A 115343-nucleotide genomic window follows, 5' to 3' on the forward strand; every position below is an offset into this window, starting at 1 on the left:
CTGGCACACGGCGTCCACTCGATGATCACCGCTCCGCTGCGGGCCCGCGGGGCGATCCTCGGCGTGGTCACCTTCTGGCGGTCGAAGGAGCCGACCCCCTTCACCGAGGAGGACCTCTCCCTCGCGGAGGAGCTGGTCGCCCGCGCCGCGGTGAGCATCGACAACGCGCGCCGCTTCACGCGGGAGCACACCATGGCCGTCACGCTGCAGCGCAGCCTGCTGCCGCACGCCCTGCCGGAGCAGAACGCGGTCGACGTGGCGCACCGCTACCTGCCGGCCGAGGCCGGGCTCGGCGGATTCGGCGTCGGCGGAGACTGGTTCGACGTCATCCCGCTGCCCGGGGCGCGGGTCGCGATCGTCGTCGGCGACGTCGTGGGACACGGGCTGCACGCCGCCGCCACCATGGGGCAGCTGCGCACCGCCGTGCACAACCTCTCCACGCTCGACCTGCCGCCCGACGAGCTCCTCTGGCACCTGGACGAGCTGGTCACCCGCATCGACCAGGACCGGGACGGCGACCCGGAGACCCCCACGCTCACGGGCGCCACCTGCCTGTACGCGATCTACGACCCGGTCTCCGGCCGGTGCACGATGGCCAGCGGGGGCCATCTGGAACCCATCCTCGTGCACCCCGACGGCCGGGCCCGGCTGCCCGGGGTACCGGCCGGACCGCCGCTGGGGCTGGGCGGGCTGCCGTACGAGAAGACCGAGGTGCTCCTGCCCGAGGGCAGCAGCATCGTGGTCTACACCGACGGTCTGGTCGAGGACCGGCACCACGACATCGACGAGCGCATCGAGAGGCTGCGCCGGGCCGTCGAGCCGGCGGGGCGCACCCCGGACCAGATGTGCCAGGCGGCGATGGACGCCATGGTGCCCGGGCCGCCCCGCGACGACGTGGCCCTGGTCGTCGCCCGGACCCGGCTGCTCGACGACAAGCACACCGCGTCCTGGGAGGTGCCGTCCGACCCCGCGGCCGTGGCCGGGGTGCGGGCCGCCGCCGCCGAGCAGCTGCGGGACTGGGGCCTGGAGGAGGAGGCGTTCACCCTGGAGCTGACCCTCAGCGAGCTGGTCACCAACGCCATCCGGCACGCCACCGGCCCCATCGGGGTGCGGCTGATCCACGACCGCAGCCTGATCTGCGAGGTCGCCGACGGCAGCAGCGTCTCCCCGCACCTGCGCCGGGCCACCACCATGGAGGAGGGCGGCCGCGGCCTCTTCCTGGTGGCCCAGTTCGCCGACAGCTGGGGGACCCGCTACACCTCCGCGGGCAAGGTCATCTGGACCGAGCAGCGGCTCGGCCACGCGGCCCCGTAGAGTCGCCGCATGGTGATCGCGACGGTCCGTGCATGGCACGACGAGGAAGGGTGGGGGGTACTCGACTCTCCCGAGACACCCGGCGGCTGCTGGGCCCACTTCTCCGACCTCCCGAGAGGCGTGTCGCTGTCGGCGGGGCAGCGGGTGGACCTCCGGTGGGAGAAACCCCGCTCCGGGCAGGACGGCTACGCCTACCGGGCGGTGGACGTCGTGCCCCGGCCGGCCTGACGCTTCCTCGCGCGCGAGCCGGCCCCGCCGTCCGGCTCACCGCGCGTCACCGCGTGCCGATGCCTACGCTGGACTCATCACCGCGCCGGGCATGACGGGGGCCCCGCGTGAGGCGGGTGGCGGTCCGGCTCCCTGCGGCACCGGAACCGGAAGGCAGTCTCGTCATGGCTACTGCACCTGAGTTCGACACCCCCGTCCTCGACACGATCGCCGCGATGACGATCGACTCCGTCGAGCATTGCCACATGGACGAGCAGACGCTCATCCTCAGCCGGATCGCCGCGCTCGTGGCCATGGACGCCCCGGCGATCTCCTATCTGGCCCACGTCAACCCCGCGATCAAGGCCCAGTTCACCGTCGAGCAGCTGCAGGACCTCCTCGTCGCCATCGCGCCCGTCGTGGGCACGGCACGCGTCATGTCCGCGGCCGGCCACATCGCCCAGGCCTTCGGCGTCGCCCTCGACCTCGCCACCAGCGAGGCCGAGGCCATCGCCCGCGCCGAGGCCGACAGCCGCACCGGCATCTGACACGCCTGGGCGGCCCGGCCGCGCCGTGCGGCCGGGCCGCCCCTACTCGCTTCCTGCTCCCTACTCCCGTTCAGCGCCTACGCGTTGTACGCATGGTCCTCGCCCCGGCCGTCGTCGATGACGAAGAGCGGCTTGGCGCCATGGGCGGGTGCCTCGGCGAACGCGACGGCCTCCGCGAAGCGGTCGAGCGGGAACGGCCGGCCCTCGGGGATGGTCAGCACGCCGTCGGCGACGAGGGTGCGCACCTCGGCCAGCGCGTTCAGCGCGTCCGCGGGTGCGGCGGTGCCGAACCAGCGGTTCAGCCAGAAGCCGCGGACCACCTTGGTCTCGTAGATGAGCGAGCGCGCCGACAGCGGAACCGTCAGCGCCGCCGGGTCGGTCTGCCGGTGGGTGGAGAGCGCGCCGTAGACCACGACCTCTCCTCCCGGAGCCAGGGCCCGGGACACCTGGGCGCCGGTCTCGCCCGCGACGCAGTCGACGGCCTTGCGCACCCCGGCCAGTCCGGCGATCTCGCTCACCCGCCGCACCAGGTCCTCGTCCTCGGTGCAGACGACCTCGTCGCCCCCGAGCGCCTTGATCTCCTCGACGGCGGTGCGCCGCCGCACCACATTGATGGTGGGGACGCCCAGATGCCTGGCCAGCTGGATGACGAGCCGGCCGACGGTGGAGCCCGCCGCCGTCTGCAACAGCCATTCGCCCGGCTGTACGTCGAGTTCCCGGGCCACCAGGAGCAGCGCGGTCAGCGGGTTGACGGCGAGCTGGCAGGCGCTGGAGTCGCTCAGCCGGTCCGGGACCGGCAGCAGCCGGTGCGCGTCGGCGACCAGGTACTCCTGCCAGGTGCCGGACACCCGCGGCCCGGGCACGGCCGGCACGGCGACGGCCACCACCCGCTCGCCGATCCGCAGGCCCCCGGTGTCCGGGCCCAGGGCCTCGATACGGCCCACGCACTCCATGTGCCCGCCGACGGTCGGAAACTCGGGGGCGAAACCGTAGCGGCCACGCAGTACATGCAGATCGCTGGCGTGGATCGGGGTCGCCCGCACCCGGATCAGCGCCTGACCGGCTTCCGGCGCGGGAACGGGCCGGGACTCCAGCCGCAGGACATCGTTCGGCTCACCGACCTCGCCGGCTACGAGCGCGCGCATGGATCGCGGCATGAGTGACCTCTCGTCTCCCCCGCACCCCTCCCAGCGTGCGCTCCTTCGCTGGCACTGTCCTGTCGTGCGCGGCCGGATCCCGCCTCGGCGAACCTATCGACACGCCATTTTCCGGGCGGCACGGCTCTCGATCCAGAGGCCACTCGGATCACGGCCGTCACCGACATCGACCCGGCGCGCGCCGCGGAGGCCGCCGAGCCGGTCGGCGCCCGGGTGCTGCCCGACGGCGCCGCCGTGGTCGCCACCGGCGACGAGCCCACCGGCCCCTCCGCCCGGGACGGCTGCGCAGCCACCGTCATCGCCGACGCCACCGTCGCGGCCCGCGAGTCGGCCGCCGTCATCACCGTGGAAGCCGCGCCCGGCCTTCTGCGGCGGACGCGCCGGACAACCGGCCATGCAGGGCGCCGAGCCGCCGTCACCGTCGGGCTCTCACTCGATGGTGTGAACGGCTTTCGGACGCACCGCAGTTGCCTGCGGAGCGGGGGTTTTGGCCGGGTGTGTCCGGCCTAGACTCCGCGCACATGTCGCTCTGGCTGCTCAACCACTTCAGCACCTTCACGCTGGCCGTCCTCACCGTCGGCGGGACCGTCGTCCTGGCCGTCGGCGGCAGTGTGCTGATGCGCCGCAGGTACCCGTCGCTGGCCCGGGGCGAGCACAACGACATGGTCGGGGTGACGCTCGGGATGTTCGGCGCGATCTACGGCATCATCCTCGCCTTCGTGATCGTCACCCTGTGGACGCAGCTGGAGGACACCCAGACCATCGTCTCCTCCGAGGCCACCGACACGGCGCTCATCACCCGGGACGCCGCCGCGTTCCCGGCGGCGGTGCGGGCCCGGCTCGACTCCACCCTCAGCGGCTACGTCCACGCCGTCGTCGAGGACCAGTGGCCCCGGATGCGCGCGGGCCACCCCAGCTACGGGGCAACCGAGTCCCACCTCCAGGCCGCCTTCCACGTGCTCCAGACGTACGACCCGAAGACCGAGCGGGAGCAGGTCTTCTACGAGCAGGCCGTCGGCCATCTCGACGACGTCGCCTCCCAGCGCCGCGCCCGCATCACCATGGCGCGCCAGGAACTCCCTGTGCTGCTCCAGGTGCTGGCCATCGGCGGCGCCCTCGTGCTCGTCCCGCTCACGTTCCTCTACGGCATGCGCAAACTGCGGGTCCAGATGCTGTTCGTCGCCTCGGTCGCCGGGCTGGTCGGGTTCAGCCTCCTCCTGGTCTTCGTCCTGGACCGCCCCTTCGCCGGTGACCTCAGCGTCAGCCCGGCCCCGTACCGGGAAGGGGCCCTCGCCCAGTTCTGGCCGCGGTGAGCCCCGAGCGGGGTGCCGGGTGATAGTGGGGACATGCGACCCGCCCCCGGTCGGCCCGCCCCCGGTCGGCCCGCCTCCGGTCGGCCCACCCCCGGCCGGACCGCCCCCGCCCCGCGCGTGGTGATCGTGATGGGGGTGTCCGGGTCCGGCAAGTCCACCGTGGGCGCCGGGCTCGCGCGGCTGCTCGGGGTGCCGTTCCTGGAGGGGGACGCCCTCCACTCCGCGGCGAACCGCGCCAAGATGGCGTCCGGGCACCCGCTGGACGACGCCGACCGGCGGCCCTGGCTGGAGGCGGTCACGGAGTGGATCCGGGCCACCGCGTCGGGTGGCTCCGGAGGCGTCGCCGCGTGTTCCGCGCTCAAGCGCGCCTACCGCGACCGGTTCCGCGGCACGGGCGCGGACGTCTGGTTCCTGTACCTGGCCCTCGACCACGACGTGGCCGCGCGGCGCCTGGCCCGGCGCACCGGCCACTTCATGCCGCCGGCGCTGCTCGACTCCCAGTACGCCACCCTGGACCCGCTGCACCCCGACGAACCGGGCGTCACCCTCGACGTCAACGCCGCGGAGAGCCCGGCGCAGGTGCTGGCGGACGCGGTGCGGGCGGTTCGGGCGGCGCCGGGGGGCACGGCGCCGGACCGGTGACCAAGCCTCGCCCGGGCCTCGCCCGACGAGCCGGAGCAGAGGCCCCGGCATACGCTGAGCGAGGGGGTCATTCGGGTGAATCGCACACCGGAAGGGGCGCCCCGATGGACGAATACCCGCTGATCGAGAACCACGGACTGGTCGGCGACCTACAGACCGCGGCACTGGTGACCACCGAGGGGGCGGTCGACTGGTTCTGCTCCCCGAGGTTCGACTCGCCGAGTGTGTTCGGGGCGCTGCTGGACAAGGAGAACGGCGGCCACTGCACGGTCCGGCCGGCCCATCCGACGCACTCGACCAAGCAGTTGTACCTGCCCGACACGGCGATCCTGGTGACCCGGTTCATGACCGAGGCGGGCGCCGGCGAGGTGATCGACTTCATGCCGGTGACCGGTACGACGGTCACCCGCAGGCACCGGCTGGTCCGGCTGGTCCGCTGTGTCCGCGGCACCATGACCTTCGACGTGGAGGTCGCCCCGCGGTTCGACTACGGGCTGATGAAGCACGAGGTGCACGTCACCCCGCACGGCGCGGTCTTCGCCGCGGAGGACGGCACGGAACTCACCGTGCACCCCATCCGGGAGCCGGACGACGAACGCCTCTCGGACGTCCTCACGCGCCGGGACGCCGACCTCCAGGTCTCGCTCACCCTGGAGGCCGGCCAGCAGCGCGGGCTGATCCTGGAGATGGGGGCCGAGGGCCCGCCCCGGGAGATCCGCCGAGCGGAACACGAACGGCTCTTCGAGGAGACGGTGGGGTTCTGGCGCTCCTGGCTCGCCCAGTGCTCGTACACCGGGCGCTGGCGGGAGGTGGTGGAGCGGTCCGCGATCACCCTGAAGCTGATGACCTTCGCCCCCAGCGGCGCCGTGGTGGCCGCCCCGACGGCGGCCCTCCCGGAACAACTGGGCGGCGAACGCAACTGGGACTACCGCTTCACCTGGATCCGGGACGCCTCCTTCTCCGTGTACGCCCTGCTGGGACTGGGCTTCACCGAGGAGGCCAGGGCGTTCATCATCTGGCTGGGCGAGCGGGTCAAGGAACGGGCCGGCAGCGACGGGGGTTCGGGCCCGCTGCACATCATGTACAAGGTCGACGGCTCCTCCGACCTGGACGAGCAGATCCTCGACCACTGGGAGGGCTACGCGGGTTCCGCCCCGGTCCGGATCGGCAACGGCGCCGCCACCCAGCTCCAGCTGGACATCTACGGCGAGGCGCTGGACAGCATCTACTTCGCGCACCAGCACGGCTTCTCCGTCGGGCACGGGGGCTGGACCTCGCTGCGCACGGACCTGGAGTGGCTGGCCGACCACTGGGACCAGGCGGAGGAGGGCATCTGGGAGACCCGCGGCGGCCGGCAGGCCTTCACCTACGGCCGGGTCATGTCGTGGGTGGCGTTCGACCGCGCGCTGCGGCTCGCCGACGCGAACGGATGGCCGTCCGCGGCCGAGCGCTGGAAGGCCGAACGGGACGCCGTCTACGAGCAGGTCATGGAGAAGGGCTGGAGCCACAAGCGGCAGGCCTTCGTCCAGCACTACGGCAGCGAGGTCCTGGACTCCTCGCTGCTGCGGATGGCGACGGTCGGCTTCATCACCCCCGGTGACCCGATGTGGTCGGCGACCCTGGACGCCATGGAGGAGGAGCTGGTCAGCGACAGCCTGGTCTACCGGTACAACCCGGACGCCTCGCCCGACGGCCTGCGCGGCTCGGAGGGCACGTTCTCGCTGTGCACGTTCATGTACGTCGACGCGTTGGCTCGCGCCGGCCGGACCGACCGGGCCCGGCTGGTGTTCGAGAAGATGATGGGGTACGCCAACCATCTGGGCCTGTACTCCGAGGAGATCGACCCGACGGGGCGGCAACTCGGGAACTTCCCGCAGGCGTTCACGCATCTCGCGCTCATCGATTCGGCGATCACCTTGAACGACGCTCTCGACAAGCGGTGAGCGTGCTGCCCCTAACGGGGCGCTGCTGGGCCGCCTCCTTCAGGGCGCCGCAGGTCGGCGTCGGTGAGGCCCTCCAGTTCGCCGTGGGTGTCCAGCCAGTACAGGAAGACGACGGCGGGGACGACGAGGACCAGGGCGACCAGGGTGACGAGGCCCAGCCAGCGCAGCGAGGTGTCGGCGCCCGCGCCGTCGGCGATGGTCAGGGAGGTGGGGACGAGGTAGGGGCGCTGGGCCATGCCCCAGGCGACGACGGCCGAGGCGACCACGCCGACGGCCGTGACCCGGGACCAGGCCGCGGAGGGCCGGGTCAGCAGCCAGGCGGTGGCGGCCGTGGCCAGTACGGCGATGACGACGAAGACGAGGCCGACGCCGTGGGTGAGGCCGTGCCAGACGTGGGGCGCGTCGCCGTGGGTGACGAAGAGGGTGATGACGGCGAGTACGGCGACGGCGGCGAGGGCGGCGAGGGCCCGCCGCCGGAAATAGCGGTCGAGGTCGGGCGCGTCGAAGCGGCGGGCGTCGGCGGCGAGGAAGACGGCGCCGAGGGTGGCGGTGGCCGCGACGGCGAGCAGGCCGAACAGCAGGGAGGTGGGGTTGGCCCAGGCGTCCGTGGACGCCGTCGTCGTGGCGGTGACCCGGCCCGAGGCCACCCCGCCGGCCGCGGCGCCGAGGAAGAACGGCGTCAGCAGGGAGGAGACGGCGAAGACCGCCCCGTACAGGCGCCGCCCGGCCAGCCGCCGGGCGGGCTTGCGCAGGGCGAAGCCGGCGCCGCGCAGCACGATGCCGACGGCGGCCAGCGCCAGGGGCAGCCACATCGTGGTGAACACCTGCTGGAAGAAGACCGGGAAACCCGTCCACATGATCACCAGCACGAAGATCAGCCAGACGTTGTTGACCTCCCAGACCGGCTCCATCGCGTGGTCGATCAGCCATCGGGGGCGCTTGCCGCGCTCGGCGCCGCCCGCGGTCAGGTCCCAGAACCCGGCGCCGTAGTCGGTGCCCCCGCCGCAGGCGTAGGCGGCGATCGCGAGCAGCAGGACGACGGCGATGACCCCGGCGATCACAGTCGGCTCCCGGTGGAGCGCGGGCCGTACGGGGTGTCCGTCTCGGGGGTGTCGGGCTCCGGTGTCTCCCGCGGCGGCCGGGGTCCGTCCGGCCCGCCCCGCTCGTCGGTGAGCCGCCAGCGGGTGCGCATCCTCAGCAGCACCGCGAGGAAGGATCCGAAGACGAACACGTACACGACGACGACCAGCGCGAACATGGTCCACAGGCCGGCGGAGCGGGTCGCGGTCACCGCTTCGGCGACCCGCATGTTCTGGTACACGATCCAGGGCTGGCGGCCCACTTCGGTGGTGATCCAGCCGCACTCGACGGCGGCGACGGAGGCCACGCCCGCGCAGGCCGCGCCCCGGAAGAACCACGGGGAGGCGGGCAGCCGGCGGCGCCACAGCCACAGCACGCCGTACCAGAGGGCGAGCAGGAGCAGCAGGGAGCCGATCCCGACCATGGTGTCGAAGGCGAAGTGGGCGATGGTGGCCTGGGCGGTCGTCGGCCGGTCGGCCGCGGGGACCGAGGTGAGGCCGGTGACCTTGGTGTCCGGGCGGAAGCCGGCCAGGATGGAGTCGAGCTGGGGGATCCGGATGCCGCCGGAGACGGTGCCGTCCGGGTGGATCCGGCCGTACAGGTACTCCGGCTGGTGGGTGGCGGTCTTCCAGACGATCTCCATGGCGGCGAACTTCACCGGCTGCTTCTGGAAGACCTGCCGGGCGATGGAGTCGCCGAGCACGAACTGCACGGGCGTGCAGACGGCGGCGAGCGTGAAGGGGATGGTGAAGCCGAGCCGGTGGTAGCGGTCCCGGCGGCCGCGCAGCCACCCCACGGCGTAGACACCGGCGACGACATAGCCCGCCGTCAGGAACATGGCGAAGACGAAGTGCCAGTACTCCGGGCCGAACATGGGGGTGAAGACCGCCTTCCAGATCTTCACGTCGACCGGGTTGCCGGCGGAGTCGAGGGTGAAGCCGCGCGGGGTGTTCATCCACGAGTTGGCGGCGAGGATGCCGAAGGCGCCGAGCAGCGCCACCAGCGGCAGGGGCAGCCCGAGCAGGAAGTGGGTGCGGGAGGGGAGCCGGCGCCAGCCGTAGAGGTAGATGGCGATGAGGACGGCCTCCAGGAAGAACGCCCATGCCTCGACGCCGAAGCCGATGCCGAAGACATCGCCCCAGCGGCCCATCATGCCCGGCCACAGCAGCCCGAACTCGAAGGACAGCACGGTGCCGGTGACCACGCCGATCGCGAACTGCACCGCCATGACGGCCGACCACCGCCGGGCCAGCAGCAGGGCGGTGGCGTCGCCGCGGCGCAGGCCGTAGCCGTGCATGACGAGCGTGATCAGCGGCAGCGCCACCCCCAGGGGCACCAGGATGATGTGCGAGGCCAAGGTGAAGGCCATCATCGAGCGGGCCGGCAGCGTCTGTGGTGGTACGTCGGTCAGCGACAGAACGGTGTGCACGGGTCAGCCGCCGGTGGCGAAGCCCGGGAAGAGGGTCATCCCGCCGTCGACGTAGAGGGTGGCGCCGACGACGTAGTCCATGAGGTCGGAGGCGAGGCCGACGGCCGCGTAGCCGATGTCCTCGGGGTCGCCGACCCGGTCGTAGGGGATCAGCTTCAGCAGGTCCTGCTCGGCCTGGGGGGTGTCCCAGGCGCTGCGGTTGATGGGGGTCCTGATGGCGCCGGGGGCGATCGCGTTGACGCGGATCTTCTTCGGGGCGAGTTCCTGGGCCAGCGTCTCCATCATCATCTGCACGCCGCCCTTGGAGGAGGCGTAGTTGACGTGCCCGGCCCAGGGGATGATCTGGTGCACCGAGCTCATGCAGATGATCTTCCCGGCCGCGCGGGACACCTCGGGCACGACACCGCGGCGCAGGAACTCCTTGGTCGCCTCCCGGGCGCACAGGAACTGGCCGGTGAGGTTGACGTCCAGGACCTTCTGCCACTGGGCGAGGGTCATGTCGGTGAACGGGGCGTCCCGCTGGAGTCCGGCGTTGGCGACCAGGATGTCGATGGTGCCGAACTCCTCGACCATCCGCTCCGTCATGGCGACGACCTGCTGCTCGTCGGAGACGTCCGCCTCGTAGGCGGCGGCCCGGACGCCGAGGGCGGTGATCTCCTCGACCACCTTCTCGGCCTCCTCGCCGCCGGCCACGTAGTTGACGACCACATCGGCCCCGGCCCGGCCCAGGGCGATGGCCGTCGCCTTGCCGATCCCGGAGTTCGCGCCGGTGACCAGGGCTTTCTGGCCCTTCAGCAGATGCGCCGGGATGACGCCCCGGGATGTCCCCTCGGTGGAACTCACGCTGTCCCGCTCCTCCACTGCCGTGCCCGCCTCCGCCGGGCGCGACGCCCGGAGGTCCGGTCGTCAGACAAACACCGGGGAGGGATGTCGGCACGCCGTGGCGGACCGCGTTGCGCTGCCCGGCGCAGGATCTTCGCCCGGTCGGGGTCAGGGCGGTGACGGCGGCTCAGCCGAGCCGCTCCAGCAGGTGGTCCCCGACCCGCAGGGCGTTCGCGATGGCCGTCAGGGACGGGTTCACCGCGCCGATGCTCGGGAAGAAGCTGGTGTCGACGACGTAGAGGTTGTCCAGGTCGTGCGCCTTGCAGTGCACGTCCAGGGCCGAGGCCGCCGGGTCGGTGCCGAACCGCACCGTGCCGGCCTGGTGCGCGGTGGCGCCGATCGGCATGCCCTTGTGCAGGTAGATGCTGTGGGACAGCAGATGGTGCTCGCGCATGCCCAGATGGCCGAGCAGGTGCTGCAGCTTGTGCCGCAGGCGGTTCAGGCCCTCGATGTTGTTGCCCTCGTCGAGGGTGAGGCGGATCTGCCCGTCGTCCTCCAGGGTCACCCGGTTCTCCGGCCGCGGCAGGTCCTCCCCGCACAGCCAGAAGTCGACGGCGTGATGGGCCAGCACCTCGAACGGCATGTCCGGCAGGACCGCCCCGGCCCAGCGCGGGGCCTCGCCGTGGATCTGCTCGGCGTCCGACTTGCCGAGCATCTGGATGCCGCCCAGCGGGTACTCCCAGTCGTCCGCGCCCAGGTACCAGTCGTGCAGGGCGAGGGTCTTCTGGAACCGGGTGTCGTTGGGTTCCTCGGACACGGCCATCAGCGCCAGGTTGTTGTGACGCATGTAGTGCCGGCCGACCACGTCGGAGCTGTTGGCGAGGCCGTTCGGATGCCGGTCGTTCGCCGAAGCCAGCAGCAGCGCCGCCGAGTTGACGGCCCCGCAGGCGACGACCACGACGTCGGCGGAGAACCGGGCCTCCCGCTCGCCGGGGAGTTCGGCGACGACGGAGGTGACGCTGCGTCCGGTGGGGTCGGTCTCCAGCCGGGTCACCCGGGCGTTGGTGACCAGCTCCACGTTCGGGTGCTCCAAGGCCGGTTCCACGCAGATCACCTGGGCGTCGGACTTGGCGCGCAGCAGGCAGGGGAAGCCGTCCACGCGGTCGCAGCGGACGCAGACGCTGGAGTGGGTGGCCCGGCCGTCCTCGTCCTGGGTGAGGTTGACCCCGATCGGCAGGTGGAAGGGGTGCAGGCCCTGCTTCTCCAGGTCCATGCTCAACCGCTCGATGCGCGGCTCGTGTTCGACCGGAGGGTACGCGTACTGGGCGCTGCACGGCCCTTCCCAGGGGTCCTCGCCGTGCCGGCCGTGCACCAGGTAGAGGTGCTCGGCCTGGGTGTAGTACGGCTCCAGGTCGTCGTAACCGATCGGCCAGGCCGGGGAGACGCCGTCGTGGTGGCGGAGTTCGCCGAAGTCCTCGGGGCGCAGCCGGAACAGGGCCGCGCCGTAGAACTTGGTGTTCCCGCCGACGTAGTAGTTCACCTCGGGCGGGAACTCCTTGCCGTGCCGGTCCAGCCAGAACTCCGGGGCCCGGTACTTGGCCTTGACGAACACGGCGGTGGAGTCCCAGTTGTCGCGTTCGCGGGGCAGGTAGTCGCCGCGTTCGAGGATCAGTACGCGTTTCCCGGACGGGGCGAGGCGGTGGGCCAGCGTGCCGCCGCCGGCACCGGTGCCGATGACGATGACGTCGTACGGGGGCAGGGCGTCCATGGCAACCACCGTCCTTGTTGCGTCCCTCCTTCGAACGTACGCGTCGTACGGGGGCGCGGCACTCGGAGCCGACGCGGCCCGCGCGCCGTCACATGACGGCGATCGGGTTCACCGGGGAGCCGGTCGCCGCCGGCAGGCGCAGCGGGGCGATGACGCACAGGAAGTGCCAGCGTCCCTGCTGCTCGCAGACCGCGGTCAGCTCCTCGAAGTCCAGCCAGTCCAGCAGGTGCAGGCCCAGGGCGTTGACGGCCAGCACATGCACCGGGAACCCGACGCCGGGGACGGCGCTGGGGGCCGCGTCGCTGTTGCCGTCGCAGCCCAGGACCGCCACGCCCCGCTCGGCGGGGAAGTCCATCGCCGTCGGATGCAGGCCCGCCCGGGCCGACGTCACGTCCCAGGGGCCGAGGGTGCGGCGCCGCAGGCGGTGCCCCAGCCGCACGAACAGCAGGTCGCCCGGCCCGACCTCGGTCCCCTGGGCGGCCTCGGCCGCCGCCAGGTCATCGGCGGTCACCTGGTCGCCGGGCTCCAGCCACCGCACCCCGCGCAGCCGCGGGACGTCCAGCAGGACACCGCGGCCGACGATGCCGTCCCGCACCAGGTCGAGCGTGAGCGCCCCGGCACCGTCCGGTGTCACGGTGCTCGCCGGGACACCGCCGTACAGCTCGCCGTCGAAGATCACATGGCACAGCGCGTCGAGGTGGCTGTCGACGTCGCCGTGCACGTTCATGGCGAACCGGTCGCGGGCGAACACCAGCCCGGGCGCGGCGCTCTCGCCGGGCGCGGGCGCCGTCATCCGGTGGGTCGCGGGCTCCGGGCAGTCCGTCGCGGGCCGGGTCTCCACGGTCGCGGCCAGCGACACATGGCGCCCGTACCGGACCCCGGCGGCGGCCGCCACGACCCGTTCCGGCGTCAGCCGGTCCAGCGCCCCACGCGGCGCCCGGCCGCGCAGCCGCCGGTATAGCTCGCGGAAGGCGGTCTCCGTGAGGGGCTGGTCCGAGGCCATGGGGAACCTCCTGCTGCGGTCGGCCCCCCTGTCGGCACATGGTCTCCCGGGGTGCGGGCGGTGTGCGCGCGGAATAGGCTGAACTGCAGGAATGCCAGGATCTGTGGGCGGTTCCGCACCGCCGCCGATCGCCTCGGGCCGGCCAGGAGCCGGCCCGGACGCCATGCCCCATTCTCTCTGCGGAGACCCGCGGCGTGCCCCCTTCTCCCGGCGGGCGCCGGCTTCGAGGTCCGCAGCCTGTGATCCCTGTGGAGGCCGGGATGCGAGTCGTCGTTGATCTTTCCCGATGTGAAGGGTACGCACAGTGCGCGTTCCTGGCCCCGGACGCGTTCCGGATGCACGGCGAGGAAGCGCTGATGTACGACCCGAACCCCGACGACGCCCAGCGCGACCGGGTGCTGCGGGCCGCGGCGGCCTGCCCGGTCCAGGCGATCCTGGTCGACCGGCTGGAAGGGCGGTCCGAGAGGCGGGACGTACCGGTGGAGGCGTCGAGGTCATGACCAGCGCCGACAACCTGCGAGCGTTCAAGCGCGACGGCCGGATCGTGATCGTCGGGGCGTCCCTGGCGGGACTGCGGGCCGCGGAAGCGCTCCGCGACGAGGGCTTCACCGGCTCGCTGACGCTGATCGGCGACGAGCTGGGCGAGCCCTACGACCGTCCCCCCTTGTCCAAGCAGGTGCTGACGGGGTGGGTGCCCGCCGACGGCACCCTGCTGCCGCGGCGCCGTGAGATCGACGCCGAGTGGCTGCTGGGGGTGCCCGCCAGCGGCCTGGACCTGGCCACCAACCAGGTGCGGCTCGCCGACGGACGCGAGATCCCCTTCGACCGGCTGCTGATCTGCACCGGCGTGCGGGCCAGGCCCTGGTTCGTGGAGAGCGAGGCGGCGCTGGACGGCGTGTTCGTCGTGCGCACCCGCGAGCACGCCGAGGGTCTCCAGCGGGCCCTGGCCGCCGGACCCTCCCGGGTGCTGGTCATCGGCGCGGGGTTCACCGGCTCCGAGATCGCGTCCATCTGCCGCGAGCGGGACATCCCGGTGACCGTCGCCGAACTCGCGCCGGCCCCGCTGGTCGGAGCGCTCGGCGCCATGATCGGCGACGTGGCCTCGGACCTGCAGCGCGCCCACGGCGTCGACCTGCGCTGCCGGGTCAAGGTCACCCGGCTGGAGGGCGACGCCCAGGGGCGGCTGCGCCGGGCCCACTTCGACGACGGCAGCACCCTCGACACCGACGTGGCCGTGGTCGCGCTCGGCGGCATCCGCAACACCGAGTGGCTGCGCGGCTCGGGCCTCGCGGCGGGCGTCTGGGGCATCGCCTGCGACACGGGCTGCCGCGCGATGGACCTCAACGGCACCATCACCGACGACATCTTCGTCGCCGGGGACGTGGCACGCTGCCCCAACCCGGTCTACGAGTACCGGCTCATCTCGCTGGAGCACTGGGCCAACGCCGTGGAGCAGGCCGAGGTCGCGGCCCACAACATGGTCCACGGCCAGGCGGACCGCTGGCCGCACCTGTCCGTCCCGCTGTTCTGGTCGATCCAGTTCGGCGTCAACATCAAGTCCGTGGGCGTGCCGACCTTCGCCGACGAGGTGGTCGTCACCCAGGGCTCGGTGCCCGACCACCGCTTCGTCGCCGCGTACGGCTACCGGGGCCGGGTCACCGCGGCGGTGAGCTTCAACAACGCCAAGTGGCTGGACCACTACCGGCGTCTCATCGAGACGGCCGCGCCCTTCCCGCCGCCCTGCCCCGCACCCGACCAGCCCCTCGACATGAAACCGGTCCCCGTCGACTTCCCCGGCCCCACCCTGCTCGCGCAGGGCGCCACGGTGGTCGTCACCGGACACGACCCGAGCGAGCGACGCGTCACGGCCGCGTACCAGCACCACCGGTAGGAGGGAGCGCGAGATGACCACGACCGAGACACCCGACACGCTGCACCGGATCCTCGACTACTCCGCCCGCCCCGACCCGTACCCGCTCTACGCCGAGCTGCGCCGGACCCCGGTGGCCCGGCAGGACGACGGCAGTTACGTCATCAGCACGTACCGCGAACTCGCCGACATCCTGCACAACCCGCATCTCAGCTCCGACGTCCGCAACCTGGCGCACCCGATGCCCGCGGCCCCGGGCGGGGCCACCCCGGCGTTCATCAACATGGACCCGCCCGAGCACGACCGGCTGCGGCGGATGGCGATGCGCCACTTCGGGCCCCCGCACACCCCGGGGCTGGTGGCCGGCCTGGAACCCGACCTGGCGGCCACGGTCGGCGGCCTGATCGACGGCTTCGCGGGCAAGGACCGCGTCGACATCGTCGACGACCTCGCCTACCCGTTCCCCGTCACGGTGATCTGCCACCTGCTCGGCGTGCCCCGCGAGGACGAACCCCGGTTCCGGGTGTGGGTCAACGACATCATCAACTCGATCGACTACGACCCGAGGACCGACCCGAAGGAGAAACTCGACGCCGGCGTACGGGCCCGCCAGGACCTGCGCGAGTACCTCGGCGGGCTGGTGGAACAGCGCCACGGCCACCCGAGCGACGACCTGCTGTCCCGGCTGGCCAACGACGACGGGCCGGACGGTCGGATGACCGACGAGGAGATCATCAGCACCGCCAACCTGCTGCTGATCGCCGGTCACGAGACCACCGTCAACCTGATCACCAACGGCATGCTGACGCTGCTGCGCCACCCGGACGTGCTGCGCCGGCTGCGCGACGAACCGGACCTGGTCGTCCCGCTGGTCGAGGAACTGCTGCGCTACGAACCGCCGGTCCACATCATTCCCTGGCGGGCCGCGTACAGCGACATCACCGTCGGCGACACCGTCATCCCCAAGGGCTCCCAGATCATGCTGATGCTGGCCTCCGGCAGCCGCGACCCGGACCGCTTCCGCGACCCGGACCGCTTCGACCCCGACCGGACCGACAACCAGCACCTCGGCTTCGGCAGCGGCATCCACCTGTGCTTCGGCGGCCCGCTGGCTCGCCGGGAGGCCCAGATCGCGCTGACCGAGCTGGCCCGCCGCCTCGACCACCCCGGCCTGGTCGCCGACCCGCCGCCGTACCGGCGCAGCCCCGTCCTGCGCGGGCCGATCCATCTACAGGTCGACGTCGAGGGGAACGGCGGGTAGTTCCCCGGCGGGAACGGCGGGCAGCACCTCAGCCGGCGAGGATGCTGATGCCGTCGCCGAGGAGCTTGAGGCCGAGCACGAAGAACAGGACGGCGAGGACGGCGACGTTGTGCCGGGCGGCCCACTCCCGCCAGTTGGCGAGGATGCCCTGGGCGCGGTCTCCCATGACCAGGTAGACGGCGAGCGGGGCGAGCACGCCGAGGGACGCGATGACCACGAAGACCGCGAGGGTGCCGATCTGCTGGGGCACGGGGATTCCGGCGGAGCTGATCGACGCGGCCGCGGCGATGGTCAGGGGCGCGTTCTTGAGGTTGCCCGCCGACAGCAGCAGCCCCAGGCCGAGGATCTTGCCCGGGGTGAAGTGGTCGATCGCCGCCATCCACTTGGGGAGCTGCGCCTGGGAGGGGTCCCGGGGGCGGCGCCGCCACTGGACGGCACCGAAGAGCGCGAGGAGTGCGCCGAGGGCGAGTTTGAGGACGCCGACCCAGGTGGCGGGGTGCTTGTGGTCCGAGGCGCCGCCCGAGCCGCCCACGGCCAGCATGATCGCGCCGAGCGCGGCGAGCCCCAGCAGCCAGCCGAGGGCGAACAGCGTGCCGTTGAGGCGCCCGCGCGGGGTGGCGAGAATGAGGATGATCGCCACGATCGGCAGGGGGCTGACCGCGACACCCGCGGCCAGGCCCAGCACGTCACCGACAGCGTGTCCCACGGCGGCCTCCCGTCCTCTCCGTCATCGTGGGGGTCTCCGGGGCCGCCGGCCATCGGCCGTCGCCGAACGGGTGACCGGCCACGGTGTCCCTGACCAGGAGGACGTATGCCGGACCAGAGCGTGGACCACCCGGGTCTTGTCGTCCCGGCCGGGCATGTCGAACCGGTGCCGCGGCGGATCCGCGCGCAGGTCGGCGGCCGGTGGGTGTTCGACACCCGGCGGGCCTGGTACGTGTGGGAGTGGCCCGGCTATCCGCAGTACGCCGTTCCGCTGCGGGACCTCGCCGAGGGCGTCCTGCTCACCGACGACGGCCGCACCGGCCGGCTCGCCCCCGGCCCCGCCCGGCGGCACTCGCTGCGGATCGGCGCCGAGGTCCGTGCCGGAGCGGCCTGGGTCTGGGCCGAGGGGGCCCCGGAGCGGCTCGTCGGCACCGCCCGGTTCCGGTGGGACGCGCTCGACGCGTGGTACGAGGAGGAGGAACAGGTCTTCGTGCACCCCCGGAGCCCGTACACCCGGGTGGACGCGCTGCGCTCGTCCAGCAGCGTGCGGGTCGAGGTGGACGGCGTGGTCCTGGCGGACGCGCCGTCCTCGGTGAAGCTCTTCGAGACCGGCCTGCCCACCCGCTACTACCTGGAGCGGACCTGCGTCGACTGGACCCTGCTGCGCCCCTCGGACACCGTGACGCAGTGCCCGTACAAGGGCCGCACCAGCGGGTACTGGTCGTTCGCGCACGGCACGGCCGTCCACGCCGACCTGGCCTGGGCGTACGACTTCCCGACGGCGGCGTGCTCCGCCGTCGCCGGGATGGTCGCCTTCTACAACGAGCGCGTCGACCTGTCCGTGGACGGTGTCGCGCTGCCGCCGCCCACCGCCCTGACCAGGGAGCGGTGGGACCGGCTCAACGCGTGAACGTCAGGTACTTCCAGGCGCCGTACGTCGTCGTGTTCACGCTGTCGCCCGAGCCGCTGATGTACGAGTTGCGGACCCGGAAGCGGTAGTCGGTGGGCGGGGTGCCGGTGAGCGTGACGGCGGACTTCCCGTTGGAGCCGAGCTTGAAGTACTCCTTGTCCGTGGTCTGCCAGACGCCTTCGGCGTAGATCTGGATCTGCAGCAGCTGCTTGCGGCCCGGGTACGGCGTCATGGTGGCCGTGACGACGGGGTCCTTGGACTGCTTGAAGTAGTAGTACGTGTGGTTCCACGTGTACTTCGTCCTGTAGTAGCCGCTGAGCGCGGTGGAGACCTTCACCCGCGCGCCGGCCGTGCTCGTCGTCGTCCTCGGCGCGTAGCGCGCGTCGCCCGCGAACTTCGCCGTGAGTTTGGTCTTCCGCTTCAGGGTGAGGGTGACCGAGAGGTTGCCGGCGGAGCTGACCGTGCCGGACTTCACCAGGGTGCTGGGCTTGTCGGAGCCGTACGGGTCGGCCCAGATCTCGACCTTGCGGTTCTTGTAGGTGGTGCCGAGGTGCGCGGTGAACGTGACGGACTTGCCGTAGTCGTAGACCTTGCCGTTGTTGTTCAGCGTCAGCGCGGGGGTGGCGCGCGAGACGGTGACGGAGTCCGAGGCGGTCGCCGCGGTGTGCGTGGCGTCACCGGCGTACGTCACCTTGTAGGTCACCTTGCCGCCGGCCGGCGGGGTGTCCGTGAAGGAGTACGCGCCGCCCGTGCCGAGGTATCTGGTGCCGAGGGACTTGCCGGTCGGCGAGTCGAGGTCGGTGCGGGTGACCTGGAGCGGGGTGCCCGCGGGCAGCGCCAGGTTCGCGGTCAGCTTTCCCTTGACGGTGAGGGACTTGGCGCGGGTGGCGGTCGCCGGGGCGTCGGCGGTCAGGGTGGGCGCGTACAGGCGGGGCGCGTCGACTACCTGGAACCGCATGGAGTCGCTGGACCCGGTCAGCACGTACAGCCGCGAGCCGTCGGCCGACCAGCTGGTGGAGTGCCCGCCCCACGGCATCCAGTCGCGCGACAGGTCGCGGACGCTGGCCGGCCGGGCCGGGTCGGTGGCGAAGACGTAGGTGTCGCCGGTGTTGTCGGTGTCGAGGACGGTGGCCGCGACCGTGCCGTCCGGGGCGACGCTGACCGTCTCCGGTTCCGAGGGGACCGGGAAGGTGCGCACCTCGGACAGGTCGGAGAGGCGGTACTCGGTGAGCGCCCGGGTGCCGGGGCCGGCGACGACGACGTTCTGGCCGTCCGGGGTGAGGGCCGCGTCGTGGAAGAAGCCGTTCTTCTCGGCGGAGACACGGATCACCGGGGTGCCGGAGGAGATGTCGTAGACGACGACCGGGCCGGAGCTGATGTGCGCGTCGAGCGCGAGCAGCGTGCCCGGGTTGTCGGGGTCGGCGTACAGCTCGGGCGGGCTGGAGAAGTCGTGGCCGGCCGCGAGGTCGAGGGTCACCGTGGGCGTTTCGGCACTCAGGTCGACCTCGCCGAGCCCGGAGTCCCACTGGTCGCCGTAGCCGAACCAGAGCCTGCCGTCGGCGTAGGCGAGCCGGGAGGGGTCCGTCTTGTCGCCCGTCGGGTACTCGGCGCTCTGCGTGAGCTGCGCGGTGTCGACGGCGACGATCTTGTCCGCGCCGCCGACCGCGGCCCACAGCGTGCCGGAGTCCGGGCTCAGCTCCAGGTCGCCGACCTGGGGCAGGCCGGTGAGCTGGGTGACGACCTTGCCGGTGAGGTCGGTGACGACGATCTGGCTGTGGTAGCTGTCGCTGATGAAGACCCGCTGGTGGAGGCCGTCCACCACGGTGTCGTCCACGCCCCAGACCGGTACGGACGTGCTGGAGTCGGCGGACGCCGGTGCGGCGAGCACCACCGAGCCGAACAGGGCCGCCAGCGCGGTGGCGGCGGGAAGGGTGCGCAGGCGCACGGTGTCGAACCCCCGGAACGAAGATGAGCGCAAGTGGGTGCCACTCGTCCCGTCGGGTGCGGGTGGACGTGCACCGTGCACCGTGGGTCGTAGGTGGCGAGTGAGCGAAGAGTAAGTGATGCTGCGGCAAACGACGGCAGGGGGGTGCCCGCTGCCGCGGCCCGCTCGGCCCTCGGCTGCGCGCACCTCGGTTCTACGCGCCGTCGCAGAGGTCGAGGATCCTGGTGAACGGCCGGCGGAGCATCACGGCCGCCGGTGCCGTGTCGTCCTTGGCGTACCGGGCCAGTGCGGCGCGGGCGGCATCCGTGTCCGTCCCCGGATCCCGCCCCGCGAGCAGCGCCTCCAGGGCGCGCCCGGTGGCCTCGGCGACCGGGATCAGGCAGGTCCGGGCGCGGGTGAGCGTCGGGGTGGGCCCGTGCCGCGCGGTGGCGAGTTCGACCTCGGCGGCCAGGGTCAGCAGATGCGGTGCCGCCCGGACGGCGTGGTCGATCCGGTCGCCCAGTTCGGCCACCTCGGCCCGGTGGCGCCGTCGCACCGGATTGAACCGCAGGGCCTTCTCCGCCTCCCGCGCCTCGGCCCCGTAACCACGCAGCCGGTCCGCGTCCGTCTGCACCGCCGCCCGGTTCGCGGACGCCTCGTCGGCCGACCCGATCACCCGCACACTGCGCACCAGGCCGTCCGCCAGCCCGACCGCGCACTCCCGCGCCAGCGCGGCCGTCTCCCGGCGGGGGTCGCGCGGCCACAGCAGCGGGGCGAGGACGGCGGTGACCGCGCCGCCCAGCGCGTTCTCCCACAACCGGGCGAAGCCGTACGACTCCGGGGACGGGTTGGCGAAGACCAGCAGCGAGGTCACCGCGACCTGCACGTTCAGTGTCGTCCCGGAACTGACGACGGCCCCGCACAGCAGCGCCATCCCCAGCACGACGGCGAGGACGGCCGTGCTCGGCCGGAAGAGGCTGACCACGGTGACGCCCAGCGCCACCCCGGCCATCACCCCGAGGATCCTCAGCAGCAGCGCGGCCAGGGAGGAGGCGGAGTCCCCGCGCAGGCACAGCAGCGGAACGATGGCGGCGAACACCGGCGGCTGATCGGCACCGGCCCACAGCGCCACCTGCCAGCAGGACACCGCCACCACCAGGATCCGTGCCGCCGCCGGCCCCTGCACCCGGAGCCTGCGCCACACCCGCGGCCACGGGGAAACGCCCGTCACCCGCCCACCATAGGCACACACGGTCGCCGACCGCTCACGGAGCGGTGCGTACGGAGGCGGGTGCCAGGGGTGGGGCCGGGTGTCCTGGCCGTGCGGGGCCGGGGCGTCCATGGGGACAGGGCAGGCAGCCGTGGTGAGGGGGCGGGCGGGGCGGTCAATCGGTGGCGGCCCGCAGCCGGGCGCCTTTGACGGAGAGGTGGGCGCCGAACTGGGCGGCCTGGGTGGCGGTCGCCGTGGTGAGGGTGATCGTGCGGGTGGTGGCGGTGGGCCGTGAGAGCCAGTCGGGTACGGCGTCGGGGGTGACGGTGACGGTACGGTCCGCGGGGAGCGGGCGGCCGCCGAGGCCCGTGACCGTGCCGGACAGCCTGCGCAGATAGAGGGTCACCACGCCCCGAGTGCCCGCGCCTTTGAAGGTGGACGTCGTCGAACCGGTCCGCAGGCGGATCGCCGCCCGGCCCCGGCCCGCGGTCAGATCCAGGTCGACGGCCTCCAGCGAGCGCACGGTGAGTTTCACCGCCCGGACCGTTCCGCCCGCGGTGCGCACGGTGACCACCCCGCGGAACCGTGCACCGCGCAGCCGTAGCCGGTCGGCGCGCAGCACCCAGGAACCCTTCGCCGCGCGGGCCGGGGGCCGGTCGCCCGGTGCGTCGTCGGCGGGCGCCGGGGAGACCCCCGTGCTCGCCCGTCCGCCCCGCTCCACGGCCGGCCACGGCGCGGCGGAGTACACGGCGGGCGGCACGCAGACCACGGCCAGCGCACAGACGAGAGGACGGGGGACCCGGCCGCCGACCCGCCCGCCGGCGCGACGGTCAGCTGCCATGGGGCCCTTCTTCCGCCGGACCTGTGGTGACGGCCGAGGTCGCCGTGACCGCAGGGTCGTCGTGCGGCTCCGTGGCCGGTGGTGGTGGCAGCCAGGCGCAGGCCAGGGCGCCGCCGACCAGGCCGCAGACGACGCCGAGGAAGAGGCCGCCGAAGTTGGCGACGGGGAGGGAGACGAGGGCGAGGAGGAGGGTGGCGATGCCGGCGAACACCCGGAGGTGGGGGCGGCAGCAGAGGGTGACGCCGAGGGTCGGCAGCAGGATTCCGATCACCAGGGAACCGGCGCCGGACGTGGTGGACAGGGCGAGCGGGATCCCGCCCAGATCCAGGTGGGCGTAGGGCCAGTAGAGGATGGGCGGACCGGCGGCGAAGGTGAACAGCCCGGCCCAGAAGGGGCGTTCACCGCGCCAGCACCGGAACCTGCGCCGGAACTCCGCTGCCGTGGCGACCGGTTGGTGTCGTCTGCCGAAGGGGTTGGTGATCACGCGTCCTGTCCTGGTCCTCGGTGCCCGGGTCAGGGGCATGCCTGGTCGCCGCGCACGAGCCGCAGGGCCAGGCCCGGAATGTTGAACGTGCCGGCGGAGACCGCGACCGCGTTCACCCGTACGTCGGTCAGCGTGGCCGACGTGGCCTGCTGTGCGACGGCGTCGGGATCGAAGAACCGCGAGTTCCGGTCCGTGGACCTGACCGGGCCCTTGGTGAGGGCGCCCTGGGCGACACCGATGTCCAGGTTGCCGAAGGTCGCGTCGGCGACCGTCTCGGTCGTCGCGTCGATGAACAGGTTCGACGCCTCGGCCGGCCGGCCGTCACCGCCGGTGAGCCGCAGGGTCCGGGTGCCCACCACCGGGATGTCGACGACCACGGACTGGCAGAGCCCGCGGACCGTCGCGTGCCGGAAGCCGCTGACCACGACGGGGACGAGTTCGTGCTTCCTGGTCGCGTCGATGGTGCCGTACAGGCTGAACCCGCGGGCGGTCAACGAGTCGGCGGTGACCTGGAACTTCTGGCCGGAGATGAAGAAGGACGCGGCGAGCGCGCCCTGCGCCATGGCGATGCCGACGCTCGCGCAGGCCGCCACGCAGGGCACCAGGACCACCGCGAAACGCCTCCAGCGCGTTCTCCCGGCGCGGTGCGCCATCCCGTCTCCTTCGGTGGTGAGGTGAACCCCGCCCGTGCCGGACAGCGGAAATATGCCCCGTTTATCCCGTAATGGATCCTAGGGTTCCGGGCCCGCCGGCCGGCTGCACTCCCGGCCCGCCGTTCGAGTGACACACGTTCCGCCGGCCACCGCGCTTCGGCCGGTGGTGATCGTGCGACCGTACGACCCGTTCTTCGGCTGTTCGGGGTGTTCCGTTGTGCCGGGTGGGTGACCTGGTCGTGGCAGCTCGGTCCTCTGTTCGTCAGGCGCGCATTGACTGCCCCGTGCCGCACCACGGGGATCCCTGGGATGCAGTCCCTTCCGCGGCGACCACACACGCCCGCGTATCCGGTGCCGGCCGGCACCGGAGGAGAAGGGAATCGGATGCGCGCCCTGCGACGTCTCCTCTGGAGCGCACTTGCGTCTTCGCTCCTTCTGATCGGAGCAGCACCAGTCCCCGCCCAGGCACTTGAGGCCTCTGCCCGAGCCGGGGCCCACGACTGTCCGATCAGCCACCGGACGGCCAGCACGACCTCGGCGCCGCCGACCGGGCTGCAGGACTACTACCACGACGACTGGCGGCTCGGCCCCAGCTACCTCACGACGACCGGTGCCGTCGGGCGGATGCTGCGGGGCTACCACCCGCAGGACAGCACCTCGCAGTACTGGTTCCTGGGCTGCTACTGGCAGACCGACCAGAAGAACCAGTCGGGGTGGTGGTACCCGGACAACAACGGCTTCGTCCTCCGTGGCGGCCGCCCGGTGCAGGCCCCGAGGACCCTTCCGGTGGGGGCCAGGGTCGACCTCTTCGGCAGCGGCAACGGCTTCTTCCTCGCGCCCGAGGGCACGCCGTACGTGAAGCGCGCCCTCCCGCCGACCAACCTGGACACGTACGCCCGCGGCAACCCGGCCTTCAACTACCACCTGTACCGGGTCGTCAAGCCGCTCACCGTCGAGGCCGGGCCCATCAGGCCCTGGTTCGGTCAGAAGGGGCTCGGCGAGCAGTACCTGACGAAGTCGCGGGTCTCCGAACTGGCCGCCCCGGGCGGGTCCCTGAAGGAGATCACCCCGGCGCCGTGACACCGCCGGAACGTCAGGGCAGGGTCAGGACGCGGGGGCCCCGGTCGGTGATGGCGACGGTGTGTTCGATGTGGGCGGCGCGGCTGCCGTCGGTGGTGCGGAGGGTCCAGCCGTCGGGGTCGGTGCGGTAGGTGTCGCGGCCGCCGGCCATGAACATGGGCTCGATGGCGAGGACCAGGCCGTGGCGGAGCGGGAAGCCGCGCCCGGGGCGGCCCCGGTTGGGCACGTGGGGGTCCTCGTGCATCCGGCGGCCGATGCCGTGGCCGCCGAAGTCGGCGGGCATGCCGCAGCGCGCCTCGCGGGCGACGGTGCCGACGGCGTGGGCGATGTCGCCGACGCGGCCGCCCACCCGGGCGGCGGCGATGCCGGCGTCGAGGGCCCGCTGGGTGGCGTCGATCAGGTCGAGGTCGCCGGGGCGCGGGGTTCCGACGGGGAAGGTGACGGCCGCGTCGCCGGTCCAGCCGTCGAGTTCGGCGCCGCAGTCGACGCTCAGCAGGTCGCCGTCGCGCAGCCGGTAGCCGGTGGGGATGCCGTGCGACACGGCGTCGTTGACGGACGTGCAGATCACGGCCGGGAACGGGACCGGGGCGAAGGACGGCCGGTACCCGAGGAACGGGGAGCCGGCGCCGGCCTCGGTCAGCACCGTCCGGGCCGCCTCGTCCAGCTCCCGCAGGGACACCCCCACGCCGGCCGCCGCCCGGACCGCGGCCAGGGCGCGGGCCACCACGCGCCCGGCCTCCCGCATCGCGTCCACCGCGGTATCGGTCTTGATCTCCACCATGCGTGTGACTCCCCACGGCACGTCGAACCAATTCTTATACCGGTATTAGTATCACGGTTCGTCCGGGGGTGTTCCGGGTGCGGTGCGCAGGACCTCGCGGGCCTGTTCGGCGGCCCGGACGATGCTTTCGCTGATGAAGTCGAGGAAGCGGGCGATGTTCTCCATGCGGGCGGCGGCGGGGGTGTGGGCGCCGAGGACGGCGACACCCTGGCGGGCGGTCTCGACGAGCCGGTCGTTGGCCCGGGCGCTGGCGATCGTCGCCTGGTAGAAGAGTTCGTCGTCGACGATGTAGCGGTCCCGGCGGCGTTCGTCGCGCTCCCGGCGGACCAGGCTCTGGCTCTCCAGGAACGCGATCGCCTTGGAGACCGACGCCGGGCTGACCTGGAGACGCTCGGCGAGCCGGGCCGCGGTGAGGCTGCCCGCGTCGGTGGTGAACAGGCAGGTCAGCACCCGGGCCCCCATCTTCGGGAGACCGGAGGCCATGAGGACCGCGGTGAGCGACTCCTCGTACTCGATCAGGGCCTCGGCGTCCCGCCCGTGCGGCTGGGGGGCCGGCCGTGTGCCCCGGGGGGCGGCGGGTCCGCGCCGGTGGGCGCGGCGTTCGGTGGCGCGGTGGGCCAGGTCGGCGCGGTAGGCGGTGGGGCCGCCGTTGCGCATCACCTCGCGCGTGACCGTCGAGGTCGGCCGGTCCAGACGGCGGGCGATCTCGGCGTACGGGAGGCTGTCGGCCAGCCCCAGTGCGATCTGCTGGCGCTCCTGCTGGGTGAGCCTGCCTCCCGGCATCGCGATCTCCTCGGGGTTCCCTCGGGGTCGGCCGTCCCGGCCGGTTGTTTCGGAATACGGAAAGCAACGTAGCGTCTCCTCCCCGCTCCGATCGCCGCCGTCCCGGACCGTCCCCGCCGGCGGTCTCACCGCGGTCGACGGCGGAGGGGTACTGGTGGCCGCGGCGGGGGCGGTGGAGCATGCGGGCAGGGGACGACGCGGGAGGTGCCGGTATGCGGTGGGCGGCCGGAGGACGGATCGTCGCGGGCGTGTTCGTGCTGGCGGCGTGCGGTGGTCCGGCGGGCGCACCGGCCGCCGGCCGGTCGGCGACGCCCTCGGGCGGTACGGCACCCCGAACCGCCGGTACCCCTTCGCGAACCAGCGGTACGTCCCCGGGGCCGTCGGCGGCTCCCTCCTCGGCCGGGCCCGGGCCGTCCGCCTCCGACGGCTGCCTCGGCGGGCGGGTGGAGGTCGTGGTGCGGCCCGGGGACGGGACCGGACGGCGGCTGTGCGTGCGGCCCGGGGCCGTGGTGTCGCTGGTCCTCGGGGCCCGGAGCGACGACAGGCGGTGGACGGCGGTACGGAGTTCGGCCCCGGTCTTCGTCGTGGTGTCCGGGTGGATGGTGGGCGGGGACGGCACCGGGTACGCCACGCTGCGCTGTGCGGGGGCCCGGGGCGGGGCCGCGCGGGTCACCGTGTCGGCGAAGGCGCCGGATGTGGCGGGGGCGGCGGGCGTGGCCTTCACGCTGGACGTGCGTGTGGTGCCGTACGCGCGGGAGGGGTGACCCCGCGGCCCGGAGCGGACCGGGGGACACCCCTCGCGGTGTGCGTCAGCGGCAGTCGCGCACCTTGATCGTGTAGATGCCGCGGCCGTGGGTCGCCGCGTACAGGGTGCTGCCGTCGGGGCCCAGCTTCAGCTGGAGCACGGCGACCGCCGGGAGCGAGCCGACGCGCTCCCACCGGGTGCGGCCCGGGGCGCGGTAGACGACGCCGAGGTCGGTGGCGACGGCGAGGCCGCCGTTCGGGGTGACCACCGCGGAGTCGGCGGGCACGTCGGGGAGGTTCGCGGAGATGTCCTTCCAGGTGGTGCCGCCGTCCGTCGACTCGAAGACATGGCCGACGCCCGCGCCGGGGCCCTCCGTCCAGTGCCGGGAGAAGCCGTTGACGGCGAGGAAGACGTGGTCGGCGTTCTTCGGGTCGACGGCGAAACCGCTGAGGTAGCGGTTGGGTACGGTCCCGTCCGCGCCCGTCGTGGGCAGGGTGATGTCGTGCCAGCCGGTGCCGTCCGCGTTGCCCACCGAGATGCCGCGGGCGAAGCCCTGGTTGTTGCAGGGGCCGCACCAGGCCGCGTAGACCTTGCCGCCCGAGGCCGCCACGGCGGTCGCGGTGCGGCCGGCGCCGAGGTCGTACACGCTCTTCCACTCGTCGCCGCTGCGGATGGCGTAGCCGTGGGTCTGCACCCAGACGTGCCGGCCGCCCGCGATCCATGTCGAGCTGTCCTTCAGGTCGGCCGCGAGCGGCGCGATGAAGCGGGCCTCGCCGGTGGCGTTGTCGGCCGGGGCGACGTTGTAGGAGGTCGCCTTGGCCGGATCGGTGATCCAACCGCCGTCGTTCACCGCGCAGTTCTGGGTCACCTGGATGGCCAGGTAGACGTACTCCTCGGCCAGGTCGCAGCCGTCGGCGGGGTCGGTGAGGGTGTCGCCGCCGTCGCCGCCGAAGTCGGAGCCCATCACCGTGTCGTCGCCGCGCAGGATCGACTGGCCGTTGTCCTGGAGGCCGCCGGTGACGGAGACACCGCCGTGCGCCAGGTCCTTGCCGATGCCCACCGAGTAGTACTGGAGGGTGTCGATGGTGCCGTCGTTGAGCGAGGTCCAGTCGGTGGCGTGGCCGGAGGCGTCCTGGGAGCCGTCGACCGGACGCTTGTAGGCGCCGCCGTCGTTGCCGACGTAGACGAAGCTCTTGCCGTGGTAGCGGCCGACGGCCACGCCGTGCTGGTCGGAGTGGGTGGTCTGGCCGCAGTCGCCGGTCTGCTTCGCCGGGTCGATGCTCCAGCAGGGGAAGGAGAAGTTCCAGTACGGTCCCACGGTCGACCAGGTGCCGCCGCCGTCCTTGGTCTCGTAGACCTCCTCCAGGCCCGCGTACACGTGGTCCGGGTCGCTCGGGTCGACGGTGAGGAACTGGTTGTACCAGGCCTGGACGCCCGGCATGTACCCGCTGGTGGTCAACGCCGAGCCGTCGGCGGCCAGTTGGGTGTAGTCGGCGATCTTCGTCCAGGGTCCGGACGGGGAGGCGGCGCGGTAGATGCCCTCCAGGCCGCTGTCCGGGTTGGTGTTCAGCTGCTCCGGCGACTGGTCGATCGCGTAGTAGCGGGAGCCGTCGGCGGAGCGGGCGAAGGTGACGTTGCCGACGTCGTCCGGGTCGGTCGGCAGGTCGCCGAAGCCGCTGCTGATCCGGGTCCAGGTGCCGGCGGAGTCCTTGGCGTAGAAGCCGTTGTAGTCGTCGCCGCTGCGCCAGCCGACCGCCAGGATCACCCGGCTCGGGTCCTTGGGGTCGATCGCGATGTCGTTGGCGATGTTCTTGTACGCGGCGGACGGGTCGCTCGCGAGGGAACCGCCGGGCAGGTAGGCGGGGTTGGGCGCGAACTCCAGTTTCCAGGCGCCTTTGAGGGTCCTCGTGGAGTGGCTCCACACGCCCTCGCTGGTCGCCGCCCACACCTTGCCGCCGCCGAAGCGCAGTTCGTGGATGGTGGTGGACTCCAGTTCGTCGCCGCCGACCCGGCCGCGGGCGGCGAAGGTGCCGTGGTGCGGGTCGGACAGGACGTAGACGCCGCTGCCGAGGTAGGCGTCCGCGTTGGTGGTGGCCTCGCCGGTGCCCAGCCACAGCCGGCCGGTGCCGTCGAGTGCGAGCGCGCCGGTGGACTGGGAGGAGAGCCCGTCGCTGATCGGCTGCCAGTGCCCGCCGCCGGTCCGCGAGCGCCAGACGCCGCCGCCCGCGCTGCCCGCGTACACGTATCCGTCGTCGTCGGCGGCCATCGCCGCCATCCGGCCGGTCACGTTGCCCGAGCCGCCGCTGGAGTTGGAGTCGATGTCGCGGTAGCGGGGGTCGTCGGAGTCGTACGGCAGGTCGGTGATGTTGCGCCAACCGCCGCCGGTGGAGGGAAGGTTGCTCAGGTCGTCCCAGGCGGCGCCGTACGCGCCCGGGGCGACGATGCCGGGCGAGGTGCGGGCCTCGGCGTACTGGTCCGCGCCCTCGGCGATCTCGTCCGCCTCGTTGCCGTCGTCATCGTCCTCGGCGGTCACCTTGGGGGAGACGGCCCCCACCGACTGCGTGCGGTCGGCGGCGAGCCGGGCGAGGGCGCGGGCCCCGAACGGAGCCGGGGGGGGGGGGGGGGGGGGGGGGGGGGGGGGCCGGGGGGCCCGGGGGGCGGGGGGGGGGGGGGGGGGGGGGGGGGGGGGGCCCCCCGCCGGGGGGGGGGGGGGCGGCCCCCCCGGGGGCCCCCCCCCCCCCCCCGGCCGCCGCGGCGATGGCGCAGATCGTGAGCCATCGTCTTCTGTTTCCGAGAGTGTTTCTGAGGGTCGATCTCCTGCGGGGTGATGCTGACACCGGATCCTCCCGAACGGGCCTTGATTCAGCCGTCGGGGGAGACCCGACCACGCGCCCGTGAGGATGTCCGACGTTTGGGACGCCTTTGACCAGAACCTGTCACAACTGCTAGCCCGCTATGGCCTCCACGCGCGGGGCCACCAGCGTGCGGTAGCACTCCGTGCGCAGCGCCACCGACTCGTCGAGGCGGCCCGTGTTGAAGAAGATCTCCTCGTGGGCGAAGAGGTCGGGGTCGGCGATCACGTCCAGGTCCGGGTCGAAGCTGAGCGGCATGATGGAACCGCTGACGCAGCCCGTCAGCCGCTCGGCGACGTCCCGGGCCGCGAAGGACGCCTCCCGGCCGGCGTACAGCGCGTTGACCGCGGGCAGGTCGACCCTGCGGTCCCCGGGGACCACCGCGATCACGTACCGGCGCCGCTTGCTGCTCAGCGCCACCCTGATGACCAGGCTCTTCGCGGCCTGGTCCAGGCTGTGGCCGCGCAGGGTGCTGGCGAGATCGGTGCGGCCCTGCGGCGCGTGGTGCAGGAGGCGGTAGCGGGCGCCACCCCGGGCGAGCAGGTCGAGCAGGCGGTTACGGCTGTCCGCAGTCGCGAGCGCGGAGGACATGGTGATCCTTTCCCTGAGGAGGACTTCCTTGAGGGGCTTCCCCGAGGAGGACTCGGGTGGGTCAGCGGTCGCGCAGCTCCAAGGTGCAGCACTTGACGCTGCCGCCCGCCTTGAGCAGTTCGCTGAGCTCGACCCCGATCGGCTCGAAGCCGCGGGCCCGCAACTGGGCCTGCAGTCCCCGGGCCGCGGTCGGCAGCAGCACATGGCGGCCGTCGGAGAAGGCGTTGAGCCCGAAGACGGCGGCGTCCTCGGCGGTGGCGATCACGGCGTGCGGGAACAGCGCCCGCAGCACGGCCCGGCTGCCCGGGGTGAACGCCTCGGGGTAGTACATGATCTCGTCGTCGGAGAGCACCGCGAGGGCGGTGTCCAGGTGGTAGTGGCGCGGGTTGACCAGCGACAGCGAGGTGACCGGCAGCCCGAAGAACTCCTGGGCCTCGGTGTGCGCGCGGATGTCGGTACGGAAGCCGGTCCCGGCCAGGATCCGCCGGCCGACGGTGAGCAGGTCGCCCTCGCCCTCGTTGATGTGCTCGGGCCACAGCACGTCCCGGTAGCCCTGCTCCTCGAACCAGCGCAGGTAGGCGGGCCCCTCGGCGGTGCGTTCGGCGTGCCGGAAGCGCGCGCCGAAGACCTTGCCGTCCACGACGGTGGCGCCGTTGGCCGCGAACACCATGTCGGGCAGCCCCTCGACCGGCTTGATCTCCTCGACGCTGTGGCCGAGTTCGCGGTAGAGGTCGCGCAACTGCTCCCACTGGCGCACCGCGAGCAGGTTGTCGGTGCCGCGCTCGGGGTTCATCCACGGGTTGATCGAGTACGTCACGTCGTAGTGCCGGGGCCGGCACATCAGCAGCCGCCGACGGGTGGCGGTCCGGGTGGGCTGGTCCGCCGGGTGCGTCGAGACGCTGGGCGCGATGGTGTCGGTGACCGGCACGGGTGCTCCTTCTGCTGGGCTCATGGGTGATGAGGTGATGAGGAAGAGGCGGGACTCAGGGGTGGTGAGGGGTGCCCGGCCCGCGCGCGGTGGTGGTGGGCGGGCCGGGGTGGGGAGTTGCTCAGGAGGTGCTCAGGCTCCGCTGGGGACGGCGCTCCCGGCCGTGGCGGTGGTCTCCTCGGCCGTGACCGTGGCCTCCTCGGCCGTGGCGGTGGTCTCTTCCGCCTGCGCCGTCCGCTCGGCCTTCGTGTCCGGCTGTTCGTCCGAGGGGCGCAGGCCGAAGAAGGCCAGGGCCGCCGCCAGGGTGCCGAGGACCGCGCAGGTGGCCCAGACGCCGTCGCCGTAGTGGGTCCACAGCAGCATGCCGAGGGCCGGGCCGACCGCCGAGCCGAGACCGAACACGGTCTGGGAGGCGGCGATGTAGCGGCCGCGGACCTTCTCGCCGGCCTTCGCGGGGTGCGCCCACAGGGTCGGGCCGCTGACCATCAGGCCGCCCACGCTGACGGCGGTGGTGAGCAGCACCAGCGCGGGCACGCTTCCGGGCAGGCCGAACCCGGCGATGCCGAGGCAGTAGACGAAGGTGCCCACCGTCGCGGCCGTACTGGCCCGCCAGCGGCGGATGCGGGCCGTCACCGCCAGTTCGAAGCTGATCAGCAGCGCCGAGGACAGGGTCAGCACCCCGCTGTACAGGGCGGTGGAGTGCCCCGCCTCGTCCAGGTCGACCGGCAGCACCGCGAAGAACTGGGCGTACACCAGGGCGCTGAGCAGCATCGAGGTCAGGTAGAGCAGGAAGCGGCCGTCGCGGGCCATCGCCCCGTACGCCGAACGCTGGGCCGCGGCGGCGGTGCCGGGCTCCGGCTCGTCGGCGGCCGGTGCCGGGCGGGGCAGCAGGAACGCGGCGAGCAGGGCGTACGCCAGCGCGCTGGAACCGTCCACCCAGAACAGCAGGTTCCAGTCGATCTGGATGAGCCCCGCGGCGAGCAGCGGACCGGCGGCGGCGCCGACGTTCATGGCGATGCGCAGCATGGAGAAGCCCATGACCCGGAACTCGTCCGGCATCAGATCGCTCAGCAGCGCGGAGGCGGCCGGACGGTAGGACTGGGTCATCATGCCGAGGACGACGACGATGCCGAGCAGGACCGGGTAGTGGCCGGGGCCGGCCAGCCAGGGAATGACGAAGACCAGCACCGCCGAGCAGCTCATCGCCGTGGTGATGGTGTTGCGGCTGCCGAGCCGCGAGGTCAGTTCGCCGCCCAGCAGGGTGCCCGCGACGGCGCCCACGCCGTAGGCGCCGAGCAGGAAGCTCGCCTTGTCGACGCCGTAGCCGCGGTGGGTCAGATACAGCACCAGGAAGGTCTGTACGAAGGCGCCGAGCTGGTTGAGCAGCACACCGCCGAGGAGGTAGCGGACCGAGCGGGGCGTGGCCCGCAGGGCGTCGAGGACGCCGGGTGCGGCGTTCTCCTTGGACTTGTTCTCCTTGGGCTTGGACACACTCATCGCTTCACCTTCGTAGAGAGGGGGTGTCAGGAACCGATGGCCTGGTCGAAGGAGAAGACCCCCTCGGGGTCGTACTTCTGCTTCACCTGGACCAGGCGCGCGTAGTTGGCGCCGTAGTAGGCCTCGCGCCAGTCGGTCAGTTCCGGGTCGACGAAGTTCTGGTAGGCGGACCCGGTGACGTGCGGGGCCATGGCGGCGTGCAGGCCGCCCAGCCAGTCGAGGCCGGCGGCGACCCGGCCGGGCTCGTCCTCGTCCGACCAGGAGGTGTCCATGGAGACCAGGAACAGGGTGTCCCGGTGGACGAAGGCGGTGGCGTCCGGGGCGACCCGGTTGATGGCGCCGCCCCAGGAGAACAGGCCGACCCCGCCGCCGTCGGCGTTGTGGCTGCCGGGCCAGCGCTCGACCCAGGACAGCATGGTCTCGACGCCGTCGGCGGCCAGCGGCTCGCGGATGTAGTTGGAGCGGAGCGCGAACTGGTCCCCCGAAGTGGCGTGCACCATGTACTTGTTGGCCTCCCAGAAGGTCCGCTCGGTGACCTCCCGGGACACCGGGTCGGCCACCGCCAGGACCGGGTCCAGGATCTCCAGGCACGCGTGGGCCGGACCGAAGTACTGCCCCTGCAGGGTGACTTCGGCGTTGTCCCGGACCGCGCCGGGCCCGCTGCCGTGGGTCCACACCCCGAGCCGGGCCGCGAAGTCGTCCGGTGCCTGCCGCACCATGCGCTGGCCGGCCTCCAGGACGGCGGCGGCGTCCGCCCACTTGAAGGTGAGGAGGAAGGTGGTGACGTCGGGGACCGGCCGGGCCTGGAAGGTGAGGGAGACGTTGATGCCGAAGTTGCCGCCGCCGCCGCCCTTGCAGGCCCAGAACAGGTCGGGGTTCTCCCGCTCGTTGGCCACCGCCAGGGAGCCGTCGGCGAGCACCACGGTGGTCTCCACCAGGGCGTCGGCGGTCAGGCCGTAGCGGCGGGCGGCGAACGCGGCGCCGCCGCCGAGCGCCAGGCCGGCCACGCCGACGGTCGGGCTGGTGCCGGTGGAGAAGACCATCTCGTACGGCTGCATCGCGTCGTAGACATGGCTGATCCTGGCCCCGCCGCCCGCCACGACCAGGCCGGTGGAGCCGTCCGCGCGGGTCTCGGTGAGCCGGCTGAGGTCGATGACCAGGCCGTCGTTGACGGAGTAGCCGGCGAAGCTGTGGCCGCCGGAGCGGGCGACGACCGGGACGCCCTGCTCGCGCGCCCAGACCAGGGCCCGCTGTACGTCCGACGCGTGGGCCGCGGTGAGCACGGCCGCCGGGGCGCGGTGCTTGTAGCGGGTGTTGAAGAGGTGGGAGCCGACGCGGAAGCCCGCGCTGCCCGGCAGGAAGACCCGCCCCGCCACCTCGCCGGCCAGCCGGGAGTAGTCGACGCCGGCCATGTCAGCGCACCTCCTCGATGGCCGACAGGCCGCTCGCCGCGTGGGCGCCGTAGCGCTCCCACCGCTCGTGCAGCCGTATCCGGCCGTCGGCCAGCAGCTCGGGGGTGTTGACGCTGTGGCCGGAGATCACCCGGCCGTCGTCGAGGACCATGCTGTACGAGAAGCTGATCACACCGTCGGTGTCGCGGGTCCCCGCCAGGGAACCGCGCCGTACGTCACCGCCGGTGAACTCGGCCCAGACCAGATCGCCCCGCTGCCGGTACAGCGCGATGGGCGCGTCGTCGGCCGGGTCGGCCAGGACCTTCCGGAATCGCTTGCCGTCGTAATTGATCACGTCAGCCATGGAACCGGTCAGCGGAATTGCCTGGAAGAGTCCGGGCCCATGGCCAATCAACCGGACGTCACCCTCTCGGCCGTGACCGGCCGAGCTTGTGTACTCGGTCGTTCACACCTCGTCGCGCTCCCGACTGTCCCCTACGACAGGACGGTCACAGGTCGCATCCACCCAGCCCCCAGCGGATGTCAGGGAGAGAGTGCGGGTGCGGTGACGAACACCCACGCCGAGCGTGCGCGATCGCGCACGTTGACCCCGGCGACGACATCGGCGGGGCCAGCGAGCCCGCACCGACGGCAGCAAAATCGGTCCCGGCCGGGCCGGTTGGCCCGCTCGGTATGTCCGCAGCGCGGACAGCGCTGCGAGGTGTAGGCCGCATCCACCTCAAGGAAGGGCACACCGGCCTTCTTGGCCTTGTAGGCGAGGTGCTGTCCGAGCTGATGGAAGGGCCAGGAGGAGAGGATGCCCCGCTGGTCGCGGCGAAGCCGTACCCGCTCGCGGATCCCGACGAGTTTCTCGACAGCGATCCCACGACCGGTGCTCCCCCACTGCCTTAAGGGCGTGGGAGGTGCCCCCAGCGACGGACACGATCTCCTTGCTGATGCGATGGTTCATCTGCGTGGCATGACGCTTTTCCTTCTGTGCGCGGCGTGCGAGGCGGCGGGTGGCCGAGCGGGTCTGCCTGGCCTGGAGTTCGGCCCGCTTACGGGCCTGCCAGCGCCGGTAACGGCCCAGCCGACGCCCCTGGTAATTGGTGCCGTCGCTGGTGGTTGCCAGGTTCACGATGCCCCGGTCCACCCCGATCCAGTCGACCGGCTCATACACCTCGGGATCCGGGATGTCGCAGGTGGCGATCAGGAACCACTTCCCGTCCCGCCGCACCAGATCGCTCTCGCCCTTACGGTGGGCGACAAGCGACTTCATCTGGTCGGCGGAGCAGGCGAACCGGACGTTTTTCATCCGCCCGTCCACGGTCCAGATCGACACCGTCCTGGCGTCGTACTGCCAGGACAGGCAGCGGTCGTCGAACGGCTGGGCCGCCTCTGGACGGAAGCTGATGGGAGTGGCGATGGCCGTTCGGTACCGCTTGGACGCGGGCGGGCCCAGGTTCCCGGCCCGCAGGTTGGCCTTCAGCGTCGTGTAGGCGTCGACGACCTTCTTCACCGCCCGCACCGCCGGCTGGGCCGACAGCCCGAACGTCGCCCTCAGGTCCGCATACACCTCTTTGTGCAGGCTGTTGCGGTCCGTCAGCTGCTTGGTGAAGGCAACCTGTGAGGCGTGAGTGGCGGCCCGGTTACAGGCGCGCAGGGTCGCCTCAAGCGCCGACGCCTGCTCCGGCGACGGCAGCAGCTTCACCTGCACCACCAACTTCATGGCATCGGACCGTAGTGCGACCGCCGCACACCTGGCCGACACTTCCTCGACCTTCACCAGTTCGGGTGACGGTAGGGACGGGTGTTCGCAATCCTCGGCTCCACTGGCGACCGTGCGGGGACTCCGCACCCGGGGGAGAGCGGAGACGGCGACACTCTGCGTCGCTGGGAGGAGGAGGCGATTCTCCCCAGCAAGCGGGAGGTACCTCCACCTCGGAGTGAACACCGGGGCGTCCTCGCCGGAACAGCGTGAGCCCCGGTCCGCGTCCAGGTTGATTGTCCCTTCCGGACATGGCTTCCGGGCAACCCGCGCACCCCGTGGAATCGCTCTGTCACTCGGATTCAGGAGGCGATCAGCGCGTGGACGACAACGGTGCCGACAAGGGCGTGGAGGGCGTGATCCTGCTCATCGGGTGCGGGATGCGCAAGTACCGCGAGTACCTGCTGGCCGGAGCGGCGGCGACGCACCCGGTCTGGCTGTTCACAGGTGAGGAGCCCGACTGGCAGACCCCCTACCTCACCGGTCACACGGTCGTGGACGTCACCGACCGGGACGCCGTGCTCGCGGCGGCCCGGGAGCTGGCGGCGCGGATCCCGGTGCGGGGCGTGCTCAGCTGGGACGAGACCCTGATCGTGACGACCGCGCGGGTGGCCGACGAACTGGGCCTGCCCGGCGCGGGCGTGGACGGCGTGGAGGGCTGCCGGGACAAGTACCGCAGCCGCCGGCTGCTCACCGCCGCCGGTCTCGACCAGCCCGGATACGCCTGGGTGGACACCGCCGAGGAGGCGCTCGCGGCGGCGGAGCGGATCGGCTACCCGGTCGTCGTCAAGCCGCGCGGGATGGGCGCCAGCATCGGGGTGGTGCTCGCCGCGGACGCCGGCGAGGTCGTCGAGGCGTTCCGGACCGCCGACGAGGCGAGCCGGATCGGCGCGGTCTCCTACCGCGGCGGCGCGCTGGTCGAGGAGTACCTCGAAGGACCCGAGATCAGCATCGACGCGGCCGTCGTCGACGGCGAGTACCACCCGATGTTCGTGGCCCGCAAACAGGTCGGCCTCTTCCCCTACTTCGAGGAGACCGGCCACCACGTCGCCGCCGACGACCCGCTGCGCACCGACCCCGCGCTGCTGGCCATGCTGCGGGCCGCGCACCGCGCCATCGGCTACGGCTTCGGCATCACCCACACCGAGGTCAAGCTGACCGCCCGCGGCCCGGTCATCGTCGAGATCAACGGGCGGCTCGGCGGCGACCTCATCCCGCGTCTCGGCCAGCTCGCCACCGGCATCGACCCGGCCCGCGCCGCCGTGCGCGCCGCGCTCGGGCAGCGCCCCGACTTCACCGACACCGAGCACCGCACGGTCGGCATCCGCTTCGGCTACCCGCCCGAGGACTGCGTGGTCCGCTCCGTCACCCTGCCCACCGCCGCCGAGGGCCTGCTCGCCGCCGAGGCGATGGCCGGCCCCGGCACCGAACTCCGGCTGCCCCCGAACGGCTACATCGCCCGCCACTCCTACGTCATCGTCACCGGCGCGGACCCCGCCCTGACCACCGCCCGCCTGGACACGGCGGCGGCCCTGGTCACCCTCGACCACGAGCCGCTGCACGTGCCCGTCCCGGCGTGACCCGGGCCACCGGCCGACAACCGTCCGGCCCGTCCGGGCCCACCGGCCCCGGCGTCGCCGGGTTGCCGGCGGGCCCACCCGCCCCGAGCCGCCCGGCAGCGTCCCGGCCCCGCCGGCCCACCCGCGGCCGGCCGCCGGGCACGGTCGGACCCACCGGCCCCGGCGCCGCCCGGACGCCGGCCGGCCCACCCGCAGAGAGCCGCGCGGTACCCACCCGGGCCGACCGGCCCGGCTCGTCGGGGTCCGACCGGCCCACCCGTCCCCGGAACCAGACCGCCGACCCCATCTGAGGAGATCCACATGGCACACCGCACAGTCGAACTGCTCGCCGTCGGCGCCGGCCCGGCGAACCTCGCGCTCGCGGTCGCGCTCGAGGAAATGGCCCCCGACCTCGCGGACCGCGCCCTCGTCGTCGAACGCGAGGAGAACGTCGTATGGCAGCGGGGCATGCTGCTCCCGGACGCCCTGAGCCAGGTCTCCTTCCTCAAGGACCTGGTCACGATGCGCAATCCGCGCAGTGAGTTCTCGTTCCTCAGCTTCCTGCACGACCGCGGCCGGCTCGACGCGTTCGTCAACCTCGGCAGCTTCGTGCCGTACCGCAGCGAGATATCCGAGTACCTCCAGTGGGTGGCGGACTCGCTGGAGCAGGTGCGGGTGGAGTACGGCCGGGGCGTCACCTCGGTCACCCCCGTGCACGGCACGGACGGCGAGGTCACCGGCTGGACCGTGGCGATGTCGGACGGCGACACCATCGGCTGCCGCTACCTGGTGATCGGCGCCGGACGCGACGCGCATGTGCCCGCCGTGTTCGAGGGGCTGCCGGCCGAGCGGGTCATCCACTCCACCCAGTACAGCCAGCGGATCGCCGAGGTGCCGGCGGACCGGCCGCTCAGGGTCGCCGTGGTCGGCGGGGCGCAGAGCGCGGCCGAGCTGTTCGGCGCGGCCCTGCGGGACCTGCCCGGCTGCCGGCCGACGATGATCATGCGCTCGATCGGTCTGAACGGCTACGAGAGCAGCAAGTTCACCAACGAGCTGTTCTACTCCTCGTTCGTCGACGAGTTCCACGCCGCCGACGCCGAGGCCCGCCGCCAGCTGCTGTCCGAGATGCACCGCTCCAACTACGGCGGTCTGGCCCCGGCCACCCTGGACTCGCTGTACCGGCAGTTCTACCAGGACCGGCGTACCGGCACGGACCGCCTGGGCATGGTCACCATGACCGACATCACCGGCGCCGGGACGGACGGCGACGACGTCGTCCTGACGCTCACCGACCGCCGTACCGCCGAGGTCCGCGAGCTCCGCTGCGACCTGCTGCTGCTCGGCACCGGGTTCGTCCGCGAGATGCCCCGCATGGTGCGCTCGCTCGGCGACGCGCTGGGCCTCGGCCGGATCGACGTCACCCGCAACTACCGCCTGGACACCGGCCGCCGGGACAGCGCCGCCTGCTACCTGCAGGGCGTCAACGAGGCCACCCACGGCATCGCCGACTCGCTGCTCAGCGTCCTCGCCGCACGGTCCGCGGAGATCACCGAGGACATCCTCGCGCACCGCGCCGGCCGCCTGGCCGCCGGAGACCGCGAGCCCGCCCTCGCCGCGGCCTGACCACCGCCGTTCCCGACCGGCCACCCACCCCGGTCCCCGCCGAACCCCGCAGAGAGACGACATGCTGATCAAGCACCTCGACCGCGCCGGCCTCACCCACGAGAACGGCCTCGACGCCCAGCGTCTGCTCCCCTGGCCCCAGTTGAACGCCCCCTTCGAGGGCTCCTGGTGCGTCATCCGGCCCGGCACCGCGTCCACCGCGCACGCCCACCACGAGTACGAGATCTTCGTCGCCCTGCGCGGCGAGGCGTTCCTGGAGTCCGACGGCGAGCGGGTCCCGTTCACCGCCGGCGACATCGTCCACTTCCCGCCGCACCACGAGCACCGGGTCGTCAACGACTCCGACGCCGACTTCGAGATGTACAGCGTCTGGTGGGACGCCGAGATGGCCGGCCGCTTCGCCGCCCGGCACACCGAGGAGGCCTGAGCCATGGACCAGCAGCAGTCGGAGCAGCGGCGCACCGTCATCATCGGCCCGCCGCCCACCCCCAACGGCGACCTGCACGTGGGCCACATCGCGGGCCCCTACATGGCGGCCGACGTGCACGCCCGCTATCTGCGGGCCACCGGGCAGCCGGTGCTCTACACGACGGGAACGGACGACAGCCAGACCTACGTCGTCTCCAGCGCCGCCAAGCTGGGCACCACCCCCGAGGCGCTGGCCCAGAAGAGCTGGCGGGACATCCGGGAGACGCTGGAGCTGATGGGCATCGCCGTCGACGGGTTCGCGCCCTTCGACGACGGCTACCGGGCGATGACGCTGGACTTCCTCACCCGGCTGCACGAGGCCGGCAAGTTCCGGCTGCGCACGGTGCGGCTGCCGTATGTCGAGGCGACCGGCGAGTTCCTGATGGAGGGCCTGGTCAGCGGCGGCTGCCCGGTCTGCCTGGCGGTCAGCCGGGGCGGGCTGTGCGAGAGCTGCGGGCACCCCAACAACTTCGCCGAGCTGACCGACCCGCGCTCCACCGTCGACCCCACGGCGGAGGTGACCCACCGCGAGGCCGAGATCCTGGTGCTGCCGCTGGAGGAGTACCGGGAGCAGCTGACCGCCTACCACCGGGAGAAGCAGTCCACCTGGCGCCCGCACATCGTGCAGCTGATGCGCGAGCTGCTGGCCCGCCCGCTGCCGGACTTCCCGATCACCTACCCCACCGGCTGGGGGATCCCCGCGCCGTTCCCGGAGACCCCGGGCCAGGTCCTCAACGCCTGGGCCGAGGGCATGCCGGCCTCGATGTACTGCACGGCCGTCGCCCAGCGCGCGCACGGCGAACAGCCCACGGCCGACGACGAGTTGTGGCGCGCGGAGAACGGCATCCGGCTGGTCTACTTCCTCGGCTTCGACAACGCCTACTTCTGGGGCCTGACCCACCTGTCGCTGCTGCTCGCCCACGAGGGCCGCTACGTCGTCCCGGACGCGATCGTCAGCAACGAGTTCTACGAGCTGGAGAACGAGAAGTTCTCCACCAGCAAGGGCCATGTGGTGTGGACCCGCGACCTGGTGCGCGAGGTCCCCCGCGACCTGGTCCGCTTCCATCTCGCGCTCACCGCCCCCGAGCACGCCCGCACCAACTTCTCCCGGGCCGCCCTGGAGAAGATCGCCGGCGAGCGGCTGGTCGAGCCGTGGAACCGGCTGGGCGCGCTGCTCGGCAAGGCGGTCGCCGAACTCGGCCTGGAGGGGCAGGAACTGCCGGTGTCGGCGGCGGCGAACGCCCGCCGGGCGGCTACGGCCGAACGGTTCGCGTCCGGCTACCGGCTCACCGGCTACAGCCTCAGCCGCACCGCCGACCTGATCCCGCTGCACACCGAGCGGCTCCTGGGCCGGGCCGAGGCCCTGCTCGACGGATCGGCCGCCGCCACCGACCGGGCCGCGGGCGTCGCCGAACTGGGCGACCTCTTCGCGGAGTTGCGCACCCTGATCGCCGCGGCCTCCCCGATCCTCATCGACCTCGCCGAACTGGCCCGGGCCGAGGGCGGATTCGACGGCACCTTCGCCCTCGCGCCCGCCGAGCGGACGACCACGGCCTTCACCGTCCCGGCGCTCGGCTCCACCGCCTGCCCGAGCTGAACCGACGACCTGGGCCCCATGAGAAGGCCCCAAGAGAAGTCCCGAGAGAAGTCCCGCGAGAAGTCCCGAGAGAAGGAAGGGAGGTGCCCGATGCGTGTCACCGTGGTGGGCGGCGGGGTGATCGCCCTGCTGACCGCTGTGGAATTCACCCTGGACGGACACCGGGTCACGGTCGTCGACCAGGGGCCCATTCCGTACAGCCGGGCCACCTCTTTCGACCAGCACCGGATCATCCGGGCCCTGCACCCGGACGATCCGCCCGCCACCGCGGCCGCGCTGCGCGCCCACCGCCGCTGGCTCGAACTGGAGGACCTGTTCGCCACCCGCTTCTACGAGCGGGTCGGCGCGCTCACCGTGCTGCCGCCCGCGGCGGCCGAGGCGGGCGTCCTGCTCCTGACCGGCGCCGGGGGCCGGGCCCGGACGCTCACCGCGGCAGAACTCGCCGACCGCTACCCGCATCTCGCCCTGGACAGCGGATTCGACGCGGTCCTGGAGGACGACGCCGGTGTCCTGCTCGCCGAGCGGGTGCTCGCCGCCTGCGCCGGCTGGCTGCGCTGGCAGCCGGACGTCAGCCTGATCGAGCACCGGCCGGTGGTCGCGGTGGACGGGGAGCGCGGGCGGGTCAGCCTCGCCGACGGGCAGGTGCTGGACGGCGACGGCGTGGTGGTCGCCGTAGGACCCTGGGCCCGGCGGCTGCTGCCCGAGCGGATCGCCAAGTCGCTGGTCCTGCACCGGCAGTCGCTGCTGTACTGCCGGGTCCCCGCGGCGGCGGCCGAGGCGTGGGCCGCCACCCCGGCCGTCCCCGCCCTCGGCACCCGGCGCGGCGCCTGGCTGATCCCGCCGGTGGCCGGTACGGCGCTCAAGCTCACCTCGGCCGCCGTCTGCCACCGGACCGACGACCTCACCGACCATGTCACGCCCGAGTACCGGCAGCGGGAGCTGGCGGCCGAGTTCGGCGACCTGCTGCCGGGCTTCGGACCGGCCTGGGTGCTCGGCAGCAAGGACTGCTACTACCTGTCGTACGCCGAGACCGGCGGCCCCCTGGTGGTCTCCCTCGGCGGCCCGGCCCACGCGTACGCGGCCTGCGGCGGCTCGTCGTTCAAGTTCGCGCCGCTGATCGCCCGCACCCTCGCCGACCGGGTCCTCGGCCGGGTCCCCGATCCCACGGGTCTGGCGGCGCTGGACGCCGTACCCCTCGACGCCACGCCCTGACCCCTTCCACCCGCGTTCCACCCGAGAGGAACCGCCATGAAACTCCTGGCTCTCGAAGCCCGGCAGAACGCCACCTACTACATCTCCCGCTACGAGCAGGTCGTCGCCCTCGGCGCGGACGTGTACGTCCTCAACGGCGAGGGCACCGAGGACTTCTGGCGCGCCGACCGCTACCGCGTCGCCGGTTCGCGGTCCGTCGACGAGCTGATCGCCGCGGCCAAGGAGTGGCACGCGGAGGAGCGGTTCGAGGGCGTGTTCACCTTCTCCGAGTCCGGGGTGCTGGCGGTCGCCGCGGTCGCCGAGGCCCTCGGCCTGCCCGGGATCGGCGTGGAGGCGGCCCGGGCCAGCCGGAACAAGCTGCTGATGCGCCAGGCCCACGAGCGCGAGGGGGCCGCCCACCCGTCCTTCCGCTTCGTCACCAGCGAGGCCGAGGCGTTGGGCGCCGCCGCGGACTTCGGCTACCCGGTGATCGTCAAGCCGACCCTGGGGGCCGCCTCCAACTACGTCTTCCGCGCCGACGACGCCGCCGAACTGCGCGAGCGCTACGCCCAGGCCGCCCAGGGCCTGACCGAGCTGTCCTGGTACGCGATGGAGGCCGACGGCCTGGACCTGGGCCCGCACGGGCTTCTCGTGGAGTCGTTCCTGGACGGCGACGAGTTCCTGGTCGAGGCGCTCGCCTGGGACGACGAGGTGTACCTCGGGTCGATCGTGGACCGGGTCACCGCCGAGGGCGGCACCTTCGACGACGACGTCCACCACGCCCCGACCGCCCTCACCCCCGCCCAGGTCGAGGCCGTCCACGAGGTCGTCACGGCCGGCGCCCGCGCCCAGGGCCTGCGGCGCAGCGTGATGCACGCCGAGGTCCGCTTCCACGAGGGCCGCCCGCACCTGGTGGAGATCGCCGTCCGCCCGGGCGGCGGCGGCCTGGACCACATGGCCCGGATCTCCGCCGGCTACGACCCGATCGCCGCCGTCGCCGCCGTGGCCCGCGGCGTCCGCCCCGAGGTCGGCCACTACGCGCCGACCGGCGTCCACACGGCGGCCCTGTGCCTGCTGCCCCCGGCCTCCGGCCGTATCGAGCGGGTCCACGTCCCCGACGGCGTCGGCGACCGGGCGGACGTGTTCTTCCTGAAGCTCACCGCGAAGACCGGCGACCTGGTCCGCCGGCCGCCCGCGGGCAACAGCATCCTCGGCTTCCTCGGGGTGACGGGCACCTCGTTCGAGGACGCCATGGCCACCGCCGGAGAACTCGCCGCCCAGGTCCGCGCCGACCTGACCGACCCGGACGCCTGACCCGACCCCCACAAGGCCCCACAAGGCCCGACAAGGCCCCACAAGGAGCAAGGACATGACTGAACGCCCTGTCGTCATGGTGGGCTTCGTGCCCGTGGCGGTGACCTCCCTCGCCCAGTTCCAGCCCGAGGGCTCGGTGATCGTCGTCGACGAACCCGATGTGATCCGCAAGCGCGAGCTGGCGCCGAAGGCGGAGGAGGCGCCCGTGGTACGGGAGCTGATCGCCTGGGAGTACCAGCTCGACGGCGCCGCCGACGCCTTCTACAACGCCCACCCCGACCTCGACCCGGCCGCGATCGCCCCGCTCCAGGAGTACGCCACCCCCTTCGCGGCCCGCCTCGCCGAGCGCTACGGCCTGCCCACCGGCGGCCACGGGGCGCTGCGGATCCTGCGGGACAAGGCCGTGCTGCGCCGGGTCAGCCGGGCCGCCGGCATCCTCAACCCGGAGTCCGTCGAGGTCACCGGCCCGGACGAGGTCCGCGCGTTCATGGCGGAGCACCCCGGCCCGGCCGTCCTGAAGCCCGCCAACCGCCAGGCCGCCCTCGGCACCCGCATCCTCGGCTCCGCCGACGAGATCGACGAGGCCTGGGCGGAGACCACCGCCATGGACGAGGGCGTGATGGTCCCCGACCGGGGCATCGAGCTGCGCATGCTCGTCGAGCGGTGCGTGCAGGGCCGCGAGTACAGCGTGGAGCTGCTCGTCGAGCGGGGCCGCCCGGTGTTCGCCAACGTCACCGGCAAGGACCTCTACCCGGGCGGACGTCCGGTCGAGCTGGGCCATGTGGTGCCCGCCGACATCCCGGCCGACCTGGACGCGCTGCTGCGCGCGGAGACCGAACGGCTGCTGCGGGCCGTCGGGTTCGGCACCGGGATCGCGCACTGCGAGTGGATCGTCGAGGACGGCCGCCCCTTCCTGGTGGAGTGCGCCGGCCGGTTCCCGGGCGACGGCATCGTGGACCTGATGGACCGCGCGTACCGTGTCGACCTGGTGCGTGCCTTCTGGACACTGATGAAGGGCGAACCGCTGCCCGCCCCGCTGCCCGAGCGGGCGCCCGGGGCCGCCGCGATCCGCTTCCTGCACACCGGGGCCGGGGTCGTGGAGTCCGTCTCGGGTGTCGAGGAGGCGCGTGCGCTGCCCGGCGTCGAGGCGTGCGCGGTGAGCGTGGAGCCGGGGGCCGAGGTGCGGGAGCTGCGCAGTTCCTGGGACCGGATCGGCTCGGTCGTCACCGAGGCGGCCACCGGGGCCGAGGCGGCGGCCGTCGCCGGCCGGGCCCTGGACACGATCCAGGTGAAGGTCCGCCCCGTGCCGGGCCGGCCGGAGTAGGTTCGCGCACCGTTCACGGACCGCAGTTCGCGGACCACCGTTCGCGGACCGCCGTTCGCGCACCACCGTTCGCGGACCACAGGAGGGAAGACATGGCCACCGTCGAGGACGTGCGGCGCCTTGCGGTCGCGCTGCCGCGCACCGAGGAGCACCTGATCCGGGACCGGGTGAAGTTCCGGATCGGCCGGATCGTGTACCTCGCGCTGTCCCGTGACGAGACCACGCTGGGCTTCGCGTTCCCCAAGGAGGAGCGCGCGGCCCTGGTGGCCTCGGAACCGGCGAAGTTCTCCATGCCCCCGACCTCCGACCTGCGCTACAACTGGGCCCAGGCGACCCTCGCCGCGCTGGGCCCGGCCGAACTCGCCGAACTGGTCACCGAGGCGTGGCGGATGTGCGTGCCCGCCAAGGTGGCCCGCGCACACCTCGGCCCCGACCCGGACCCCGGGACGCCCCTGCCCCCGGCCCCGCCGCTCGCCCGGCTGCGGCTCTCCGCCGAGGTGTTCGCCGGCTACCGGGGCGTCGACCGCAGCTGGCTGGAGCTGCGCCGGCTGACCGCCCCCGCCCTCGACCTGACCGACCCCGCCCACCGCCTCGCCCTGCACCGCTGGCTCAACTCCTGGGGCTGCAGGCTCCCTTATCCGGCCGAGGGCGAGCCGTACCCGCTGGCGGAGGCCCTGGCCGCCTGGACGGCCGGGCACCCGCTGCCCGGCACCCCGCTCGCCGACCTCACCGACGCCGCCATCGACGCGCTGGCCGCCGCGTACGAGGACCTCGCCGGGCTCCCGGCCGGGTCCCCGGCCCGCCCCCGTTCCCTCGGCCCGACGGCCGCCGCGAAGGCGCTGTACGCGCTGCGCCCCAACACCGTCATGCCGTGGGACGCGGCCATCGCCACCGAGCTGTACGGCGCCCGGGACGGGGCCGCGTTCGCCCGCCATCTGCGCAGCGGGCGGGCCTGGGCGCGGGCCGCCCTCGCCGAGAGCGGGCTGGACGCCGACGCGCTCGCCGCCGACCTCGGCCGGCCCGCCGTCACCCTTCCGAAGGTCCTCGACGAACACCTGTACGTGACCATCACCCGCCGTGCGGCCCCGTGACCGTACGGCAGGTTCGTCCGAATATCACCCCCGCCCAGAACCCGCGTGTGACGATCCCTCGCGATCGTCGTCCGTACCGCAGCAGCGAGCTGTGACTCCAGTGAAAGGCACCGAGAAACCATGACAGTTGACCAGAGCACCAGGGACAAGGCCGAGCGGCTGCGGGCGCTCGGCAGCGACTCCGTCCTCGTGCTGCCCAACGCCTGGGACGCGGGCAGCGCCGCCGTGATCGCCGCGGCGGGCGCCCTCGCGATCGGCACCACCAGCGGCGGTGTCGCCTGGTCGCTCGGCCGGGGCGACGGCGAGCAGGCCGACCGGGACGAGATGATCGCCGCCGCCGCGCGGATCGCCGCCGCCGTCGACGTCCCGGTGACCGTGGACATCGAGGCCGGCTACGGCGCGGCCCCCGAGGAGGTGGCGAAGACGGTCACCGCGGTGGTCGCCGCCGGCGCGGTGGGCGCCAACCTGGAGGACTCCGAGGCCCCCGGCGGCCCGCTGTTCACGCCCGAGGAGCAGGCGGCGCGGATCGCGGCGGCGCGCACCGCCGCGGCCGCCGCCGGCCTGCCCGAGCTGCTGCTCAACGTCCGCACCGACGTGTACCTGTTCGGCATCGGCGAGGAGTCCGGCCGGCTCGACGACGTGCTGGCCCGTACCGCCGTGTACGCGGACGCCGGCGCGGACGGCATCTTCGTGCCGGGCCTGCTCGACCTGGCGGTCCTCGGCGAACTCGCCGCCCGCTCCCCGCTGCCGGTGAACGTCATGGCCGGTCCCGGCGGCCCCAGCGTGGCCGAGCTGGTCAAGGCCGGGGTGCGCAGGATCAGCGTCGGCACCGCGATCACCCAGGCCGCGTACACGGCGGCCCGCCGCGCCACGCTGGAACTCCTCGGCTCCGGCACCTACGAGGAGCTGGCCGGATCGCTGGACTTCTTCCAGGTGGACGGCCTCTTCCACGGCTGAGCACGGCGGCGGGGGCCGGTGGCAGCCCCACCGGCCCCCGCCCCCGCGCGGCCGTTCAGCCCGTCTTCGCCGTCCAGCGCTCGACCACCTGGTCCAGGACGTCCAGCGGCAGCGCGCCGCTGCCCAGCACCAGGTCGTGGAAGGCCCGGATGTCGAAGGCCGGGCCCAGCCGCCGGGCCGCGCGGGTGCGCAGCCGCTGGATCTCCAGCCGGCCCGTCATGTACGACAGCGCCTGGCCGGGCCACTCGATGTAGCGGTCGGTCTCGTTCTGCACCTCGGCCTCGGCCAGCACGGTGTGCTCGCGCAGATAGGCCACCGCCTGGTCCCGGCTCCAGCCGAAGTGGTGCAGCCCGGTGTCGACGACCAGCCGGGCGGCCCGCAGCGAGTCCATCGCCAGCATGCCGAGGCGGGCCACCGGACCCGAGTACAGCCCCATCTCGTCGGCGAGGCGCTCCGCGTACAGCCCCCAGCCCTCGATGTAGGCGTTGATCCAGGCGACCCGGCGCAGCCGGGGCAGCCCGGTCAGCTCCTGGGCCAGGGAGAGCTGGACATGGTGGCCGGGCACCGCCTCGTGGAAGGCGGTGGCCTCGGCCAGCACCCGTGAACGCTCCGTCGCCCGCGCGGTGTTGGCGTGGTAGGTCCCCGGCCGGGAACCGTCCGGCGCGGCCGGCATGTACCAGGCCAGGGGCGCGCCCGGTGCCTCGGTGCCGTCCAGCGCGCAGGGTACGGCGGGCAGCCGTCCGAACCGCCGGTGCGCGGCCAGCTCGGCCCGGCCGATCGCGGTCCGGGCGGCGGCGAGCAGCTCCGGGGCACCGCTCCACCGCAACCGGGCGTCGGTGCGCAGCCGTTCCCGTATCTCGCCCGCGCTCGGCGTCCCGCCGAAGGCCTGGGCCCCGGCCGGCCCGTACTCCGCCTCCAGATGGGCGAGCAGCTCCACCCCGGTGTCGTGGAGTTCCTTGGGGGAGCGGTCGGTGGTGGTGTGGACGCGGGCCAGGGTGGCGTAGTGCTCCTCGCCGTCGGGCAGATGGCACAGCCCCGGGCGCTCCGGGGGCCGTCCGTGGGGGGCGAGGTCCGTGTGCAGCGCCTCCCGGTAGGCGGCGAACGCCGGGCGCACCCGCTCGTCGATCAGCCGGTCCCGCTCGGCGTGGTGACGTGCGCTCAGCGGTACGGCGCGCAGCGGGTCCCCGGCCGGGTCGGCGAGGTAGGCGTCCAGCCGGTCCGTCGCGGTACGGACCCGTCCGGCGACGGGCAGGCGTCCCGCCCGCAGCCCCTCGCGGTGTCGTTCGGCCGCCTTCGCCAGGTAGCCGGGGACCGCCGCCAGCCGCTCCAGATGGCCGCGTTCCTGCTCCTCGCCCACCGGGCGCACGGCGGGCAGGGAGCCGAGCAGCCGGCCGAGCGGGGAGGTCTGGTAGTCGGCGACGGTGTGCTCGACCAGCCGGGTCCCCAGACGGTCGGCGACGGCCCGGGCCTGCTGCGCCACCACCGCCCGGGTCACCTCCTCGACGGCGTCCGCGACCGGCGCGGCGGCGGCCCGGTCGGCGAGCGTCGCCGCCCGCGCGGCCAGCTCCGACTGCGCCTGCCAGGAGGGGTCGGCCAGCCGCCCGACCGTCTCCGGGCAGCCTTCGAGGGCGTCCTCCAGCGGGTCCTCGGCGGCGAGCACGCCGACGGCCTCCTCGGCGAGGGCGTCGAGGGGGGTGGGAGCGGTCATGCTGAGGTCTCCTGTCTCAGGGCGGGGAACGGTCGGTCGTGCCGGGGAAGTCCGGGGCGCTCGTCGGGCACGCGGTGCCGCTGGGCGGCCGGAACATCCGGCGGGCGGTGCCGTCCCGGGGCCGGGGCGTCCGTCGCGGGGACCGGCCGGGTGCGTGCGAACTGCCCCACCAACGGCGGCAGTCCGTACAGGCCGGGCACATCGGTCCGCTCCAGCAGCCCACTGTCGACGACGGCTTCGAGAAGGTCCTCCACCGGCTCCTCCACCAGCTCCGCCACCAGTTCCCCCGCCGGTCCGTACGCCGGTCCGACTGCCGGTCCGTGCGCAGGCCCCAGCGCCGGTCCGTGCGCAGGCCCCAGCGCCGGTCCGTGCGCAGGTCCCAGCGCCGGTCCGTGCGCAGGTCCCAGTACTGATCCGAGCGCCGGTCCGTGGGGCGATCCCGGCACCGGTCCGTGCGTCGGCTCCTGCGCCGATCCCCCGTGCACCGGTTCGATCGCCCGCGCGAGCGCCGTGGCCGAGGCGTGGGTCACGCCGTCCACGGAAGGTGTCGTACCGGCCGTCGCGAACCGGTGCAGGATCAGCCGGGCCCGGGGGGTGAGGCGGCGGTAGGCGTCCTCGTACCGCTCGACGAGACTCTCGTCGCCCACCCGCAGCCGTGCGGACAGGCCGTCCGCGCGGACGAGTTCGGCGACCGCCTCGGGGAGCAGGGCCTCAGGGCGCGCGGCCAGCCGGCGGCCCGCGAGGGTGAGGGCGAGCGGCAGGTCGCCGCAGGCCTCCGCGAGCAGCAGCCCGGCACGCGGGGCGCCCCGGAGCCGCTCGGCGCCCAGCACCCCCGCGAGCAGTTCCATCGACTCGTCCCGGTCCAGGACGGGCAGCGCGAGGCGCCGTACCCCGTCCAGGCCGAGCAGCCGGGACCGCGCGGTGACCAGGATCCTGCTGTGCTCCCCGGCCACCAGCAGGTCGCGCACCTGGCGCTCCTGGAGGGTGCCGTCGAAGACGATCAGCAGGCGCCGTTCGGCCAGTACCGAGCGGTACAGGCCGATGCGCTGGGCGGGGTCGTTCGGGATGTGCTCGGCCGGGATGCCGAGGGACTGAAGCAGCCCGCCCGCGATGCCCGCCGCGTCCTTGCGGCCGTCGTCGGCCGTGCCCAGGCCGACGTACAGCTGCCCGTCCGGCAGGTCCGCGGCCAGCTCGTGGGCCAGCCGCAGGGCGAGCGCGGACTTGCCGGCCCCGGTCTGGCCGTGGATGAGCAGCGGCGGCACCGGGCCGTCGGCCGGTGCCGTCAGCGCGCGGGCCGCGGCCAGCTCGCGGGACCGGCCCGCCAGCGGCCGCGGTTCCGTCGGCAGCTGCGCCGGCACGGGCAGCAGGGCCCGTACGGCGGCGGCCCGCAGCCGCGGTTCCGGTGCCTGGTGTGCCGTCTTGGCGGCGGCCGGTGCCGGTTCGTCGCCCACGCTGCCCGCCGCCGCCCGCCAGCGCCGCTCCCAGGCCGCCCGGTCCCCGCCGCAGGCCTCGGCGAACGCGAGGGCCACCTGCAGGGTGGGCAGCCGGTAGCCGGCCGCCGCGTCCGAGAGCACCGAGGCCGAGAACAGCGCCCGCCTCGCCAGCTCCCGGTAACTGGGGGAGCCCGCCGCGGCCCGGAGCCGGCGCAGCTCCAGGGCGAAGGCGGTGGCCGGTCCGGCGTCCTGCGCCAGTGGTTTCTCCGGTCTGCCCACGCTCATGCTCCTTGGGATGGTCGGGGGCGGCGCGCCTCGGGTTCGCCGGGCACCTGCGCCCTCTCCTGCCTGCCTCCGCAGGGTCCGACCAGCCGTTCCCGATCCCTTCCCCGTGCGGTACCGGCCGGTCCCGCGGCCGTGCGGACGGCCCGCACCGGGCCCGGGCACAGGGTTTTTCGGCGCGCCGGGACAGGGGGTCTTCGCCGCGCCAGGCGTTATGCTTCCGTGGATTTGTGCTCCGCAGGGTGACCAGGCGGGCACGGGGGTGGGGGGAGCCGATGGCGGCCATGGACATGCGGTACGGCGTGCTCGACGCCGTGTGCGGTGTGGTGGCGGCCGACCCCTGCCGGTTCGTCGCGCCCACGCGGGCGCAGGGCGCGGACGATGCCGTCGGGCATCCGGCGCGGGGGGCGCACGAGCCGTACCGCGTGCCGCGCGGTCCGTCGGAGAGCCGGCCGGACGGCCACCGCCTGTGCCTCGGCGCGGTCCGGGAGGACGAAAACAGGGGGAAGAGGCTTGCTGGGACAACACGCCGAAAACCGGCTGCGTTTCAACGTGCTCGGACCGCTGGAGGTGTGGTCGGGAGACACTCGACTCCGGCTCGGCGGGATGGTCCAGGAACGGGTGCTCGCCACCCTGCTGCTTGAGCCGGGCAGGCTCGTTCCCGTCTCCCGGCTGGTCGAGGCGGCCTGGGAGGAGGAGCCGCCGGCCACCGCCTCGCACCAGGTCCGCAAGGCGGTCGCCGACCTGCGCCGCCGCATACCCGACGGCAGCCAGGTGGTCCTCACCGACGGCCCCGGCTACCGCGTCGCCCTCGCCGACGACCAGCTCGACCTGACCGAGTTCACCGATCTGGTCCTGCGGGCCAGGGGCGCGGCCGACCAGGGCGATCCGGCGGCGGCGATCGAGGCGCTGCGCGCGGCCCTGGAGCTGTGGCGCGGACCCGTCCTGCCCGATGTCGCGGGACCGGTGATCTCCGCGGCCGCCGCCGCCCTGGACGAGCGGCGGGTCGGCGCCGCCGAGCGGCTCTTCGAGCTGTGCCTCGGCCTCGGCCAGGCCGCCGAACTCGTCGCCGACCTGCGCGACCTGACGGCGAGGTACCCGCTGCGGGAGAACCTCCGCCGCCAGCTGATGCTCGCGCTGTATCGTTCCGGCAGGCAGGCCGAGGCACTGGAGGAGTACGCCCGGGTCCGGGACCTGCTGGTGGAGGAGCTGGGCATCGATCCCGGCCGGCAACTCACCCAGGTCTACGAGGGGATCCTCCGCGAGAGCCCCGAACTGGCCGCCCCCGTACCGCCGGAGGCCCCGGCGCCGACGCCCGTCCCGGTGTCCGCGCAGGCGCCCTGCACCCTCCCCTACGACCTGGCCGACTTCTCCGGGCGCGACCGGGAACAGCGCGAACTGCTCGACTGCGCCCAGCGCTCCGGCGGCCGGGCGCCCGGGATCGTCGCCATCGACGGCATGGGCGGCTGCGGCAAGACGGCGCTCGCCGTCCGCGTCGCCCACCGGCTGGCCGACGCCTACCCCGACGGGCAGCTGTACATCAACCTGCGCGGCTACACCCCGGGCGAGCAGCCGGTCACCTCGGCGACCGCGCTCGCCACCCTGCTGCGGGCGCTCGGTGTCCCCGGCGACCAGATCCCCGACGACCTTGAGGGCCGCACCGCCGCCTGGCGGGCCGCGCTGCTGGGCCGCCGGCTGCTCCTGCTGCTCGACAACGCGGCCGACACGGCCGAGGTCCGTCTCCTGATGCCCCCGGCCCCGGGCTGTCTGGTCCTGGTGACCAGCCGCAGCCGGCTGCTGGACCTCGACGGGGCGGACTGGACCTCGCTCGGCGTGATGTCCAGCGACGACAGCGTGGGTCTGGTGTCGACGACGCTCGGCGCGGAACGGGTCGCGGCGGAGCCCGAGGCGTCGGCCGAACTGGCCACGCTCTGCGGCCATCTGCCGCTCGCCCTGCGGCTGGCCACCGCCCGGCTGCGCAACCGGCCGCGCTGGACGGTCGGTTACCTCGTGGACCGATTGCGCGACGAGACCCGGCGGCTCGACGAACTGAGCCTGGGCGAACGGAGCGTGGCGGCCACCCTGCGTCTGTCGTACCAGACGATGGCGGCCGATGCCCGCAGCGCCTTCCGGCTGCTGGCGCTGCACCCCGGCTCCGACATCGACCTCCACTCGGCCGCGGCGCTCCTCGGCACGGACACCCGGGACGCCGAGGACATCCTGGAGCACCTGCTCGACGTGCACCTGGTCCAGCAGCCGGACGTGGGTGTGTACGCCTTCCACGACCTGGTGCGCAGCTTCGCGCTCAGCCTGCGCGGACCGGCCACCGAAGAGGAGGACCAGGACGCCGTCGGGCGGCTGCTCGACTACTACCTGACCGCCGCCGAGCAGGCCTGCGAGCTTCTCTTCCCCGGCCGTCGGCGACGGGCCACCGGTCTGCCGGCCACCCGGGCCGAGCTGCCGGACCTGGGCGACGCCCGGCTGGCCCTCACCTGGTTCACCCGGGAGCACACCGCGCTGAGCGGCGCGGTCGCGCTGGCCCGGGCACAGGGCTACGACCGGCACGCGGTGTGGCTCACCCGCAACGTGGTCTTCTACCTCAACGCCCGTGGCCACATCAGCGAGTTCCGCGACCTGAGCCGCAGCGCGGTCGACGCGGCCCGCCGCCTCGGCGACCTGGTGCTGCTCGCCGTGAGCCTGTCGAACCTGGGGGTGGCCTGCTGGAAGCTGGGCCGCTTCGAGGAGGGCGTCGAAGTGGCCCGGGAGGCGCTGGCGGTGGCGACCGAGCTGAGCGACCGGGACACCGAGGCGCACTCGGAGTCCACCCTCGGCCTGCTCAACAGCGTGCTCGGCCGCTTCGACGAGGCCCTGCCGCACCTGGTGCGGGCGGTGGATCTCGGCCGGGAGCTGCAGAACGTGCGCTCGGAGTCCGAGAGTCTGACCATCCTCAGCACCCTGTACGAGCAGTGGGGCCGGTACCCGGAGGCGGTGGAGGCGGCCCGGCGGGCCGTGGAACTCGACCGGCAGCTCGGCAGCCGCGAGAACGAGATCGTCTCCGTGACCGACCTCGCCCTCGCCCTGCTGGGCCTGGAGAAGTACACCGAGGCCCAGCAGTGCCTGGAGCGGGCCCGGCGCATCAGCGACCAGACCCACGATCCCGGCAACGTCGGCGTCCTGCTCGCGCTGTCCGCCGATGTCCAGCACCGGCTGGGCAACCCGGCGGACGCCGCGCGTCTCGCGGAGAACGCCCTGGAACTGGTCCGGTCGAGCGTGGTGCCGATCCGGCAGGTGAAGACCGAGAACATCCTCGGCCGGCTGTGCACCCGGCAGGGCGATCCGGCCAGGGCGCTGGAGCTGCACGGGAGTGCCCTGAAGACCGCCGCCGGCATCGGCTACCGGATCGAGGAGGCGCACGCCCTGGTCGGCCTGGCCCGGGCCTGCGAGGCCCTCGGCGACACCGCGGCGGCCGAGCAGCACGCCGGTGCGGCGGCCGGACTCTTCGACGCGATGGGCGTGCCCGAGATCGGCCGGAGCCGCTGAGCGGTCAGCTGCCGGAGGTCGCGGTGACGACGGTCGGGCCCTGGTTCTCGGCGATCACCTGGTGCCCGGCGGGGCGGTCGTTCGCCGGGTGCTGCCCGGCCGCCACGCCCAGTCCGAGCGCCAGCGTCATCGCGACCATCCCGAACAGTCCGGCCAGCTTGGTACGCATCGTTTTGTTCCCCCTTGTGATGTCCTGCTCTCGACATCACCGATGCTGCTGGCGGCCGTTCCCGGACCGTTCCCCCGCCGATACCGGGGCGGGTGACCTGCGCGGGAACGGCTCATCCGGCCGTTCGTCCGCCGCTCGGCGGGGTGGGGACGAGCCCGCTGCACGCCACCACCCGCGGGCCCTCCGCGAGCAGCACCACCGAGGTGCGCACCGGCCCCGCGCTGTGTCCGGCCAGGTCGAGCAGGGCCCGTACCACCGACCGGAGTTCCACCTGTTCGTCCGGGGTCGCCTCGGACGGCTCCGAGCTGCCGAGCCGCCGGGCGGCCACGTCGACGACCTGGTGCATACCGCTCTCGGTGACCGTGGTGATCAGGAACTCGGTGCCCTCCGACGGCTCCCGCGTTCCCCGGGGCTCCCCGCCGCCGACTCGGGTGAGTTCCTGGTTGATGCGGTTCAGGACCGACTCGTCGGCCGGGCTGTCCTCCGGGTGCCTCACGGCATCCTCCTTCTGCAGACGTGTGTCGCGGCCAGGTTTTCGGCCCCCGACCCCGTTCACCTCCCGTCGCGTTCCCGTCCGGATCCCGCCGCACCGGCGACATCCCACCCGTGAACTCGCGCAACCGACACGGTACTTGGCGGACAGAGCGGTCCCCGTGCGCTCCCGCCGCATGCCCCGCCGGGATACTTGCCGCCTGCCCGGAAGCCCGAACGGATCAGGAGCACGCCCAGTGACCAGCGACCACCGCACAGGACCGCCCCATTTCGGCAGCGAACGCGACATGCTGCGGGCCTTCCTGGACTACCACCGCGACACCCTCGCCATGAAGTGCGCCGGGCTCACCGACGAGGAGCTGCGGCAGCGGTCCATGCCGCCGTCCACGCTGTCGCTGCTCGGACTGGTGCGGCACCTGGCCGAGGTGGAACGCACCTGGTTCCGCCGGGTGTTCGAGGACCACGACATCCCCCTGGTGTGGTCCGACGAGATGGACTTCCAGGCGGCGTACGACGCGAGCGCGTCCACCCGGGCGGAGGCGTTCGCCGCCTGGGAGGCCGAGGTGGCCGAGTCCCGTCGTATCGAACGCGAGGCCGCCTCCCTGGACCGGGCCGGATACCAGCCGAGGTGGGAGGAGGAGGTGTCGCTGCGGATGGTGATGCTGCACGTGCTCCTGGAGTACGGCCGCCACAACGGCCACGCCGACCTGCTGCGCGAGGGCGTCGACGGGACGGTGGGCGCCTGAGCCCCGGCGCGGCGTCGCCCGGACGTCTCAACGGGCTTCCTGTCCATACGTCTTGACGTAACGAGCCCGTTGCGCGTTTGCTTCCCTCACATCATCGGTCGCGTACCACGCTCCCCCCACCCGGAAGGCGCCTGATGTGAGCACTCCTGCCCGCTGCGGGGCCCACGTGCCCCGTTTCGCCCTAGCCCTGGCCGCTTCCGCGTCGGCCCTCACGCTCACCGCGTGCGGTGCCATCGACGGCATCACCGGAAGCGACAGCTCCACGTCCCCGAACAACCGGGACGACATCACCGTGGGACTGCTGCTGCCCGACAAGGACACGGCCCGCTTCGAGGCGTTCGACTACCCCATCTTCAAGAAGGAGGTCGCCACCCTCACCCACGGCAAGGGCACGGTCGACTACGCCAACGCCGAGGCGGACCAGGCCACCCAGAGCAGGCAGTTCCAGCAGATGGTGGCCAAGAAGGTCGACATCATCGTGGTGGACGCGCTGGACTCCGCGGCCATCGCACCGGACGTGCGCAAGGCGAAGGACGCCGGCATCCCCGTCATCGCCTACGACCGGCTCGCCCAGGGCCCGATCGACGCCTATGTCTCCCACGACAACGAACTCGTCGGCGAGGTCCAGGGCCGCGCCATCGTCGAGGCCCTCGGCAGCAGGGCGGCCTCCAGCGAGATCGTCATGATGAACGGCGACCCCGCGGACCCCAACACCGCGCGGTTCAAGGAGGGCGCCCTCGGCGAACTCGAGAACAAGGTGCGCATCGCCGAGCAGTACGACACCGACAAATGGTCCCCGGCCGTCGCGGAAGCGAACATGAAGAAGGCCATCCGGGCCGTCGGCCTCGGCAAGATCGCCGCCGTCTACTCCGCCAACGACGGCATGGCCGGCGCCGTCATCGACGCGATGAAGAAGGCGGGCGCCACCACGATCCCGCCGGTGACCGGACAGGACGCCAACCTGGACGCGGTGCAGCGGGTGGTCTCGGGCGAGCAGTACATGACCGTGTACAAGTCCTTCCTGGACGAGGCCACCGACGCCGCGCAGATGGCGGTGTACAAGGTGCAGAGCCGCGACATCCAGTACGACGCGCTCGCCCAGGACAAGGTCGACAGCCCGACCGAGAAGGACATCCCCGCGACGCTCGTGCCGGTGGTCGCCCTCACCAAGGACAACATCAAGGACACGGTGATCGCCGACGGCGTCTACACGGTCGCCGACATCTGCACCCCGAAGTACGCGTCGGCCTGCGCGGCGATCGGTCTGAAGTAGCGCCGGCCGGTTCCGGCCGGTGCACATTCTTCCAAGACCGCGCGGCCGCGGGGCCGGTAGCGTCCCCGCTCGTACGGCCGGCGGCCGGTCGGGCGGCACGGGGGACCGTCCGACCGCCGTGGGACAGCGGAACGCCCCCCGGCCCTGTGCGGGCCGGGGGGCGTTCCGTGTCCGAACGGGGACCGGGTTACTTCACCGGCTCCGGCTCCGGCGCGCTCTCCTGCTCCGTCTCGCCCGCCGGGTCGACCGGCGTCCTGACGGAGTCGAGGAGCAGCTGGGCCACGTCCACGACGGTGATGGACTCCTTGGCCTTGCCGTCGTTCTTCTTGCCGTTCACCGAGTCGGTCAGCATGACCAGGCAGAACGGGCAGGCCGTGGAGACGATGTCCGGGTTGACGGAGAGAGCCTCGTCGACACGCTCGTTGTTGATGCGCTTGCCGATCCGCTCCTCCATCCACATCCGCGCACCGCCGGCGCCGCAGCAGAAGCCGCGCTCCTTGTGGCGGTGCATCTCCTCGTTGCGCAGGCCCGGGACGCTGGCGATGATCTCGCGCGGCGGCGTGTAGATCTTGTTGTGGCGGCCCAGGTAGCAGGGGTCGTGGTAGGTGATGATGCCCTCGACCGGGGTGACCGGGACCAGCTTGCCCTCGTCCACCAGGTGCTGGAGCAGCTGGGTGTGGTGGATGACCTCGTAGTCGCCGCCGAGCTGCGGGTACTCGTTGCCGATGGTGTTGAGGCAGTGCGGGCAGGTCGCGACGATCTTCTTGGCCGACTTCGGCTTCTTCGTCGCCGGGTCCTCGTCATCCTCGCCGAACGCCATGTTCAGCGCGGCGACGTTCTCCATGCCCAGCTCCTGGAACAGCGGCTCGTTGCCGAGCCTCCGCGCCGAGTCGCCGGTGCACTTCTCGTCGCCGCCCATGATCGCGAACTTGACGCCTGCGATGTGGAGCAGTTCGGCGAAGGCCTTGGTGGTCTTCTTGGCGCGGTCTTCGAGGGAGCCGGCGCAGCCGACCCAGTACAGGTACTCGACCTCGGTGAGGTCCTCGATGTCCTTGCCGACGACCGGGACCTCGAAGTCGACCTCCTTGAGCCACTCCAGGCGCTGCTTCTTCGCCAGGCCCCAGGGGTTGCCCTTCTTCTCCAGGTTCTTGAGCATCGTGCCCGCCTCGGACGGGAACGCGGACTCGATCATCACCTGGTAGCGGCGCATGTCGACGATGTGGTCGACGTGCTCGATGTCGACGGGGCACTGCTCGACACAGGCGCCGCAGGTGGTGCAGGACCACAGCACGTCCGGGTCGATGACGCCGTTCTCCTCGGCGGTGCCGATCAGCGGCCGCTCGGCCTCCGCGAGAGCGGCGGCGGGCACCCCGGCCAGCTGCTCCTCGGAGCCCTTCTCCTCGCCCTCGGCACTCTTGCCGCCGCCCGCGAGCAGGTAGGGCGCCTTGGCGTGCGCGTTGTCCCGCAGGGACATGATCAGCAGCTTGGGGGAGAGCGGCTTGCCGGTGTTCCAGGCGGGGCACTGCGACTGGCAGCGGCCGCACTCGGTGCAGGTGGAGAAGTCGAGGAGGCCCTTCCAGGAGAACTGCTCGACCTGGGAGACACCGAAGACGTCGTCCTCACCGGGGTCGGTGAAGTCGATCGGCTTGCCGCCGGAGGTCATCGGGAGCAGCGCGCCGAGGGCGGTCTCGCCCTTCGCGTTGCGCTTGAACCAGATGTTCGGGAAGGCCAGGAAGCGGTGCCAGGCGACGCCCATGTCGGTCTTCAGGGCGACCACGATCATCCAGATGAACGAGGTGGCGATCTTCAGGCCGGCGAAGAAGTAGGTGAGGTTCTGGAGCGTGGAGACGTCCATGCCCCGGAACCAGGAGACCACCGGGTACGAGATGAAGAACGACGCCTCGTAGGAGTCCACGTGGTGCTGGGCGCCCTCCAGGGCGTGCAGCGTGAAGATGCAGACACCGACGATCAGGATGACCGTCTCGACGAAGTACGCCTGGCCGAAGTTGGAGCCGGCGAAGCGGGACTTGCGGCCCGGCCGGTTCGGCTTGCTCAGCTGGCGGATGACGATCAGCACCAGGATGCCGAGGACCGTCATGGTGCCGATGAACTCGACGAACATGTTGTACGGCGCCCACTCGCCGATGATCGGCAGGATCCAGTCGGCCTGGAACAGCTGGCCGACGGCGTTGACGATCGTCAGCAGCAGGGAGAAGAAGCCGACCGCGACGAACCAGTGCGCGACGCCGACGATGCCCCAGCGGTTCATCCGGGTGTGTCCGAGGAACTCCCGGACCACCGTGACCGTCCGCTGGACGGGCTCGTCGGTGCGGGTCCCGGCGGGCACGTTCTGGCCGAGCCGCAGGAAGTTGTAGATCTGCAGGACGGCGCGGGCGAACAACGCCACGCCGACCACGATCAGAACCAGCGACACGATGATCGCGGCGAGTTGCATGGGGGCTCCTCGGGCCTGCGAGGTCTCTCGAAATTACTAAGCGAAATTACTAAGCGGTAACTTATGCAGTCCGTCTGAGACTACCCGCATCTTTACTCGCACTGTAGCCAGGTGCGGAGTGATCTGGATCGCTGAGGCTTGCCTCTGCATCGGCCCCACAACCCGATCGTGTTATTCGTACAGAATTGTTACATTCAGGTCTAATTTGGACCTGTGCTCTACGGGATCGCCGCCGCCACCACCGCCCTGCTGCTCGCCGCCGTCCTCGCCGCGTCGATCCGGCCGGCCGCGCTGCGGCTGGGCCTGGTCGACCGCAGGCGGGCGCGGCCCGTGCCGGCGCTGGGCGGGCTCGCCGTCGTCGGGGCGACCTGTCTGGTCGCGGGGGCCGGGGAGTGGACCGGGGTCGCCCCGCTCGGTACCGGGGTCGGGCGGCTGCTGATCGCCGGGGGAGTCGTGGCGCTGCTCGGCCTGGTCGCCGACGTCTGGCGGCTGAAGACCCGGTTCCTGCTGTTCGGTACGGCGGTGGCGGCCGCCTGTGTGGTGCCCTACGGGGAGTTCGGGATCGCCGGCGGGGTGCTCGGGGTCGGCTGGATCGCCTTCGTCGCCGTCGCCTTCAAGGGGCTCGACCACGCGGACGGGCTGGCCGGGACCGTGGGAGTGGTGACCGCCTTCGGGGCCGGGGCCTGCGCCACCGTGGAGATGATGGACGGGCTCGCCGTGCTGCTGAGCGTGCTCGCCGCCGCCCTCACCGGCTTCCTGATGCACAACTGGCACCCCGCGCGGATCGCCCTCGGCGCCACCGGCTCGCTGTTCGCCGGGTTCGTGCTGGCCGCCGCCGCCCTGCTGACCAGAACCGGGTACGACCCCCTCGCCAGCGCGGGCGTGCTGTTCGCGCTCACCGCCGTCGCGGGCGCCGACGTCCTCCTCGTCCTGCTGTCGCGGCTGCTCGCCGGGCGGCCGGTGCTGCGGCGCGGGCCCGACCATCTCGCGCACCGGCTGCGCCGGCTGGGGCTCGCCTCGCCGGGCGCGACGATCGTCCTCGGGGGCGCGTCCTTCGCCGGGGTGCTCGTCGCGGTGCTCGTGCACGGCGGCTGGATCGGGCGGACCGCCGCCACCTGCGTCGCCTGCGTCACCTTCAGTCTCGTGCTCCTCCTCCTTCGGGTGCCGGTGTACGGGCCCCGAAGGAGGGGGAGCACGGAATCATCGCAGGTCAGCGGCCACTTGCGTGTAAGGAACGGATAAGACTTGAGTCTGCTCCGCTCAGGTCTGTTGACCCAGCGCGAGGCTTGATGCACACTTGAGTCCGTTCCACTCAAGTCAGCTGGAGGAAATCACCATGGCACGTGCGGTCGGCATCGACCTGGGCACGACTAACTCCGTCGTCAGCGTTCTTGAAGGCGGCGAGCCCACCGTCATCACCAACGCCGAGGGTGCCCGGACCACGCCGTCCGTCGTCGCCTTCGCGAAGAACGGCGAAGTCCTCGTCGGCGAGGTCGCCAAGCGTCAGGCGGTCACCAACGTCGACCGGACCATCCGGTCCGTGAAGCGGCACATGGGCACCGACTGGAAGATCCAGCTGGACGGGAAGGACTTCAACCCCCAGCAGATCTCCGCGTTCATCCTGCAGAAGCTCAAGCGGGACGCCGAGGCCTACCTGGGCGAGAAGGTGACCGACGCGGTCATCACCGTCCCGGCCTACTTCAACGACTCCGAGCGCCAGGCGACGAAGGAGGCCGGCGAGATCGCGGGCCTGAACGTCCTGCGCATCGTCAACGAGCCGACCGCCGCCGCGCTGGCGTACGGCCTCGACAAGGACGACCAGACGATTCTCGTCTTCGACCTCGGTGGCGGCACCTTCGACGTGTCCCTCCTGGAGATCGGCGACGGCGTCGTCGAGGTGAAGGCCACCAACGGCGACAACCACCTCGGTGGTGACGACTGGGACCAGCGCGTCGTCGACTACCTGGTCAAGCAGTTCGCGGCCGGCCACGGCGTGGACCTCGGCAAGGACAAGATGGCCCTCCAGCGCCTCCGCGAGGCCGCCGAGAAGGCCAAGATCGAGCTGTCCTCCTCCACGGAGACCTCGATCAACCTGCCGTACATCACCGCCTCCGCCGAGGGCCCCCTGCACCTCGACGAGAAGCTCACCCGCGCCCAGTTCCAGCAGCTGACCGCGGACCTGCTGGAGCGCTGCAAGACGCCGTTCCACAACGTCATCAAGGACGCCGGCATCAACCTCGGCGAGATCGACCACGTCGTCCTCGTCGGCGGCTCCACCCGTATGCCCGCCGTCGCCGAGCTCGTCAAGGAGCTGACCGGCGGCAAGGACGCCAACAAGGGCGTCAACCCGGACGAGGTCGTCGCCATCGGCGCCGCGCTCCAGGCCGGTGTCCTCAAGGGCGAGGTCAAGGACGTCCTGCTCCTCGACGTCACCCCGCTGTCCCTCGGTATCGAGACCAAGGGCGGCATCATGACCAAGCTCATCGAGCGGAACACGACGATCCCGACCAAGCGGTCCGAGATCTTCACCACCGCCGAGGACAACCAGCCCTCCGTCCAGATCCAGGTCTACCAGGGCGAGCGCGAGATCGCGGCGTACAACAAGAAGCTCGGCATGTTCGAGCTGACCGGTCTGCCGCCGGCCCCGCGCGGTGTCCCGCAGATCGAGGTCGCCTTCGACATCGACGCCAACGGCATCATGCACGTGACCGCGAAGGACCTGGGCACGGGCAAGGAGCAGAAGATGACCGTCACCGGCGGCTCCTCGCTGCCGAAGGACGAGGTCGACCGGATGCGCCAGGAGGCCGAGCAGTACGCGGAGGAGGACCACCGCCGCCGCGAGGCCGCCGAGACCCGCAACCAGGGCGAGCAGCTCGTCTACCAGACGGAGAAGTTCCTCAAGGACAACGAGGACAAGGTCCCCGGCGAGATCAAGACCGAGGTCGAGGCCTCCCTGGAGGAGCTCAAGGAGACCCTCAAGGGCGAGGACACCGCCGAGATCCGCACCGCTACCGAGAAGGTCGCGGCCGTCTCCCAGAAGCTGGGCCAGGCCATGTACGCCGACGCCCAGGCCTCCGGTGCCGCGGCCGGCGGTGCCCCCGCCGGTGACGCCGCCGACGACGTGGTGGACGCCGAGATCGTGGACGACGAGCGCAAGGACGGTGCCGCGTGACGGAGGAGACCCCGGGCTTCGAGGAGAAGCCCGACGTCCCCTCCGGCGCCACCCCCGACGACGCCGGGCCGAAGGCCGCTCCCTCCCAGGGGGCGGCCCCGGCCGGGGACTCAAGCGCACAGCTGGCCGGTCTGACCGCGCAGCTGGACCAGGTCCGCACCGCGCTCGGTGAGCGCACCACGGACCTCCAGCGCCTCCAGGCCGAGTACCAGAACTACCGCCGACGCGTGGAGCGCGACCGGATCACGGTCCGGGAGATCGCCATCGCGAACCTCCTGACCGAACTCCTGCCCGTGCTCGACGACATCGGCCGCGCCCGGGAACACGGCGAACTGGTCGGCGGTTTCAAGTCGGTGGCCGAGTCGCTCGAAACGGTCGCGGCGAAGATGGGCCTGCAACAGTTCGGCAAGGAGGGCGAGCCCTTCGACCCGACGATCCACGAGGCGCTGATGCACAGCTACGCGCCGGACGTCACCGAGACGACGTGCGTGGCCATCCTTCAGCCCGGGTATCGCATCGGCGAGCGCACCATCCGCCCCGCGCGGGTGGCCGTCGCCGAACCGCAGCCGGGCGCGACGGCGGTGAAGGCCGAGGGGACCGAAGAGGCCCCCGCGGCGGCGGACGAGAAGGACAACGGCCCTGAGGAGGGCTGACGTAATAAGTACCGAGCGGAAGGAGGGGCGTCGGGGATGAGCACCAAGGACTTCATCGAGAAGGACTACTACAAGGTCCTCGGCGTCCCCAAGGACGCCACCGAGGCTGAGATCAAGAAGGCGTACCGGAAGCTCGCCCGCGAGTTCCACCCGGACGCCAACAAGGGCAACGCCAAGGCCGAGGAGCGCTTCAAGGAGATCTCCGAGGCGAACGACATACTCGGCGACCCCAAGAAGCGCAAGGAGTACGACGAGGCCCGCGCCCTCTTCGGCAACGGCGGCTTCCGCCCGGGGCCGGGCGCGGGCGGCGGCAACTTCAACTTCGACCTGGGCGACCTCTTCGGGGGCAACGCCCAGGGCGGGGGCGGCTTCGGCGGGGGCGGCGGCGGCTTCAGCGACGTCCTGGGGGGCCTGTTCAACCGGGGCGGCGGCGCGGGCTCCCGCACCCAGCCCCGGCGCGGCCAGGACATCGAGTCCGAGGTCACGCTCAGCTTCACGGAGGCCATCGAGGGCGCCACGGTCCCGCTCCGGATGTCCTCGCAGGCCCCCTGCAAGGCCTGTTCGGGCACCGGCGACAAGAACGGCACGCCCCGCGTGTGCCCGACCTGCGTCGGCACCGGCCAGGTGGCGCGAGGATCCGGAGGCGGCTTCTCGCTCACCGACCCCTGCCCGGACTGCAAGGGCCGCGGCCTGATCGCCGAGCACCCCTGCCTGGACTGCAAGGGCAGCGGCCGCGCCAAGTCGTCCCGGACCATGCAGGTCCGCATCCCCGCCGGGGTGACGGACGGCCAGCGCATCCGGCTGCGCGGCAAGGGCGCACCGGGCGAACGCGGCGGCCCCGCGGGCGACCTGTACGTCATGGTGCACGTGGACACCCACCCGGTGTTCGGCCGCAAGGAGGACAACCTCACGGTGACCGTCCCGGTGACCTTCACCGAGGCGGCGCTCGGCGGCGAGGTCAGGGTCCCGACCCTGGGCGGACCGCCGGTCACCCTGAAGCTGCCCCCGGGCACCCCCAACGGCCGCACCATGCGCGCCCGCGGCAAGGGCGCGGTCCGCAAGGACGGCACCCGCGGCGACCTGTTGGTCACCGTCGAGGTGAGTGTCCCGAAGGACCTGTCGGGGAATGCTCGTGACGCGCTGGAGGCGTATCGCGAGGCGACCGCGGGTGAGGACCCGCGGGCCGAGCTGTTCGAGGCCGCGAAGGGAGCATGACAGAGATGGACGGCCGTCGACGTAATCCGTATGAACTGACCGAGGAGACCCCGGTCTACGTCATCTCGGTGGCGGCCCAGCTCTCCGGACTGCACCCGCAGACGCTGCGCCAGTACGACCGCCTCGGCCTGGTCTCTCCCGACCGCACGGCCGGGCGGGGCCGGCGCTACTCGGCCCGCGACATCGAACTGCTCCGCCAGGTGCAGGCGTTGTCGCAGGACGAGGGCATCAACCTGGCCGGCATCAAGCGCATCATCGAACTGGAGAACCAGGTCATAGCGCTCCAGCAGCGCGTCGCCGAACTCCAGGCCGCGGTCGACGGCGCGGCGGCCGCGATGCAGCAGCGCGAGGCCGCCGTCCACGCCTCCTACCGCCGCGACCTGGTCCCGTACCAGGAGGTCCAGCAGACCAGCGCACTGGTGGTGTGGCGACCGAAGAAGGCGAAGGACTAGCAGTACGCACGTGGAAGGGCCCCGGCAGCACGCCGGGGCCCTTCTCGTGGCTACGGCTCCAGGATCGCCCGGTCCGCCCCGGGCGCCGACTCGGTGCCGTCGGCGTACAGCGCGGTCACCCAGTAGTAGTGGGTGGTGCCACGGGTGGCCGTGGTGTCGTCGTAGGAGCGGTCGGTCGTGGCCGCCAGCTTCTCGTACGTCTTCGTCGCCGGGTCCCAGCGGTAGACCTGGTAGCCGGTCGCCGAGTCCACCGCGCTCCACCCGAGGTGGACACCGCCCGAGTCCGGAGTGTCCGCGGTCAGGGTCAGCGGGGAGCCCTCCGGGGTCGCCACCGACGGGGTCAGGTCCAGCTCGTCGACGGCGACCGCGCTCACCGGCCCCAGCCAGCGGCTGGAGTTGCCCGCGGTGTCGATCGCGTCCACCCAGTAGCAGGCGTGGTCGCCGTCGGGCGTGCGCACGTCCCGGTAGTGGGAGGTGCCGGCGTTCAGCCACGCCCACTCACCGCCGGAGCAGACCTGCTCCGCGTCGTCCTCGCCGATGACCGTGCCCCGGTAGACCACGTACCGCTTCAGGTCGGCCTCGGTGTTGTCGTCCCAGTCCAGCTCGATGCCGTACTCGGTGGCCGTCGCGGTCAGGCCGGTCACCTGGGCGGGCGGCTTGTCCGACTCCAGCGTGGTGACGGTGACCGTGTCCGAGGGGAGCGACACGGTGGAGATCTGGTCCTCCGTCGTCACCACGTAGTGGTAGGTGGTCCCCTCCTCCGCCGAGTAGTCGCCGCAGCTGTACCGCCGTGAGCCGTCGGCGGATTCGGTGTAGGTGGTGGTGCAGGTGACCTCCGTGGCGGTGGCCGTGTCCACGGGCAGGGTCGTCGAGCGGTAGACGTGGAAGCCCAGGACACGGCCGTCCTCGGGCTTGACCGTCCACGACAGCAGCGCGGCGCCGATGTCCGCCGTCGCCGTGAGGCCGCGCGGAGCGGCGGGTGCCCGGTGCACGTACGTGGTGACGCTGTACGGCGAGAGGTGACCGGAGCTGTCCAGCGCGGCCACCTTGTACTGGTAGCCGGCGCTGCGGGCGAGCGTGTCGTCGCCGAGGGAGGTCCCGACGACGTCGGTGACGCGTTCGACGTTGCTCGGATCCGTGCGCACCACCCGGTACTTGACGGCGCCGGGCACGGCCTTCCAGAACACCGTCGCCGTCGTGTCCGTGATCGACGAGGAGAGGCCGCTCGGCGCGGCCAGCGTGATGCTGGTGACCAACTGGTCGGCGGTGCCGCCCGACTCGTTGCCTGCCTTGTCGTAGGCGCGGATCTCGTAGTAGTAGAGGGCGCCGGTCGCGGGCGGGGCGTCGGTCAGGGACGTCGCCGTCGTCGTCCCCACCTTCGTCCAGCTGGTGCTGCCCCGCAGGCGCCGGTAGACCCGGTAGCCGGCGAGATCCATCTCCCGGTTCTTCGTCCAGCTCAGCTTGGTCGTGTTGGCGCTGCCGTCGTAGGAGACCAGCGGATCCAGCGGGGCGAGGGGCTTGACCTTGTCGACGGTGGCCGAAGTGCGGGGCGTGTAGCCGAACTTGACCTTCGCGGCGCCGGTGAAGTTGGCGTAGTCGACGCGCAGGGTGTGCTTGCCCTTGGGGACGGTCACGTTGACGGTCTTGCTGACCGTCTTGGTGGTGTTCTTCCACAGGTCGACCTTGCGGGTGCCGTCGACGTAGACGCGGATGCCGTCGAGTCCGGAGGCGGCGAGGGCGAAGGGCCCGCCGGAGCCGAAGTCACGGGTCACGCTCCAGCGCACCCCGAAGCCGTCCTTCGGCAGGCCGGACGCGGGGGCGCCGCTCCAGGACTCGCTGATCGCGGAGTCGCAGTCGGTCTTCTTCGGGGTGCCCTTGAAGGTGGTGTTGGCGAAGAACTGCCGCTTGAAGACGGGCGAGGCACAGCTGGTCGCGGCCGAGGCGCCGGGCGCGGCGACGACGGTGAGGAGGCCGGCCGTGGTGGCCAGCACCACGGACGTCGCCTGCAGGGTGGTCTTCATCGGGGGCTCAGGCTCCGCTCGGCAGGGACGCGCAGGCGTCCACGTTGCTGAAGGTCTCCGAGCCGTCGGGAGCGACGACCGAGAGCACGTAGAAGACGGTCGTGCCGTGGGGCACGGTCGGGTCGGTGTAGTGGGTGGCGGTGGGGGCCAGCGGTACGTCCGTCACCCGGACGTAGGTGGCCGTCGCGGGGTCCCAGCGGTACACGTTGATGCCGGCGGCGCCCGTGGCCACCGAGTCCGCGCAGTCGATGTACATGCCGCCCTCGTCGCCGAGGGTCGAGTACGTGGTCAGCGAGCAGTCGGCGGTGTCCTCGGGGACCACCGCCGGGGTGAGGTCCCGCTCGGTGACGGTGACCCGGGAGTAGGGCCCGCCCCACTCCGGGATGTCCTTGCTGTCCTCGTACGAACCGGAGTTCCCGTAGATGTCGACCGGGACGACGATGTAGCTCTTCGTCTCGCCGTTCGCCACCTCCGGGCCGACGACGTACTCGGAGCTGCCGGCGGGGACGGACTCGATGTACGAGGGCTCGTAGCCCTCCAGGTCCTCGTACACCTCGTAGTGGTCGATGTCCGCCGCCGGGCTGTCGTCCCAGTCCAGCTTGACGCCGTACTCCAGGGGCTCGGCCGTCAGGTGGGTCACGGGCGGCGGCGGGACCTCGTCGCCGGGCCGGGTGACGGTCAGGTCGGCGGAGCCGGTGGACCAGCGGCCGGCGGTGTTCTGCCGGATCATCACGTAGTGGTAGGTGGTGCCCTGGTCGCCGTCGTAGTCGACGCAGGAACGGACCGTGCCGCCGGCCGCGTCCGTGCTCTTCTTGCGGCTGCGGCAGTCGGTGAGGTTGGCGTAGGTGAGCGCCACCGGGGAGGTCGTCGAGCGGTAGACCTCGTAGTCGGCGGTGTCGCCGCCCGCCGCCTCGGTCCAGGTGAACACCGCGCCGTAGCTCGGCACGGTCGCCGTCACGTTCTGCGGCGGCAGGATGGTCCGGGTACTGCGCACGACGTTGGAGGAGCGGGCGTTGCCCGCCGCGTCCAGGGCGCTGACCTTGTAGTCGTAGGCGTAGCGGTAGGACGCCTTGGTGTCCGAGTAGCCGGTGGCGGTGGTCTCGGCGATCTCGGTGTACGTGCTCGACGAGTCCGACTTGCGGTAGACCTTGTAGGACACGGCGCCCGCCGGGGCGGTCCAGGAGAGGTCGTTGGAGGCCTCGACGGCGGTGGCGGTGAGCACCGGGGCGTCGGGGGCGGTCCAGTCGTAGGAGATGACCAGCTGGTCGGCGGAACCGGCCGACTCGTTGCCCGCCTTGTCGTAGGCGCGCACCTCGTAGTAGTACGACTGCCCGGTGGGCGGCGGCTGGTCGCCGGCGGTGCGCTGGGCGGCCGTGGTGGTGGCCACCCGGGTCCAGCTGCCGGACCCCGCGAGCCTCCGGTAGACGCGGTAGCCGGCGAGGTCCATCTCCTTGTTGGCGGACCAGGACAGCTCGGCGTACGCCCACTCGCCGTCCGGAACGTAGTCGGCCGAGACCCCGGCCGGCGTGAGCGGCTTGACCTTGTCGACGGTGGCCGAAGTCCTCGGCGTGTAGCTGAACTTGACCTTGGCGGCGCCGGTGAAGTTGGCGTAGTCGATCCGGAGGGTGTGCTTGCCCTTGGGGACGGTCACGTTGACGGTCTTGCTGACCGTCTTGGTGGTGTTCTTCCACAGGTCGACCTTGCGGGTGCCGTCGACGTAGACGCGGATGCCGTCGAGGCCGGAGGCGGCGAGGGCGAAGGGCCCGCCGGAGCCGAAGTCACGCGTCACGCTCCAGCGCACCCCGAAGCCGTCCTTCGGCAGTCCGGACGCGGGGGCGCCGCTCCAGCTCTCGCTGATCGCGGAGTCGCAGTCGGTCTTCTTGGGGCTGCCCTTGAAGGTGGTGTTCGCGAAGAACTGCCGCTTGAAGACCGGAGAGGCGCAGGTCGTGGCCGCCGAGGCGGTGGCGGCCGTACCGCCGAGGAGGGTGCCGGCGGTGGCGAGCACCACGGCGGCGGCCGAGGCGCTTCTGGCTGGGTTCATTCGTTCCTCTGATCGGATCGACACGGCAGGGACGGCCGTTGCCGATGTCGACTCCTGAGGAAACGACTTGGTTGTACTGATCTTTGCCTTCTCATGAACTCCCTTTGGATGGAGGGTCCGTAAAGAGTGTTTGCAGACGATTCCGCTCTACCTTCACAGGTGCAGCGGAGCGTGGTGTTGCGCACTCGTTAAGTAGTTCCGCTTGACGCCGGGTGCGGCGTACGCGTTGGCTTTTCAGACATCTGGGTCGCAAAGCAGCCCCACGTCCGGAACGCACCTGAAGTGAGCCCCCGTATGCGTCGTATAGCCATGTTCGTGGCCGCGTCCACGATGACCCTCTCGCTCGCCGGATGCGGTGTGCTCAACGCGACGGGTTCGTCGACCTCCGCGAGCCCGACCAAGGGCAACGACATCACCGTGGGCGTGCTGATGCCGGACAAGATCAACACCCGGTACACCAACTTCGACTACCCGATCATGAAGTCGAAGATCGCCGAGCTCACCAACGACCAGGGCAAGGTCGACTACCAGAACGCCGCGTCCTCCGCCTCCACCCAGGCGGACCAGATGCAGAAGATGATCGACGACAAGGTCGACGTGATCATCCTGGACTCCGTCGACGCGCACGCCATCGCCGGCAAGGTGAAGAAGGCGAAGGACGCGGGCATCCCCGTCATCGCTTACGACCGCCTCGCCGAGGGCCCCATCGACTCCTACGTCTCCTTCGACAACGAGCTCGTCGGAGAGGTCCAGGCCCGCACGCTCCTCGAAGGCCTCGGCTCGAACGTCGACACCTCCGACAAGGTCGTCATGATCAACGGCTCGCCGACCGACCCGAACGCCAAGCAGTTCAAGACGGGCGCCATGTCCGAGCTGGCCGGCAAGGTGACGACCGACGGCTACTCGTACGACACCAAGGACTGGGACCCGGGCATCGCCGAGAAGGAGGTCACCAAGGCGATCGGCCTGATCGGCAAGGACAACATCGCCGCCGTCTACTCCGCCAACGACGCCATGGCCGGCGGTGTCGTCAAGGCCCTCAAGGCGGCCGGCGTGACCACCATGCCGCCCATCACCGGCCAGGACGCGGACCTCGACGCCATCCAGCGGATCCTCACCGGCGAGCAGTACATGACCGTCTACAAGCCCTACCCGGACGAGGCCGAGGCCGCCGCCCAGATGGCCGTCTACAAGGTCCAGGGCAAGGACATCCAGTTCGACGCGCTCACCCAGGACCAGGTCGACAGCCCCACCAACAAGGACATCCCGGCCCAGCTGGTGCAGGTCAGCGCCGTGACCAAGAGCAAGATCAAGGACACCGTCGTCGCCGACGGCATCTACAAGATCTCGCAGATCTGCACCGCCGCCTACAAGACGGCGTGCGCCGAGGCCGGCCTCAAGTAAGCCCCTCCGGGGTCGGCGCTACCACCCCGTCAGCGGCTTCATCGCGATCAGCACCCCGTTCCGCGCGTACGGAACGGGGCTGCTGTTCATGAACCCGACCCGGTCCCGGTCCCCGGACACCCGGACCCCGCCGACCCGCGCGCCCCGCGGCACGTCGTACCAGAGCTCGACCTCGATCAGATCGTGCCCGCCGATGTCGACACTGTCGTGCTGCCGCCGCACGGCCATCGCGAAGGAGTCCGGCAGCCCCCGCCGCCCGCTCACCCCGGCCAGCCGCTGCCGCCCCACCACATACGTGTGGAACTCCGGGTCCTTGTTCTCCACCCGCAGCCGCGCCCAGCAGAACTGCCCCTCCGGCTCCGCCTCACTGTGCGACCCGGACACCGCCGTCAACCCACACCGCAACGACAGCAGCGTGAAGGTGAGATGCCCGTCCTTGTGGGGGCGGGAGGGGGCCTGCGCGGAGGGCGAGGGGGAAGCGCTGCTCCCAGAACCCCCGCACCCCGCGAGAAGCAGCAGAGCACCCACACAGACCGACGCCCACCTCTTGGCCATACGCCGATTGTGGCGCCCCCTTAGGGGCGCGGGACAGTGTCAATTTGCGGCTCCGCCGCGTGGGCGCGACCAGCCCCCACTCACTCGCACCCGACTACGCAACCCTCGTGAACACCACACTCACCTCCGGAGCCCCTCCAGGAACCCCCCGATAGATCCCCTTGTGCGGAGTGACGTCGTCATAGTCCCGACCCCGGGCCACCACCACATGCGACTCGTCCACCCGCACCCGGTTCGTGGGGTCGTACCCGCACCACTCCCCGGCCCAGTACTCGATCCACGCGTGGCTCTGCCCGGCGACCGGCCGGTGCAGCTCCGCGTCCCGCTCCGGATGCAGGTACCCCGAGACATACCGGGTCGGCAGCCCCACCCCCCGCAGCAGCGCGATCGTCAGATGCGTGATGTCCTGGCAGACCCCCGCCCCCTGGGCCCAGGCCTCCGCAGGGGACGTGTTCACACTGGTCGCCCCCGGAAGATACGACACCCGGTCGGCGACCAGCCCGGAGACGGCCACCGCAGCCTCATGCGGCTCCAGTCCGGCGGCAGCGCCCCGCGCCTTCTTCACCAGCTTCCTCGGCACCGTCGTCCGGGGCGTCCCGCACACGAACTCCCACAGCCGTGACGCCGCGGCCCGTTCGGCCACCTCCTCCCACTTCGGCGCCTCCGGCAACGGCTCCGGTGCCGACGTCTCCACCAGGCTCGACGCCGTGATGGTCAGATCCCCGTGCGGGTCCGGCAGGTCGAAGCCGGTGACCTGGGTGCCCCAGTAGTCCCAGTACGACCAGACGGTGGTCGCCGGCTGCACCGTGACCCGGGCGTCCAGCGTCGTCTGCCCCGGCAGGGTCAGCGGGGTCATCCGGACCTCGTTGTGCGAGGAGGCCGCGGGCTGCGCGTAGGAGACCCGGGTGGTGTGCCGGATGCGGAGGCGACGAGCCATCTCAGGCTCCTTCCTGGGCCCACTCGACGGGCCCCTGGTACGGGAAGAACCGCTCCGCCACCGCGTCGGCGGACGTCATGCAGGCCTGCTGCAACTCCCGCAGCAGCGCGGGGAGCTGTGCCTCCAGGGCGGCGGTGTCCAGGTATTCGAGGCGGGTGCGGGCCCGGCCGATCGGGGAGCGGGCCGGGTCCTGGCGGGGCCGCCCGAGCGCGGCCAGGCACTCCTCCGCCGTGGTCAGCGCGTGCAGCGCCGAGCGCGGGAAGTCCCGGTCCAGGAGCAGGTACTCGGCCACCCGCGGGGTGTCCCCGAACCCGCTGTGCACCCGGGCGTACGCCTCGTCGGCGCCGCTCGCGCTGAGCAGCGTGGTCCAGTCCGGCGCGTGCGCCGCGTCCAGCACCCGTACCGAAAGCAGTCGTACGGTCATGTCCACCCGCTCCAGGCTCCGGCCGAGGACGACGAACCGCCAGCTGTCGTCCCGGCTCATGGTGGAGTCGGCGAGGCCGAAGAAGAGGGCGGCCCGGCTGCGGACCAGCTCCAGGTAGGCGTAGGGGCCGGTGCGGCGGGCCGCGCGGCGCTGGTCGCCGAGCGCGTGCCAGGTCGAGTTGAGGCACTCCCACATCTCGGAGGAGACGGCCTCCCGGGCGCTGCGGGCGTTGAGCCGGGCCGCGCCGAGCGCGCCCTCGATCGATCCCGTCGAGCGGGCGTCGAAGGCCAGCTGGTCCAGGACCTGCTGCATGTCCACCCGCTCCGGGCCGGCGTCCACGCCGAGGATCGCGTACAGCGAGCGGCAGGCGACGTCCTCGTCGCGCCAGGGGTCCTCCAGCATCCGGTGCAGATAGGCGTCGAGGATGCGGCCGGTGGCATCGGCCCGCTCGACATACCGTCCGGTCCAGGTCAGCGACTCGGCGATACGGGAGAGGATCACGTCGTTCACTGCTGCTGCGCTCCTTCCGCTACGACGGCACGGGTGCCGTCGGGCCCGAGGCGGCGCGGGGCGACGGCGGGGATCGGGCCCGCCGTGCCGACCGGCGCGGGGCGCTCCGCCGGGCCCTCGGCGAGGACCCAGGTGTCCTTGGAGCCGCCGCCCTGGCTGGAGTTGACGATCAGGTTGCCCTCCTGGAGGGCGACCCGGGTGAGGCCGCCGGGCAGCACCCAGATGTCGGTGCCGTCGTTCACGGCGAACGGACGCAGGTCAATGTGGCGGGGGGCCATGCGGTCACCCGTGAGGGTGGGAGAGGTGGAGAGGGCGACGGGACGCTGGGCGATGAAGCCGCGCGGGTCGGCGACGACGGCTTTGCGAGTGCGTTCCAGGGTCTCCCGGTCGGCCTTCGGCCCGATCACGATGCCCTGGCCGCCGGCCCCGTCGACGGGCTTCACCACCAGCTGGTCGAGCTGGTCCAGGACCGCCTCCAACTGGCCGGGTTCGTCCGGCCGGTAGGACTCCACATTGGGGAGAATCGGTTCCTCACCGAGGTAGTAGCGGATCAGGTCCGGGACGTAGGTGTAGAGGAGTTTGTCGTCGGCGATGCCGTTGCCCACGGCGTTCGCGAGTGTGACGTTCCCCGCGACGGCGGCGCTCAGGATGCCGGGGCAGCCGATCACCGAGTCGGGGCGGAAGTGCAGCGGGTCGAGGAAGTCGTCGTCGAGGCGCCGGTACACCACGTGCACGGGCACCTCGCCGCGGGTCGTCCGCATCCACACCCGGTTGCTGCGGCACACCAGGTCGTGGCCCTCCACCAGCTGCACGCCCATCAGCCGGGCCAGCAGGGCGTGTTCGAAGTAGGCCGCGTTGCTGGGACCGGGGGTGAGCACCACCACCCGGGGGTCGCCCGCGGCCCCGCCGGGCGCGGCGGCCCGCAGGGCGGCCAGCAGCCGCGCCGGGTACCCGTCCACCGGGAGGACGTGCTGCTCGGCGAAGAGCGAGGGGAAGATCCGGGTCATCGCCCTGCGGTTCTCGATGACGTACGACACCCCGCTCGGCACCCGTACGTTGTCCTCCAGGACCCGGAAGGCACCGGCCTCGTCCCGGACCAGGTCGATTCCGGCCACATGGACGCGCACCCCGCCGGCCGGCTCGACCGCGTGCGCGGCCCGGTGGAAGTGCGGCGAGGAGAGCAGCAGCCGCCAGGGGACCACCCCGTCCTCGAAGGCGCGGGCGTGCCCGTAGGCATCGGCGAGATAGGCCTCCAGGGCTCTGACCCGTTGGCTCACGCCTCTCTGTACGAGATCCCATTCCAGGGCGTCGAGGATCCTGGGCACCAGGTCCAGCGGCCACGGCCGCTCCTCGCCCGCGAAGGCGTAGGTCACCCCCCGGTCGGTGAAGGCACGGGCCATCTGGTCGGCCCGGAAGCGCAGTTCACTCGGCTCGATCGGCTGGAGCGCCGCCAGTACCGGCTCATAGGCGGTCCTGACCTCACCCGGCCGCACAAACATCTCGTCCCACGCGTCGGCCAACGCGTACGCGTCAAATATGTCCGCCATGGAGGGACGTTAGAGCGGGCACGTAACACGGCGATCACTGGCGGATTTCGGGGATTCGCCGGGTCCGCCGGGTCACGTGCCCGCGAGCGACCCTCCCTGCAACGCACCTCCCCCGTAGGTGCGTTGCACGGGGCCCCGGGCCAATCGGGGGAGGACGGCCCGGGGCTCCGCCGGGTGTCCGGCGACGCCCGTGGGAAGCGACGTCAACGATGCCGCGCACACCGTGCGGCCACCACCGTCAGCTTGTTGCAACGCGGGCTGCGGAGGCGGGTCGATATCCAGCCGTATCCGGTTATGGGGACGCCCCGTGCGGGGGGAGCCGTGTTGCGGAGCCGGTCCGGACCGCTCATAGTTGCGCTGCGGAAGAGGCAGCAAACCGGGGGTGGAATGGGCGATGGCCGGGCACGGGACGGAGGAGCATCCACACGGAGCCGACCGACTGTGCGCCGCCGGGGACCGCGTGTACTCCCGGGCCGTGCGCCGGGGCCGGGTGCCGCGCACGGACGCCGACGCGGTGCCCTGCCTGCTGGAGCTGGCGCTGCTGCACCCCGACCCCGACGACATGGACTGGCTGGTGCCGACCTCCCCGCAGGAGGTCATGACCCGGCTGCTGCGCGGGGTCTACGACGAGGTCACCGACAGCCAGCGGCGGGTGGGTTCGGCGGTGGCCGCGTTCGACTGGTACGCCGGTCTGGGACGGCAGTTGCGGGCCGTGCCGGCCTCCGCCGAGGGGACGTCGGCGATCCGCGTGCTGGACGGGCTGTCCCGGATCCAGGCGGCCATGGACGAGGCGACCCAGGCGTGCACCGCCGAGGTGCTGACCGTGCAGCCGGGCGGCATCCGGCGTGAGTCCGAGCTGACCGAGGGCCTGCACCGGGCGGTGGCCCTGCGCGGCCGGGGCGTGCGGATGCGCGACCTGTACACCCATGTCGCCCGGCACGGCCAGGGCCTGCTCAACTACCTGGAGCTGATGGGCGACGCGGTGGAGGCCCGCACCCTGGACGAGGTCATCGACCGGCTGATCCTCTTCGACCGCACGGTGGCCTTCATCCCCGCCAACGCGGACCGCACGATGGCCCTGGAGCTGCGCCACCCCGCCCTGGTGGAGTACCTGGTCACGGTCTTCGAACGGCTCTGGCGGCTGGCGATCCCGCTCACCACCCCGCTCCCCGACACCGGCATCGAGGGCATCTCGCACCGCGAGCAGTCCATCGCGGCGCTCCTCGCGGAGGGCCACCAGGACGCGGTGATCGCCGAGCGCCTCGGTATCAGCGTCCGCACCTGCCGGGCCCATATCGCCCGTCTCTCGGAGACGCTGGGCGCGGCCAGCCGTACCCAGCTGGGCGTGCGGATAGCGCAGGTGGGTCTTGACCGGCCGCCGGGCGGGACGAGCGGGGGGCCGGCCGTGGTCAGCCTGCCTGATCAAGGATCCCGGACCGGCCGATGAGGTAGCCGAGCTGGGCGCGGCTGTCGCTGCCGAGGGTGGTGGCGAGGCGGGCGATGTGGTCGCGTGCGGTGCGGATGTTCATGCCGAGGCGTTCGGCGATGACGGCGTCGGTGTGGCCCTCGACGAGGAGGGCGGCGATGGCCTGCTGGCGGGGGGTGACGCCGTTGACGGACGGGCGGTGCTCGCGGTGCGGGTAGACGGGGGTGGCCAGCCGCCAGAGCCGGTCGAAGACCGTGCTCAGGTAGCTGATCAGGGCGGGGTGGCGGACTTCCAGGGCGAGGCTGCCGTCGGCGTCGGCGGGCAGGAACGCGGCCCCGTCGTCCACGACGATCAGCCGGTCGGGCAGCTCGTCGAGGCCGCGCACCTCGTGGTCGCCGGTGAGCAGCTCGTTGTAGGCCAGGACACCCGGCAGGTGGACCATCGAGTGCTGGATGAGCACCCGGATACGGCCGCCGCGGTCGAGGAAGGCCTGGTCGCGGCCGTAGGAGGCGGAGTGGGCGATCTCGCCGCGTTCGCCGGCCATACCGGTGTGCGGCTGGACGCAGAGGAGTTCGCGGCGGGCCTGCGGCACGGCCTCCTCGATGGCCTGGTTGATCCGCCGGGTGCCGCTCAGCAGCCGGAGCGCGGGGGAGTCCGCCGTCGTCGCGAGCCGCGGAGCGATCCGCATCAGCGGGGCGAAGAACTCGACCAGCCGCTCCTCCCGCCGCCATTCGTCGGCGATCCGGGCCCGGGCACCGCGCAGCCGCCGGTTCAGGGCGACGGCCGGGGCCACCGGTTCCAGCCGGCCCGGGTCGTCCAGGGCCGGGTGCAGCAGACCGAGATCGACGAGACAGGGGGCCTCGACGGCGTCCCCGGCGGCGAGGTCTCCGCCGTCCAGGGCGCGTTCGTACAGTGTCGTCCCCGCGGCGCACAGGTCCTCGATGCCGTGCTCGGCGTGCGGGACGGGGGTCAACGGGTGCCGCCCTCCTCCGGGAGCCGCTGGTCCAGGATCCCGGACTGGGCGATGAGGTAGCCGAGCTGGGCGCGGCTGCCGCTGCCGAGCGCCAGGGCCAGCTTGGCGATGTGGGCGCGGCAGGTCCGCACGTTCATGCCCAGGCGGCGGGCGATGGCCTCGTCGACATGGCCCTCGATCAGGAGCTTGGCGATGGAGTGCTGGATCTCGGTGATGCCGTCCGGGGCGGTCTCGTAGGGGGCGCCTGCGTTCAGCGGAGTCGCCCGGTTCCACATGAACTCGAAGACCTTGATGAGGTACCGCACCAGTCCCGGGTGGCGCAGTTCCAGAGCGACCTGCTGGTCGTCCCGGGTGGGGATGAAGGCCACGGTCTCGTCGCAGATGATGAGGCGCTCCACCAGCTCGTCTATGGTGCGGTACTCCACCTTGCCGTCCACGAAGTGCTCCACGTAGGAGAGCTTCTCGGGGTTGTACCGGGCCGTGTGCTGGTAGAGGGTGCGGATCCGCACCCCGCGTTCGATCAGCGGCCGGTCGCGCTCCAGTCCCTGCAGGAAGGTGCGCTCGGAGAACCGGTTGGTCGGCTGGACCGTGAGCACCTCGCTCTGGCACTGGTTCGTGGCCAGGTCGAGCGCCGCGTTGATCCGGTCGCTGCCCTCCAGGACGGAGATCGAGTCGGTGGGCGCCGCCGTCTGCATGCCCAGGGCGATGAACGGCTCGAAAGCTTCGGACAATTCGATTGACCGTTGCCGGCGCTCGGCTATCTCCTGTTCCAGGGGGTTGAGCCGCTGAGCCAGCGCGACCGCCGGGGAGACCGGGCGCAGCCACTCCGGGTCGTCGAGGTCGGGGCGCAGCAGAGCCAGCTCCATCAGGCAGGGAGCCGGTTCCGCGTCCGCGCGGGAGATGCGTCCCGTACGCAGGGCGGTCGCATAAAGTCGGCCACCTTCCTCGCACAGTTCGGTCACCGCGTGGGGATGTGCCGCTTTGGTCTGTTTCGTTGTCAAATCTCCACCCCCCAGGGTCCTGAACATGCAGGAACATGATGCACCGATCGTGTGGCCATGACGTGCCCGAATGAGCCATCGTCTTATTCGTACGGGGGAAGAGGGGACCTTCAAGTGAGGACGAAGCCGAAGATGAACAAGAGATCGCTTCGCTCGGTACTTGTCGCCGCCTTCTTCGCCGTGGCGGCCGCCGGGATAGTCGGCGGTCTCTCCGGTACGGGGGGCGACGTCCGGGCGGACACGAGGTGGCCGTCGGTCGCCGAATCGACCACGCTTGCCGACGGCACCGCATCCACGGTCGACACAAACGACAGCGCCGGGAGCTGAGGACGTGACCACCCCGCCGGACGACCGATCCTTCCGCCGTGAAATGGCCACCGCGTACCGATCCGGCTGGCACTTCATCGACCTGGTCACCGCCATCCCCCACAGCGGTGACTCCCTGATGGTGACCGTCTTCGGTGAACCGGTGGTCGTCACGCGGGACGACGAAGAGGACGTCCGGGCGTACCGGTGTCTGCGCAAGCCCCGAGGGGCGCCGCAGCCCGTCCGCTGTGCCGTCCGGTACGGAATGATCTTTGTGAACCTGGACCAACGGGACCACCGGCTGGCTGAGCCGGACGTTCCGGACGTGAGGACCATCTCGGCCACCCCCCGCAGTGCCTGACGCGATTCCCCCGTCGTAAAAAGATCGCTCAGGTGCTTCCCCCCGCAGCGGCGTCACCGTGACCTGAACACGGTGACGCCGCTGCAGTTTTCTGGGGACATTTCCGGGTATCGGCAGGTTTCGGTCAGGCCGCACGGTGGCTGAAAAGAGCCGCCGGAACGGGTCGGTCGCCCCGCCCCGCCTCCGCCCCTCATCCCCGTCCCAGTGCCCGCTCCACCTCGATCTCGATGACCACCCGGGACGGGTTCTCCGCCGGAACCCTCTCGTACCGCTCGGCGTACCGCCGCTCCGCCTCCGCCACCCGCTCCGGTTCGGTCCGCACGCGGGCCCGGCCCTCCAGCGTCGCCCACCGCCGTCCGGCCACCTGGCACACCGCCACCCGGGCCCCGTCCGGCCCCGCGGCCCGTACGTGCGACACCTTGGTGCTCGCCTTGTTCGTGATCACCCGGGCCAGCCCCGCCTCCGGGTCGTAGGTCACCCCGACCGGCACCACGTGCGGGCTGCCGTCCGGGCGCAGGGTGGTGAGGGTGCACAGGTGGCGTTCCCGCCAGAAGGCCACGTAGGCCTCATCCGGTGCGGCAGGGTTCACGCGATACGTACTCATGGTCCGGAAGGTAGTCGCCGGAAGGACTCCCGGCCGCACCTTGAGTGGAATAGACTCAACTTTATGTACGTTGGCTGAAGCAGTCGTACGACGCCGAGGAGGAGAGCCCGAACGTGGACGCCGAGCTGACCAACAGGAGCCGGGACGCGATCAACGCGGCCAGCAACCGTGCCGTGACCATGGGGCACGCGGACCTCACGCCTGCCCACCTGCTGCTGGCGCTGCTCGCGGGGCAGGACAACGAGAACATCACCGACCTGCTCGCCGCCGTCGACGCCGACCAGGCCGCCGTACGCCAGGGCGCCGAGCGCGCGCTGGCCGCGCTGCCCAGCGTGACCGGGTCCACGGTCGCGCCCCCGCAGCCCAACCGCGAGCTGCTCGCGGTCCTCGCCGACGCGGGCGAACGCGCCAAGGAGCTCGGCGACGACTTCCTCTCCACCGAGCACCTGCTCATCGGCATCGCCGCGAAGGGCGGCGCGGCCGGCGAGGTCCTCGACCGGCAGGGCGCCACCGCGAAGAAGCTGGTGGAGGCGTTCCAGAAGGCGCGCGGCGGGCGCCGGGTGACCACCGCCGACCCCGAGGGCCAGTACAAGGCCCTGGAGAAGTTCGGCACCGACTTCACGGCCGCCGCCCGGGACGGCAAGCTCGACCCGGTCATCGGCCGCGACCAGGAGATCCGCCGGGTCGTGCAGGTGCTGTCCCGCCGCACCAAGAACAACCCCGTGCTCATCGGCGAGCCCGGCGTCGGCAAGACCGCCGTCGTCGAGGGGCTCGCCCAGCGGATCGTGAAGGGGGACGTGCCCGAGTCGCTGAAGAACAAGCGGCTGGTGTCGCTGGACCTCGGCGCGATGGTCGCGGGCGCGAAGTACCGGGGCGAGTTCGAGGAGCGGCTCAAGACCGTCCTCGCCGAGATCAAGGACTCCGACGGGCAGATCATCACCTTCATCGACGAGCTGCACACGGTCGTCGGCGCGGGCGCGGGCGGCGACTCCGCCATGGACGCCGGCAACATGCTGAAGCCGATGCTGGCGCGCGGCGAACTGCGCATGGTCGGCGCCACCACGCTCGACGAGTACCGCGAACGCATCGAGAAGGACCCGGCGCTGGAGCGCCGCTTCCAGCAGGTGCTGGTCGCCGAGCCGACGGTCGAGGACACGATCGCCATCCTCCGTGGCCTCAAGGGCCGTTACGAGGCCCACCACAAGGTGCAGATCGCGGACAGCGCGCTGGTCGCCTCCGCCACCCTCTCCGACCGCTACATCACCTCCCGCTTCCTCCCGGACAAGGCGATCGACCTCGTGGACGAGGCCGCCTCCCGCCTGCGCATGGAGATCGACTCCTCCCCGGTCGAGATCGACGAACTCCAGCGTTCCGTCGACCGGTTGAAGATGGAGGAGTTGGCGCTGGAGAAGGAGACCGACCCGGCCTCCCGGGAGCGCCTGGAGAAGCTGCGCCGCGACCTCGCCGACAGGGAGGAGGACCTGCGCGGCCTCAACGCCCGCTGGGAGCGCGAGAAGCAGTCCCTGAACCGGGTCGGCGAGCTGAAGGAGAAGCTCGACGCCCTGCGCGGCACCGCCGAACGCGCCCAGCGCGACGGCGACTTCGACACCGCCTCCAAGCTGCTGTACGGCGAGATCCCGCAGCTGGAGAAGGAACTGGAGGCCGCGTCCGAGGCCGAGGAGGAGACCTCCCGGGACACCATGGTCAAGGACGAGGTCGGCTCCGACGACATCGCCGACGTGGTGGCGGCCTGGACCGGGATCCCCGCCGGGCGCCTGATGGAGGGCGAGACCCAGAAGCTGCTCCGCATGGAGGACGAGCTGGGCCGCCGGCTGATCGGCCAGACCGAGGCCGTACGAGCGGTGTCGGACGCCGTACGACGGTCCCGCGCCGGGATCGCCGACCCGGACCGCCCCACCGGCTCCTTCCTCTTCCTCGGCCCGACCGGTGTCGGCAAGACGGAACTGGCCAAGGCCCTCGCCGACTTCCTCTTCGACGACGAGCGGGCGATGGTCCGTATCGACATGTCGGAGTACAGCGAGAAGCACAGCGTGGCCCGGCTGGTCGGCGCCCCGCCCGGATACGTCGGCTACGAGGAGGGCGGCCAGCTCACGGAGGCGGTCCGCCGCAGGCCCTACACGGTCGTACTCCTCGACGAGGTGGAGAAGGCGCACCCCGAGGTCTTCGACATCCTCCTCCAGGTGCTGGACGACGGCCGGCTCACCGACGGGCAGGGCCGCACGGTCGACTTCCGCAACACCATCCTGGTGCTGACGTCGAACCTGGGCAGCCAGTACCTGGTCGACCCGGTCCTCGGCGAGGAGGAGAAGAAGCGGCAGGTGCTGGAGGTGGTCCGGCAGTCCTTCAAGCCGGAGTTCCTCAACCGGCTGGACGACCTGGTGGTCTTCTCGGCCCTGGCCAAGGACGAACTGGCCCGGATCGCCCGGCTCCAGATCGACCGGCTGGCGGGGCGCCTCGCCGAGCGCCGGCTCGCCCTGGAGGTGACCCCGGAGGCCCTGGCCTGGCTGGCCGAGGAGGGCAACGACCCGGCCTACGGTGCCCGCCCGCTGCGCCGCCTCGTCCAGACCGCCATCGGCGACCGCCTGGCCAAGGAGATCCTCTCCGGCGAGGTCAAGGACGGCGACACCATCCGGGTGGACGCGTTCGGGGAGGGGCTGATCGTGGGACCGGCGACGCCGGAGGAGCAGCCCGCGAAGACGCTCTGACGTCCGAGGTCCGCGGCGGACCGACATGACGGCCGGGGTGGCCGTGAACCGGTGGGTTCACGGCCACCCCGGCCGTCGTCGTGTTCGCCGTGCCGCCGTCCGCTAGCCGGCGCTCTCCCGCAGCAGGTCGCGGGTGGCCGCGAGGTACCCCGCCTGGAAGCGGCTCTCGGCGTTCAGCTCCTGGAAGAGGTCCGCTATGTGCTTGCGGCAGGTGCGCAGCGAGATGCCCAGGCGGCGGGCGATCACCTCGTCCTTCAGGCCCCTGCTCAGCAGCCGCAGGATGGCCTGGCGCACGTCGTCCACGGCGACCCGGGTGCGCTCGGACCCGCAGAACGGGGTGGCGTGGTCCCAGGCCCGGTCGAACGCGTCGCACAGGAACGCCACCGCGGCCGGGGAGCGCAGCACCACCGCACCGCCCCGGCGCTGCGGGTGCGGGACGAAGGCGACCCTGCGGTCGAAGGCGATCAGCCGCCCGAACAGGTCGGTCATCGTCCGCACCTCGGCGCCCGCCGGGGAGACCCGGTCCACATAGGCCTGGGTGGGCGCGTGCCGCCGGGCGGAGTGCTGGTAGAGCGTGCGCATCCGCACGCCCCGGGCCAGCAGCGCGGTGTCCCGGGCCACCGCCTGCTCCAGCTCCGACGGGGGACGGCCGCCGCCGGGCTGACAGGTGACCATCTCCTGCTCGCACTCCGCGCTGGCCTGCTCGATCAGCGTGATCACGTCGTCGAGGGAGTCCACCACCTCGATCGCCTCGGGTGCCTCCGCACCCCGGTGCGGGCGGGCCGGGTAGGCGGAGGCGAGGGCGGTCAGCGAGTCGCGCCGCGCGGTCAGCTCGTAGAGGCGCCGGCGCAGCCGTGACTCCGTGCTCGCCATCCGGGCGGCGGCCAGGTGCGGATGGACGGCGCGCCACCAGGGACTGGGATTGCACAGGTCGTCCAGGATTTCCGAGCCGTTCACGGGGGCGACCAGATGGAATTCCGCCAGTGCCTCGATCGCCTCGACCGTATGGGTTTCGCCCATACCCAGGGCCAGCGCGGCTTCTTCCGTCGTGAAAAAGGCCTGCGCCGCTCCCCAGTGATAAAGCCGAATATGGTCCGGCGCGAGTCCCTGAAGGAGCAGTGAAGGGTCGGTTTCCAGGATTTTGTCCACTTCTTCCCCCCTGCAGTTTCCTGTTCGCACCATCATGCGGGGCGATCTCCCTGGACGGCTATGCAGGCGGGATTACAACATCGTGAAAGGGCTGACCGCGCGGTCGGCCGGTCACATAGCGTCTCGAATACGGGGGATTTTTCCATGACTAAGTACGGGTTTGTCGTGTTTGCTCTGGTGGCCGCGGCCGGGCTGGCCGGTGGCGCGCACACGGCCGCCGCACGGGGTGCGGACGGTCTTCCGACGGCCACGGTGGCCGAAAAGGCCCATTCGGAGAGCGCCCTCGCCGGGCCGCTCGACGACAGCGGCTGGAGCTAGGAATCCGATCGCGCCCCGGCCAGCCGAGCAGTGGAGAAAACGATATGACTCAACTCGACGCGTCCCAAGGAATCACCAAGAAAAGCGTCCGGCTGCTTCTCGCCGACATCCTGGGGACCGAAATCCTCGACGACCTGACTTTCCTGGCGCAGGGCGGCGACTCCTACCACGCGGTGCTGGTGGTCGAGCGCGTCTCGGAACTCTGGGGAATCGAGGCCGACTTCACCACCGTACTGCGGTCGACCCCCGTCGAATTGGCGGCGGCGCTCGGCGCGGCGCCTCGCCCGTCATGACGGGCCCGCGCCCTTCGGTCGCCGTCGGCCCGGGGCGTCCCGTCCCGGCCGGCGCCACCGCCCACGAGGCGGTACTGCGGCAGGCCGCCCGGTCCCCGCACGCCACAGCGCTGCGCGGACCGGGCGGTGCCCGGCTGACCTACGCCGGCCTGGTCACCCGCGCCCGCGCGGTCCGCGATCTGCTCGTCGAGGCGGGCGTCCCGGCCCGCGGCTTCGTGCCCGTGGCCGCCCGGGCCGGCGCGGACTCCGCCGTGGCGGCGCTCGGCGTGCTGCTGGCCGGCGCCGCCTACGCCGCCGTGGACCCGGACTGGCCCGCCCGGCGGCTGCGCGGAGTGATCGAGGACCTCGGCGCCCGCGTGGTCCTCGACGCGGCCGGCGCCTCGGCCACCCTCCCGGCCGCGCTCCCGCCCGGGGTCAGGACCGTCCCCCTGCCGGGCCCCGGCGCCGTCCGCCCCGCGGCGGCGGAGACCGGCCGCCCCGCCGTCGGCGCCGACGACCCCGCCTGCGTCTTCTTCACCTCCGGCTCGACCGGCCGCCCCAAGGGCGTCGTCCTGCCGCACCGGGCCTTCGTCCGCACCTTCGTCGACGGCGGGTACGCCGCGTTCGGGCCCGGCACCGTCATGCCCCTGCTCGCCGCGCCGTACTGGGACGCCGGCGCGCTGGAGGTCTTCGGGCCCCTGATGAACGGCGGCACCTGCGTCACCCCCGACGAAACGCCGATCACCCCGGACGGGCTGCGGTCCCTCGTCACCGGACAGGGCGTCGACACGCTCTGGCTCACCAGCTCCCTGCTCAACCTGATCGTCGACGAGGACCCCGGGGCGTTCACCGGGATACGGCACCTGCTGTGCGGTGGCGAACGGCTGTCCCCGCCGCACCTCGCGGCCCTCCTGGACCACCACCCCGGGCTGCGCGTCACCAACGGCTACGGGCCCGTCGAGTCCATGGTCTTCGTCTCCACGCACGACGTCCGCCGCGCCGACACCGCCGACCCGGACGGCATCCCCGTCGGCCGCCCGGTGCGCGGCACCGTCCTCGCCGTCCTCGACCCCGAGACCCTGCGGCCCGCGGCCCGCGGCACCGAGGGCGAGCTGTGGGTGGCGGGCGACGGGCTGGCCCTCGGCTACCTCCACCGGCCCGAGGAGAACGCCCGCCGGTTCGCCGACGTCGCCCTCCCGGGCCACGGCACCCTGCGCGCGTACGCCACCGGTGACCGCGTCCGCATGGACGCCGGGGACCGGCTGTCCTACGTCGGCCGCGCCGACCGCCAGTTCAAGATCCGCGGCTACCGGGTCGAGCCCGGCGAGGTCGAACGCCGCATCGCCGCACTCCCCGGCATCCGGCACGCCTTCCTCGTCCCACTGCGCGACCCCCACGCCACCGTCACCGGCACGGTCTGCGCCTACACCACCGACAACACCGCCCCCCTCCCGGAACCCGCCCTCCGCGACACGGCCACCGCCACCCTCCCCTCCTACCTCCGCCCCGACCACTACCTGCACCTCCCCTCGGTACCGCTCGGCCCAACGGGCAAGGCGGACCTGCGCGCGGTGGAGGCGTGGGTGAGGGAGCGGCGGGGTGCGGCGGGTGCAGGGGGTGCAGGGGGCGAGGCCCTCAGGGCCGGGGTGCCGACAGGGGCCGCCAAGGCCGCCACGGCCGGAGTCGCCCTCGGTGCCGGAGACGGCAACGGGGACCGTGTCGGGTCCGTCGGCGTTTCCGCCGTACCGGCTTCCGCCGTACCGGCTGCCGTCGCACCGGACACCCCGGACGCGGCCCCCGCTCTGCGCCACGCGCGGGACATCCTCGCGGCTCCCGGGCTGCGTGCCGACTCCGATCTGTTGACGTCCGGGGCGAGTTCGCTGCATGTGCTGCGGATCGCCGCGCGGTTCTCCCGGCTGCTCGGGGTGCGGTTGTCGGCGCGGGACGTGTACGAGAACCCGAGCGTGGCCGCGTTGGAGAGGCTCGCGGCGGCCCGGGGGACCGAGGAACCGGCCGGTGACAGTGGCCCCGGTGATCCGGACGGGCTGTCGCCGGGGGAGCGGCGCTTCTGGCTGGCCTCGCGGCTGGCGCCCGACGCGCCCGGCCATGTGGCGGTCAGCCGGATCGAGGCCGACGGCCCGCTGGACCCGGAGCGGCTGCGGCAGGCGCTGGCCGCGGTTGCCGCCGTGCACCCGGCACTGCGCACCACGTTCCCCCGCGAGGGCGGCCGGCCGCGCCGGAGGGTCGTCGAGGCCCCGGCCCCGCCCCCGCTGCTGATCCGCACGGCCGCGCCGGGAGACCGCCGGCCGCGCCCCGCCGCCGACGCGAACCGTCACCCCCGGTCCACCCCCGACGGCGAGCACGCTCCCGCCGTCGGCCCCGTGGAGCAGGCGCTCACCCGGGAACTGGCCGCCCGGGTCCGGGACCTGGAGGGCGGTCCGCTGTTCGCCGCCGGTGTCGTCGAGGCGGCGGACGGGCGCCGGGTGCTGCTGCTCGCGGTGCATCACATCGTCTACGACGGGCGGTCCGAGGAGATCCTGGTGGCCGACCTCGCCGCCGCCTACGCGGGCCGGTCCCCGGCACCGGCGCCCGCGCCGCCCACGGCCGTGCCGCGGGCCGGTGCCGGGGCGGCGCGGGAGTTCTGGCGGGGCCGGCTGGCCGGGCTGGCCGCGCCGAGGTGGCCCGGCGGGGCGGCGCCCGGGATACGGGAGGTGTGGACGCGGCCCGTCGTCGCGCACCCCGTCGACCTCGGCCCGCGGGACACCGCACGGCTGCGGGAGTTCGCCGTACGGGAGCGCTACCCGGTGCTGGTGCCGCTGCTCGCCGCCTGGTGGCGGGCGCTCGCCAAGGTCACCGGGCAGGACGACCTCGCCGTCGGCACGGTCGTCGAGGACCGCCCCGACGGCCACGACCGCACCGTCGGCTACTTCGCCAACGGCCTGCCCGTACGGATCGCCGCCGACCCGAGCCTGGACGGCCCGGCCCTGCTGGGGCTGGTCCGCGAGCGGCTCCTGGAGGTCTTCGCGCACACGGCCCTCGGCACCGACGAGGTCGCCGCGTGCGCGCCCCGCCCGGCGCCGGGTCGCGCCCCGCTCTACCAGAACCTGCTGGCGTTGCAGCGGGTGGCCGCCCCGGCCGAGGCGGACGGCGTGCGGTTCACCCCGCTGCCCGCGCCCGCCCTCGGCTGCCAGACCGAGCTGACCTGCGAACTCTGGGACGACGGCCGGTCCTTCGCCGGTGCCGTCACCGCACCCGAGGGGCTGCTGGGCCCCGCCGCGCTCGCCGAGACCGCGGCCCTGTTCACCACCGGCCTCGCCGACCTCACCGGCCGCACCGAACTCCTGGGGGACCCCTCATGACCGACCACCCGCCCGCCCCGCTGTCCTGGACCCAGGAGCGGATCTGGTTCGAGGAGCAGCTGAGCCCGGGCGGCACCGCGTACCACATGCCGGTGGTCCTGCGGGTGCGCGGACCCCTCGACCCCACCGCGCTGCGGACCGCCGTGGACGCCCTGGTGGCCCGCCACGACGCCCTGCGCACCGTCTTCTCCACCGAGGACGGGGAGCCCCGGCAGCGGGTGTCGGCGGCGGTGACCGTACCCGTCCGCACCGAGGACGTACGCGGGTTCGCCGACCCGGAGGCGGCGGCGCACACGGCGCTGCGCCGGGCCGTGCGCGAGCCGTTCGACCTGGCCCACGGGCCGCTGCTGCGCGTCCTGGCCGTCCGGTACGCCGACGACGCGCGGCTGCTCCTGCTGTCGGCCCATCACCTGGTCGCGGACGGCCAGTCGTTCGCGGTCCTCCTCGACGAGCTGTCCCGGCTGTACGCCGATCCCGGCACCGCCCTCAGGCCGCCCCGGAGCGGTTTCGCCGAGGCGGTGCGGGCCGAGCGGGAGCGGGTCGGCGAGGCGGGGGCCGACGAGCTGGTGGCGTGGTGGCGCGGCCTCCTCGACGGCGTTCCCCGGGTGCTGGAGCTGCCCGCCGACCGCCCGCGTCCCGCCGTACGCGGTCACCGTGGCGCCCGGGTCCGGCGGGAGCTGGACGCGGTGGCCGGGGCGGCGGTGCGGGAGCTGGCCCGGACCCATGAGGCGACGCCGTTCATGACCCTGCTCGCCGCGTTCGGTGTCGTACTCGCCCGGCAGAGCGGGCAGCAGCGGATGATCGTCGGCACCCCGGCGTCCACCCGTGGCCCGGGCAGCCGCGACCTGGTCGGCTGCTTCCTCAACACGCTGCCGCTGAAGGTGGACGCGGCGGGCGATCCGGCGTTCGGCGAACTGCTCGGCCGGGTCCGCGACGACGCGCTGGAGGCCTTCGCCCGGCAGCGGGTGCCGTTCGGCCGGCTGGTCGCCGGTCTCGCTCCGGAGCGCGACCTGTCCCGGGGCCGGCTGGTGCAGGTCTTCTTCAACATGCTGCCGCCGGTCGCCGCCCCCGGCCTGGCCGGCTGCGCGGTGGAGCAGCTGCCCTACGGCGACATCGACAACAAGTTCGACCTCACCCTGTACGCCGGTGCCCGCCCCGACGGCGGCTACACCCTGGAGGCGGTGTACGACGCCGGGCTGTTCGACGCCGGACGGATCGAGGAGCTGCTGCGCCAGCTGCGCTCCGTCCTCGCCCAGGCGGCCGCCGAACCCGCGCGTGCCGTACGGGACTTCGACCTGGCGACCCGGCACTCCGCGGCCCTGCTGCCCGACCCCGCGGCGGAGCTGGTGCCCGTCGCCCCCGAGCCGCTCGCCGAGCGGCTCGCCCGGCACGCCGCGGCCACCCCGGACGCCCCCGCCCTGATCGCGGGCGACCGCGTGTGGTCGTACGCGGAGGTCGAACGCACCAGCGGCCGGCTGGCCCGGCTGCTGCACGAGCGCGGTGTCCGGCCCGGTGACGTCGTCGCCCTGCACGCGTCCCGGCACCCCGCCGTCGTCCTCGGTGTCCTGGCCGCCGTCAAGGCGGGCGCGGTCTTCGCCGTGCTGGACGCGGACCATCCCGAGGACGCCCTGCGGGTCCGCGCCGAGGCCCTCGCGCCCCGGGCCTGGATCGGCTGCGCCCCCGGCCTGCCGCTGCCCGGCTTCGTATCCGGACCGGTGCTGCGCGCCGAACCCGGCGAGGAGCCGGAACACGCCCCGGCCGGACCGCCCTACGACGGCCCCCACGACGCCCCGGCCGCCCCGGCCGGACCGCCCGCCGACGGTCCTCACGACGTCCCGGTCGCCACGCCCGGACCCGACGCCGACGCCTATGTCGCGTTCACCTCGGGCACGACCGGCCGTCCCCGCCGGGTCGTCGGCACCCACCGGCCGCTCGTCCACTTCCTGGACTGGTACACCCGCGCCTTCGGCCTCGGCCCGGACGACCGGTTCGCGGTGCTGTCCGGGCTCGGCCACGACCCGTTCCTGCGGGACGTCCTCACCCCGCTGTGGGCGGGCGGCGCCGCCGTCTTCCCCGCCCCGGACGTCCGGGACACCGCCGCCCTCACCGGCTGGCTCGCCGAGGCCGCGCCGACCGTCGCCCACCTCACCCCGGCGCTCGGCCGCGCCCTCGCCGACCAGGCGGACGGCACGGCGGGCTGGCCCGCGCTGCGGCTGGCCGGGTTCGGCGGCGACACCCTCACCGGCCGCACCCTGCGCGCCTGGGCCCGGCTGGCGCCCGGCGCCGACCTGCTGAACCTGTACGGCGCCACCGAGACCCCGCAGGCGGTCTCCGTCCACCTCGCGCACCGCGCGGGCACGCCCGCCGACGCCCTCCCGGCCGGGCCGGTGCCGCTCGGCCCCGGCATCGAGGGCGTCCAGCTGCTGGTCCTCGCCGGCGACCGCCCCGCCGGACTCGGGGAGATCGGCGAACTCGTCGTACGGACCCCGTACCTGGCCCGGTACGGCGACGGGGACGGGGACGGCGGGGACGCCTCCGGGTTCGTGCCCGATCCGTTCTCCGGTCGGGCCGGGGACCGGGGCGACCGGATCTACCGGACCGGCGACCTCGCCCGGCTGCGCCCCGACGGGCTGCTGGACCACCTCGGGCGGGCCGACCGGCAGGCCAAGGTGCGCGGTCACCGGGTGGAGCCCGCCGAGACGGAGGCCGCGCTCGACGCGCTGCCGGAGGTACGGCAGAGCGCCGTGCTCGCGGAGCCGGACGGCGCCGGCGACCACCGGCTCGTGGCCTTCCTCGCCACCGGCGGCCCGGCCCCCGACCTCGCCGGGGTGCGGGACGCGCTGGCCCGGCGGCTGCCCGGCCATCTGGTGCCGTCCGCGTACGTGGTCCTCGACGCCCTGCCGCTCACCGCCAACCGGAAGGTCGACCGGGCCGCCCTGCGCGCCCTGGAGCACCGCGCCGAGGCCGCCACCGGGACCTTCGTCGCCCCCGTGGGCCCGGTGCAGGAGCGGCTGGCCGCGCAGTGGCGGACGCTGCTGCACCGCGAACGCGTGGGCGCCACCGACGACTTCTTCGCGCTCGGCGGGCACTCGCTGCTGCTGACCCGGCTGCTGGCCCGGATCCGGCGCGAGTTCCCCGGACCCGCCGCCGAACGGCTCACCCTCCAGGACCTGTTCGCCCACCCGACCGTCGCCGCACTGGCCGCCCTCCTCGTGGAGGGGGAGGCGGAGGCGGGCCCGGCGGCGTACGCGGACATCCCGCGCACCGACCCCGCCGAGCCCGCGCCGCTGTCCTGGACCCAGGAACGCCTGTGGCTGGAGGAGCAGCTGCGTCCCGGTGACGCGGCCTACAACATGCCCGTCGTGCTGCGGCTGCGCGGCCCGCTGGAGGCGGCGGCGCTGCAACGGGCCGTGGACACGGTGGTGGACCGGCACGCCGTCCTGCGGACCGTCTTCGAGACCGGACCGGACGGCGGCCCGCGCCAGCGGGCCGTCCCCGGCGCCCGGGTCGTCGTCCGTGTCACGGACCTGTCGGACCGGCCGGACCCGGAGGCGGCGGCCGTGGCCGCGGCGATGGACAGCGTCCGGGAGCCCTTCGACCCGGCGCGCGGCCCGCTGCTGCGGGTGGCGCTGCTGCGGATCGGCGACGGGGACCACGTCCTCGCGCTGACGGTGCATCACATCGTGTTCGACGGCTGGTCGTTCGGGGTGCTGCTGCGCGAGCTGTCGGCGGCCTACGCGGCCCGCGCACTGCCCGGGCCCGCGCTCCAGTTCGCCGACGTGGCCCGCTGGGAGCGCGCCGACCTGGACGGGCCGGTGCTCGACGGGCTGGTGGACTGGTGGCGCGGCCACCTGGACGGCGTGCCCCGGGTGCTGGAGCTGCCCACCGACCGGCCGCGCCCGGCCGTGCGCGCCCACCGCGGCGCCCGCCGCCGGGTCACCGTGGACGCGGCCACCTCGGCGGCGCTGCGCGAGCTGTCCCGGGCCCACGGCGCGACCCTGTTCATGACCCTGCTGTCCGCCTACGCCGTCGTGCTGTCCCGCTGGAGCGGCCAGGAACGGCTGCTGGTCGGCACGCCCGTCGCCAACCGGCCGCGCGCCGAGTTCGAGGACCTGCCCGGCTGCTTCCTCAACACCGTGCCGCTCCGGGCCGACCTGGACGGCGACCCCGGCTTCGGCGCGCTGCTCGGCCGGGTCCGGGACAGCGCCCTGGCGGCCTTCGCCCACCAGCGGGTGCCCTTCGGGCGGCTGGTCGGCGAGCTGGCCCCGGAGCGCGACCTGTCCCGGGGGCCGCTGGTCCAGGCGCTGTTCGCGCTGCAGAACGTCGAGCTCGGCACCCTCGAACTGCCGGGTGTGAAGAGTGAGTTGGTGGAGGTGTCCGCCGCCAACAGCCAGTTCGACCTCAACCTGCGGATGATCGACACCGGCCGGGAGCTGATCGGCTGGCTCGACCACGACGTGGAGCTGTTCGACCCGGCCACCGCGGAACGGTTCGCGGAGCACTTCACCCGTGTGCTCACCGCCGTCGCCGCCGACCCGACGGCCGCGCTCTCCCGGATCGACTTGCTCGGGTCCGCCGAGCGCGCCCGGCTCCTGGACACCTGGAACGACACCGCCGTGGACTGGCCGGACGGCGACACCCTGACCGGGCTGCTCGCCGAGGCCGCCGGCCGGCACCGGGACGCGGTCGCCGTCCGGTTCGCGGACCGCGAGCTGACCTACGGCGAACTGCACGGCCGGGCCAACGCGCTCGCGCACCGGCTGCGCGGCCTCGGCGTCGGCCCGGACACGGTGGTCGGCGTCCACCTGGACCGCTCACCGGAGCTGATGGTGGCTCTGCTCGCGGTCCTCAAGGCGGGCGGCGCCTATCTGCCGCTGGACACCGGATACCCGCACGAGCGGCTGGCGTTCATGCTCGCCGACGCCCGGGTGCCGGTGCTGCTCGCCCACCCGGGCGGGGGCGAGGCGCTCGCCGCCGACGGGATCACCGTCGTACCCGTGGACGAGCGGGCCGGGGACGGGTACCCCGCGTCCGAGCCCGAACCGGCCGCCGGTCCCGGCCACCTGGCGTACGTGATCTACACCTCCGGCTCCACCGGCCGGCCCAAGGGCGTGCAGGTGCCGCACCGGGGCATCGTCAACCGGCTGCGCTGGATGCAGGACGCGTACCGGCTGACCGGCGCGGACACCGTGCTGCAGAAGACGCCCGTCAGCTTCGACGTGTCGGTGTGGGAGCTGTTCTGGCCGCTGCTGACCGGCGCCCGGCTGGTGCTGGCGGCGCCCGGCGGGCACCGCGACCCCGCGCACCTGGCCGCGCTGGTGCGGGACGAGCGGGTCACCGTCTGCCACTTCGTGCCGCCCATGCTGGACACGTTCCTCGCGGCGGGAGGGGCCGCCGACTGCGGGTCGCTGCGGCTGGTGGTGTGCAGCGGCGAGGCCCTCCCGGCGGAGCTGGCCCGCCGCTTCCACCGGGAGCTGCCGGGGGCCGCCCTGGAGAACCTGTACGGCCCCACCGAGGCGTCCGTCGACGTCACCCGCTGGACGTCCCGCCCCGACCGCAACGGCACCGCCGTCCCCATCGGCACCCCCATCGCCAACACCCGCGCCTATGTCCTGGACGCCCTTCTGCGGCCCGCCCCCGTCGGGGTGCCCGGCGAGCTGTACCTGGGCGGGGTGCAGCTGGCCCGCGGCTACGGCGGCCGCCCCGACCTGACCGCCGACCGCTTCGTGCCCGACCCGTACGGCGGCACCCCGGGCGCCCGCCTCTACCGCACCGGGGACCTGGCCCGCTGGCACGCCGACGGCCACCTCGAGTACCTGGGCCGCACCGACCACCAGGTGAAGGTGCGCGGCTTCCGCATCGAACTCGGCGAGATCGAGGCCGCGTTGCTGGACCTGGACGCCGTCGGGCAGGCGGTGGCCGTGGTCCGCGAGGACCGGCCGGGGGACCGGCGGATCGTCGCCTACCTGACGGCGTCCCACGAGCCGCCGGTGGGCGAACTGCGCTCCGCCCTCGCCGAGCGGCTGCCCGAGCACATGGTGCCCAGCGCCTTCGTCGTGCTCGACGCGCTGCCGCTCAGCCCCAACGGCAAGGTCGACCGCAAGGCCCTGCCCGCCCCGCGCCCCGCCGCCGGCGCGGCGGGCGGGCACAGCGCCCCGGCCACCCCGGAGGAGGAGCTGCTGGCCGGGCTCTGGCAGCGCGTCCTCGGCCTGGACCGGGTCGGCACCCGGGACAACTTCTTCGAGATCGGCGGCGACTCCATGCACGCCGTCCGGATCGTCGGCCTGGCCCGCGAGGCCGGTCACGAGATCCCCCTCCAGCAGCTGTTCGCCGCGCAGACCGTCGAGGCCCTGGCCCGCCGGCTGGCCGCGAACGGCGGCGCCGGGCCCGCCCGGCAGGAGGTCGCCGCCTTCGGCCTGCTCTCCCCGGAGGACCTCGCCCGCCTCAGGCCCTGACCCCGCCGCCCCGGCCACCCGCCCCCCCCGCTCCGGAAGGAACCCCGTGCCGTCCCACGACGACAACGCCGCCGCCACCGCCGAGATCATCGACGCCTATCCGCTGACCCTGCTCCAGTCCGGCATGCTGTTCCACAGCCACGCCGACGGCGCCACCCCCACTTACCACGACATCTCCGCGATCCGGCTGTCCGGGCCGTTCGACGAGACCGCCCTGCGCGCCGCGCTCGCCGCGGTGATCGAACGCTCCGACATCCTGCGCAGCTCCTTCGACCTGACCCGGTTCAGCAGACCGATGCAGCTGGTGCACGCCGCCGTCGAGACCCCGTTGACCGTGACCGACCTGCGCGGTCTCGACCCGGCGGAGCAGGAACGCCGGGTGGCGGCCTGGACCGAGCAGGAGAAGGCGACGCCCTTCACGCTGACCCGGGCCCCGCTGCTCACCCTCCAGGTGCACGTCCTCGCCGACGACGACTTCCGGCTCGCCCTCAGCTTCCACCACGCGGTGCTGGACGGCTGGAGCCTGTCCCTGGTCACCTCCCAGCTGATCACCGGCTACGACGCCCGGCTGGCCGGCCGCCCCGACCCGGCGACCGCCCCGGCCACCCGGTTCCGTGACTTCCTCGCCCTGGAACAGGAAGCGCTGGCCAGTGAGGAGTCCCGCGCCTACTGGGCCGACGTCCTGGAGGACACCGACTTCACCGGCCTGCCCCGGCGGGCGGACCCGGGACTCGCGGCCGTACGCACCGCCCGGGTGCACGAGGTGCCGCTGCCCGAGGGGCTCGGCGAGCGGCTGCGCGCGGTGGCCGCCGAGGCCCGGGTGCCGGTGAAGTCGGTGATGTTCGCGGCCCACGCCCGGGTGCTGTCCCTGCTGTCCGGGCAGAGCCGGGTCGTCACCGGCCTGGTCGGCAACGGCCGCCCGGAGACCGCCGACGGCGACCAGGTCGTCGGCCTGTTCCTGAACACCCTGCCGCTCGTCGTCGACGTCACCGCCACCACCTGGATCGAGCTGGCCCGGCGCGTGCACGGCGCGGAGAGCGGCGCGCTCCCGCACCGCCGCTACCCGCTGGCCCAGATGCTCCAGGACCAGCGCCGGCCGCGGTTCTTCGAGACGGTCGTCGACCACCGCAGCTTCCGCAGCTACGACATGGAGCTGGAGCACCTGGCCGTCACCGGCGGCGAGTTCTTCGAGCAGACCAACTTCCCGTTCACCGCCAACTTCGGCACCGACCCGGTCACCGGCGCGGTCCGGCTGCGCGTCAACTACGACGCCGCCGAGTTCACCGCCGCCTGGATCGACACCGTCGGCGGCTACTACGCCGAGGCGCTCGCCGCGCTGGTCGCCGACCCGCACGCCGCCGTGCACGCCACCCCGCTGCTCGGCGCCGCCGACCTGGACCGACTGTTCACCGAGTGGAACGACACCGCGGCCGGCTGGGACCTCGACCGCACCCTGCCCGAACTCCTCGCCGAGCGCGCCGCCAAGCACCCCGACCGCACCGCCGTGCGCTTCGGCGAGACCGTCCTGACCTACGGCGAGTTCAACGCCTGGGCCAACCGGCTCGCCCACGAGCTGCGCGGTCTCGGCGTCGGCCCGGACACGCTGGTCGGCGTCCACCTGGAACGCTCGGCCGAGCTGATCGTGGCGCTGGTCGCGGTGCTGAAGGCGGGCGGCGCGTACGTTCCACTGGACCCGGGATATCCGCGCGAGCGCCTGGAGTACATGCTCGACGACGCCCGGGTGCCCGTCCTGCTGACCGGCGCCGGGCTCGCCCCGCCCGCCGTGCCCGAGGGGACGGCCGTGGTCGAGGTGGACCGCGCGGTCGCCGCGGACCGCCCGGAGACCGACCCGCTGCCGCAGGCCGGGCCCGGGCACCTGGCGTACACGATCTACACCTCGGGCTCCACCGGCCGCCCCAAGGGCGTGCAGATCCCGCACCGGGCGCTGCTCAACCTGCTGTTCTCCTTCGGCCGCGACCTCGGACTGACCGAGGAGGACCGGCTGCTTGCGGTCACCTCGCTCTCCTTCGACATCGCCGCCCTGGAGGTGTACCTGCCGCTGCTGGCCGGGGCCGAGCTGATCGTCGCCCCCGACATCGCGGTGGACGGGCCCCGGCTGCGCGAGGCGGTGGAGCGCTCCGGCGCGACCGTCGTCCAGGCCACCCCGTCCAGCTGGCGGCTGCTGGTGGAGGCCGGACTCGGCGGCGACGAGCGGCTGCGGGTGGTCTCCGGCGGCGAGGCGCTGCCCGAGGACCTCGCCCAGGAGCTGACCGCCCGCTTCCCGGTGGTGTGGAACGCCTACGGGCCCACCGAGACCACCATCTGGTCCGCCCTGGACCGGGTGCGCCCCGGCGAGCCGGTCACCCTGGGCCGGCCGATCGCGAACACCCGCCTGCACGTCCTCGACGCCTCCTTCGCCCCGGTCCCCGCGGGCGTCCCCGGCGACCTCTACATCGCCGGCGACGGGCTGGCCCGCGGCTACTCCCGGCGCGGCGACCTGACCGCCGACCGCTTCGTGCCCGACCCGTACGGCGACGCGGCGGGCGCCCGGATGTACCGCACCGGCGACGTGGCCAGGTGGCTGCCGGACGGTCGGCTGGAGTTCCTCGGCCGCTCCGACCACCAGGTGAAGGTGCGCGGCTTCCGCATCGAACTCGGCGAGATAGAGACCGTGCTGGCCCGGCATCCGGGCGTCGGCCGGGTCGTCGTCATGGCCCGCCGCGACCAGCCCGGGGACGCCCGCCTGGCCGCCTACCTCACCGCCGAGGGCGGCACCGCCCCGGGCGCGGCCGAACTGCGCGAGCTGGCCGCGTCCGCGCTGCCCGAGTACATGGTGCCCAGCGCCTTCGTCGTCCTGGACGCCTTCCCGCTCACCCCCAACGGCAAGGTCGACCGCCTCGCCCTGCCCGCCCCCGGCCGCGAGGAGACCACCGCGGGTGCCTTCGTCGCACCCCGCACCCCCACCGAGGAGGCCGTCGCCGCGATCTGGCGGGACGTCCTCGGCGTGGCGGAGGTCGGGGTCACCGACGCCTTCCTCGACCTCGGCGGCAACTCCATCTCCGCGCTCCGGGTGATCATGCGGCTGCCCGAGATCACCGACGTCGAGGTGCCGGTGGCCGCGCTGTTCGAGGGCGGCACCGTCGAGCGGCTCGCCGAGATCGTCAGCGGCGAACGGCAGCAGGCCGCGTCCACCCTGGTGCCGCTGCGCTCGACCGGCACCGAGTCCCCGTTCTTCCTGGTCCACCCGCTGGGCGGCAGCGTCTTCTGCTACTCCGAACTCGTCGACGTCCTCGACCCGGACCGCCCGCTGTACGCCTTCCAGGCACCGGAGTACGCGGGCCCCGACGTGCCGCGCCCGGAGAGCGTCGAGGAGATCGCCGCGCTGTACCTCTCCGAGGTGCGGGCCGTGCAGCCCGAGGGCCCGTACTTCCTGGGCGGCTGGTGCATGGGCGGCATGGTCTCCTACGAGATGGCCCGCCAGCTGGAGGCCGCCGGCGAGGAGGTCGGCATGCTGACGATCATCAGCGCCAGCATCGACGACCCGGTCCCGCCGCGCTACGCCACCAGCGAGTCCGCCGCCATCCTCGGTGCCTTCGCCGGCCGGCTCGACGTCACCGAGGCCGAACTGGAGGCCCTCGACCCCGAGGCCCGGCTCGCCAGGGTCGTCCGGCTCACCCAGGGCACCAGCGACGAACGGGCCGACGCGCGCTCGGTGGAGGACCTGCGCCGGCTCGTCCAGCTGTACACCCGGCACGCCCGCGCCCTGCTCGCCTACCGCGACACCCCGCGCGAGGCGCTGCGCGGCGACGCGGTGCTGATCCGCGCCGAGACCGAGCTGTTCGAGGGCTGGCACATGGGATGGCAGCCCCGGGTCGGCGGCACCCTGCTGATCGACGAGTCGCCCGGCAACCACTTCAGCATGCTCGAACAGCCCAACGTCCCCCAGGTCGCGCGCCGCCTGGAGGACGCGGCCGCCGGCCGGCCGCGCGGCGTCACCCCCTAGTTCCCCCTGTAAAACCGACCCCCTGTGTAGGAGCACCTCATGAGCGACGCCGCGACCGTCGGGGAAGCCGCCGCCCCGCCCGCCCCCAGCGTCTGGCGCAACGCCGACTTCACCCGGCTGTGGACCGGGCAGACCGCCTCCCTGTTCGCCGCCCAGATCAGCGAACTCGCGCTGCCCCTGGTCGCGGTGCTGGCCCTGGCCGCCACCTCGGCCCAGGTCGGCCTGCTCACCTCGGTGGTCAAACTGCCGTACCTGCTCGTCTCGTTGTTCGCGGGCGTGCTCGTGGACCGGGTCCGGCGCAAGAACATCCTCATCGCCACCGACCTCGGCCGCGCCCTCGTGCTGTCCGTGGTGCCCGTCCTGTACTGGACCGACCGGCTCGGCATCAGCTGGCTGTACGTGCTCGGCTTCCTCGCCGGCTGCGGCAGCGTCCTCTTCGACGTGGCCGGACAGGCCTACCTGCCCCGGCTGGTGGAGCGCGACCAGCTCACCGCGGGCAACTCGGCGCTCGGCGCCAGCCAGTCCGCCGCCACCATCGGCGGGCCCGCGCTCGGCGGAGTGCTGGTGCAGTGGCTGACCGCGCCCGTCGCGGTGCTGGCCGCCTCGGTCTCGTACCTGGTGTCCGCGCTGACCGTCGCCACCATCCGGCACCGGGAGGAGCGCGCCGAACACGCCGGGGACGCCTCCCCGGCCGGCACGCTGCGCGAGGTGTGGGCGGGCCTGCGGTTCGTCTTCGGCAACGAACCGCTGCGCGCCATGACCGTCATGGCCTCGATCTTCAACCTGTCCTTCACCGCGCTGGAGGTCGCCTTCGTCCAGTTCATGCCCCGCACCCTGGGGCTGTCCGCGGGCGAGATCGGCCTGGTGATGGCCGCGCTGGGGCCCGGCTTCCTGGTCGGCGCGGCCTTCGCGGGCCGGCTGCCGCGGCGCTTCGGCTACGGCCGCACCATGCTGGTCACCGCCGCCATCGCCAACCTCGTGATGCTCGGCCTCTCCGCCGTGCACGGCTCCGGGGTCCTCGCCGTCGGCACCCTGATGCTGATCAACTTCCTGTTCGCGTCCTTCGGCGTCGCCAACAACGTCACCGTCCTCAGCATCCGGCAGACCCTCACCCCCGACTCCCTGCAGGGCCGGGTGGCCGCCACCAACCGGTTCGTGGCCATGGGCATCGCCCCCGTCGGCGCCCTGCTCGGCGGATTCCTCGGCGGCGCCGTCGGCCTGCGCACCACGGTCCTGATCACCGCGATCGGCCTCTCCTCGGCCCTGCTCCCGCTGGGCCTGTCCTCGCTCGCCCGGATCAGGTACGACCTGCCGGCCCCGCTCACGGACCCCGCCCCCCACTCCACGCCCGACACCAAGGAAGCCCTCTGATGACCCAGCAGAACACCGGCACCGCCGGGCAGCCCCGCCATCTCGTGGTCGTCAACCACGAGGAGCAGTACTCGGTGTGGCCCGCCCCGCTGCCCCTGCCCGCCGGCTGGCGCGCCACCGGCTTCGAAGGCACCCGCGAGGAGGCCCTCGCGCACATCGCCACGGTCTGGACCGACCTGCGCCCGCTCAGCGTGCGCTGACCCGGCCGTCACCGATCACCTGTCCCGAGAGGGCCCCGCAATGGACTTCAGCCTCTTCTACTTCGCCGACGGCGCCGACGGGGGTGGCGGCGGCGGTCGCTACGACCTGCTGCTCGAAGGCGCCAAGTACGCCGACACCCACGGCTTCTCGGCCGTATGGACCCCCGAGCGCCACTTCCACCCCTTCGGCGGGCTCTACCCGAACCCGTCGGTGACCGGCGCCGCCGTCGCCGCCGTCACCGAGCGGGTCGCGATCCGGGCCGGCAGCGTGGTCGCCCCGCTGCACCACCCGCTGCGCATCGCCGAGGAGTGGTCGGTCGTCGACAACCTCTCCGGCGGCCGGGCCGGCCTCTCCCTGGCCTCCGGCTGGAACGCCGTCGACTTCGCGCTGCGCCCCGAGGGCTACGCGGGCCGCAAGACCGCCGTCATCGACGCCGTGGAGCAGGTGCGCGCCCTGTGGCGGGGCGAGCCGCTCGCCGTCACCGACGGCGCCGGCCACCCCGCCGAGGTGCGGGTCTTCCCGCCGCCCGTCCAGCCCGAGCTGCCGGTCTGGGTGACCAGCGCGGGCGGCCCCGAGACCTTCCGCGCGGCCGGCGCGGCGGGCGCCGGCGTCCTCACCCACCTCCTCGGCCAGGACTTCGACCAGCTCGCCGAGAAGATCGCCCTGTACCGCAAGGCGCTCGCCGAACGCCCCGGCCACGACGGATGGCCCGGCCAGGTGGCGCTGATGCTGCACACCTATCTCGGGGAGGACCCGGAGGAGGTGAAGGCGACGGTCCGCGAGCCGTTCACCGCGTACCTGAAGAGCTCCTTCGGGCTCATCGCCCGCTCGGCGGGCAGCATCCTGTCCGGCTTCGACCCCGACAAGCTCCGCGAGTCCGACATCGACTTCCTGGTCCGGCGCTCCTTCGACACCTACTACACCACCAGCGGCCTGTTCGGGACGGTGGCGCAGGCGGCGGCCGTGGTGGAGCGGGCGCGCGCCGCCGGGGTCGACGAACTGGCCTGCCTGATCGACTTCGGAGTGGCCAAGGACGCCGTGCTGGCCGGCCTGGAGCACCTCGACACCCTGCGCGAGGCGACCGAGTGACCCCGCCTCCCGCCCCCGTCCCCGCCCGTTCCGTCGTCCCCGCCCCTTCCCCCGTCCCCCGCGCCGCACGCATCGGAGCACGCACATGAGCAAGGCATCCATCGCCCGGGACCCGCGCGACTCGCGGGGGCCGGCCCGGCCGGTGCCGGGCGCCGTGCGCGGCGGCACCCTGCGCGTGCTGCGCGACGGCGACCACGACCACCTGGACCCGCAGCGCGTCCAGACCCTCCAGGCCACCGCGCTCGGCCACCTCCTCTTCCGCACGCTGACGATGTTCGCCGAGGACGGCACGGGCGGCTGGCGGCTGGTCGGCGACCTCGCCGACGACCCCGGCCGGGACGTCGACGGCGACGGCCGCACCTGGGAGTTCACCCTCAAGGCGGGCCTGCGCTACGAGGACGGCCGGGAGATCACCGCCGCCGACGTGGCCCACGGCATCGCCCGCTCCTTCGAGGAGAGCCTGGCCGGCGGCCCCCACCACCTCCAGGACTGGCTGGCCGCGAACGGCCCCTACGCGGGCCCCTTCACCGACGGCACCGGCGAGGTCCCGGGCCTGGAGGTGCGCGGCGCCCGCACCCTGGTGTTCCGCTTCCCCGAGCCGCGCCCCGACCTGCCGTTCGCCGCCGCCCTGGTGACCACCGTGCCGGTCCCGCGCGACGCCGACACCGGCGAGACGTACGGCAAGGCACCGCTCGCCTCCGGGCCGTACCGCATCACCGAGAACGTCCCCGGGGAGCGGCTGGTCCTGGAGCGCAACCCGCACTGGGACCCGGCCACCGACGCCGTACGCCACGACCACCCGGACCGGATCGAGTTCGAGCTCGGTGTCGACGCCGCCGACCAGAACCGGCGCGCCCACTCCGGACTGGGCCCGGACGCCTTCGCCGTCGCCGAGAACCAGGCCCCCGAGGAGGTCGCCGCCCTGCTGCTGGCCGACCCGGACCTGGGCCCCCGGCTGCACCGCGACCGCACCCCGCTGGTCTGGTACCTGGCGATCAACACGGCCCGGGTGACGGACGTCGAGGTCCGCCGGGAGATCGCCCGCGCCCTCGACAAGGAGGCGGTCCGCGACGCGATGGCGGGCGCCACCCAGGGCGAGATCACCCACACCATCCTGTCCCCGGCCACCATCGGCCACCGCCCCTACCCCGACCCGCACACGGGCGGCCCGCGCGGTCTGCCGGACGGCTGGGACGGCCGTCCGCTGCGGCTGCTCAGCCGCGACGGGGCCTACTTCACGGCCGGGGCCCGGGAGGTGGCCCGCTCCCTGACGGCGGCCGGCTTCACCGTCGAGGTGGTGGAGACCGAACGCCCCCGGCACAACACCGCGGTCCTCACCCGCGGCCACGACTTCGACCTCTACCTGATGTGCCAGGCCGCCGACTGGCCCGGCGCCTCCACCCTGCTCACCGGCTTCGACGGCCGCACCCTGCGGGCCACCGGCAACGCCGACTACACCTACCTCGACGAGCCGGACGTCAACGCCGAGATCGCCCGGATCTCCGCCCTGTCCGCCGACCGCGCGGCCACCGAATGGGCGGCCCTGGACGAGACCCTGACGACCCGGCACGTTCCGCTGGTGCCGGTCTTCGCCTACGTCTACCTGGCGGCGCGCGGCCCCCGGGTGGGCGGGGTGTTCACCTCGTCGTTCCTCGGCACCCCGGTGTACTACGACGCGTACGTGACGCCCGCACCGGAGGAGGACGACGGCCGTGGCTGACCGACGCACCCTCCACGAACGGTTCGCCGCGTCCGCCGCCGCCCACCCCGGGCGGACCGCGCTGGAGACCGAGGGCCGGGTCCTCTCCTACGCGGACCTGCGCCGCCTCGCCGAGCACACCGCGGCCCGGGTCCTCGACGCCCTCGGCGGGCGGCGCCCGGAGCGGGTCGGCGTCCTCGCCAACCGCAGCGTCGCCGCGTACGCCTCCTACCTGGCCGCCCAGCGGCTGGGCGCGGCCGCAGTGCCGCTCGGCCCGGAGGTCGCGCCGGCCCGGCTGACCGCGATCGCCGGGGCGGCCGCACTGGACGTGGTCCTCGCCGGACCCGAGGCGGCGGACCCCACCGGCTTCCCCTGCCCGGTCCTGCCGTTCGACGAGACCTTCGACGAGACCTTCAACGAGACCTTCGACGAGACCTTCGACGAGACCGGCGAGCCGCCCGCGGACCTCCCGCCGTACGAGCCGCGCCCGGACGCCGTCGCGTACATCGTCTTCACCTCCGGCTCCACCGGCACCCCCAAGGGCGTCCCGGTGCTCCAGCGCAACGCGGCGGCCGTGCTGGACTACGCGACGGACCGCTACGGCATCGGCCCCGGCAGCCGGGTCTCGCAGACCTTCGACCTCACCTTCGACCCGACGGCCTGGGACATGTTCACCGCCTGGAGCACCGGCGCGACCCTGGTGGTCCCCGCCCGCTCCGACCTGGTCCGGCCCGCCCGCTTCGTCCGCGAGCACCGGATCACCCACTGGTTCTCGGTCCCCTCGGTGATCACCTACGCCCAGCGGCTGCGCGACCTCGCCCCCGACTCCCTGCCCGAGCTGCGCTGGACGCTGTTCGGCGGTGAGCCGCTCACCCTGGAACAGGCCGCCGCCTGGCACCGGGCCGCGCCGGGCAGCGTGCTGGAGAACCTCTACGGCCCCACCGAGGTCACCGTCTCCTGCACCCAGTACCGGCTGCCCGCCGACCCCGCCGACTGGCCGGTCACCGCCAACGGCACGGTCCCGATCGGCACGCCCTACCCGCACCTGGACGCCCTCGTCCTGGACCACGAGGGCCGCCCGTCGGACGAGGGCGAGCTGTGCCTGCGCGGCCCGCAGCGCTTCCCCGGCTACCTCGACCCCGCCGAGAACCCCGGCCGGTTCGTGTCCTTCGACGGGGACCGGGCCACGGTGTACGACGACCGGGCGGCACCCGGCGCCGAGCTGTACTACCGCACCGGCGACCGGGTACGGCGCGGCGCGGACGGCGCGCTGCTGCACCTCGGCCGGCTCGACCAGCAGGTGAAGATCCGCGGCCACCGCGTCGAGCTCGGCGACATCGAGGCCGCCCTGCGTACGGCCGACGGGGTGACCGAGGCGGTCGTGGTCGTGGTGCCGGCAGCGGGGGAGCCGTCCCTGGCGGCCGCCTACACCGGCACCCCCCGGTCCCCCCTCGCCCTGCGCGCCCACCTCACCGACCGCCTGCCCGTCTACATGCTCCCGCGCGGCTTCACGCACCTCGACGCGTTCCCCCTGAACGCCAACCGGAAGACGGACCGGCGCGCACTCGCCCGGATCCTGTCAGCTCACGGCTGAAGGGCGGGCCGGGGTTGCCACCCCCCTCCCCGTATGAGGGAGGATGGCGGGGTCCAGACGAAGGGAAATCAAGGTGTCCATCGACCCGTCCTCGATCCCGAACTTCGGGGGCCAGCCCGAGCCGCAGCCCCAAGGACCGGCGGGCCCCGTCGTCCCGGATCAGGATCTTGTGAAGCAGCTCCTCGACCAGATGGAGCTCAAGTACGTCGTCGACGACGAGGGCGACCTCGCGGCGCCGTGGGAGCAGTTCCGCACGTACTTCATGTTCCGCGGAGAGGACGAGCAGGCGGTCTTCTCGGTGCGGACGTTCTACGACCGCCCCCACAAGATCGACGAGAAGCCGCAGCTGCTCGAGTCGATCGACGACTGGAACCGGCGGACCCTGTGGCCCAAGGTCTACACCCACACCCACGACGACGGCACCGTCCGTCTCATCGGTGAGGCCCAGATGCTGGTCGGCACGGGCGTCGACATCAACCACTTCGTGTCGTCCACGGTCAGCTGGGTGCGGGCCGCGATCGAGTTCGACAAGTGGCTGGTCGAGCAGCTCGGCCTGGAGGAGGACGTCAACGAGGCGGACAAGCCCGAGGACGACGAAGAGTAGTCCGCCTCTACAGCGGGGTGCGCGCGTACACGACGAGATACGCGCCGTAGCAGAACGAGAGCCCGGCCAGGGCCGCGACCACCACCGTCGCGTGCCAGGGCCGGGCTCTCGCCGTCCGGACCAGTGCCCGCGCCAGCGGCAGCAGCAGCGGGAAGGCCGGGAGCAGGAAGCGGGGCTTGGACTCGAAGAAGCCCGAGCCGCCGAGCGCGATCAGCAGCAGGACACCGGTGTAGGCGAGGAGCGGGAGCGGGGCCCGGTCCAGGACCAGCAGCGCGTAGAGCACCGCGGCCGCCGCCACGATCAGCAGGGCCATCGGGAAGACGAACCGGTCGCCGCGGAGCAGCAGGGTGCGGACGAACGCCAGCGAGCCCCGGCCGAAGTCGAAGCGCGAGCCCCACAGGCGCTGCACGCCGAAGTAGCCGCCCAGCGGGTCCCCGCTGCGCCGGCCCACCCAGAGCACGTACGCCGTCCAGCCGAGCGGGGCGAGCGCCGCGCCCGTCCACAGCCTGTGGGTGACCCGGCCGCGGGCCCGGCGCAGCGCGCAGGCGGCGGCGAGCAGCACGGCCGCCGCGACCGCGAAGCCGTTCGGGCGGGACAGGCCCGCCAGGGCGGCCAGGGAGCCCGCCCACAGCCAGTTCCCGGCCAGCACCGCGTACAGCGACCAGGCGGCGAACGCGGTCAGCACCGGTTCCGTGTACGCCATGGACAGCACGACGGAGTGCGGGAGCAGGCCCCACAGCAGGACCAGGACGGTGCCCACGGCGCGGCCGTGCAGCCGGGCGCCCACCGCGTAGACGCCGGCGGCGGCCACCGCGGCGGCCGTCCAGGACACCAGCAGCCCGGCGCCCGCGCCGCTCAGCGGGGTGGTGGCGGTGAGGACGCGGATCAGGGCCGGGTAGAGCGGGAAGAACGCCAGGTCGCTGTGGACGATGTCGGCGGCGAAGTGCACGGTCCGGCCGTAGCCGTGCGCCGCGATGCCCAGGTACCAGGCCGCGTCCCAGGAGCGGCCGAGCAGTGTCAGCGGGTGCCGGCCGGCCGCCCACGCGGTCAGCGCGACCACCACCATGCCGGTGAGCCGGGCCGCCGCGAACAGCCCCACGGCCACCCCGCCCGCCGTGACCAGGGACAGCCGGGTACCGGGCCGCCCGGCGACGGGCGGGGCGAGGACGGGCGCGGGCGCGGCGGCGGTTGCGGTGGTGCTGGCGTGGCTCACATTCGCACAGTGCAGGGGAGCGGGGTGATGTGCGAGAAATGTGCGCCCGATGGGGGGTCCCGACGGGGGTGTACGGTCCCGATCATGGGAAGCCGCTTGTTCACCGCGCAGGAAGTGATCGTCCGGCGGGAGATCCTGGACGGGCGGGAGTGGATGGTCTACCCGGTGCGGGTGGTCGAGGACACCGGTGACCTGCTCGCCGTCCATCTCGCCCAGGGCACCCCGCTCACCTTCGGCACCGGCCCGTTCCGCTGGGGCCCGCACCCCTGGACCGCCTTCGAGCCGTACTGGCACTCGGAGGGCGTCCTCCAGCTCCAGCGCCCCGGCGACGGCTACTCCGTCTGGGCCCGCTGCTCCGGCGGCACCCTCAGCGGCTGGTACGTCAACTTCCAGGAGCCGATGCGCCGCACCGGGCGCGGCTTCGACACCCTCGACCAGGAACTCGACCTGCTGATCCCGGCCGACGGATCGCCGTACTCCTGGAAGGACGAGGACCACTTCGCCGACCGGCACCGCTCCGGCGGCTTCACGGACGCACAGGCGGCGGCCGTGCGCCGGGCCGCCGCCTCCGTCGTGGACCTGGTCGAGCGGGGCGCCGGCTGGTGGGAGGAGTGGCGGGACTGGCGGGCCCCGGACCACTGGGCGGTACCCGGGGCGGTCCCGCTCTCCCGCTGAGCCGGTCGCCCGGCTACGACAGCTGCCGCAGCCGCTCCGCTGACCGTGATCCGGAGACCGGCCCCGACGAAAGCCTCGATCATCGCGTGCAGCGGCCTGTGCCATCTTGTGGCCGACAGACACGATCAGCCAGCCGCCCAGGTCCGCCACCCGCAGGTCCGCACCGTCGCCGATCCGCAGCCGGCGTGGAGGATCCGCCGGCCGGCCATGTCGTCGGCGAGGGCCGGCATCGCGGGCGGTCCGGTTCCGGGCCGCACCGGGCACCTACCCCAAATCCCCTTCGTGGGACACGACTTGAGGGCTCGCGGCTCAGTGGACGGAGCGTGGCCGGGTCTCCGTCGTATGTAGTGTGCGGAGATGACGAGAAGCGAGCGGCTCGCGGAGCAGCTGGACTGGCACTGGCACAAGAGCCTGCGGCCGCGGCTGGACGGTCTCACCGATGAGGAGTACTTCTGGGAGCCGGTGCGCGGCTGCTGGAGCATCCGCCCGCGCGGCACGTCGACCGCACCGATGTCGGAGGGTTCGGGCGAGTGGACGCTGGACTACGCGTTCCCCGGCCCGGTGCCGGCGCCGGTGACCACGATCGCCTGGCGACTGGGGCACATCATCGTCTCGTGCCTGGCCTATCGGGTCGAGTGGTACTTCGGCGGCCGGGACGTCGACGCCGGGGCGTTCGCCTACGCGGGGACGGCTGACGAGGCGCTGAAACAGCTCGACGAGATGTACGGCAGATGGCACGCGGGGGTCCGTGCGCTCTCGGACGCCGACCTGGACAATCCGCCCGCGACAGGTCCGGAGCGGTTCCCCATGGAGAACAGGATCCTGCACGTCAACAGGGAACTGATCCATCACGGCGCCGAGATCTCTCTGCTGCGTGACCTCTACCACTGGCAGGACGGAGCCGTAGCGGGCCCACCGGGCATCGGCGCAGGTCCCACCCCCCGGACCTGAGTTGAGGAACTCCGGGGCTTGGGCGCAGGATGGCCGGCATGACCTCCAGCGAACGCCCTCTTCTCAATCGCCGGCTCGCCGAGTTCGGGACCACGATCTTCGCGGAGATGTCCGCGCTCGCCCTCAGCACCGGGTCCATCAACCTCGGGCAGGGCTTCCCGGACACCGACGGCCCCGAGGAGATCAGGGAGGCGGCGGTGCGGGCGCTGCGCGAGGGGCGCGGCAACCAGTACCCGCCGGGCCCGGGCGTCCCCGAGCTGCGGACGGCGATCGCCGCGCACCAGGAGCGCCGGTACGGGCTGTCGTACGACCCGGACGCCGAGGTCCTGGTCACGGCGGGCGCCACGGAGGCCATCGCGGCCGCCCTGCTGGCACTGCTGGAGCCCGGTGACGAGGTCGTCGCGCTGGAGCCGTACTACGACTCCTACGCGGCCTGCATCGCGATGGCCGGCGGCACCCGGGTCCCGGTCACCCTGCGCCCGGACGGCGGCGCGTTCCGCCTCGACCTGGACGAGCTGCGGGCCGCCGTCACCCCGCGCACCCGGCTCCTGCTGGTCAACACCCCGCACAACCCGACCGGCACCGTCCTCACCCGCGCCGAGCTGACCGCGATCGCGGAGCTGGCGGTGGAGCGGGACCTGCTGGTCGTGACGGACGAGGTGTACGAGCACCTGGTCTACGACACCGCCGAGCACATCCCGCTGGCCACCCTCCCCGGGATGCGCGGGCGCACGGTCACCATCGGCTCGGCCGGCAAGACCTTCTCCTTCACCGGCTGGAAGGTCGGCTGGGTGACGTCGACGCCGGAGCTGGTCACCGCGGTCCGCTCGGCGAAGCAGTTCCTGACGTACGTCTCCTCGGGCCCCTTCCAATACGCGGTCGCCGAGGCCCTCGCCCTCCCGGACTCGTACTTCGAGGCGTTCCGGCAGGACATGCAGACCAAGCGGGACATCCTCGCGGCGGGCCTGAAGGAGGCGGGTTTCACGGTCTACGACACCGCCGGCACGTACTTCATCACCACCGACATCCGCCCGCTCGGCGAGACCGACGGCTTCGCCTTCTGCCGGTCGCTGCCCGAACGCGCGGGGGTCGTCGCCATCCCGAACGCGGTCTTCTACGACCACCGGGAGGCGGGGGCGCCCTTCGTGCGGTTCGCGTTCTGCAAGCGCGCGGAGGTGCTGAAGGAGGCGGCGGAGCGGCTGCGGCAGCTGTCCTAGCGGCGCGACCGGCTCAGCGGGCGAGCGGGACCGCTGCGGGTACCGCCCAGTGCTCCGGGGCTCGCCGCTTCACTCCCACCCGCCGGACGACGGTATCGACGGCACAGCCGCATCGGGAGTCCGTCGTCAGCGGGTGTCCTCCTCGGGCTCCGGGCGCGGGAGTTCGTCGAGGTCGAGGGTGAAGGTGCGGCCGTCGGCCAGCGGGATGGGGAGCTTGCCCGTGCCGTACTTGTGAGTGTGCGCCGCGATGTAACCGGTGCCCGTCGGCTGGGTGTGGAGGACGACCTCCTGGGCGTAAGGGTCCACGACCAGGTAGACGGGGATGCCGTAGCGGCCGTACTTGGCCGTGCAGTCGTCGTAGTCCTTGCGCGCGGAGGAGGTCGAGACGACCTCGGAGATCAGCAGGACGTCCTCGAAGCCGTAGCGCTTCCCGTCCCGGCGGGCGTCCTCGCGGAGGATCGCCAGGGCGGGGGCGGAGTTCTCGTCGGCGGGGAAGTCGATGTAGACGTCGGAGGCGGTCTTCGCGCGGCGTCCGAGCGACACGATCGTGTCGTACTGCATCGACTTGATCGTGCTGGAGTGCTCGAAGCTCCGCGGAGTCATGATCACTTTTCCGTCGGCCCCGAACAGGACCGTGTACCCCTCGGGGAACTCGGTGTGCACGACCGCGTCGACACTCATGGACGGCTCCTTCCCATGTGTGGTCAGGATACGGCGGTCGGTGCCGGGGTACCGAGCTTGGCGGCCGGTGAGACCGGTCCGAACAGGATCCGGGGCCGCCACGGCTCCGTCGCCCGGTGGCGGTGAGGCCGCTTCGGGAAAAGCCCGAGCCCAGCGACACATCCATAGGAGCCCTGATCTGCCAATCAAAGCAGGTCAGGGGCGCTTTTCGGGTGTGGACCCTCAGAAGTTCCTCAACTCTGCTTTGGCTGCCGGGACGGCCGGGCATCCCCCGTGCACGCCGCGTTCTCGCGGCGGCCGGGGCGCCCACGGGGGGTCGCTCCGCGCGAACCGAAAGAAGGTGACGCCATGGGCATCGTCTTCATCGTGGTGGTGGCCGCGATCGTCTGCTTCGTGATCATCGGGACCGCGGTCCGCAGGGGCGGACGGGTCGGAGGCCGGGGCGGATCCTCCGGCTACGACAGCTCCGGCAGCTGGTGGGCCGGGGACTCGGGGTCCTCGTCCTCGCACGGCGGACACGGCGGCGGCCACGGGGGCGGCCACGGGGGGCACTCCTGCGGTGGCGGGCACTCGTCGTGCGGCGGCGGCTCGTCGTGCGGCGGGGGCGGCTGCGGCGGCGGGGGCAACTGACCCCGGGGGACCAGGGGGAAGGGGGACCAGAGGGGAGCGGGGGGAGCGGGGAACGGGGCGTCCGGCGGGAGAGCGGGGGAGCTCTCCTCGGGCGCCCCGGCGCACGCTGGGCGGAGTACGGCGCACGACATGGTTGAACAGTTGAGCTGTGGAGCCCTCTGAGGGATGGAAACCCCACGAAGTTGGGTAAAAACGCTGTGGCGGCGTCACAGTTCATGATTCCCTCTAAATCACCAAAGCAGCGCCTCGGACGTCCTGACGACACCCCTCCCCGGCTGGGCCGGCCGGGCCGATCTCCCGGTGTCGACCGAGGTGCGCCGGACCACCCTCCTCCCCTTTTGCGTGCTAGCGGAGCCGATCCATGCTCACGACCCTGAACACCTCCTACACCGATACGCGCGCGGCCGATCTCGCCTGGGCCCTGGGGCGCGAGCCGTTGCCCGCACTGGCCACCCTCGACCTGGAACTGACGGGGGCGAAGCTGCAGTTGAGACTGCTCGGCGCGTCCCACCAGGTGCTCCTGGAGGAGGAGCGGGGCGGCTGTTCGGAGACGGTGGCGTGCATCCCGGGGTCCAGCACCCCCCTGCCGCTCGGGGTCGCCAAGCGCGTCGGCGACTGGGAGTACGAGTTCGCGGCCCGCGTCGAGGTGCTGTCGCCGGGCTCCTTCGCGGGCCGCGCCCAGGAGTTGCTGGCCCTGGTCTCCGAGCACCCGCACGGTCTCGCCGGTGTCTTCCCGGGCAGCCCGCACGCGTTCACCGCGATGCTCGCCCAGCGGCACGAGGGCCAGGTGCACTGGCGGACCTGGCACGCGTACCCGCAGGACGGCCAGTTGGTGGCCACCCGGACCCGGGTCGGAGTGCGGGTTCCGGTGGCCCAGACCGTCTGTTGATGACATAAACCAACGGCACGTCAAGGCGGTTCAGATCCACACGTGTGGGTGACGAAGCGTGCCGTGCGAGTGACGTAACGTCGCAGAGTGATCGATCCGCACGCACCCGCCCCTCCCGGCACACCGCCGCCGTGGGGCGCCCCCGCGCCGCTGCCCGTGCGGCCGGGGACGGGCCGGTTCCTGGTCCTGGCGTGCGTCTTCGTCTGCGCGGCCTGCGGGTTGGTGTACGAGCTCGAACTGGTCGCCCTCGCCTCGTACTTGATCGGCGACTCGGTCACCCAGGCCTCCGTCGTCCTGTCCGTGATGGTCTTCGCGATGGGGGTCGGCTCGCTCGGCGCGAAGCGGCTGCGCTGGCACGCGGCGGCCGGATTCGGCGCGGTGGAGGCCGCGTTGGCGCTGGTCGGCGGCTGCAGCGCGATGGCGCTGTACGCGGTCTTCGCCTGGACCGGTGACTGGGGCGGCCTGTGGTCGGCCGGTCCGCGCTGCCTGCTCGTCGCCTTCTCCCTCGCCATCGGCCTGCTCATCGGCGCCGAGGTGCCGTTGCTGATGGAGCTCATCCAGCGCATCCGCCGCCAGGACGCGGGCGGCGCGGTGGCCGACCTGTTCGCGGCGGACTACGTCGGCGCGCTCGTCGGCGGCCTGGCCTTCCCGTTCCTGTTACTGCCGTTCCTGGGCCAGCTGACCGGCACCCTGCTCACCGGCACCGTCAACGTGGTGGCCGGCGGCGCCCTGGTCCTCGGCCTGTTCCGCCGCGACCTGTCCCGGCGGGCCCGCTGGACCCTCCTCGCGGTCAACCTGACCGTCCTCGGCCTGCTCGCCTCCGCCGCCGTCCTCGTCGACGACTTCGAACGGGCCGCACGGCACGCCGTCTACGGCGCGGACGTCCGGGTCGCCCTCCAGACGGACGTCCAGGAGGTCGTCCTCACCGGCGGCACCCACGGCCGCCCCCTCGACCTCTTCCTCGACGGCCGGCTGCGGGTCGGCGGCCGCGACGAACGCCGCTACCACGAAGCCCTCGTCCACCCCGCGATGAGCGGCCCGCACACGCGCGTGCTCATCCTCGGCGGCGGCGACGGCATGGCCGCGCGCGAGGTGCTCCGCGAGCCCGGCGTCGACCAGGTCGACGTCGTGGAACTCGACGGCGGCCTGGTCCGGCTGGCCCGCCGCGACCCCGCCCTCTCCGCGCTCAACGGCCACGCCTACGACGACCCGCACGTCCACGAGTACACCGCCGACGCCTTCCGCTGGCTGCGCGGGGCACCCCGCTCCGGCTACGACGTCGTCATCGCCGACCTGCCCGATCCCGGCATCACGGCCAGCACCAAGCTGTACTCCCAGGAGTTCTACGGCCTGGCCCGCCGCGCCCTCGCCCCCGGCGGCCGTCTCGTCGTGCACGCCGGCCCGGTCCAGAACCGTCCCCGCGCCTTCTGGACGGTCGCGGCGACCATGCGGGCCGCCGGCCTGGCCGTCACCCCCTACCGGGTCCTCGGCCACGACCCCGGCTTCGCCGCGGGCCCCGACCGCTCGGCGGGCGAGTCCCGGGCCCCGCACGACTGGGGCTTCCTGCTGGCGACGGCCGGCCGCACCGCACCCCCGCTGGCGCTCCCGCCCGACGCCCCGCGCCTGCGCACGCTGACCCGGCGCGGGCTGGCCGGAGACACGCTGGAACCACCCACGACATGGCCACCGCCGTCCACGTTGGTGCATCCGCGTTACTGACGAGGGTGTGCCGGACCGACTCGTGGGTAGGCTCACTCGGCATGGAGCACCAGGTGTACGTCCCGGCCCCGGCCTCGCGGCTCAGAGCGGCGCTGGCCGACCCCGCGCGGGTCGCCCGGGCGGTCCCCGGTCTCCAGCAGGACCCGGCCGCCGAACCCGGCACCGGCCGCCTCAAGGTCCGGATCGGCAGCCACTCGATCACCTACCGGGGCTCCCTGCGCGTCACCGCCCGCGCCGACGGCTCCTACGCGGTCGACGGCGACGCCAACGAGGCCCGCGGCACCGGCACGGTGAAACTGGCGCTCACCCTCCGCCTCGCCGCCACCGACGAGGGCGGCAGCACGGTCACGGTCACCGGCACGGCCTCCGCCGACGGCCGGCTCGCCGAGCTGCCGGCCGACGCGGTGGAGTCGGCCGCCACCCGGCTGCTGAACCGCTTCGTGGAAGCGCTCGCGGAGGAGACACCCGACTCCGCCCCCGACGAACCGCCCCCGTCGGTCTTCGAGACCGAGGTCCCGCCCCCGTCCCTGGCCCCCAACCCTGTCGAGGAACCGCTCCCCGAGATCTTCGCGGAAGCCGCCCACGCCCGCCGCACCATGATCGGCCGCAGCGCCGAGGAAGTCGACCACGCCCCGCCCCGCGGCCGCTACGCCCCCGTCCCGGCACCCCAGACGGTCGCCGCGAACTCCGCCCTGCGCTGGGCAGCCCCGGCAGCAGCCCTTGCGCTGGCCTCGGCGATCGTGGTGACGAGGGCGTTGCGCAGGCGCCGGTGAGATCTGCCGGCGAGGGGGGACGCTTACCGGCGCTTGCCGGGTGCCTCCCCCACTCTCGGCCTCGCTCGAGCGGGGCCCGCATCGCCCACCCGTGCCGCCCCATGGGGGCACCTCCCAGGCCCTTAAGGCACTGGGGGAGGCACGCATGCCCGCAGCCAAGCGAGCTGGAAAGACGCCCCGGCTGTAGCGCCCTGTCAGGGGCGCGGGACTGTATCGATGTGCGGCTCCGCCGCGTGGGCGCGACCGGCCCCCACCCACCCGCACCCGAAACCCGACCCGCCTCCCCCAGTACTGTCATCCCGTGAGTAACGAAGACATCACGCTGACAGCGGGCGACGCCACCCTCCACCTGCACCCCGGCAACGGCGGCCGGATCGCCGGACTGGAGGTCGGCTCCCTCGAACTCCTCCGCCAGGGCGACCGCTTCGGCTGCTTCCCGATGGTGCCGTGGTGCGGCCGCATCCGGGACGGCCGCTTCCTCGACGGCGCCAACCTCGTCCAGATGCCCCTCAACTCCCCGCCGCACGCCATCCACGGCACCGCCCGCGACGGCGCCTGGCGCACCGCGCGCGTCTCGGAGAGCGAGGCGGTGATCACGCGCGAGCTGGGCGCCCCCTGGCCGCACCCCGCCCGCGTCACCCACGTCGTGCAACTCGCCGAGGACTCCCTGACGCTGACGATGAGCGTGGAGACGTACGACGACTCCTTCCCGGCCCAGATCGGCTGGCACCCGTGGTTCAACCGCAACCTCGGCGGCCAGGACGTCCAGGTCGCCTTCGCCCCCGCCTGGCAGGAGGAGCGCGGCGACGACCACCTGCCCACCGGCAACCGCGTCGACCCCGAGCCCGGCCCCTGGGACGACTGCTTCGGCATGCCCGACGGCGTCGACGTCACCCTCACCTGGCCCGGGCAGCTGGAGCTGAAGGTCACCAGCCGCGAGCAGTGGGTCGTGGTCTACGACGAGCAGGCGGAGGCCGTCTGCGTGGAGCCGCAGACCGGACCGCCCAACGGGCTCAACACGCTGCCCCGGCTCGTCACGCCCATCGAGCCGCTCGAAGCCACGACCACCTGGACCTGGCGCCGCCCGCAGGCTGTCTAAGCTGGTCGGCATGACGGACGTACGCGCTGAGCTGCTGCAACAGATCAAGGACAAGGCCGTGGTGCACGGCAAGGTGACCCTGTCGTCGGGGCTGGAGGCGGACTACTACGTCGACCTCCGCCGCGTCACCCTCGACGGCGAGGCCGCGCCGCTGGTCGGCCAGGTGCTGCTGGACCTGACCGAGGGCCTGGAGTTCGACGCCGTCGGCGGGCTGACGATGGGCGCCGACCCGGTCGCCGGCGCCATGCTGCACGCCGCCGCCGCCCGCGGAAAGCGCCTCGACGCCTTCGTCGTACGCAAGGCGGCGAAGGCGCACGGGATGCAGCGCCAGGTCGAGGGCCCGGAGATCAAGGGCCGGCGGGTCCTCGTCGTCGAGGACACCTCCACCACCGGCGGCTCCCCGCTCACCGCCGTGGAGGCCGTGCGCGCGGCCGGCGCCGAGGTCGTCGCCGTCGCCACCATCGTGGACCGGGCGACGGGCGCCGCCGAGAAGATCCAGGAGGGCGCCGGTGTGCCGTACCTCTTCGCCTTCTCGAAGGATGAACTGGGTCTGGACTGACACGTGGGTTGACGAGTGGGATTGACCCGGATTTGACCGGCGCGTGGAGCATCGGTTCATGTCTGGAAAGATGGGGACGACGATGACGTCGCCCCCACACAGGTCTAGGTCAGGGCCGTAGAGAAGCAGCAGTACCCGACCCGCACACCCAAGGAGCGGACAGATGCCCATCGCAACCCCCGAGGTCTACAACGAGATGCTCGACCGGGCGAAGGCAGGCAAGTTCGCCTACCCGGCCATCAACGTGACCTCGACCCAGACCCTGCACGCTGCGCTGCGCGGCTTCGCGGAGGCGGAGAGCGACGGCATCGTCCAGATCTCCACGGGTGGCGCCGAGTTCCTGGGCGGCCAGTACAAGAAGGAGATGGTGACCGGCTCGGTCGCGCTCGCCGAGTTCGCGCACATCGTCGCCGAGAAGTACCCGGTCAACGTCGCGCTGCACACGGACCACTGCCCGAAGGACAAGCTCGACGGGTACGTGCGTCCGCTGCTCGCGATCTCCGAGGAGCGTGTGAAGAACGGCCGCAACCCGCTCTTCCAGTCGCACATGTGGGACGGCTCGGCGGAGACCCTCGCCGACAACCTGGCCATCGCGCAGGAGCTGCTTGAGCAGGCCCGCCGCGCCAACATCATCCTTGAGGTCGAGATCACCCCGACCGGCGGCGAGGAGGACGGCGTCTCCCACGAGATCAACGACTCCCTCTACACGACGGTCGACGACGCGATCCGCACCGCCGAGGCCCTGGGCCTGGGCGAGAAGGGCCGCTACCTGCTCGCCGCCTCCTTCGGCAACGTGCACGGCGTGTACAAGCCGGGCAACGTCGTGCTCCGCCCCGACCTGCTCAAGGAGCTGAGCGACGGCGTCGCCGCCAAGTTCGGCAAGCAGTCGCCGTTCGACTTCGTCTTCCACGGCGGCTCCGGCTCCACCGAGGAGGAGATCCGCACCGCGCTGGAGAACGGCGTCGTGAAGATGAACCTGGACACGGACACCCAGTACGCCTTCACCCGTCCGGTCGCCGACCACATGCTCAAGAACTACGACGGCGTCCTGAAGGTCGACGGCGAGGTCGGCTCCAAGAAGACCTACGACCCGCGCACCTGGGGCAAGCTCGCCGAGGCGAGCATGGCCGCGCGTGTCGTCGAGGCCACGCAGAACCTGCGCTCGGCGGGCAACAAGATCAAGTAAGCCGCATTACGGTCAGGACCCGGCGTTCGTCTGTCTACGGCGCCGGGTCCGCTGTATACCTGGAACCATGCCCGACGTCCGGCTGGCCTCCTCCCAGGGCAAGTGGATCCTGCTCACCACCGTCCTCGGTTCCAGCATGGCCATGCTGGACTCGACGGTCGTCAACGTCGCCCTGCCCCGCATCGGCGAGGACCTGAACGCGAGCCTGTCCGCGCTCCAGTGGACGGTCAACGCGTACATGCTGACCCTGGCCGGCCTGATCCTGCTCGGCGGCTCGCTCGGCGACCAGTACGGCCGCCGGAAGGTCTTCGTCATCGGGGTCGTCTGGTTCGCGGCCGCGTCCCTGCTGTGCGGCCTGGCTCCCACCGACGCCGTGCTGATCGGCGCCCGCGCCCTCCAGGGCATCGGCGGCGCCCTCCTCACCCCGGGCTCCCTCGCCCTCATCCAGGCCTCCTTCCACCCCGACGACCGGGCCCGCGCGGTCGGCCTCTGGTCCGGCTTCGGCGGCATCGGCGCGGCCGTCGGCCCGTTCCTGGGCGGCTGGCTGGTGGACGGCCCCGGCTGGCGCTGGGTCTTCCTCCTCAACG

The 115343-nt window shown here is 72.8% G+C and carries 95 protein-coding genes (2 of these 95 only partly in view); 56 read left to right on the forward strand and 39 right to left on the reverse strand.

Translation table 11 applies throughout. From position 1 onward, the window contains the following. The 3 genes from ACIPSJ_RS18575 to ACIPSJ_RS18585 form a co-directional block, all read left to right on the forward strand. Positions 1–1314, forward strand: the final stretch of a protein-coding gene (locus ACIPSJ_RS18575; protein WP_359206509.1) for a SpoIIE family protein phosphatase. 1362 nt of this gene lie to the left of the window's left edge; only the last 1314 of its 2676 coding nucleotides appear in the window; its start codon lies off the left edge, out of view; the stop codon is at positions 1312–1314. Between the two features lie 9 nt (positions 1315–1323). Further along, a complete protein-coding gene (locus tag ACIPSJ_RS18580) occupies positions 1324–1542 on the forward strand; it encodes a cold shock domain-containing protein (protein WP_359206507.1) in 219 nt (72 codons plus the stop codon). Positions 1543–1706: 164 nt separating this feature from the next. Continuing rightward, on the forward strand, positions 1707–2069 hold the full coding sequence (locus tag ACIPSJ_RS18585) for a carboxymuconolactone decarboxylase (RefSeq protein WP_359206505.1): 363 nt from the start codon (positions 1707–1709) through the stop codon (positions 2067–2069). 77 nt (positions 2070–2146) lie between these two features. Here ACIPSJ_RS18585 and ACIPSJ_RS18590 read toward each other — a convergent pair whose 3' ends face one another. Further along, positions 2147–3214 carry a zinc-dependent alcohol dehydrogenase family protein gene (locus ACIPSJ_RS18590; RefSeq protein WP_401346934.1) on the reverse strand — a complete coding sequence of 356 codons (1068 nt, stop codon included), beginning with the start codon at positions 3212–3214 and terminating at the stop codon, positions 2147–2149. A gap of 533 nt (positions 3215–3747) precedes the next feature. Between ACIPSJ_RS18590 and ACIPSJ_RS18595 the strand changes: the two genes are divergently transcribed. The 3 genes from ACIPSJ_RS18595 (at position 3748) to ACIPSJ_RS18605 (ending at position 7124) form a co-directional block, all read left to right on the forward strand. After that, a complete protein-coding gene (locus ACIPSJ_RS18595) occupies positions 3748–4539 on the forward strand; it encodes a DUF4239 domain-containing protein (protein ID WP_359206501.1) in 792 nt (263 codons plus the stop codon). A gap of 33 nt (positions 4540–4572) precedes the next feature. Continuing rightward, on the forward strand, positions 4573–5181 hold the full coding sequence (locus ACIPSJ_RS18600) for a gluconokinase (RefSeq protein WP_401346937.1): 609 nt from the start codon (positions 4573–4575) through the stop codon (positions 5179–5181). A 104-nt stretch (positions 5182–5285) separates the two neighbouring features. Next, positions 5286–7124 carry a glycoside hydrolase family 15 protein gene (locus ACIPSJ_RS18605; RefSeq protein ID WP_401346939.1) on the forward strand — a complete coding sequence of 613 codons (1839 nt, stop codon included), beginning with the start codon at positions 5286–5288 and terminating at the stop codon, positions 7122–7124. A gap of 11 nt (positions 7125–7135) precedes the next feature. Here the strand turns inward: ACIPSJ_RS18605 and ACIPSJ_RS18610 are convergent, their stop codons facing one another. The 5 genes from ACIPSJ_RS18610 to ACIPSJ_RS18630 form a co-directional block, all read right to left on the reverse strand. Next, positions 7136–8185, reverse strand: a complete 1050-nt coding sequence (locus ACIPSJ_RS18610; RefSeq protein WP_401346942.1) for a cytochrome d ubiquinol oxidase subunit II — start codon at positions 8183–8185, stop codon at positions 7136–7138. Next, the gene (locus tag ACIPSJ_RS18615) at positions 8182–9576 is read right to left on the reverse strand and encodes a cytochrome ubiquinol oxidase subunit I (RefSeq protein ID WP_359206888.1); all 1395 of its coding nucleotides are present in this window, start codon (positions 9574–9576) and stop codon (positions 8182–8184) included. Before ACIPSJ_RS18615 ends, ACIPSJ_RS18610 begins: the two co-directional genes overlap by 4 nt. Positions 9577–9636: 60 nt before the next feature. Then, on the reverse strand, positions 9637–10431 hold the full coding sequence (locus tag ACIPSJ_RS18620; RefSeq protein WP_401347438.1) for an SDR family oxidoreductase: 795 nt from the start codon (positions 10429–10431) through the stop codon (positions 9637–9639). A gap of 211 nt (positions 10432–10642) precedes the next feature. Beyond that, on the reverse strand, positions 10643–12223 hold the full coding sequence (locus ACIPSJ_RS18625) for a GMC oxidoreductase (protein ID WP_401346943.1): 1581 nt from the start codon (positions 12221–12223) through the stop codon (positions 10643–10645). A gap of 88 nt (positions 12224–12311) precedes the next feature. Beyond that, complete coding sequence (locus ACIPSJ_RS18630; protein WP_359206491.1) at positions 12312–13226, reverse strand: cyclase family protein; 915 nt, start codon at positions 13224–13226, stop codon at positions 12312–12314. 260 nt (positions 13227–13486) lie between these two features. On the opposite strand from ACIPSJ_RS18630, the gene ACIPSJ_RS18635 reads away from it, so the two are divergent. From ACIPSJ_RS18635 to ACIPSJ_RS18645, 3 genes are read left to right on the forward strand one after another with little or no spacing between them, the layout of a single operon-like run. Further along, the gene (locus tag ACIPSJ_RS18635) at positions 13487–13726 is read left to right on the forward strand and encodes a ferredoxin (protein ID WP_401346945.1); all 240 of its coding nucleotides are present in this window, start codon (positions 13487–13489) and stop codon (positions 13724–13726) included. Beyond that, positions 13723–15117, forward strand: a complete 1395-nt coding sequence (locus ACIPSJ_RS18640; protein WP_359206487.1) for an FAD/NAD(P)-binding oxidoreductase — start codon at positions 13723–13725, stop codon at positions 15115–15117. Before ACIPSJ_RS18635 ends, ACIPSJ_RS18640 begins: the two co-directional genes overlap by 4 nt. A gap of 13 nt (positions 15118–15130) precedes the next feature. Beyond that, positions 15131–16357, forward strand: coding sequence for a cytochrome P450 (locus ACIPSJ_RS18645; RefSeq protein ID WP_401346948.1), 1227 nt, complete (start codon positions 15131–15133; stop codon positions 16355–16357). 28 nt (positions 16358–16385) lie between these two features. On the opposite strand, the gene ACIPSJ_RS18650 is transcribed toward ACIPSJ_RS18645, so the two are convergent. Further along, positions 16386–17063, reverse strand: a complete 678-nt coding sequence (locus tag ACIPSJ_RS18650; protein WP_401346951.1) for a GAP family protein — start codon at positions 17061–17063, stop codon at positions 16386–16388. A gap of 105 nt (positions 17064–17168) precedes the next feature. Between ACIPSJ_RS18650 and ACIPSJ_RS18655 the strand changes: the two genes are divergently transcribed. Beyond that, positions 17169–17972, forward strand: a complete 804-nt coding sequence (locus ACIPSJ_RS18655; protein ID WP_401346952.1) for a DUF427 domain-containing protein — start codon at positions 17169–17171, stop codon at positions 17970–17972. Here ACIPSJ_RS18655 and ACIPSJ_RS18660 read toward each other — a convergent pair. The 5 genes from ACIPSJ_RS18660 to ACIPSJ_RS18680 form a co-directional block, all read right to left on the reverse strand. Next, entirely contained in the window at positions 17962–19917 is a 1956-nt protein-coding gene (locus tag ACIPSJ_RS18660; RefSeq protein WP_401346954.1) for a YncE family protein, read from the reverse strand. The two genes, ACIPSJ_RS18655 and ACIPSJ_RS18660, sit on opposite strands and share 11 nt — an antisense overlap. 193 nt (positions 19918–20110) lie before the next feature. Continuing rightward, positions 20111–21127, reverse strand: coding sequence for an aromatic acid exporter family protein (locus tag ACIPSJ_RS18665; protein WP_401346957.1), 1017 nt, complete (start codon positions 21125–21127; stop codon positions 20111–20113). A gap of 154 nt (positions 21128–21281) precedes the next feature. After that, entirely contained in the window at positions 21282–21947 is a 666-nt protein-coding gene (locus ACIPSJ_RS18670; RefSeq protein WP_359206473.1) for a hypothetical protein, read from the reverse strand. After that, positions 21937–22431: a DUF6114 domain-containing protein gene (locus tag ACIPSJ_RS18675; protein ID WP_401346959.1), complete on the reverse strand. Its 495-nt coding sequence runs from the start codon at positions 22429–22431 to the stop codon at positions 21937–21939. The genes ACIPSJ_RS18670 and ACIPSJ_RS18675 overlap by 11 nt, the downstream gene beginning before the upstream one ends. Positions 22432–22460: 29 nt before the next feature. Then, positions 22461–23084, reverse strand: coding sequence for a DUF6230 family protein (locus ACIPSJ_RS18680; protein ID WP_401346961.1), 624 nt, complete (start codon positions 23082–23084; stop codon positions 22461–22463). A 384-nt stretch (positions 23085–23468) separates the two neighbouring features. On the opposite strand from ACIPSJ_RS18680, the gene ACIPSJ_RS18685 reads away from it, so the two are divergent. Further along, complete coding sequence (locus ACIPSJ_RS18685) at positions 23469–24164, forward strand: TNT domain-containing protein (protein WP_359206467.1); 696 nt, start codon at positions 23469–23471, stop codon at positions 24162–24164. A 13-nt stretch (positions 24165–24177) separates the two neighbouring features. Here the strand turns inward: ACIPSJ_RS18685 and map are convergent, their stop codons facing one another. Next, positions 24178–24945 carry a type I methionyl aminopeptidase gene (gene map / locus ACIPSJ_RS18690; protein ID WP_359206465.1) on the reverse strand — a complete coding sequence of 256 codons (768 nt, stop codon included), beginning with the start codon at positions 24943–24945 and terminating at the stop codon, positions 24178–24180. 51 nt (positions 24946–24996) lie between these two features. Then, entirely contained in the window at positions 24997–25728 is a 732-nt protein-coding gene (locus ACIPSJ_RS18695) for a helix-turn-helix domain-containing protein (protein WP_401346963.1), read from the reverse strand. 179 nt (positions 25729–25907) lie between these two features. On the opposite strand from ACIPSJ_RS18695, the gene ACIPSJ_RS18700 reads away from it, so the two are divergent. Then, positions 25908–26492 carry a hypothetical protein gene (locus tag ACIPSJ_RS18700; RefSeq protein ID WP_401346965.1) on the forward strand — a complete coding sequence of 195 codons (585 nt, stop codon included), beginning with the start codon at positions 25908–25910 and terminating at the stop codon, positions 26490–26492. Positions 26493–26537: 45 nt separating this feature from the next. Here the strand turns inward: ACIPSJ_RS18700 and ACIPSJ_RS18705 are convergent, their stop codons facing one another. The 8 genes from ACIPSJ_RS18705 to ACIPSJ_RS18740 all read right to left on the reverse strand — a co-directional run bounded on the left by ACIPSJ_RS18705 (position 26538) and on the right by ACIPSJ_RS18740 (position 35461). Then, on the reverse strand, positions 26538–29027 hold the full coding sequence (locus ACIPSJ_RS18705) for a glycosyl hydrolase (RefSeq protein WP_401346967.1): 2490 nt from the start codon (positions 29025–29027) through the stop codon (positions 26538–26540). 391 nt (positions 29028–29418) lie between these two features. Beyond that, positions 29419–29916, reverse strand: a complete 498-nt coding sequence (locus ACIPSJ_RS18710; protein WP_359206459.1) for a YbaK/EbsC family protein — start codon at positions 29914–29916, stop codon at positions 29419–29421. Between the two features lie 61 nt (positions 29917–29977). Further along, entirely contained in the window at positions 29978–30844 is an 867-nt protein-coding gene (gene ddaH / locus ACIPSJ_RS18715) for a dimethylargininase (RefSeq protein WP_355710397.1), read from the reverse strand. Positions 30845–30976: 132 nt separating this feature from the next. Next, entirely contained in the window at positions 30977–32341 is a 1365-nt protein-coding gene (locus ACIPSJ_RS18720; RefSeq protein WP_359206457.1) for an MFS transporter, read from the reverse strand. 26 nt (positions 32342–32367) lie between these two features. Next, positions 32368–33753, reverse strand: coding sequence for an FAD-binding oxidoreductase (locus tag ACIPSJ_RS18725; RefSeq protein ID WP_401346971.1), 1386 nt, complete (start codon positions 33751–33753; stop codon positions 32368–32370). Between the two features lies 1 nt (position 33754). Further along, a complete protein-coding gene (locus ACIPSJ_RS18730; protein WP_355710403.1) occupies positions 33755–34087 on the reverse strand; it encodes a hypothetical protein in 333 nt (110 codons plus the stop codon). Positions 34088–34275: 188 nt separating this feature from the next. Beyond that, complete coding sequence (locus tag ACIPSJ_RS18735) at positions 34276–34590, reverse strand: transposase (protein WP_359206886.1); 315 nt, start codon at positions 34588–34590, stop codon at positions 34276–34278. Next, positions 34472–35461 (reverse strand): transposase, encoded by a 990-nt coding sequence (locus ACIPSJ_RS18740; protein WP_359206452.1) that lies wholly within the window; start codon positions 35459–35461, stop codon positions 34472–34474. The genes ACIPSJ_RS18735 and ACIPSJ_RS18740 overlap by 119 nt, the downstream gene beginning before the upstream one ends. A 359-nt stretch (positions 35462–35820) precedes the next feature. Between ACIPSJ_RS18740 and ACIPSJ_RS18745 the strand changes: the two genes are divergently transcribed. From ACIPSJ_RS18745 to ACIPSJ_RS18785, 9 genes are all read left to right on the forward strand, one after another. Next, positions 35821–37080 carry an ATP-grasp domain-containing protein gene (locus ACIPSJ_RS18745; RefSeq protein WP_401346973.1) on the forward strand — a complete coding sequence of 420 codons (1260 nt, stop codon included), beginning with the start codon at positions 35821–35823 and terminating at the stop codon, positions 37078–37080. Positions 37081–37380: 300 nt separating this feature from the next. Next, on the forward strand, positions 37381–38682 hold the full coding sequence (locus ACIPSJ_RS18750; RefSeq protein ID WP_401346975.1) for a lysine N(6)-hydroxylase/L-ornithine N(5)-oxygenase family protein: 1302 nt from the start codon (positions 37381–37383) through the stop codon (positions 38680–38682). Between the two features lie 61 nt (positions 38683–38743). Then, positions 38744–39109: a cupin domain-containing protein gene (locus ACIPSJ_RS18755; protein WP_355725321.1), complete on the forward strand. Its 366-nt coding sequence runs from the start codon at positions 38744–38746 to the stop codon at positions 39107–39109. Between the two features lie 3 nt (positions 39110–39112). After that, the gene (locus ACIPSJ_RS18760; protein ID WP_401346978.1) at positions 39113–40747 is read left to right on the forward strand and encodes a class I tRNA ligase family protein; all 1635 of its coding nucleotides are present in this window, start codon (positions 39113–39115) and stop codon (positions 40745–40747) included. 90 nt (positions 40748–40837) lie between these two features. Next, positions 40838–41959, forward strand: a complete 1122-nt coding sequence (locus ACIPSJ_RS18765; RefSeq protein ID WP_359206443.1) for an FAD-dependent oxidoreductase — start codon at positions 40838–40840, stop codon at positions 41957–41959. A 36-nt stretch (positions 41960–41995) separates the two neighbouring features. Then, on the forward strand, positions 41996–43252 hold the full coding sequence (locus ACIPSJ_RS18770; protein ID WP_401346981.1) for an ATP-grasp domain-containing protein: 1257 nt from the start codon (positions 41996–41998) through the stop codon (positions 43250–43252). A 55-nt stretch (positions 43253–43307) separates the two neighbouring features. Further along, a complete protein-coding gene (locus ACIPSJ_RS18775) occupies positions 43308–44576 on the forward strand; it encodes an ATP-grasp domain-containing protein (RefSeq protein WP_401346983.1) in 1269 nt (422 codons plus the stop codon). Between the two features lie 92 nt (positions 44577–44668). After that, entirely contained in the window at positions 44669–45667 is a 999-nt protein-coding gene (locus ACIPSJ_RS18780) for an MmcQ/YjbR family DNA-binding protein (RefSeq protein ID WP_401346985.1), read from the forward strand. A gap of 120 nt (positions 45668–45787) precedes the next feature. Continuing rightward, positions 45788–46624, forward strand: a complete 837-nt coding sequence (locus tag ACIPSJ_RS18785; protein WP_401346987.1) for an isocitrate lyase/phosphoenolpyruvate mutase family protein — start codon at positions 45788–45790, stop codon at positions 46622–46624. Positions 46625–46679: 55 nt separating this feature from the next. On the opposite strand, the gene ACIPSJ_RS18790 is transcribed toward ACIPSJ_RS18785, so the two are convergent. Next, on the reverse strand, positions 46680–48332 hold the full coding sequence (locus ACIPSJ_RS18790) for a DUF885 domain-containing protein (protein ID WP_401346990.1): 1653 nt from the start codon (positions 48330–48332) through the stop codon (positions 46680–46682). After that, positions 48329–50050, reverse strand: coding sequence for an NB-ARC domain-containing protein (locus ACIPSJ_RS18795; protein WP_401346993.1), 1722 nt, complete (start codon positions 50048–50050; stop codon positions 48329–48331). Before ACIPSJ_RS18795 ends, ACIPSJ_RS18790 begins: the two co-directional genes overlap by 4 nt. Positions 50051–50560: 510 nt before the next feature. On the opposite strand from ACIPSJ_RS18795, the gene ACIPSJ_RS18800 reads away from it, so the two are divergent. Beyond that, entirely contained in the window at positions 50561–53587 is a 3027-nt protein-coding gene (locus ACIPSJ_RS18800; protein WP_401346994.1) for an AfsR/SARP family transcriptional regulator, read from the forward strand. 4 nt (positions 53588–53591) lie between these two features. Here the strand turns inward: ACIPSJ_RS18800 and ACIPSJ_RS18805 are convergent, their stop codons facing one another. After that, the gene (locus ACIPSJ_RS18805; RefSeq protein WP_355725296.1) at positions 53592–53756 is read right to left on the reverse strand and encodes a hypothetical protein; all 165 of its coding nucleotides are present in this window, start codon (positions 53754–53756) and stop codon (positions 53592–53594) included. Positions 53757–53868: 112 nt separating this feature from the next. After that, positions 53869–54252: a hypothetical protein gene (locus ACIPSJ_RS18810; RefSeq protein ID WP_355725293.1), complete on the reverse strand. Its 384-nt coding sequence runs from the start codon at positions 54250–54252 to the stop codon at positions 53869–53871. A gap of 232 nt (positions 54253–54484) precedes the next feature. Here ACIPSJ_RS18810 and ACIPSJ_RS18815 point away from each other — a divergent pair, with 232 nt between their 5' ends. Together ACIPSJ_RS18815 and ACIPSJ_RS18820 are read left to right on the forward strand one after the other, a co-directional pair. Continuing rightward, positions 54485–54994, forward strand: coding sequence for a DinB family protein (locus ACIPSJ_RS18815; protein WP_359206426.1), 510 nt, complete (start codon positions 54485–54487; stop codon positions 54992–54994). A 136-nt stretch (positions 54995–55130) separates the two neighbouring features. Further along, positions 55131–56267 carry a sugar ABC transporter substrate-binding protein gene (locus tag ACIPSJ_RS18820; RefSeq protein WP_401346998.1) on the forward strand — a complete coding sequence of 379 codons (1137 nt, stop codon included), beginning with the start codon at positions 55131–55133 and terminating at the stop codon, positions 56265–56267. A 187-nt stretch (positions 56268–56454) separates the two neighbouring features. On the opposite strand, the gene ACIPSJ_RS18825 is transcribed toward ACIPSJ_RS18820, so the two are convergent. Then, the gene (locus tag ACIPSJ_RS18825; protein ID WP_359206422.1) at positions 56455–58722 is read right to left on the reverse strand and encodes a (Fe-S)-binding protein; all 2268 of its coding nucleotides are present in this window, start codon (positions 58720–58722) and stop codon (positions 56455–56457) included. 213 nt (positions 58723–58935) lie between these two features. Between ACIPSJ_RS18825 and ACIPSJ_RS18830 the strand changes: the two genes are divergently transcribed. The 5 genes from ACIPSJ_RS18830 to ACIPSJ_RS18850 all read left to right on the forward strand — a co-directional run bounded on the left by ACIPSJ_RS18830 (position 58936) and on the right by ACIPSJ_RS18850 (position 64214). Further along, positions 58936–59964 carry an MraY family glycosyltransferase gene (locus tag ACIPSJ_RS18830; protein ID WP_401347001.1) on the forward strand — a complete coding sequence of 343 codons (1029 nt, stop codon included), beginning with the start codon at positions 58936–58938 and terminating at the stop codon, positions 59962–59964. Positions 59965–60058: 94 nt separating this feature from the next. Further along, on the forward strand, positions 60059–61894 hold the full coding sequence (gene dnaK / locus ACIPSJ_RS18835; RefSeq protein WP_359206418.1) for a molecular chaperone DnaK: 1836 nt from the start codon (positions 60059–60061) through the stop codon (positions 61892–61894). After that, positions 61891–62547 carry a nucleotide exchange factor GrpE gene (gene grpE / locus ACIPSJ_RS18840; protein ID WP_355725277.1) on the forward strand — a complete coding sequence of 219 codons (657 nt, stop codon included), beginning with the start codon at positions 61891–61893 and terminating at the stop codon, positions 62545–62547. The genes dnaK and grpE overlap by 4 nt, the downstream gene beginning before the upstream one ends. A gap of 36 nt (positions 62548–62583) precedes the next feature. Continuing rightward, entirely contained in the window at positions 62584–63762 is a 1179-nt protein-coding gene (gene dnaJ, locus ACIPSJ_RS18845) for a molecular chaperone DnaJ (protein WP_359206415.1), read from the forward strand. A 5-nt stretch (positions 63763–63767) separates the two neighbouring features. Then, positions 63768–64214: a heat shock protein transcriptional repressor HspR gene (locus ACIPSJ_RS18850; protein ID WP_089100113.1), complete on the forward strand. Its 447-nt coding sequence runs from the start codon at positions 63768–63770 to the stop codon at positions 64212–64214. Between the two features lie 50 nt (positions 64215–64264). Here the strand turns inward: ACIPSJ_RS18850 and ACIPSJ_RS18855 are convergent, their stop codons facing one another. Both ACIPSJ_RS18855 and ACIPSJ_RS18860 read right to left on the reverse strand, forming a co-directional pair. Next, complete coding sequence (locus ACIPSJ_RS18855; RefSeq protein ID WP_401347005.1) at positions 64265–66235, reverse strand: PA14 domain-containing protein; 1971 nt, start codon at positions 66233–66235, stop codon at positions 64265–64267. A gap of 7 nt (positions 66236–66242) precedes the next feature. Further along, positions 66243–68276, reverse strand: coding sequence for a PA14 domain-containing protein (locus tag ACIPSJ_RS18860; protein WP_401347008.1), 2034 nt, complete (start codon positions 68274–68276; stop codon positions 66243–66245). Positions 68277–68570: 294 nt separating this feature from the next. Between ACIPSJ_RS18860 and ACIPSJ_RS18865 the strand changes: the two genes are divergently transcribed. Continuing rightward, entirely contained in the window at positions 68571–69680 is a 1110-nt protein-coding gene (locus tag ACIPSJ_RS18865) for a substrate-binding domain-containing protein (protein ID WP_359206409.1), read from the forward strand. An 18-nt stretch (positions 69681–69698) separates the two neighbouring features. Here ACIPSJ_RS18865 and ACIPSJ_RS18870 read toward each other — a convergent pair whose 3' ends face one another. The 4 genes from ACIPSJ_RS18870 to ACIPSJ_RS18885 form a co-directional block, all read right to left on the reverse strand. Further along, positions 69699–70235 carry a hypothetical protein gene (locus ACIPSJ_RS18870; protein ID WP_401347010.1) on the reverse strand — a complete coding sequence of 179 codons (537 nt, stop codon included), beginning with the start codon at positions 70233–70235 and terminating at the stop codon, positions 69699–69701. A gap of 94 nt (positions 70236–70329) precedes the next feature. Continuing rightward, positions 70330–71172: a transglutaminase N-terminal domain-containing protein gene (locus ACIPSJ_RS18875; RefSeq protein WP_401347013.1), complete on the reverse strand. Its 843-nt coding sequence runs from the start codon at positions 71170–71172 to the stop codon at positions 70330–70332. A gap of 1 nt (position 71173) precedes the next feature. Then, complete coding sequence (locus ACIPSJ_RS18880; protein ID WP_359206403.1) at positions 71174–72106, reverse strand: alpha-E domain-containing protein; 933 nt, start codon at positions 72104–72106, stop codon at positions 71174–71176. After that, the gene (locus tag ACIPSJ_RS18885) at positions 72103–73653 is read right to left on the reverse strand and encodes a circularly permuted type 2 ATP-grasp protein (protein WP_401347016.1); all 1551 of its coding nucleotides are present in this window, start codon (positions 73651–73653) and stop codon (positions 72103–72105) included. The genes ACIPSJ_RS18880 and ACIPSJ_RS18885 overlap by 4 nt, the downstream gene beginning before the upstream one ends. A gap of 394 nt (positions 73654–74047) precedes the next feature. Between ACIPSJ_RS18885 and ACIPSJ_RS18890 the strand changes: the two genes are divergently transcribed. Next, entirely contained in the window at positions 74048–75100 is a 1053-nt protein-coding gene (locus ACIPSJ_RS18890; protein WP_401347018.1) for a LuxR C-terminal-related transcriptional regulator, read from the forward strand. Here the strand turns inward: ACIPSJ_RS18890 and ACIPSJ_RS18895 are convergent. Then, positions 75063–76052 (reverse strand): helix-turn-helix transcriptional regulator, encoded by a 990-nt coding sequence (locus ACIPSJ_RS18895; protein ID WP_401347020.1) that lies wholly within the window; start codon positions 76050–76052, stop codon positions 75063–75065. The genes ACIPSJ_RS18890 and ACIPSJ_RS18895 overlap by 38 nt on opposite strands. Beyond that, positions 76049–77080 (reverse strand): helix-turn-helix transcriptional regulator, encoded by a 1032-nt coding sequence (locus ACIPSJ_RS18900; RefSeq protein ID WP_355725245.1) that lies wholly within the window; start codon positions 77078–77080, stop codon positions 76049–76051. Before ACIPSJ_RS18900 ends, ACIPSJ_RS18895 begins: the two co-directional genes overlap by 4 nt. An 87-nt stretch (positions 77081–77167) precedes the next feature. Here ACIPSJ_RS18900 and ACIPSJ_RS18905 point away from each other — a divergent pair, with 87 nt between their 5' ends. Both ACIPSJ_RS18905 and ACIPSJ_RS18910 read left to right on the forward strand, forming a co-directional pair. Next, positions 77168–77380 carry a hypothetical protein gene (locus tag ACIPSJ_RS18905; RefSeq protein WP_393536756.1) on the forward strand — a complete coding sequence of 71 codons (213 nt, stop codon included), beginning with the start codon at positions 77168–77170 and terminating at the stop codon, positions 77378–77380. Between the two features lie 43 nt (positions 77381–77423). Then, a complete protein-coding gene (locus ACIPSJ_RS18910; protein ID WP_355725327.1) occupies positions 77424–77720 on the forward strand; it encodes a (2Fe-2S)-binding protein in 297 nt (98 codons plus the stop codon). Between the two features lie 190 nt (positions 77721–77910). Here the strand turns inward: ACIPSJ_RS18910 and ACIPSJ_RS18915 are convergent, their stop codons facing one another. Continuing rightward, positions 77911–78324, reverse strand: coding sequence for a pyridoxamine 5'-phosphate oxidase family protein (locus ACIPSJ_RS18915; RefSeq protein ID WP_401347023.1), 414 nt, complete (start codon positions 78322–78324; stop codon positions 77911–77913). Positions 78325–78437: 113 nt separating this feature from the next. On the opposite strand from ACIPSJ_RS18915, the gene clpB reads away from it, so the two are divergent. Then, positions 78438–81050, forward strand: a complete 2613-nt coding sequence (gene clpB, locus ACIPSJ_RS18920) for an ATP-dependent chaperone ClpB (protein WP_401347025.1) — start codon at positions 78438–78440, stop codon at positions 81048–81050. Between the two features lie 102 nt (positions 81051–81152). Here the strand turns inward: clpB and ACIPSJ_RS18925 are convergent, their stop codons facing one another. Further along, on the reverse strand, positions 81153–82070 hold the full coding sequence (locus tag ACIPSJ_RS18925) for a helix-turn-helix transcriptional regulator (protein ID WP_359206389.1): 918 nt from the start codon (positions 82068–82070) through the stop codon (positions 81153–81155). Between the two features lie 273 nt (positions 82071–82343). On the opposite strand from ACIPSJ_RS18925, the gene ACIPSJ_RS18930 reads away from it, so the two are divergent. The 11 genes from ACIPSJ_RS18930 to ACIPSJ_RS18980 all read left to right on the forward strand — a co-directional run bounded on the left by ACIPSJ_RS18930 (position 82344) and on the right by ACIPSJ_RS18980 (position 103164). After that, on the forward strand, positions 82344–82517 hold the full coding sequence (locus ACIPSJ_RS18930) for a hypothetical protein (RefSeq protein WP_401347028.1): 174 nt from the start codon (positions 82344–82346) through the stop codon (positions 82515–82517). A 44-nt stretch (positions 82518–82561) separates the two neighbouring features. Then, the gene (locus ACIPSJ_RS18935; RefSeq protein ID WP_359206385.1) at positions 82562–82810 is read left to right on the forward strand and encodes a phosphopantetheine-binding protein; all 249 of its coding nucleotides are present in this window, start codon (positions 82562–82564) and stop codon (positions 82808–82810) included. Continuing rightward, positions 82807–86148: an AMP-binding protein gene (locus tag ACIPSJ_RS18940; protein WP_401347030.1), complete on the forward strand. Its 3342-nt coding sequence runs from the start codon at positions 82807–82809 to the stop codon at positions 86146–86148. The genes ACIPSJ_RS18935 and ACIPSJ_RS18940 overlap by 4 nt, the downstream gene beginning before the upstream one ends. Next, complete coding sequence (locus tag ACIPSJ_RS18945) at positions 86145–92603, forward strand: amino acid adenylation domain-containing protein (RefSeq protein WP_401347031.1); 6459 nt, start codon at positions 86145–86147, stop codon at positions 92601–92603. Before ACIPSJ_RS18940 ends, ACIPSJ_RS18945 begins: the two co-directional genes overlap by 4 nt. A 46-nt stretch (positions 92604–92649) precedes the next feature. After that, positions 92650–96606 carry an amino acid adenylation domain-containing protein gene (locus tag ACIPSJ_RS18950; RefSeq protein WP_401347033.1) on the forward strand — a complete coding sequence of 1319 codons (3957 nt, stop codon included), beginning with the start codon at positions 92650–92652 and terminating at the stop codon, positions 96604–96606. A 39-nt stretch (positions 96607–96645) separates the two neighbouring features. Continuing rightward, positions 96646–97977: an MFS transporter gene (locus ACIPSJ_RS18955; RefSeq protein WP_401347035.1), complete on the forward strand. Its 1332-nt coding sequence runs from the start codon at positions 96646–96648 to the stop codon at positions 97975–97977. Then, positions 97977–98177 (forward strand): MbtH family NRPS accessory protein, encoded by a 201-nt coding sequence (locus tag ACIPSJ_RS18960; RefSeq protein WP_355725433.1) that lies wholly within the window; start codon positions 97977–97979, stop codon positions 98175–98177. Before ACIPSJ_RS18955 ends, ACIPSJ_RS18960 begins: the two co-directional genes overlap by 1 nt. Positions 98178–98217: 40 nt before the next feature. Beyond that, the gene (locus tag ACIPSJ_RS18965) at positions 98218–99267 is read left to right on the forward strand and encodes a MupA/Atu3671 family FMN-dependent luciferase-like monooxygenase (RefSeq protein WP_359206374.1); all 1050 of its coding nucleotides are present in this window, start codon (positions 98218–98220) and stop codon (positions 99265–99267) included. A gap of 85 nt (positions 99268–99352) precedes the next feature. Then, on the forward strand, positions 99353–100987 hold the full coding sequence (locus tag ACIPSJ_RS18970) for an ABC transporter substrate-binding protein (RefSeq protein ID WP_401347038.1): 1635 nt from the start codon (positions 99353–99355) through the stop codon (positions 100985–100987). Next, positions 100980–102560 carry an amino acid adenylation domain-containing protein gene (locus ACIPSJ_RS18975; RefSeq protein WP_401347040.1) on the forward strand — a complete coding sequence of 527 codons (1581 nt, stop codon included), beginning with the start codon at positions 100980–100982 and terminating at the stop codon, positions 102558–102560. The genes ACIPSJ_RS18970 and ACIPSJ_RS18975 overlap by 8 nt, the downstream gene beginning before the upstream one ends. 73 nt (positions 102561–102633) lie before the next feature. Beyond that, entirely contained in the window at positions 102634–103164 is a 531-nt protein-coding gene (locus ACIPSJ_RS18980) for a YbjN domain-containing protein (protein ID WP_355725445.1), read from the forward strand. 7 nt (positions 103165–103171) lie between these two features. Here ACIPSJ_RS18980 and ACIPSJ_RS18985 read toward each other — a convergent pair whose 3' ends face one another. Beyond that, entirely contained in the window at positions 103172–104377 is a 1206-nt protein-coding gene (locus tag ACIPSJ_RS18985) for a hypothetical protein (protein WP_401347042.1), read from the reverse strand. 84 nt (positions 104378–104461) lie between these two features. On the opposite strand from ACIPSJ_RS18985, the gene ACIPSJ_RS18990 reads away from it, so the two are divergent. From ACIPSJ_RS18990 to ACIPSJ_RS19000, 3 genes are all read left to right on the forward strand, one after another. After that, a complete protein-coding gene (locus ACIPSJ_RS18990; protein WP_401347045.1) occupies positions 104462–105052 on the forward strand; it encodes a DUF402 domain-containing protein in 591 nt (196 codons plus the stop codon). A 357-nt stretch (positions 105053–105409) separates the two neighbouring features. Then, on the forward strand, positions 105410–106003 hold the full coding sequence (locus ACIPSJ_RS18995) for a DinB family protein (protein ID WP_401347048.1): 594 nt from the start codon (positions 105410–105412) through the stop codon (positions 106001–106003). A gap of 29 nt (positions 106004–106032) precedes the next feature. Beyond that, positions 106033–107220: a pyridoxal phosphate-dependent aminotransferase gene (locus ACIPSJ_RS19000; protein ID WP_401347051.1), complete on the forward strand. Its 1188-nt coding sequence runs from the start codon at positions 106033–106035 to the stop codon at positions 107218–107220. A gap of 126 nt (positions 107221–107346) precedes the next feature. Here the strand turns inward: ACIPSJ_RS19000 and ACIPSJ_RS19005 are convergent, their stop codons facing one another. Beyond that, positions 107347–107901 (reverse strand): Uma2 family endonuclease, encoded by a 555-nt coding sequence (locus ACIPSJ_RS19005; RefSeq protein WP_401347053.1) that lies wholly within the window; start codon positions 107899–107901, stop codon positions 107347–107349. Positions 107902–108249: 348 nt separating this feature from the next. Here ACIPSJ_RS19005 and ACIPSJ_RS19010 point away from each other — a divergent pair, with 348 nt between their 5' ends. From ACIPSJ_RS19010 to ACIPSJ_RS19045, 8 genes are all read left to right on the forward strand, one after another. Next, positions 108250–108531 (forward strand): hypothetical protein, encoded by a 282-nt coding sequence (locus ACIPSJ_RS19010; protein ID WP_359206356.1) that lies wholly within the window; start codon positions 108250–108252, stop codon positions 108529–108531. A 361-nt stretch (positions 108532–108892) separates the two neighbouring features. Continuing rightward, positions 108893–109420: a DUF2617 family protein gene (locus ACIPSJ_RS19015; protein WP_359206354.1), complete on the forward strand. Its 528-nt coding sequence runs from the start codon at positions 108893–108895 to the stop codon at positions 109418–109420. Between the two features lie 87 nt (positions 109421–109507). Further along, positions 109508–111139 carry a polyamine aminopropyltransferase gene (locus tag ACIPSJ_RS19020; protein WP_359206352.1) on the forward strand — a complete coding sequence of 544 codons (1632 nt, stop codon included), beginning with the start codon at positions 109508–109510 and terminating at the stop codon, positions 111137–111139. A gap of 41 nt (positions 111140–111180) precedes the next feature. Further along, the gene (locus ACIPSJ_RS19025; protein ID WP_359206351.1) at positions 111181–111912 is read left to right on the forward strand and encodes an SRPBCC family protein; all 732 of its coding nucleotides are present in this window, start codon (positions 111181–111183) and stop codon (positions 111910–111912) included. A gap of 301 nt (positions 111913–112213) precedes the next feature. Further along, positions 112214–113011 (forward strand): aldose 1-epimerase, encoded by a 798-nt coding sequence (locus ACIPSJ_RS19030; protein ID WP_359206350.1) that lies wholly within the window; start codon positions 112214–112216, stop codon positions 113009–113011. A 10-nt stretch (positions 113012–113021) separates the two neighbouring features. Further along, positions 113022–113570, forward strand: a complete 549-nt coding sequence (gene pyrE / locus ACIPSJ_RS19035; protein ID WP_390972066.1) for an orotate phosphoribosyltransferase — start codon at positions 113022–113024, stop codon at positions 113568–113570. Between the two features lie 163 nt (positions 113571–113733). Next, a complete protein-coding gene (gene fbaA / locus ACIPSJ_RS19040; protein WP_359206346.1) occupies positions 113734–114756 on the forward strand; it encodes a class II fructose-bisphosphate aldolase in 1023 nt (340 codons plus the stop codon). A 67-nt stretch (positions 114757–114823) separates the two neighbouring features. Continuing rightward, positions 114824–115343, forward strand: the beginning of a protein-coding gene (locus tag ACIPSJ_RS19045; RefSeq protein WP_401347058.1) for an MFS transporter. 950 nt of this gene lie beyond the right edge of the window; the window shows 520 of its 1470 coding nt (coding positions 1–520); the start codon lies at positions 114824–114826; its stop codon lies beyond the right edge, outside the window.

Origin of the sequence: Streptomyces sp. NPDC090088, from assembly GCF_044747345.1 — a bacterium.
Lineage (GTDB): Bacteria > Actinomycetota > Actinomycetes > Streptomycetales > Streptomycetaceae > Streptomyces.

What these genes read in the sequence shown, in the direction of transcription:
- ACIPSJ_RS18805 (WP_355725296.1), bottom strand. Translation starts at nt 53,756, where the DNA reads ATGCGTACCAAGCTGGCCGGACTGTTCGGGATGGTCGCGATGACGCTG.
- ACIPSJ_RS18600 (WP_401346937.1), top strand. Translation starts at nt 4,573, where the DNA reads ATGCGACCCGCCCCCGGTCGGCCCGCCCCCGGTCGGCCCGCCTCCGGT.
- ACIPSJ_RS18615 (WP_359206888.1), bottom strand. Translation starts at nt 9,576, where the DNA reads ATGATGGCCTTCACCTTGGCCTCGCACATCATCCTGGTGCCCCTGGGG.
- ACIPSJ_RS18790 (WP_401346990.1), bottom strand. Translation starts at nt 48,332, where the DNA reads ATGACCGCTCCCACCCCCCTCGACGCCCTCGCCGAGGAGGCCGTCGGC.
- ACIPSJ_RS18990 (WP_401347045.1), top strand. Translation starts at nt 104,462, where the DNA reads ATGGGAAGCCGCTTGTTCACCGCGCAGGAAGTGATCGTCCGGCGGGAG.
- ACIPSJ_RS18590 (WP_401346934.1), bottom strand. Translation starts at nt 3,214, where the DNA reads ATGCGCGCGCTCGTAGCCGGCGAGGTCGGTGAGCCGAACGATGTCCTG.
- fbaA (WP_359206346.1), top strand. Translation starts at nt 113,734, where the DNA reads ATGCCCATCGCAACCCCCGAGGTCTACAACGAGATGCTCGACCGGGCG.
- ACIPSJ_RS18720 (WP_359206457.1), bottom strand. Translation starts at nt 32,341, where the DNA reads ATGAGTGTGTCCAAGCCCAAGGAGAACAAGTCCAAGGAGAACGCCGCA.
- ACIPSJ_RS18890 (WP_401347018.1), top strand. Translation starts at nt 74,048, where the DNA reads ATGGCCGGGCACGGGACGGAGGAGCATCCACACGGAGCCGACCGACTG.
- ACIPSJ_RS18935 (WP_359206385.1), top strand. Translation starts at nt 82,562, where the DNA reads ATGACTCAACTCGACGCGTCCCAAGGAATCACCAAGAAAAGCGTCCGG.
- ACIPSJ_RS18685 (WP_359206467.1), top strand. Translation starts at nt 23,469, where the DNA reads ATGCGCGCCCTGCGACGTCTCCTCTGGAGCGCACTTGCGTCTTCGCTC.
- ACIPSJ_RS18725 (WP_401346971.1), bottom strand. Translation starts at nt 33,753, where the DNA reads ATGGCCGGCGTCGACTACTCCCGGCTGGCCGGCGAGGTGGCGGGGCGG.
- ACIPSJ_RS18760 (WP_401346978.1), top strand. Translation starts at nt 39,113, where the DNA reads ATGGACCAGCAGCAGTCGGAGCAGCGGCGCACCGTCATCATCGGCCCG.
- ACIPSJ_RS18750 (WP_401346975.1), top strand. Translation starts at nt 37,381, where the DNA reads ATGGCACACCGCACAGTCGAACTGCTCGCCGTCGGCGCCGGCCCGGCG.
- ACIPSJ_RS19005 (WP_401347053.1), bottom strand. Translation starts at nt 107,901, where the DNA reads ATGAGTGTCGACGCGGTCGTGCACACCGAGTTCCCCGAGGGGTACACG.
- ACIPSJ_RS18780 (WP_401346985.1), top strand. Translation starts at nt 44,669, where the DNA reads ATGGCCACCGTCGAGGACGTGCGGCGCCTTGCGGTCGCGCTGCCGCGC.
- ACIPSJ_RS18700 (WP_401346965.1), top strand. Translation starts at nt 25,908, where the DNA reads ATGCGGGCAGGGGACGACGCGGGAGGTGCCGGTATGCGGTGGGCGGCC.
- ACIPSJ_RS18775 (WP_401346983.1), top strand. Translation starts at nt 43,308, where the DNA reads ATGACTGAACGCCCTGTCGTCATGGTGGGCTTCGTGCCCGTGGCGGTG.
- ACIPSJ_RS18960 (WP_355725433.1), top strand. Translation starts at nt 97,977, where the DNA reads ATGACCCAGCAGAACACCGGCACCGCCGGGCAGCCCCGCCATCTCGTG.
- ACIPSJ_RS18755 (WP_355725321.1), top strand. Translation starts at nt 38,744, where the DNA reads ATGCTGATCAAGCACCTCGACCGCGCCGGCCTCACCCACGAGAACGGC.
- ACIPSJ_RS18900 (WP_355725245.1), bottom strand. Translation starts at nt 77,080, where the DNA reads ATGTTCAGGACCCTGGGGGGTGGAGATTTGACAACGAAACAGACCAAA.
- ACIPSJ_RS18640 (WP_359206487.1), top strand. Translation starts at nt 13,723, where the DNA reads ATGACCAGCGCCGACAACCTGCGAGCGTTCAAGCGCGACGGCCGGATC.
- ACIPSJ_RS18875 (WP_401347013.1), bottom strand. Translation starts at nt 71,172, where the DNA reads ATGGCTCGTCGCCTCCGCATCCGGCACACCACCCGGGTCTCCTACGCG.
- ACIPSJ_RS18850 (WP_089100113.1), top strand. Translation starts at nt 63,768, where the DNA reads ATGGACGGCCGTCGACGTAATCCGTATGAACTGACCGAGGAGACCCCG.
- ACIPSJ_RS18995 (WP_401347048.1), top strand. Translation starts at nt 105,410, where the DNA reads ATGACGAGAAGCGAGCGGCTCGCGGAGCAGCTGGACTGGCACTGGCAC.
- ACIPSJ_RS18855 (WP_401347005.1), bottom strand. Translation starts at nt 66,235, where the DNA reads ATGAAGACCACCCTGCAGGCGACGTCCGTGGTGCTGGCCACCACGGCC.
- ACIPSJ_RS18765 (WP_359206443.1), top strand. Translation starts at nt 40,838, where the DNA reads ATGCGTGTCACCGTGGTGGGCGGCGGGGTGATCGCCCTGCTGACCGCT.
- ACIPSJ_RS19025 (WP_359206351.1), top strand. Translation starts at nt 111,181, where the DNA reads ATGGAGCACCAGGTGTACGTCCCGGCCCCGGCCTCGCGGCTCAGAGCG.
- ACIPSJ_RS18680 (WP_401346961.1), bottom strand. Translation starts at nt 23,084, where the DNA reads ATGGCGCACCGCGCCGGGAGAACGCGCTGGAGGCGTTTCGCGGTGGTC.
- ACIPSJ_RS19015 (WP_359206354.1), top strand. Translation starts at nt 108,893, where the DNA reads ATGCTCACGACCCTGAACACCTCCTACACCGATACGCGCGCGGCCGAT.
- ACIPSJ_RS18785 (WP_401346987.1), top strand. Translation starts at nt 45,788, where the DNA reads ATGACAGTTGACCAGAGCACCAGGGACAAGGCCGAGCGGCTGCGGGCG.
- ACIPSJ_RS18955 (WP_401347035.1), top strand. Translation starts at nt 96,646, where the DNA reads ATGAGCGACGCCGCGACCGTCGGGGAAGCCGCCGCCCCGCCCGCCCCC.
- ACIPSJ_RS18595 (WP_359206501.1), top strand. Translation starts at nt 3,748, where the DNA reads ATGTCGCTCTGGCTGCTCAACCACTTCAGCACCTTCACGCTGGCCGTC.
- ACIPSJ_RS18970 (WP_401347038.1), top strand. Translation starts at nt 99,353, where the DNA reads ATGAGCAAGGCATCCATCGCCCGGGACCCGCGCGACTCGCGGGGGCCG.
- map (WP_359206465.1), bottom strand. Translation starts at nt 24,945, where the DNA reads ATGGTGGAGATCAAGACCGATACCGCGGTGGACGCGATGCGGGAGGCC.
- ACIPSJ_RS18865 (WP_359206409.1), top strand. Translation starts at nt 68,571, where the DNA reads ATGCGTCGTATAGCCATGTTCGTGGCCGCGTCCACGATGACCCTCTCG.
- ACIPSJ_RS18580 (WP_359206507.1), top strand. Translation starts at nt 1,324, where the DNA reads ATGGTGATCGCGACGGTCCGTGCATGGCACGACGAGGAAGGGTGGGGG.
- ACIPSJ_RS18860 (WP_401347008.1), bottom strand. Translation starts at nt 68,276, where the DNA reads ATGAACCCAGCCAGAAGCGCCTCGGCCGCCGCCGTGGTGCTCGCCACC.
- ACIPSJ_RS18625 (WP_401346943.1), bottom strand. Translation starts at nt 12,223, where the DNA reads ATGGACGCCCTGCCCCCGTACGACGTCATCGTCATCGGCACCGGTGCC.
- ACIPSJ_RS18965 (WP_359206374.1), top strand. Translation starts at nt 98,218, where the DNA reads ATGGACTTCAGCCTCTTCTACTTCGCCGACGGCGCCGACGGGGGTGGC.
- ACIPSJ_RS18925 (WP_359206389.1), bottom strand. Translation starts at nt 82,070, where the DNA reads ATGGGCGAAACCCATACGGTCGAGGCGATCGAGGCACTGGCGGAATTC.
- ACIPSJ_RS18655 (WP_401346952.1), top strand. Translation starts at nt 17,169, where the DNA reads ATGCCGGACCAGAGCGTGGACCACCCGGGTCTTGTCGTCCCGGCCGGG.
- ACIPSJ_RS18740 (WP_359206452.1), bottom strand. Translation starts at nt 35,461, where the DNA reads ATGAAGTTGGTGGTGCAGGTGAAGCTGCTGCCGTCGCCGGAGCAGGCG.
- ACIPSJ_RS18825 (WP_359206422.1), bottom strand. Translation starts at nt 58,722, where the DNA reads ATGCAACTCGCCGCGATCATCGTGTCGCTGGTTCTGATCGTGGTCGGC.
- ACIPSJ_RS18945 (WP_401347031.1), top strand. Translation starts at nt 86,145, where the DNA reads ATGACCGACCACCCGCCCGCCCCGCTGTCCTGGACCCAGGAGCGGATC.
- ACIPSJ_RS18605 (WP_401346939.1), top strand. Translation starts at nt 5,286, where the DNA reads ATGGACGAATACCCGCTGATCGAGAACCACGGACTGGTCGGCGACCTA.
- ACIPSJ_RS18630 (WP_359206491.1), bottom strand. Translation starts at nt 13,226, where the DNA reads ATGGCCTCGGACCAGCCCCTCACGGAGACCGCCTTCCGCGAGCTATAC.
- ACIPSJ_RS18915 (WP_401347023.1), bottom strand. Translation starts at nt 78,324, where the DNA reads ATGAGTACGTATCGCGTGAACCCTGCCGCACCGGATGAGGCCTACGTG.
- dnaJ (WP_359206415.1), top strand. Translation starts at nt 62,584, where the DNA reads ATGAGCACCAAGGACTTCATCGAGAAGGACTACTACAAGGTCCTCGGC.
- ACIPSJ_RS19010 (WP_359206356.1), top strand. Translation starts at nt 108,250, where the DNA reads ATGGGCATCGTCTTCATCGTGGTGGTGGCCGCGATCGTCTGCTTCGTG.
- pyrE (WP_390972066.1), top strand. Translation starts at nt 113,022, where the DNA reads ATGACGGACGTACGCGCTGAGCTGCTGCAACAGATCAAGGACAAGGCC.
- ACIPSJ_RS18695 (WP_401346963.1), bottom strand. Translation starts at nt 25,728, where the DNA reads ATGCCGGGAGGCAGGCTCACCCAGCAGGAGCGCCAGCAGATCGCACTG.
- ACIPSJ_RS18645 (WP_401346948.1), top strand. Translation starts at nt 15,131, where the DNA reads ATGACCACGACCGAGACACCCGACACGCTGCACCGGATCCTCGACTAC.
- ACIPSJ_RS18770 (WP_401346981.1), top strand. Translation starts at nt 41,996, where the DNA reads ATGAAACTCCTGGCTCTCGAAGCCCGGCAGAACGCCACCTACTACATC.
- ACIPSJ_RS18870 (WP_401347010.1), bottom strand. Translation starts at nt 70,235, where the DNA reads ATGGCCAAGAGGTGGGCGTCGGTCTGTGTGGGTGCTCTGCTGCTTCTC.
- ACIPSJ_RS19000 (WP_401347051.1), top strand. Translation starts at nt 106,033, where the DNA reads ATGGCCGGCATGACCTCCAGCGAACGCCCTCTTCTCAATCGCCGGCTC.
- ACIPSJ_RS18710 (WP_359206459.1), bottom strand. Translation starts at nt 29,916, where the DNA reads ATGTCCTCCGCGCTCGCGACTGCGGACAGCCGTAACCGCCTGCTCGAC.
- ACIPSJ_RS18795 (WP_401346993.1), bottom strand. Translation starts at nt 50,050, where the DNA reads ATGAGCGTGGGCAGACCGGAGAAACCACTGGCGCAGGACGCCGGACCG.
- ACIPSJ_RS18585 (WP_359206505.1), top strand. Translation starts at nt 1,707, where the DNA reads ATGGCTACTGCACCTGAGTTCGACACCCCCGTCCTCGACACGATCGCC.
- ACIPSJ_RS18885 (WP_401347016.1), bottom strand. Translation starts at nt 73,653, where the DNA reads ATGGCGGACATATTTGACGCGTACGCGTTGGCCGACGCGTGGGACGAG.
- ACIPSJ_RS18930 (WP_401347028.1), top strand. Translation starts at nt 82,344, where the DNA reads ATGACTAAGTACGGGTTTGTCGTGTTTGCTCTGGTGGCCGCGGCCGGG.
- ACIPSJ_RS18940 (WP_401347030.1), top strand. Translation starts at nt 82,807, where the DNA reads ATGACGGGCCCGCGCCCTTCGGTCGCCGTCGGCCCGGGGCGTCCCGTC.
- ACIPSJ_RS18910 (WP_355725327.1), top strand. Translation starts at nt 77,424, where the DNA reads ATGGCCACCGCGTACCGATCCGGCTGGCACTTCATCGACCTGGTCACC.
- ACIPSJ_RS18670 (WP_359206473.1), bottom strand. Translation starts at nt 21,947, where the DNA reads ATGGCAGCTGACCGTCGCGCCGGCGGGCGGGTCGGCGGCCGGGTCCCC.
- ACIPSJ_RS18635 (WP_401346945.1), top strand. Translation starts at nt 13,487, where the DNA reads ATGCGAGTCGTCGTTGATCTTTCCCGATGTGAAGGGTACGCACAGTGC.
- dnaK (WP_359206418.1), top strand. Translation starts at nt 60,059, where the DNA reads ATGGCACGTGCGGTCGGCATCGACCTGGGCACGACTAACTCCGTCGTC.